Origin of the sequence: Novipirellula herctigrandis (assembly GCA_007859835.1) — a bacterium.
In the GTDB taxonomy this organism is placed as follows: domain Bacteria; phylum Planctomycetota; class Planctomycetia; order Pirellulales; family Pirellulaceae; genus Novipirellula_A; species Novipirellula_A herctigrandis.
In genome coordinates, this window is the sequence record SJPJ01000002.1 from 473,772 (window position 1) to 581,665 (window position 107,894).

Here is a 107,894-nt window from a genome sequence, read left to right on the forward strand (position 1 = left end):
GACACCTGCTGTGGAAGAACCATCCACCGAATCAGGTGAATCGGAACTGGAGGGAAGCGGCGAGACGACCGGTCAAGGCGAAGCGCAACAAGAAGCAACTGAAGAAGCAACTGAAGAAGCAACTGAAGAAGCAACTGCTATGCAAGAACCTGCCGCGGATGAGCAATTGAGTGAAGAAGAGAAGATGGAGCGATTGCAGTCCGAGCAAGAGAAGATCACCAAAGAGAACCAGCGGAAATTGGACGAGCGAAACGATCAACTCGAAACAGCACGTCGCCGCGTTCGCGAATTGAATGCTCGGTTCGCCGATTGGTACTACGTGATTCCTGAAGACACCTACCGAAAACTGCGAGTCACTCGAGAAGAGTTGATTCAAATGGCAGGTGCAGACAACGCTCAGCAACCACCACAAGGCGGAATGCCCAACATGGGCGGCATGCCTCAGTTTAACTTTGGTGCTCCTGGGCAATAGTCAATAACAGGTCATCCTGACAACGGCGGGTTTGCCCCAACGTCTTACTCGCCCAACGTCTTACTCGCCCAACGTCTTACTTGCCCAACGTCTTACTTGCCCAACGCGGATTATTTTGCGAGGCCGGGGCAAAGGCCGCAAACCCATGCCACCGCTAGGCAAACCGATCTGTACTCAAACACAATCTGCGCGCCCAAAAACGCTACGATAGGCGACCGACGTTCCGGCGCAGCAACGGTTTGCTTGATACCGGCTTCAAATGCGAGAATCATCCGGACGAGTATGCCAAACGCACATCGGCGCTGTCCATCTAGCCACCCCTGCTTCGCCGCCGCCCTTAGACTGCTTAAGGCGATCAGAGGGTTGCCCTTGGGTAATTGCTTCGGCGTTCCAAAAGAGCCTCTGAGCACCGTTTTGGGATCCTGAGGCCGCTGAGTAAACAACCGAGTGCCAAAAGAGGGCTATCGGGATTCCGATTCTACTAGATCCCAAGTTGCCGAATCGGTTTCCGCTTGCCAAAGGTTCACTAATGGCTCGCCGCTAAGAGCACTGCGAATAATCGACGCCATCGGCTCAGGGGCAACAACGGCGACCATCTCTTCACGGCTTTTTTTTACGACCTTTCGAATCGCCTTGACGACGCGAGCACGCGCATCACGGATCGATTCGCCACCTGGAGGACAAAGATCGTCCGGTGATTCTTGCCCCGTTCGGTAAACACGCGGTTGGTTACGACGCATTTCTTCGAGCAATTTCCCGTGCCACAAACCATGATCAATGTTCTTAAAGGCATCGATCACCTTCACACGCACGTCACGGCCCTTGGCCAAACGCTCAGCCGTTTCGCGAGCCGACTCACAAGGCGCTGCAAAAATGGTCTTCACGCGGATATCTGCTAGCTCGGCCGCAAGCAAATCAACCTGTGCACGCCCCTGATCACTCATCGGCATGTCCAACGAACCCTTGATTCGCTGTTCATCATCAAACTTGGTCGCGCCCGGACGAATGACGAGAACGCGAGACAAAACTGGCATCCGTAACATCATTATGCCTTCACCCCTCGTGTTGCGGTCGCCGACTTGATCGCCTGGTCGAGCTCAGCGAATGCTTCCGAATAATCATCGCTGTGAATGATCGACGAACCGACGACAAACAAGTCGCAGCCCGCGTCACGCGCCAGCACGATCGTCTCGGTGTTCATTCCACCGTCGATCTGCAGCAGCAATTCGGGATGATTGTCGCGAAGCAACCGAAGTTTTTCGAGCGAGATAGGATTGAACGACTGCCCACCAAAACCCGCCTTTACGCTCATCACCAAGACCATATCCACAAAATCGAGGCATGGTTCGAGGTCCGTTAGCTTCGTATCCGAATCAAGTGCAACCCCGACACCGACGCCAAGTTTGCGAAACTCTTTCGCAACAAACGCGGCATCCTCCACCGCCTCAACATGGAACGTCAACACATCCGCCCCGGCTTGGACCATGGGCTTAGCATAGCGAAGTGGTTCGCTGATCATCAAATGAACATCCAGCGGCAAATCAGTATGCCGCCGAAGCCCAGAAACCATCGGCATTCCGAAAGTCAAATTGGGAACGAAGTGACCATCCATCACATCCAGGTGCAGTGCCTGGGCACCCGCATCGGTCAGCCGTGTCACTTCGGATTTCATATCACCAAAGTCACACGACAAAATGCTCGGCATGATTGCCGGAGTCAGTTCGCGTATCGCATCGAGCGTCGCTCGGGGCATCCAAATTCTCACATCGTGTATTGATTCCCAATCTTCAAACCAAATGAAGATTGGTCTTATGCAGCCAACCGATTTGACAATCGCCTCATGCTGCAGGCCGGTGACGCTTTTGGCAGTCACCTTGGTTGTTCGACCTTCACGTTGCAGACGCCATGCCGATCGAACGCCCAATAGCCTGATCGCGCCGCAGGTCACCTGTCAATTCGCGACTTTCTGACACAACCACCCACCAGAAGGGTTTTGGCAACATTGATTCGCACAGAACACGTAAATCGGAGAGTCAAAAACCGAACAAGGGAAATCAAACAACCATAAAAAGTTTGAAAATTTCCGCCACCCAAATCCAATTTTACGCCGGAAATGACCATTTCAGCGCTAAGCCCACTGGCCCCCCGCAATTTTGCTAGCAACGACATTTTCGCACCGCTTCGTCAGCGGACACGCTCTCTTGCCGAACAGGCTGATTACGACAGCGAATGATGTTTTCTGACCCAGGCCACCGCGTCGTCGAGGGTGCGAGATAGATCGCCGATTTTGTAGTCAAGTTCCGCTTCAGCTCGTGATGAGTCGTGCCAATGAAATAAGCTGCTCATTCGAACGATGGCACTGTTAATGTCTCCTTCGTTGCCAGTGATACGTGCGCTAAGATCGCCCACTTGGCCGGCAACCCAGAGAGCGATCGGACCGGTGCGGGCAATGGGCACGCGTGTTCCCATACGGCTTGCAATCTCGCGCCAAAGTTGAAGGTAGGTGATGTTGTGCCCACCCAAGATAAACGCTCTGCCGCTATCGCCACCTTTCTCAATCGCGGTGATGGCTGCGGATGCTACGTTCCGCGAATCGCACACACAACATCCGCCTCGAGGTGCAAACGGTCGCCATGCTTTTCCGACTTCCAGAATCATTCGCCCGCTACTCGGTTTCCAATCCCAAGGCCCAAGCATGAAACCGGGATGCACAATCGCGGCCCGCAATCCACGCTGGACGCCGCTGATGACTTCGTCGACCCCCGCTCGTTTGCTAACGACGTAGTTACAGGGGATTTGCGAATTGGTTTCATCGATCGGCGTGGTTTCGTTTGACGGCGCACTTCGTGATCCGATTGCGACTGCGTCGACGGTTCCCACGTGAACCAACTTGCGATCATGGGCGATGCATGCATCGACGATCGAACGAGTCCCATCGGCGTTAACTCGCATCGATTCCGCTAGCCGCTTCCAACCAAGATGAATTAGCCCTGCACAATGAATAACGGCATCAGAGTGACGGATCGTACGATCGATAGCGTCGACACTCGACAGATCACCAATTACGGGCTCAGTCAAAAGCCCACCGAATACGCGCGACTCGGGTTCTCGTCGCACAAGGGCGACGGTTTCATGCCCCGCCTGTTCCAATTGTCGCAGGATTGAATTACCAAGAAGTCCTGTACCACCAGTTACAAACACTCGCATCTCTTTGCACTCAAATCCCTACAGAGTCATCGGATGGTATCTCGCCCGCGAAACACTTCTAAACGCGCTACCGAATTTCGCAGACAGCCAAAAAGATTCACGCTCAGAGCCTTTTCAACCAGCCCCTTTCCAACATCCATTCCTGATGTTTGCCTTACCCGGAGACCTTCAAAAAACCCGAAATCACGACAACCACCACCGCCAAGACCAACATTCGCGCCAGCCACTTGGCTCGTTCTTTTCGCATCCACTCCAATTTGCTGCTCTTTCCGACCAAGCCGGATGCGAGAAAGAAGATCACCAGCGCGATGAGTATCTTGGTGCCCACTAACGCGTGATAGATCCCATCACCTTCATGATTTGGAATCGCTCGGACATAGTTGTAAATTCCACTGAGAATAAACAACAAAATACCAGCATGTACGAACCGTTTCCAACGTCCGATGACCAATTGCGACAACCGTTGGTGAGACGCATCATCAAGCTGTTTTGCCGATGGCATTAGCACCAGAAGCATGAACGTCGATCCGCCAACCAACGTGATGGCCGTGGCTATGTGAATGACGCGTGAGACAACATCGAGTGCGAACATGATTGATCCCGTTTTAGATTTGATTGGACGACCATCTAGCGCGTCATCCCAAGCCGAAGCATATGTGCGATCGATCGAATCGCTTCACGAAAGGTCAATTTACTCTTCCCACGTTCCCGGTCGGTGAATGTGATCGGCACTTCGCCCATCTTGGCACCCTGTTTATTCAATTGAACCAACAATTCCTCAAGCAAAGAATAACCTTGGCTCTGCAATTGATCCAAATCGACCTTCTTGAGCGAGGAAACTCGGTAACATCGCATTGACCCGCTACAATCCTTCACTGGCAAACCAAGACACAGCGTCGCAAATCGATTCAAAACCCGACTCATGACTCGCCGATGCCACGGCCATCCGACCAACTTGCCGCCTTTGACGTATCGCGAGCCAATGACCACCGCCATCGCAGACGAGTCGATCATCTTATGCAACATGGAGGGCAATTGAGCAGGATCGTGGCTCAGGTCACCATCAAGATTGATAAAGAAATCGTAGTCACCGACAATCGCTTCACCGATCGCACGCCGAATCGCACCACCAAGCCCTCGCTCGTTTTCGCGAACAAGGACGCGAATCGATGTATCGTCCTTGTATTCTTCATTGACGATCCGAGCCGTGCCGTCGGGCGAATTGTCGTCAACGATCAAGATGTCTGCTTCGGGCAATGCGTCGCTGATCCGATCAATCAGAAGGCGAATATTCGCCGCTTCGTTGTACGTGCAAACGCCAACGAGAACACGAATGGACGACGTTTTATCCGGTAAGGCGTGGGGGAGTGTTTGGTTAACCAAGGGAGTGCGAGGGTTCAGTGAGCCAGATCAACAGAAACGAGTCTTGATTGTAAAGATGTCTCGGAATTTGGCGACCCCGTTAAGTGAATCGGAGACGTCCACTTGGGCAAATCGGCCAAACCATGACAAATGCCGACAACGATTGGTCGAACCGATTGGGCATCGTTTTGATCAGATGATGCGAAATTATCAATTGACGCTGGGCGAGCAATATTTGCCGTCAACGCGAGTTCGACCGGCAGGCCTTTCGCGTTGCATTGACGGAGCGTGCGATTGATTCGTCGGACATTCCAAGAGGCCAATATATTCCGAGCCGCCTGCAAAAAACCGCCCACGGGACTCACCAGATCAAAACGAGTCCCGCAGCCCCCTTCGCTGGCAATATCCTTTGCCAACGCTGCGTAGAAATCCGCGCGCAGCGTGATTTCGACAGGCGTCACCAACACCGGAGTGGTTGACTCGTGTCGGCTCATTCGTATCAATTCGACAGCAAGTCGTCGTAGCGACATAGTGAGTGTCTACCCTTCGGTTCCGGTTCGCATGCGGTGAAGCATGGCTCGAAAGTCGACCGACACTTTCGTCTCTTCGCTTTCGACCGATGCCGAATCCGTCCGATGACAAAGATCCATGTCATCTTCGATGATTAGTAGATCACTATCGTCGCCGATGAGAATCCCGCCACTTTGAATGCTGGCGTCATCTTCAATCGATTCTTCGATCGCTACATTGTCATGAATGTGGAGCGACACGACTGGCTCCGGTTCAACATTGGCATTGTCAACCGAATCCGATTCTTGATGCAATTCCTGTTTCGAATCCACTCGTGATTCCGCTTCCAAATCGGCCTCGCCACCACAGCCACAACTTTGGCAATCCCCTTGGCAATGATCAGCCGCATAAATTTCGGACGCTAAGGCCAAATCGGATATCCCGATGATCTCTTGATGCAGCATCGCTTCGATTTCGGCAGGCTGCGTTTCTTGATTTGAAGACGTTCGTTCAGCGGTTTCGTTCGCCACATCGGCCGACGCACCTTCAACCGCACCTTCAACCGCACCTTCAACCGCACCTTCAACCGCACAGGGCAATAAAACCGGCATCACTCTGTTGCCGACATAAACGTCTTCCTCATCCTCAAATTCGCCAAAGACCTCTTCGGGGTTTACCACGACTTGGGCGGGCGGTGCTTCTTCGGACAGTGCCTGTTCGATCGTCTGCGAGCTATCCAATTCGGTTTCCAGCACGTCGACCGGCTCATCGGTGATAATATCACCACTGACCATGTTCTCGTTCGCAATCGTTTCACGAGTCATCGGTGCCAACAATTCCATCTCGTTCTCGATCGCGACTTCTTGAATCGGTTTTTCTTTGTGGTCAGCGTATGAAGCCGAACCAAGTTCATCAAGCTCGCCAAACTCGATGGTCGATTCACTCGACTGCAGCGTTGGTGGTTCGATCATGGGACTAGGCAATTGTTGCAATTGAGCCCAGGCACGGTCGATCATCAGCTCGGCGATTAATGTCTGATCGGACTCTTCCGCGATATCAATCGCTTCGGTCATGATTTGATTGATTAACCGTGGCACGCCACAACACGCGTGATGAACCGAGGCAATCGCCGGGTCCGTAATCGTGCTGCCCGGGTCCGCACCACACGCACGGATCGTTTCATGGATATAGTGCCGCGTTTCTTCGCTGTTCATTGGATGCAAATAGCATCGTGCCGCTATCCGCTGAGTGAACGCTTCGAGTGCTGGCGAAGTCAAGGCGTCGTCAAGTTTCACGCCACCAACAACCACGGCGAAAACACGCGGCTCTCCTTGACGATGGATGTTTGTCGACATGCGAATCGCTTCTAGCACTTCGGCATCCAACGCTTGCGCCTCGTCGATGATAATCAACAAGCCTTCATTATTAGAATCACTTCCCGACACGCGGTCGACAAGCGCCAATTGCAGATCCGAATCGTTCAGCTCGCGATAGTCAGCACCAAGGTGATGGAGTAAATGACGAAGATATCCTGCACGAGTTTCAATCGGCGTTTCATTCAGGATCACGACATCGTGAGTTTCACGATAACGGTCAACCAACAGAGAGCAAAGAAGCGATTTACCCGTACCCGATGGTCCGACCACCAATGAAACGCCCTCACGAGCATCGACGCTTCGGCAAACGCGTGTCATGGCGTCCGCAATCGACCCCAAAGGTACGTAGCGACTCACGCTCGGAAACGCGGGAAATGGGGGAATAACGTATTGCGATGCAGAGGATTGTTCAGAAGGACACATCGTTCTATGAGTCTCTTTTGGAGTGGCGAAATTCAGCGAACCAAGCGGAAGGTGGTTCCCTATAATCGGTATGATCGGCACAATCGCCACCAATCCTGAGCTGATTCCAAAGCCAACTCGCTATCAATGCCACTTTTTGCATCCATTCGCGTTTCACGCCAAACGCAATGAAACTCAACCGTCACTCCGCTTAACACCCGATAACGACAAACTCGACATCGTTGCAGTTACGGTGCCCCCAATCACGCAAAAGCGAGGCGAAATATACGTGCGCGACAAACATACGAATGAGATACGCCGCATCTCGATTGGCGATTGCGTTGAGAGATTCCAAGCAATTACAGATACCTAGCGAAGCGAAGCACTTGCGTCCTCGCTCCCAATTAGACAACTGTATAACGACGGCTCACCCAACGACGGCTCACCGAGGTAACTACTGTTCACCGAGGTAATTGCCATAGGTGATCACCAGCGTTGCGATCACGATGATTGCCATGCCGATGTGCAATACTCGCTTCGGTTTGCGGTCGGCTCCTTCCCATTCGCGAAACACGAACCCGAAAATGTTGCTGAACAGAATCAGCATCGACATGTGCAGGGCCCAGCTAGTGAATCCGTACTTGGTGCCCATATTTGCGTGGCCCATTCCGTAGAAGAAGAACTGAAAATACCAAAACGCACCGCTTACTAGCGCCATCAAGTAATAGAAGCCCAGGTTTCCTCCGCTCTCTTTTGGCAGACGCACCAATTGGCTGGCGGAGCCATTGCGGCGAATCAAGAAAAGGCAGCCGATAAAGTTGGTGAAAAACGCTCCGCCATTCGAAAACGGATAGATCGCATTCATTTTCAATAGCTCATTTGCACCGTTCGCCAAAGCAGCTTTTTCGAGCGGTTCACCCGCCAACAATGCAAAGTTAAACAGAGCCGACAAGACACCCGCCATGATTGCCAGCGGCACTCCGACGCGAAACGAGAACTGGCTTTTCGATTCACTGCCATCGGCATTGTTGGATTTTTCGCGAAGAGCGCCGGCCCATCCGCAGAACAGAATGCCAAGTAGCGAAAGGATGATTCCTGCCAAAACAATCTGTCCCGGCGTCGTCGAAAACTTGTCATCGAGCAACCAAACGAATCCATCATTGGGATTCCAAATTAGCGGAAAGATTGTCCCAAGTCCTGCGGAAATGCCAATCGCGATGGCATAGTTCAGCGAAAACCCGATGTACCGAATCCCGAGTCCAAACGTCAGTCCACCAATTCCATAAATGGCACCGAGGACGAACGAACGCAACATCACATCGCCGGGAACACTCGCCAGCACATCGATGTAATTCGGGATAGTCAAAAACGCACCGATGATCGGAAGAATCAACCAAGCGAACGAGGCTTGAGCAATCCAGTAAATTTCCCACGACCATGCCTTCGTCTTTTTCTGAGGCGTGTAGCAACTCGAGGAAGACAAAGCGCCGACTGCATGGAGTGCGGCACCGACTATTGGATTGGGAACCATCAAAAAACCTTCGCCGTGCGAGTGAAAGAAAACAAATATGTATGTTATGGGAAAAGTTGCTACTGTTTCTTGCTGACAAAGAGCAAATGGTCGCATACCAATACCGTATCGCCATGTTGATTGACCACTTCCAAGTGTTCCGTGACAATCCCCATCTCAGGCCGCTTGTGATGGTCCCGTTTTTCCGAGATCGTGACGACCGTGTGTAACGTGTCGTTAATAAAGACGGGCTTCAAAAACCGCAGCCGATCGTAACCGTAACTCATTGCGACCGGGTTAATTTCGTTTGCCGTTAAGCCAACGCCGACAGAAAAAGTCAAAGTACCGTGAACGATGCGTTGTTTGAAATCCTGAGTCTTGCACCACTCAGCGTCCATATGGTGCGGAAAAAAGTCGCCTGTTTGGCCGGCGTGCAGCACAATATCGGCCTCGGTAATCGTTCGCCCAAGCGTCGTACGTTGGGAATCGATTTGGTAGTCTTCGTAATAAGTCTCTTGAAACATGCTATGCCTTTCTAAAAATCTCGGTGAGTCGGTCAACCGCTTGACGCACCGCTGGTAGTAAGACGGAGTTTTGTGTTTTCTGAGTCCACTTCAAAATACAGGGAACACCAAGGACGACGTCTTCGCCAAGCCACACGCGGGGAATCAAAATATCGACATCCAACACACCGGGTGTCGGAGAACTAGGAGCCACTAGTTCGAATTTGCGTTGCAACGACTTCAACTGTGCGTCAACCTTTGATCGCTGTGGAGCAGTCATTTCCAAATAGTCCGTGTCGCTTTGAAGCCAAAGGTTGCGTGTTTCGATCGGCAAATGGGCCAGCAACAATTTGCCAGCGGTGGTTTGCACCGCCGCGTAGGTTGTCTCTTCGCTGATGTTCAGCGAGTGCATATGGGGACTCGGTTGATTGTGGATCACTCGTACCCTACCACCATCAAGAATCGACAAATGACACGATTCGCCAACCGTATGAGCAAGCTCGCGCATTGGTCCCGATGCGACGTCACGGAAACGTTGATGCGCCGGACATAACTGAGCCAAACTGTACAATCGCATGGTCGGGCGGTATTCACCCGAACCGGGGTCGCGCTGCACATACCCGCGCTGCTCGAGACAATTCAAAAGACGAAACACGGAACTAACTGGCTTGCCAGTCTCTAACGCAATCGCTTTCTGAGAGAGCGATTCGGGCGATGCCAACAACAATTCCATCAGGTCAAGACCGTGGTCGAACGCAGGAACGCTGTATTTGATCGCTGCGGACATTAGCCACACCAAAAAGACGAAAGAGACGGAATGGGCGTGTTTCGTGACCCAGCGCGCAATTCACAATGCAAAAATAAACGACAGTATTCTAAAATACCGCTTGACCAGTTGCCGCACAAGTGTTTTCATATATGAAATCTAATTCTTGTCCGTAAAAACGCGTGACTCTCGATGACTCATCCTCCTGTCCACCTTCGCGGTATCACTTGGGACCACACTCGGGGCTACGTTCCAATGGTCGCGACAGCCCAACGCTTTGGTGAATTGCACCCCGGCGTGTCGATCTCGTGGGAAAAGCGTTCTCTGCAAGAGTTCGCCGATCAGCCGCTTGAGGAATTGGCCGCCAAATACGACCTGCTTGTGATCGACCATCCCTGGGCGGGTTTTGCATCCGAACATGGCGTTTTGAAATCGCTCAATTCACTGTTGCCCTCGGATTACCTTGCGGATCAAGCCGAACAAACGGTGGGTCCGTCATTCGAAAGCTATTCGTTTGATGACCAGCAATGGGCGTTGGCGATCGATGCGGCAACCCCCGTCGCTTCATGGCGCCCGGATTTGTTGGCGCAAAATGATACAACCGTCCCCGCGACATGGGAGGAACTTCTTGCATTGGCCCGCTGTGGCTTGGTACTCGTTCCCGGAATCGCGCAAGACACGTTGATGAATTTCTACATGCTCGGTTGCCGATTGAGCGACGATGTTAGCGAAGGCGGTTTGTTTACGAGTGAAGAGGAAGTCATTTCAGAGACGCTGGGATTAGAAATACTTGAACGGCTCCGAGAGTTAGCCAATTGGTTGCCCGTCGAATCATTCGAGTGGAACCCGATTCGCATTTACGAAATGATGACCCAACACGACGAATGGGCGTACTGCCCGTTCGCTTACGGCTATTCCAACTACGCTCGAGCCGGCTATGCACGCCGACGATTAAAATACGGTGACGTGGTTCAATACAAAGATGGCCCGCTGCGAACGACTCTGGGAGGCACGGGGCTAGCCGTTTCAAGTAAATGCAAACATTTGGACACGGCGACCGCGTATGTGAAAATGGTTGCCGGTGCCGAATGCCAACAAACACAATTCACCGAAAATGGCGGACAACCCGGTTATCGCAAAGCGTGGCTCGACGATGAAATGAATCGCCGAACAGACAATTATTTCTGCGACACGTTGCCTTGTTTGGATCGCGCCTACTTGCGACCTCGCTATAGCGGAAGTCTTCAATTCCAAGGTCGCGATGGCGGTGGCGCCCCAATCCGTGCCTACTTGATGGACGGTGGCGACCCTAAGAAAGTGCTCGAACAATTGAACGCAATGTATCGCGCATCGCAACAAGGAAAATCTCTATGAGGCCACTCGAAGGGCTATTGGTGCTTGAGTTCTGTCAATATCTCGCCGGCCCTTGGGCGGGATTACGATTGGCGGATCTTGGGGCAACCGTCATCAAAATCGAGCGTCCGGTAAAAGGCGAAGCTTGTCGGCAATTGGCGACAAAGAACCTGTTCGTCGATGGTGACAGCCTAGTTTTTCATACGATCAATCGAGGGAAACAATCGTTCGCAGCCAACCTGAAAGACCCCGAGGACTTGGCAACCGTGAAGAAGCTTGTCGCTCGTGCGGACGTGATGACGCATAACTTTCGCCCGGGTGTGATGGACAAACTCGGCCTCAACTATGATGTCGTTCGCCAATTAAACCCTGGGATTATCTATGGCGAAGTGTCGGGGTACGGCAAGGAAGGACCATGGCGAAACAAGCCAGGGCAGGACCTTTTGGCTCAATCAATGACCGGTTTGATGTTCCTATCGGGTCGTCGCGATTCCCCGCCGGTGCCGTTTGGACTCGCATCTGCTGACGCAATTTGCGGCGTCCATTTTGCTCAAGGTATCTTGGCGGCGCTAGTGCGTCGCGGAAAAACCAAACAAGGTGCGTTGGTCGAAGTGAGCCTGGTCGAATCGACCATTGATATGCAATTCGAGGCTTTGACGACATTTTTGAACGATGGTCACCGATTGCCAAACCGAAGCCCTCGCTTTGCCGCACATCCTTATCAAGGTGCACCCTACGGCGTTTATCCGACCAGCAACGGACATTTAGCCTTAGCGATGGGACCGCTTGACGTGCTCGGGCAAATGTTAGAATTGGCGCAGATCGCTCAGTACACGGACAAACGATCCCGTTTTCAGCACGCGGACGCTATCCGTCAAGAGATCGCTGACAAACTAAAAACAGAATCCACATCGCATTGGTTGCAGCTGTTGGAACCGGCTGATGTTTGGTGTGCAGAGGTGCTGACCTATGACGAACTTCGCGAGCGAGGCGGATACCAAATTTTAGAGATGGAACAAGAAGTCCGTCGTGCCGATTCCGTCGTGAAGACTCTGCGCTGCCCTATTCGAATTAATGGCGAGCGATTGTTCTGCACGGATGCTGCACCGCGCGTTGGCAGCGATACCGATCGAGTTCTGAAAGAGATCTCCGATGCCTGAACAAACCCCTCCTGAAAAGCACGCCGAAGTTCCCTCGTTCAATGTCGAAGATTGGATGTACGAGGACTTCGAGATCGGTCTGAAACGCCGTTCGATTTGCCGGACAATTTCCGAAGGCGAAGCGATGATGTTTAACGCAATGGTGTTGGACATGCATCCCTACGTCGGCGATCAACGTTTCGCAGAAAACGAAGGTGCGTTCGGAAAACGTCTCGTCGCCGGAGCTCAAGTTTTCAGCTATGGCCTCGGTCTGATGGCAAACAACAACGTCCATACCTTCAGCTACGGCTACGACAAACTGCGTTTTATCAAACCCGTCTTTATCGGCGATACGATCTACACGATTCGCACGCATTTAAGCAAACGGCCAAAGTACAAAGAAATGGGCTTGGTTGTCGTTAGCTACGAGATTTTTAAGAACGAAGGTGAGTTGGTGATGTACGCCGAGCACTTACAGACTGTCAAATATCGTGATCCATCAAAATGGACCGGCGAATTGGAAAAGAAGGTTTAGCCCCAAATCACTCCCCTCAGGGAATCCAACATGAAAAGCTTGCTCCTTACCTCCGTGCTGTCGATTGCTTGCTGTATCGCAGGTTATCCGCTCTCAGCAGAGGAACCTTCCGATAGCCCTTCCAGTGCTGCTTTCAAGGCCGATTGGGAATCACTGCAACAGTACAAGTGCCCCGATTGGTTCCGCGATGCGAAATTTGGAATCTACGCTCACTGGGGTCTGTACTCTGCTCCGCGAGGCCACAGCAACACCGACTGGTACGGCCGAAACATGTACAAGGAAGGCCATCCGAACAATGTCGAACACCTGCAGCGTTTCGGCGAACTGGATGAGTTTGGGTACAAAGACTTTGCGCCGCTGTTTACTGCGGAAAACTTCAACGCCGACGAATGGGTCGACATCTATGTGAAAGCGGGCGCTCGGTTCGCAGGCCCCGTAGGCGAACACGCCGATGGTTTTTCGATGTGGGATTCGAAAGTCAATCCCTGGAATGCCGTCGACAAAGGCCCCAAACGTGACGTCGTTGCCGAGATGAAAAAGGCTGTCGAAAAGCGTGGTTTGAAGTTTCTGGTCAGCATGCACCATTCATGGCTTTGGGGTTGGTATCCGACATGGGACAAAAACACCGACGCAGGGGACCCCAAGTACGCATCCCTCTACGGCGAACCGCTTCCATCCATCCGAGCACAAGGCGTCGGTTTGCGGTACGCAGTCCGTTCGAACATGTGGACCGATCCGATGCCTTCGGATGAATTTGAAAAAGTGTGGCTCGAAAAGATCAACGAAGTCGTAACCGGCTACGCACCGGACTTGCTGTGGTTTGACAACCGCATGCAGATCCTAACTGAAAAAGCCCGCATGCAAATGGCCGCTGGCTACTACAACCATGCAATGAAGAATGGCCAAGAACCCGTATTGACCTACAAGCGTCCCGATTTGGCTATTGGAACAGCGACGGTTGACCTGGAACGCAGTCGCATGCCTGACATCTATCCAGACCCGTGGCTGACCGACACATCGATTTCACCTTCAACGTGGGCCTACGCGGTTGACATGGATGTTTATCCGGTGGATCGAGTTGTCCATGACCTCATCGACATCGTCAGCAAGAACGGATGTATGTTGCTGAATGTTGCACCCACCCCCGATGGCTTGATCCCCGAAGAGCAAAAGAAAATTCTATTGGGGATAGGCGAATGGTTGAAAGTCAATGGGGAAGCGATCTATGGGTCGCGTCCTTGGTTGATGTTTGGCGAAGGTCCCACGGTGACTCCCGTAGGGCATCTATCCGACGTTGGCTTCAAGGGATTTTCGGATGATGACATTCGCTACACGACCAACAACGGAAACCTATACGCGATCGCGCTGGGAATTCCCAAAGATGGAAAAGATGTCCGATGTGGTTGGTTGGGCACAGCGACTTATCGCGGTGAGATCAACGACGTTTCGCTTGTCGGTCACGATGAAAAAATCAATTGGAAACGCAGCGTCGATGGTTTGATGATCGAAGTACCATCCGACACCGCCCTGAAGCACGCTCTCGTGTTCCGAATCAAGAGAGAACAATGAAACCGCTCGAAGATATTCTCGTTGTCGATTTAAGCCAATTCTTGTCGGGACCTTCCGCTAGTCTTCGACTGGCGGACCTGGGGGCTCGCGTGATCAAAATCGAACGCCCCGAAACAGGTGACATTTGTCGCCATTTATACGTTTCGGATGTGGACATCGACGGCGAATCGACGATTTTTCACGCGATCAATCGCAACAAGGAAGGCTACCAAGCGGACCTAAAAAATGCCGATGACCTAGCGAAGGTCAGACAATTGATCGACCGAGCCGATGTAGTCATTCACAACTTTCGCCCGGGCGTGATCGACCGGTTTGGCTTGGACTACAAAAGCGTCAAAGCGACGAACCCAACCGTTGTATATGGCGAGATTAGTGGATACGGCAAAGAGGGTCCTTGGCGAGAAAAGGCAGGTCAGGATCTTTTGGCACAGTCGTTGTCGGGCATGACTTGGCTCAGTGGCAATGCATCCGACGGGCCAGTACCGGTCGGCGTGGCGGTAGCCGACATTTGGGCTGGCGCGTTATTAGTAACCGGAATTTTGGCTTGTTTGGTACGCCGATCGGTCCGCGGCGAAGGTGGATTAGTCGAAGTCAATATGCTCGAAGCAATGCTCGATTACCAATTCGAACCAATGACGGTCTACTTACAAGACGGCGAACTTCCCCAGCGAACCAAAACCAATAACGCACACGCACTTCTTGGTGCTCCGTATGGAGTCTACGCAACGAGTGACGGCTATCTGTCGCTTGCCATGGGCAGTATCCCCGCGCTCGGTGCGCTATTGGATTGCCCTGCGTTGACCGAGTACACCGACCCCAATAGTTGGTATGACGAGCGAGACACGATCAAACAGATATTGGTCGACCTGCTGAAAACTCGATCGACAACCGATTGGTTGGCGATTCTTGAACCAGCAGACATTTGGTGCGCTGAAGTCCTGAATTGGAAAACGATGATGGACCACGAAGGGTTCCAAATCTTGGGGATGACTCAGGAGGTCATGCGAGGTAACGGAACAACCTACGCAACCACATGTTGCCCGATACGAATCGATGGTAAGCGATTGACTGCGGAACGAGGTTCCTGCGACCTAGGCGAGCATAATGCCGCGATCGATCAAGAGTTTGCAATTTGATCATCAAGAAGAGCTGCGGTATTTTCTGGCCGCTTTTTAACAGCAAACGAAGGAACTAAAAGATTGTGGCAGGATGCCAAATGGACCAGACGCGTTTGTAATCAAGAGAGCTTAGAAATGGCATCCAACCGAAAAGATGTTTTGCGAATCGCGGTTCGGGAATTCGAACCGTTCGAACGATCGATCGCAGAAATGTGGGAAGCGTACTGCAAGCAAACCGGTTGCCAAATGCAATTGGACGCGGTCGCAATGGACTTGCACGATCTTCACGAGGCAACCATCGGTAGCGGCGGATTACATGATGGCGATTGGGACATTGCCCATGTCACGACCGACTTCATTGCCGAGGCACACGCGACTGACTCACTATTGAACTTGCGTTCAAGGCTTAACCTAAAGCCGCCTCATGATTTCCCCGCTGGTTGGTCTGAGTCGATGCTAGGCTTTCAAGACTTTGGCGATTCCATTGTCGGTGTCCCCTTTCACGATGGACCGGAGTGCTTGATCTATCGCAAAGACTTATTCGCTGATCCGACGAACCAGCAAGCGTACAAAAGTCAAAAGGGCAAGGATCTGACGCTACCGGAAACTTGGGATGACTTTCACGAAATCGCACGATTCTTCACCCGTCCTGAGGAAAACCTGTACGGCACCGTTGTCGCTGGCTTTCCGGATGGTCACAACACGGTGTTTGACTTTGCATTGCATGTTTGGACGCGAGGTGGCGAACTAGTCGATTCCAATGGTCGAGTGGTCGTCGATTCACCTGCGGCACACGGAGCCATGCGATACTACCGAAAACTGCTGCAAGATTCGTCTGCTATTCACCCCGAATGTCGCACCTACGATTCGGTGAAATCAGGCCTTGCGTTCGCGCGCGGCGAAGTGGCGATGATGGTCAATTGGTTCGGTTTCGCTTCGATGAGCGAAGTGGTTGCCGAGAGTGTCGTGAAGGGCAAAGTCGACCTGGCACCGATTCCACATGCACCGGGCTGCGACTCCGCTTCACTTAACTGTTACTGGATTTACGCAATCGGCTCCGGATCGCCTCATGCTGAAATTGCGTACGATTTCATTTGCTACATGATCAATCCTGAAAACGACAAACGATTGACACTCAATGGCGGCACGGGGTGCCGAATAAGCACGTGGCACGACAAGGATGTGAATCGCGAGGTTCCCTATTACTATCGGTTAGAAGCTTTGCACGAACACGCACGTACCTTGCCACGACTAGCCAATTGGGCTCAGTTGGCAGAAGCAATCGACGAATTAGTGCTACGAACGATGGATAGCGATACTCCGATCGAAGAAATCACGTCCGACGCACAGAAACGCATCGACTCCATGGTTTAATCTTTCACTTTTCCCGAGGACACACTGATGGACATCCAATACAAACCCGAACTTCCAACGCGTGGCGTTCCCATCATCATTTTGGGTGCCGGTGGAATTGTCAAAGATGCTCACTTGCCCGCTTACAAACAGGCGGGCCTTACCGTTCACGGAATTTACAATCGAACGATCGAAAAGGCGCGACGATTAGCGGCGCAGTACGACATTCCCAATGTGTACGATTCGATTGAACAAGCGGTCGCCGATGCCCCGTCGGAAGTGGTTTGGGACATCGCGGTGATGCCGCCTCAGTTTGTGGATGTGCTCGACAAGCTACCGGAAAACTCGCATGTGCTGATCCAAAAACCCATGGGCGATGACTGGGCTCAGACACTTGCGATTCGCGACAAATGCCACGAAAAAGGCCATCAAGCTGCGATCAATTGCCAATTGCGGTTTGCTCCGTTCGTGATGGCGACGCGGTGGCTATTGGATCAGGGATTGCTTGGCGAGTTGCACCACCTCGAAGTTCACGTTGAAGTGTACACGCCGTGGCATTTGTTCCCTCATATTCATCCGCTTCCGCGAGTGGAGATTCAACAACACAGCATTCACTACGTCGATTTGATCCGATCGTTCTTTGGCGATCCGGAAAACATCTATGCGCGGACGGTGAAGCACCCCAAACAAGCGGAACTGGCATCGACACGAAGCACAATCATCATGGATTACGGCGACGAGATTCAAGCAACGATTTTGACAAATCACGGTCACGACTTCGGACCGCACAACCAACAAAGCTATATCAAGTGGGAAGGAACCAAGGGCGCAGTCAAGGCAAAGATGGGATTGCTGATGAATTATCCCGATGGAGTGCCCGATCACTTTGAGTATTGTTTGCTGAACAAAGACGCCCCCCCAAAGTGGGAAACCGTTCAGCTTGAAGGTTCGTGGTTTCCCGAGGCGTTCGTTGGCACAATGGCGTCCGTCCAGCGACATTTAGAAGGAACCGCCGATTCGATGCCTACCAATATCGACGATGTGATGCGGACAATGGCATGTGTCGAAGCTGCATACGAATCGAATGCGAACGGTGGCAGCAAAGTCGACTACGGTGTTTAGAACGAGCCCAAATCGATTTGCACCGGGTCCAACTTTGCTTCAAACCGTTGTGACGCCTGTGCTCACGTCACAATAATTGGCAACAGGCACTTAGGGTTTCTTGACTAACTGATAGACTCGAACCCAGTCGTAATAGCTTGAATTGATCTCATCATTGGAGATCGCCTCGGGTGTTGGCGTTGTCTCCCATTTGTAAGTCTCAGTAACCATGTTGATTTGCATAGGACGATCAAAGGGTTTAGGGCTAACCTCGGTACTCGGTTGCACCGTCATGCAATGAACATCGTCAAGGTAGTAGTGCACGGTATTTGCATCGACCCACCATGCGGCATACGTATGAAACGCCTCTCCCGAAGGCGGGTCGAGAGCGACGCTATCATTTTGGCTGTATCCTTTGCGTTCGCCATTGACGGTATAAAAGAAGTGTGTGTTGGGTTTCCATTGCCGATTCCAATTAGGAAATCGCTGCGGAGCACCGATCGCTTCAACGATGTCGAGCTCCTGCGAGGCTTCCCCATCGCCATACGGGGCACTGCGGTTGCTCATCCAAAACGTCGTGGACATGGAAATATTGGATGCTTTCAATCTCGCTTCATAGTAGCCGTAGTGAGCCTGATTACTCTTTGAAACAACCGCTCCACCCGCGATGGTGTAGTCACCTTCGGGTTCATCGAGCATCCTATTGTGGATCCGAAGCATGCCATCGGATACCGATAACGTCGACGGATCAAACTTCGCCGGCGGCCTCCCTTTCCAAAAGGGATGGTGGTCGAGCCATTTGCTGCGATCGAGTTCGCTACCGTTGAATTCGTCTGAAAACCGTTCGTCAAGTTTCCACTCGAATCCATCGGTTGGCTGAGGGGGTTCCGCGATACAGGGGGTTACGAGCAGAAAGAACAGGAGTGCGAGTGGTTTTCTCATTGTTCCGAAATCGTGAGAGGAACGTGAAGGAAAAGGCGACAAGATTCTGGGCATTATATCCGTTTATACGTGGGAAAGCACTTTTTCAACGGCATTAGAACCATCGTTGCCGTCGCGGACCAATCCGCGACTTTTTTGCGGTTCATCGACTTTTCCGATTGTTCGGGTCATGCGGATTTTCATGGTTGCCGATCTTAGACCCATGAGGGTCTGCGCGCTCGAACGAAAAATGTTCCTTGCGTGAAACTCACCATAGAAGAACCACCGTGTCGATCGATCGCCAACGCGATTGGCCATTCCGATCGATTTCGGGCTGTTGTTTGGGGGAAAAACTAATGAAACGAACGCTATCACGTCGCCGTCTGCTTGGGCTGATTGGGCTCAGCGCGAGTTGGATTACCGTACTCGGTCCAAACTCGTCCTCGGCTGAATCACCAACTGTGATCACAGCACTGGCTCACGATACGATACCCAGTCGCACGATTCGACTCGACCCCATCGGCAACCAAACCGCTCCGGTGGTGGTCACCGCCGTCGCATCGGACCCACGCGGCGAACTGCTAGCTGCCGCCGGGGACGACCATGTGATCCGAATCCTCGAAACCGCAACCTTGAAGGTGAAACAAGCGCTCAGGGGCCATCGCGACTTGGTTCGTACCTTAGCGTTTGATTCATCTGGAAAGTCGCTCGTTTCGGCGGGCAACGACGGTCAATTGATCGTTTGGGATCGCATCCGCAGATTCGAGATCATCCAACGGATGCAGGATACTCCTGCATTGGCATGCGTTCGGTTCGCTCCCGGTATCGCCGAAATGGCCGCCGTCGGATTCGACCGAAAAGTCTACATCATCGGCCGCCCCGTCGATCGAACGCCCCAATTCGCTTGCGACTGCAACGACCTTCGCGCGGTAGCCTATCGAGACGACCGGCGGGTAATCGCAGTGGGTGGGCGAAGCGGTGATTTACACTTGTTCGATCCTGCCACAGGAACTCTTATTGCTGACAAACATCTGCATGAAGGGCGCATTCGCGATATCACGTTTCACCGCGAGGCCAACTCCGCCGTCACCGTTGGAGAGGATGGAAAGGTGGTCGTATTTGATACGGAAAAACAGAAAATACTCCAAAAACTGCAAGTCACCTCAGGGCGATTGTTTGCCGTCACCGTGATCGACAGCCAACACATTGCCGTGGCCGGTTCGGACAATGCAATCCGAATTGTAAACACCGATGACGGCACCGTTAGCCATACGCTCGATGGCCATATCGGATCGATCTCAACTCTGACGGCGACCGGTGGAATGCTCTTTTCAGGCGGATTCGATGCGACACTTCGCCGATGGAGCATCAGTGACCTGAACCGCGCTGGACGGCGAATCGCCGAAAATGAAAACAACCTCGAACGATAAACCATCGATTCGACCTGCCGATCGTTTCGCTGGAACGGTGGCTAATGTAAATACCAAAATATACAACGCTAGCGAAAAGACGACCAAGTGCACACGGAGGTGCCTCGGGTGAATTGGAAATTTGGAAAGAAACGAAGAAAATCAAACGCGCGAACCAAAAATGTCAAACGGCGTGTAATGGTTCCCGAGCGGCTTGAAATGCGGCGTTTGCTTGCTGCGGATCCGATTCACGTCGGCGTTGTCTACATCGAAACCGACTACCTTGAGTCGGACCAAGATGTCGGTAGCGATTCCCGCGGTGACCGTTTCATTTTGTCATTCACCGGTGGCGCAGCGAACACCGAACTCACGGAACTGCGCATCCGCACAGACAAAGACAATGACGGCATGTCCGTCGGCGATCTTATCTTCGACACTCAAATCGGCGGTCGTGGAAAAAATGGGGCTCATGATTTCCAGATCGTCCGTACTCAATCGACCGATGGCCATGCGATCAACGCCTCGGCAACAGTCGAAGATGGCGGAACGGAATTGGTGCTCCGCCTATCCGGTTTCCAATCAGGCGACCGTATCGAGTTCACTCTTGATATGGACGAAGTTCTCCGCAATGTCTCGGATTTGGATTTATTCAACAGCCGGCTCGATGTCATCGCATCAGGCCAAGAGTTCCAAGACTCGATTCTGGAAGCGACTTTCAACGCGCCCCATTACGAAACCAGTCACGCCGATGCTATCTTTCTAAATGACTACGGCGATCCCGCCGCTTCGCAAGGTCTCGACCTGCCGCCCGACGAAGGGCCTGGGACGGACAGTCTGCCGAACCGAACTGCGGCCGCCGTCGCTAGTACGAATCAAATCCCCAAACCAATCTCGATCTCCGGTCAAGTTTGGCTCGACAACAATCTCAATCAGACTCGCGACGCCGGTGAGAGCCCGCTAACGGGAGTCGAGATTGCGCTTTGGAAATACGACAGCGTCACCAATCGCTATGCCGACACGGGAAATCGAGCGATCACCGACAATAACGGTGAGTATCTGTTCGCAAAAACGCTGGGGATTTCCCCCGGACGCTACCGCATCGCCGAAACGCAACCGCCCGGTCTGTACAGCGTTGCTGCGATCCCCGGCAATGTCGCAGGCGTGGCCAGCGGCAATATCGAATCAATGGACATCATTCGTGATATCGAAATCCCGCTCGGAGATACCGATGCGATCCGCTACGATTTTGCCGAAGCTCAACCTGCGTCGTTGGCCGGTTTCGTTTACCGTGACGACAACAACGATGGACGCCGAGATACCGGAGAAGTTGGCATTGCGGGCGTCCGCATCCAATTGGTTCCCGTCAACACGATCTCGCCACAATCGGTCGTCACAGCGACAACGGCAGCCGACGGCTCCTACAGTTTCAATGGGCTTGCGCCAGGAACCTATGAAGCGATCGAAGTTGACCAGCCAGCCTATTTGAACGACGGAATCGACGCCGCCGGTACGGTGAACGGCCAAGTAGTCGGGATTGCCGATATCCCCGGTGACGCGATCCGCGACATCCAACTCGACGGTGCCGACGCTGGAATCGAGTACAACTTTGGCGAGACCCCATTCGGGTCAATCTCGGGTTTCGTCTACCTCGTTGCCCCCGGTCAAGACTGCAATGGCCAACACGATGCGCCCGGGAACCAGGCGTTGGCGGATGTAAAAGTGGTTTTGCAAAATGAATTCGGAACAACAATTGCACAAACTCGCACCGGAGCTGACGGAAATTATGAATTCAACGACATGCCAATTGGCCGATATCGAATCATCGAATTCACGCCCAATGGATTAATGGACGGCCAATCGCACGCAGGTACAATCGATGGCATCCAAACCGGAACCGCAATCGACGGCGGATTGATCCGCGAAATATCGATGACCGCAGCGGGTGTCGGCGTCGAATACAATTTTTGTGAAATCGCTCCGGCGGCCATCAGCGGGTTTGTCTATCACGACCAATCCGATGACGGAAATCGAGACGCGGGTGAAGAAGCGATCCCAGCAACCACTATTTCGCTCGTCGACGCGTCGGGCAATGTCGTAGCGACGACAACCACCGATACGAACGGTCGTTATGAATTTCGCGACATCGTTCCCGGCAGCTATCGATTAGTTGAGTCGCAACCGAAAAATTTCTACGACGGCAAGGACACACCCGGTACGATTCGCGGCAATACCACTGGTCGGGTGGAAAACGACAGTGACTCCATTGTCGATGTGCAACTAAAACAAGGTGACATCGGGATCCAATACAACTTTGGCGAGTTGGTCGGCGCGTCGCTTGCAGGCCGCGTTCATGTCGACATGGACAATGACTGCACCTACGATTCCGGCGAACCAACGCTTGGGGGCGTCGACATCCGTTTGCTCGACAGCAGTGGGAACCAAGTTGCAAAAACCAAAACCGCGGACGACGGGACCTACCAATTCACTAACATCAAACCAGGTGAATACACGGTAATCGAAGGAACCGTCGAAGGTTATTTCGAGGGCACTTCCTCAGCAGGATCCGCCGGAGGCATCGCGGACCCACCAAATCGAATCGGCAATATTGTTTTGGCATCTGCCGAAGTTGCCGTCAATTACGATTTCTGTGAAAAACCACCAGCCGAGATCCGTGGCGTGGTCTTTGCCGACAATGACGGTGATTGTCTGCTTGACATTGGCGAAATCGGTATCGAGAACGTCGTTGTCGAACTTTACGATAGCAGCGGAGTTCGGATAGCGTCAACACAAACCGATGCAGCGGGGAATTACCACTTCACCCATTTACCCGCCGGCAACTATACCGTCCGGGAAATCCAGCCAACAGGATGGCTACAGGGTGGTCAAACCGCTGGCAGTCACGGTGGAAAAGCCGATGTCCAAGATGCGATTTCTGAAATTCCAATCGGCTGGGGCGATCGACTAACGCAGTACAACTTTTGTGAAATCGAACCGGGTTCGATTGCCGGAGTCGTCTATGTCGACGCAGATTCGGATTGCGTCCGAGATCCGGGTGAAGCTCCGTTGGCAGGTGTTGTGATTCAATTGAAAGACGCCACGGGCAAAGTGCTTGCACAAACGCAAACCGACTCCCAAGGCCGCTATTTATTTAGCGACCTGGCTCCCGGTGAATACGAAATCGTTGAAACACAACCGGATGGTTACTTCCAAGGTGGGCAAACCGTTGGCAATGGCGGTGGGCGCGTGATCGGACAAGATCGACTTGGGACCGTATTGCTTGCCGGCGCCGACATTGCCGAATACAACTTCTGTGAAATTCCACCGGGATCCATTAGCGGCATCGTCTATGTCGACAACGACGGTGATTGTGAACGCGACGTGGACGAACCGCCTCTTAGCGGCGTGACGATTGAACTGCGCAATAGTACTGGCCAGACTATCGCGACGACACAAACCAATTCGCAGGGCGAATACAAATTCGAAGGTCTCGCGCCGGACGACTACCAAATCTTCGAGCGACAACCGACCGGTTACTACCAAGGCGGGCAAACGGTCGGCAGCGGTGGCGGGCGTGTGGTCAGTGACGACTTGTTGGAAATGACGCTACAACCGGGCCACCATGAAACCGAATACAACTTCTGTGAATTGCCTCCTGGGTCGATAACTGGATTCGTTCACGTTGACGAAGACGGCGATTGCGAAATTGATCCTGGTGAACGCCCCCTTGCCGGAGTAACGATCGAACTTCGCGACGATAACAGCACGCTGATTAGCTCTACGACGACGAATGACCTGGGATTGTACTCGTTCACGAATTTGCCACCGGGACGTTACCACATTGTTGAATTGCAACCAACCGGCTACTTCCAAGGCAGTCAGCATATCGGTAGCGGTGGCGGTGAAGTAGTCGAGCAAGACCACTTGGCATTGAATCTTTCCGCCGGCCATGACGTGATTGATTACAACTTCTGTGAACGCGAGCCTTCGCGAATCACCGGTGCGGTGTGGAGTGAAACGGACATCAATTCGAAGTACGATTCCGGCGACGTAAAAATCTCTGGCGTCCGCATGGAACTGCTCGATGCAAAAGGAAATATGATCGCCACGACGCGAACGGATTCGCAAGGCAATTACGAATTTGGAAACCTGGCACCCGGTGTCTATTCGGTACGTGAATCACAACCTTCGAGTCTGTTCCATGGCAGCCAATTGCCTGGGTCCGCAGGTGGAACTGTTGGTGGTGATGACTTGATCGTTGGTATTCTACTATCCGGTGGAACGGACGCGATCAACTATGATTTCCCTGAGATCCCACCTGCGACGATATCAGGTTACGTATTCCAAGACGGTGGTGCGATTGCGACGGGCGAGCCGATTTCTGCTGAAGACCTTCGCAACTATCGTGACGGCAAGCTGACGAACGATGACATTCTTCTTGGCAACGTCACACTTGAACTGCGAAATGTTCTCGGGCAACCGTTTACATCCGACCGAGCGTTGATGGGCGTCTATGCGGATGGAGCAATCCGCGTGACGACCGACGACACCGGTTACTATGAATTCGAAGGTCTACGGCCTGGTACCTATCACGTGTACCAAGTCCAACCGGAAGACTATATCGACGGTTTGGATACGCCGGGAACCACTGGCGGTTTGGCCGTGAATGAAGCCGACGCAATGAATGATGAGGGCCGAATCATCATCCAGACTCTCGCACTTAGCGAGGCGACGGACCCGAACAACGACGCTATTTTGAACATCTCACTGACAGCGGGTGGTACAAGTCAAGATAACAACTTTAGCGAAGTCATCGTGACCGATGTTCAGATTCCGCAACTGATTGATCCACCAGCAGAATTGCCTGATGTCCTCGCTCCGATTGAAACCTTTGAAAAGTACGATCGTATCATTTCGTTCGGCCAAATTGATTCGATTCGGCCGCCCATGGTCGCCGATGACGAGTGGGCGGTATCGTGGCATCTGAGCGTCATCAACGGTGGTTTCCCTCGCGGGGGTGAACAGGGTGATGCGATCATTCGTGCGGTCAGTGCTCAAATGCGGCACGAGAATTGGAGTGAAGGGGAACACACCAAGGGACGCTGGGTGATTGTCAACTCCGACGGCGAATTGATGGAGATCGCTGATAAAATGACGATTGGTGAAGAGAACGCCATCGCGTTGACAGGTGATTTTGACGGAAACGGCGCCGATGAAGCCGTGATCTACGTCGATGGCAATTGGTTCGTCGACTTTAACGGGAACGGCCGGTGGGACCAAGGCGACTTGTGGATCAAACTGGGAACGGAACTGGATCGCCCTGTCGTCGGGGATTGGGATGGTGACGGCAAGGATGACATCGGGATCTTCGGACGCCAATGGCATCGCGACCCCCAACGAATTAAGAAGGACCCCGGATTACCCGACCCCGAAAATGTCCGTCGTCGTCAATTATCGGCCGACGATTTGGCTCGACATCGCGAAGACCGTGGTGAAGACCGCGAACGATTGTTGCGTCGCGGCAGCAAAGGCACCCTACGCGCAGACGCAGTGGACCATGTGTTCCAATATGGCGAGCAAATCGACACGCCCGTTTCGGGTGACTGGAACGGAGACGGCATAAGTCAAATTGCCATTTTCCGTGGCGGCAAGTGGATCCTAGATAGTGATGGTGACGGCCGTCTAACACGCAAAGACGAACGAGCCGAGTTCGGTCGCCCAGGCGATGAGCCGATTGTTGGCGACTTTGATGGTGACGGAATCGACGAAATCGCCGTCATTCGTGATGGTCAATGGATCATCGATAGCGATGGCGACGGAAAAATCACGGGGAATGACAAACGCATTGAAGTGCCGCGTCACAGCGATGACAGTCAACCGATCGTCGGCGATTGGGACGGTGATGGCAAAGACGAACCGGGCTACTACAACGACGCTGCGTAGGGTAACCCAAACACGTCGGCGACCGCCTTGTTGACAACATTGCCTCGATCGATATTGACTGCTGCTCGTAGCGGCGTGAATTGCTCAATTGCCTTTTCGAGTCCGTTATCTGCTAACGAGATGACCCAAGGCAACGTCGCATTGCATAGCGCGAACGTACTTGTCCGCCCCACCGCGCCGGGCATATTAGCGACACAGTAGTGAACGACATCATCGACAATGAACGTCGGATGGCTGTGGGTCGTCGGATGACTTGTTTCGATACATCCACCTTGGTCAACGGCAACGTCGATCACCACACTACCGGGGTTCATCAACCGCAAATCTTCGGCTCGAACTAATTGCGGTGCTTTTGCGCCTGGAATCAATACCGATCCAATCACTAAATCCGCTCGTCGCAATTGTTCGAGGATGGTGTAGCGATCGCTATACAAACAATTGACGTTGGGCGGCATCACGTCGTCGAGATAGCGAAGTCGATCAAGATTCGTATCAAGAATCGCAACATCCGCTTGAAAGCCCGCAGCGATCTTTGCTGCGTTGGCTCCGACCACGCCGCCACCCAAAATCGTAATGTGAGCCGGCGCAACACCAGGGACGCCGCCGAGCAGAATGCCGCGTCCCATTTGGGGCCGTTCCAAATATTTCGCACCTTGTTGGATACTCATTCGGCCCGCCACTTCGCTCATGGGCGTCAGTAACGGCAAGCGGCCGTTGTCATCGCGAAGTGTTTCGTAAGCAATACAGGTTCCCCCGCTTTGAATCATCGCATTGGTCAATTCAAGGCTGGCGGCAAAATGGAAATAGGTAAACACAATTTGACCGGATCGAACTTTGCTACATTCTTCCGGTTGCGGTTCTTTGACTTTAACAATCATATCCGCACGTTCAAAAATCTCGTCCGCCGATGCACAAAGCTCGGCACCCGCTTTTAAATAATCATGATCCGGAAGCCCCGAGCCTAAGCCGGCACCGGCTTCCACCAACACGTCATGACCGCGAGAAACCAATTCCTCGACACCGACCGGTAACACTGCGATGCGATACTCGTCGGTCTTCACTTCCTTGGGCACACCAATGATCATTTCACGTTCCGCTTGTTTGGGCAGTTTCTATCAGGAAAGGGGACGGGCTTCTTTGGACAACCGGCCAAGCATTTCCCCTAATCGTTCGCGAACCTTAGTCAGCAATGGATCTTCGACGCCGCGTGGAGCCTTTTCGCAAGGCACCGGAATTGCATCGTCGGTTTCGATCACAGCGTGCAGCGGCACGCCAACGTCTGCTTTGCCAAAAAAAGACTCTTGCATCCGCTGAATCGTTTCTACGATGCGAGTGTCGGTAACCGATTCACGATTGAGATAATCGTTTGGATAGGACAATAATTCTTGTGCCAAGTCAGCCGCGACAACATTGCTTCGTAAAGCCATTCTCTCCTCGTCGTCCGGATTCCCAACGAACCATTGCGAGTTCACCGCGCTGCGAATCGTTCTAACACGGGACCGGACATCGATCAGCGCATCTTGCTTTTCGGACGGTTCCTCGTTCGCCGACGTGACGAGCCCCAATTGAGTTTCGGTGCTGGACAACAAATGCTCAATCAAGGCATCCCGTCGTTCGGGTAGCGGACCGCTCCGTGACGAGCCCAAATACTCTACTTCACGAAGACTTAGCAGAGCCGCTGCGACGCGAAGTGTCCGCTCGAGCAGTGGCAGCTTCGGAGGTCGTCGCCAACCGAGGTGGGTCTCGATTTGTTCTAGTTGCGCACCTGCCCAAGCGTCTATCGCTTCGGAACATAGATACTTGATTGCGACCGGATGAATCACAACATTGCCACCGTCCCTTTTCGATTTTCGTCGAGCAGCTTGTCTCGCGATAAAGGTTACTCCGTCCAGTAACGGTTTGAGGATGTCGTTGGTGCGATTGGTAGTTCCTTCGGGAAACAAAATTAGTGGTCGGTGAGCCTCGACCAAAATCTCGATTGCCAATTCAAGAGATTGTCGATCAGGGCCTTCCCGAAATACGCTAAAACCGCCCATCCGCTGGATCGCAAATGAGTCAAACCACCCAGTATTGAACAAATGCCAAGACGCCATTGCGTACACATGACGCTTGGATGATCGAGCAAGCCAACCGAGTACGAGAGGATCAGCGTAGCGACAGTGATTCGGGGCAAGCAAGATACCGTCACCACGATCTACGCTTTCGCGAAGCAATTCAGCGTTCCGACACTCGTACGAAACGACACCTTCTTTTTTATGAAGGTAGCGATCAAAAATCCGAAACCCATGAATGAACGCTGGCCAAAGATCGTTGCGGTTCGGAGGGATGAATTGGTAAGGCCGGTCAAGAATCACAGTCAAGGTTCGGAACTCGTTTCCGCTAGCGATAGAAGTGCGTTCTTAGGTCGACGTAATCCGCGCCAGATAAAAACCGATCGCGATCGCAACGACAAACAGCGCAAAAGCTAACGCGCCGAGTAGCATTGGGTCAATTCCTTGTTTTTTGCGTCCACGTGAAGAACCGCTCCGGCGTCCGCTGCCCGAACCACTGCGTTCGTTGGACGCACCGTAAATGTCCGATTCATCACCTAAATGGACACCCGAACGTCCTGAAGGAGTGTGCGAAAGCTTCGACTTGTCCGACTTGGACGAACCACTCGACGGTTTCACATCGGTCGGATTTCCGCTTGATCGATAACCCGATTCGATTTGCAGATCGATAAAACTGCCGTCGAGCAAATCGGACCGCGGGCGAACATTGACCATCCGCCCGCTATCACTGGCACTGAGCCCGTCTCCTCGCAACAGAGCCAAACGAGCATCCGATATCGTTTCAGCTCCTTGATTGGACAATGTATCGGATTGGCCACCTGATTTGGAACTCTCATCGAAGCGAATCTCGGATGAACTCCCCGAGTCATCAATCGACGGGTCCACCCCCAGTCCGGCAACGACTTTTGCCCCTCGTGGCACGTGAGCGACAAATCTCTCGAGCACTTCGGCCACATCCGATGCATTTTGATATCGGTAGGCGGGGTCTTTTTGGATCATCTTGATGCAAATGCCTTCAAGCTCGCCGGGACAATCAGGACGCACCTTGCGAATCGGTGTTGGCATCTCTTTTTGATGCTTCGCGATCCGCTGGGCGAGCGTCCCATCATTGAACGGTGGTCGACCGGTAAGCAAGAAATAGAACGTGCATCCTAGACCGTAGATGTCGGCCCGATGGTCAACCGTGTGACTGTTCAAAGCTTGTTCAGGAGCAAGATAATCCGCGGTGCCGAGAACGTTTTCGTTGTTCGCCACCGTTAACGATTCTTCCTCGCCAGCCAACACCAACGCCAACCCCATGTCCAACAGCCGAACACGTCCGTTAGGGTCTAAGAGCAAATTCGCTGGCTTCACATCGCGATGAATGATGTTCCGTGAATGAGCATGTTGTAGGCCCCGAGCGGCTTGAGCAACTAAGTCGGCGGCGGTTGAAAAATCGAGCGGACCATCCCTCTTTACAAGCATCAACAAGTCGAGGCCATCAACAAACTCCATCACAATGAAGTGAACGTCCCCTTCGTTGTCGATGTCGTAAGCGGTAACAATGTTGGGATGATTAAGCGCCGCGATCGCTTGGGCTTCTAGCTTGAAGCGTGCCAGGTAGGTCGAATCGTTGACCCGTTTTTTGGGAAGCACCTTGAGCGCCCGCTTATCGTGCAGGCCAACATGCTCGCCCAAATATACGCTGCTCATCCCACCGGTGCCGATATGGCCGAGCAGTTTGTATTTGCCCAGGAAAAAGCCTTTGTACTTTCCGGCCAACAGTTTATCGAGATGCCACTGGGTCAGCAGACCTTGCTTCTTGAAGACGAGGCCAAATTTCTTAGCATCCTCGGGAAGTTTCCCTTCAAGTTTAGCGCGGACCTTCTCCACCAAGCGATCCAATTTCGCTTTGTTGACCAGGCCACTTCGCTCGACCATCTCGAGGAATCGTTCCGAAGAAATTTTAGGCATAGCTTGCCGGTGCTGTACCTCTCAAGCAAGAAGGATAATAAGACAAGAGCATAACCATTTCTGTCATGGTTGCGTAACCTTATCGTAGCCAAAAACTCACAATACGCTACTTTTTATGTCACGTCCATGTTTTATACCATGGACGCCCAAATTTCAAAAACCAAACCCCTATGGGGGAATAGACCCATGAATCGGATCGACTCGAACCGGAAAAATGCACCCGCTCATGTCCAACTTGTAATGTTGACCAAATACTGGACGCCGGGACGCGTCAAAACGCGACTCGGCAATGCCATCGGCATGCAGGCTGCCGCCAAGCTTCATTGCGAATTCACCCGTTACCTCCACCAAACATTAGAAACCACTGGCGACGATCGCAGCATCGCCGTCACGCCTGACTCATCGCTTGCCCGCTTCGAAAACGACCTCGATACGTCCTCATGGAACGTCACACCCCAGGGGGATGGAGACCTTGGCGAACGGATGGCAAGACAATTCCGGGCCTATTTGAACACGGCTGAACAACCTTCGAGTGTAATTCTTATTGGCACCGATTGCCCGTTAATCAGCGAAAAAGAGATCAATTTTGCTGCCCAGTGCCTGCACAATCAGGACATCGTCATCGGCCCAGCACTCGATGGGGGTTATTACTTGATTGGATTGCGTTCCCCTTGGAGAGAGGCATTTGATAGTCTTTTTCGAGAGATGCAGTGGGGCACTTGCCACGTCTTCGAAACGACAAAGGCTCGGGCGTCTGAGGCGTGCCTGTCGGCGGCGGTTCTTCCACTAAAAGAGGATGTGGATACGGTCGACGATCTGATGAGATTCCGTCATCATCTATCTGCCTCCGGCCCCTCGGATCCGTCTCGTCGTGCCTTTGCCGACCGCATCGAAACGCTCGCCGCGGAATTCGAGATTTAGCGAACCCAGGCTGCCCGGCTGACGTTTTCCCTTTTCCTGAATTTGACAATCAACGTGACGCTCCGCCCCACTCCTTTAAAACCTTTTTCCGTGATCGTGGTCGGGGGCGGTGCAATTGGACTCAATGTGGCACTCGAACTGGCCTCGCGAGGATGCGAAGTCCAATTGCTCGACCGTGGCACAATCGGCGATTCCGCGTCGCGAGTCGCTGCTGGAATATTGCCACCGGCAAATCTCCAATCGGCAACGGATCCGATCGACCAGTTGCGTGGCTTAAGCCATGGATTGTTTCCATCTTTGGCCGAGCGGCTTGCCAATTTAAGCAGCATCGATATCGGACTCCGCCGGTGCGGTGGCTACTACCTTGGCACGACACCTGGCGAAATAGCAGTGATGACTGGGATGGTTCAGTATTGGGAAAACCTAAATATCCAATGCGAACGTGTTTCCATCGATCATCTGCGCAAACGAGAACCTCGGATTTGCCCTTGGTTCGCTAAACAGTCGGACTCAAACGATACAGCAGCGTGGTGGGTTCCCGATGAATACCAAATCCGAACTCCGGATTACCTTCGCGCTCTGCAAATCGCTTGTCAAAAAACCGGTGTCGCCATCGGCGAGCATACCGCGGTGGATCGTTTACGAACGACGAAGACGGGCGCGGCGGTGTCATGCGAAAATCGATGGTTCGAGGCAGATCGCGTGGTGCTTTGTGGTGGTAGCTGGTCGGGACTCTTGTCGCCCGAATTGCGATTGGAACGCAGCCTGATTCCCATTCGAGGCCAAATCTTGGTCCTCAAAACCGATCATCCGCTCCTTCGTTCAATCGTCAACGTCGGTAACCGTTACGTTCTCTGCCGCGATGACGGACACACCATCATCGGATCATGTGAAGAAGAAACTGGTTTTGTCTGTGAAACAACCGACGGGATGATTGACGCACTTCACCGCTTCGCCGTCGGCATGCTGCCCGAACTCGAATCGGCAATGGTCGTAGAGCGGTGCGCGGGGCTGCGTCCATTGACCTTCGACGGCTTTCCAATGATTGGCAAAGTGCCTGATATCTCTAATGTCTACATTGCCGCGGGGCATTACCGCAGCGGCATCCATTTGTCACCGGCCACCGCAGTTTGCCTTGCCGATGTCATGATGGGACAAACACCCCAAGTCGACTTGGAACCGTTCCGTGTCGGCAAGCAACAATTTGCATCTTAAAAAAAACAAGATCACCATGACTGAAACTTCCTATCCGAACGAAGCCACCTTAGACCCTCCCGGAACAATCGCCGTCATCGGTGCAGGCCCACTCGGTATCGAAGCCGCTTTGTACGGACGCTTTCTGGGTTACAGCGTCACATTAATTGAAGCAAATGCGATCGGACATTCGATGCGTCCTGTCATCGATGATCCCTTCCCAATGCTACCGCACCAAAGCCTGTCTTCGCTTGCGATCGAAGCCATCGAAGCCCAATCGCCCGATAAAATGCCGATGCAACTTCCGATGACCTATCGCGATTGGATTGAACGAGCACTCGTTGCTTTGGCCGATTGCGATTTGCTATCGGGACGACTTCGAATGCCATGTCGGGTCGCACGCATCGATTTGGCCGAAATCGAGCAGGATAAAAACGACGAGCAAAGCACAGTAGATAGCGCTGAGGACGAATCGATTCCGCCCGATTTCCTTTTGACGGTCGACGAAGAAGGCAAGCCGGGAACATCGATTCGCGTCGAAGCGGTGATCTTGGCGATTGGCGACGAAGCCAGTATCGAACACGGTTTCGATGTGCCGACGGACTACCATTTTCGAATCGGTGAAACCCGCGATGCGGATCTTGCCAAAAACCTCCAGGCGGGGCGGCGACAGATTACGCAAATCTTCGCGAGCCTGGGAGGCCGACCCGATCTTGATCTCTATCGCCCCCGTCGCGTTTGAACCATCAGCCGCTCGGTTTTTTTGCGAAGTTTAAACCAGCGCCGTCCTGGCCACCGATTCAAGATAGCTGCCGTAATCACTTTTGTACTCGGTGGCTAAGCCAAGCAAGTGCGTCTTGTCAATGAAACCGTTAACATAGGCAATCTCTTCAAGACACGCGATCTTCAAGCCTTGCCGCTTCTCGACCGCTGCAACGAAATTACACGCATCAAGCAGTGAGTCTTTTGTTCCGGTATCGAGCCAAGCGAAACCTCGCGAGAACACCTCTACCGTCAAATCACCTCGTTCCATGTAGATCCGATTTACATCGGTGATCTCCAACTCGCCGCGAAGTGATGGTTTGAGGTTAGCAGCAATCTCAATCACGGAGTTGTCGTAAAAATAGAGACCAGGAATCGCGTATGCCGACTTGGGTTGCTTCGGTTTTTCTTCAATCGACATGACCTTTCCTTGCCCGTCGAACTCGACCACGCCATAGCGTTCGGGATCAGTAACTCGGTAACCGAACACAGTAGCGCCGACTTCCTTCTCGGCTGCGTTTGCCAGTGTCGTTCGAAAACCTTGTCCATAAAAAATATTGTCACCAAGCACTAACGCCACCCGATCGTCGCCAACAAAATCAGCTCCAATCACAAAAGCTTGTGCCAGCCCTTCGGGTTTCGGTTGGGCCGCGTACGATAGCTCGATCCCCCACTGCGAGCCATCGCCAAGAAGTCGCTCAAACGCAGGTAAGTCCTGAGGCGTCGAGATCAGTAAAATGTCCTTGATCCCCGCTAACATTAACGATGACAACGGATAGTAAACCATTGGCTTATCGTAAATTGGGATCAATTGTTTGCTGACCGCACGTGTGATCGGATGTAATCGTGTCCCAGATCCGCCTGCGAGAATGATACCTTTCATAAAACAATAAGCCTTTCGAGAGCGTGAGAGAGAATCGCAAACCGTCGCCCCCGAGCAACTTGTGTTCCTTTGATGAGTTCCGTTAAGCTCGACGCCATGTTTTAAGCGAGTTTTCGATCGCTTCGTCGACCGCTGTTAGCTTGATTCCGGTACCGAGCAATTTGCTGCAATCCATCACGCAATTCGATCGCGGCGTCTTGGCTGCTATTTGCATGAACTGGTCTTCGTCATCAAAGAACCGGAACTCTTTTTCAGGCAACATGTGTTTCTTGATCATCGCGGCAACTTGCCGAGTGGTTATTTTGCCGGGATTGGTAACATTGTAGATCCCCGGCTCGACGCGTTTGGTCCAACACTGCCACGCCGCGTTAACAAATTCCCCTAAGTGCGAAATCGAATTCGTCGCTTCGAGCAGCGTGTCGTAACGCATCAATTTGCTCAAGTAGTTACGTTCCGAATTCTGACTATTAAACGGAATCCGCAAACGCCAAAGGTAGCAATCCTTGGCTCCATGGAGCACTTCTTCGCCAAGGGCCTTCGTACCGCTGTAGAAACTGCAATTGTTTGTTCGGAACGAGAAATTTGGTTCGTCGATCTCACGAAAACCGCTGCCGTCGGGTCGCGCACCGCTATAAATGCACCCCGACGATACATGTCCCCAAGGAATTTTCGTTTCCTCACATGCCTCGCGGATCACCCCTGGTAACACGGTGTTTCCATCCAAACACTCCGCTTTGTGAATTTCACAGGCGTCCACATTCGGCTTGCCCGTATAGCCAGCGGCATTGACCAAAAACTCAGGTTTGGTCTCACGCAGTAGTCCGATCAATGTATCACGATCGGTATAGTCGACATCTCGTCGCGACACCCCACAGAAGTCGATCCCCTGTGAATCGAAGAACCGAGCGAATTCGCCTCCGACGTACCCCGTGCGTCCAAGTACAACAATCATTACTTAGCTTTTTCCAATGCCAAAAGTCTCGAACCCAAGCTTGTTGAGCATCGTTCGATCCAATACGTTGCGACCGTCAAAGAGGAAAGCTGGCGCTTTCATGGTGCCAATTATCTTTTTGAAATCGTACTCCTTGAACTCGTCCCATTCAGTTAGCACGGCGATGGCATGTGCGTCTTTGGCAGCTTCATATCCATCGCGAACGACGGTCACGTTCGTTTCGACAAGTTTACGATCAATGTCACTAACCGTACCGGAAAGATTGCCCATCGATGCGATCAAGTCGGCACGTATTTTTGCTTCGGGCACTTGCGGATCGTAGATCGAAAGTCTCGCTCGCTCGCGAAGCAGATCGCGGCACACATAAATCGCAGCACTTTCGCGAGTGTCGTTGGTATCTTTCTTAAATGCGAACCCCCAAATTCCGATCTTCTTGTCACTAACGGTGCTGAACATGGTTCGGCAAATGCGTTCAGCAAATCGACGTTTTTGGAAGTCATTCATGAGAACGACTTGTTCCCAATACGCAGCGACTTCGCGAAGCCCAAAATGCTCGCACAAATAGACCAAGTTCAAGATGTCTTTTTGAAAACAACTGCCACCGAAACCAACGGATGCATTCAAAAACTTTGGTCCGATACGCGAATCCATTCCGATCGCACGAGCCACTTCGTCGACATCCGCTTCGGTTGCTTCACAGAGCGCCGAGATTGCGTTAATACTCGATACTCGCTGGGCCAAAAACGCATTCGCGGTCAACTTCGATAGCTCACTGCTCCAAAGGTTGGTTGTAAGGATCTGCTTTCGCGGTACCCACTTCGCATAGACATCGGCCAAAGCCTTAATCGCCGCTTCGGACTCACCCCCGATCAGCACACGATCGGGGTTCAATAAATCATCAATCGCGGTGCCTTCGGCAAGAAATTCCGGATTACTCAGAACATCGAATGTCGCACCATTGTCTACGTTTGCTGCGCTCAGAATTCGCTTGACTGCCTCGGCTGTGCGCACCGGAAGCGTCGATTTTTCCACGACAATCTTGTGCCCCTGGGCAACCTCCGCGATTCGGCGGGCACACTTTTCCACGAATTCCAAATTGGCTGCACGCCCGGCACCAACGCCAAACGTTTTGGTTGGCGTGTTGACGGCAATGAAGATCATATCCGCTTTCATAATCGCGGCATCAACGTCAGTCGTAAATTTAAGATTTCGTCCCAAAGCCTCCTCGACGACTTGAGCCAAGCCTGGTTCATAGATCGGAAGCGAGTCTGAATTCCAGGCGGCAATCCGCTCGCGATTCAAATCGACCACGTGAACTTCGATTTCGGGGCATTGCTTGGCAATCATCGCCATCGTGGGACCACCCACGTAACCAGCACCGATACAGCAAATCTTCATTAAATTTCTCGTTCGACTAATGGGTTTCTTGGATCAAGGACTTGAGCACGGAGGATTTGGTCATGGAGGATTTGGTCACGGAGTTAATGTTCGAAGGTCGCACGTCAGACCCTTTCCGACACTGCCCACCCTGAAAACTCTCGACATTAGTCCACGTATGAAAAATGTAAAGCGGCCGATGGTTCCGCCACGCTGAAATTCAGCTTTTGGTGTCAGGCGGGCCCGAAAGACTGCCAGACTCAAGCCGCGACTTTAACTTTTTGACGTCGTGGTCGACCATCCGGCGAGCCAACTCCGGTAGCGTCGTACGGGCCTGCCAACCCAAAACACGCTGTGCTTTTGCGGGATTACCGACCAACCTTTGAACTTCCGATGGACGAACGAACGCTTGGTCCTGACGCACGTAATCCCGCCAATCAAGGTCCATCGATGAAAAAGCGGCATACAAAAAATCTTCGACGCGGTTGATCGTCCCAGTGGCTAAAACGAAGTCATCCGCAGTGTCGTGTTGAAGCATACGCCACATGCCTTCGACATAGTCGGGTGCATAGCCCCAATCTCGCTCGGCATCAAGCGACCCAAGCGTCAAATGATCCTCGATTCCAAGCGAAATTGCCGCTACGGCACGAGTGATTTTCCGGGTGACAAACGATTCGCCACGACGCGGCGATTCGTGGTTGTAACAAATTGCGTTACAGGCAAACAAACCAAACGATTCGCGGTATAGCGATACCATTTGAGTCGCAAAGGTCTTCGCTATGCCATAAGGTGTAACCGGTCGCATCGGAGTCAACTCGTCTTGCGGCGATTGATCGGGGCGCCCAAACACTTCGCTACTGCTGATATGGAGCAACCGAGGTCGCTTTTCTAAATCGCGTAAGATTTCCAGTAACTTTAGCGTCCCCATCGCGGTGAATTGGCAAGTTGTCTCGGGAATCTCGAAACTAGCACCAACATGACTTTGGCCTGCCAAATGGTAGACTTCGTCTGGCAATGCGCTGAGAAAGACGCGGCGGATCGTCGTGGTGTCATCCAAATCGGCGTAATGCAAAAACAACTGCTTGTTGTAGATCGCCGGATTGTGGAACAAATGATCCAAACGAGTCCGCTGCGTGATACTGGTGCGACGCACCAAACCATGAACCGTGCAGCCCTTTTCCAGAAGGAGTTCGGTTAAGTACGAACCATCCTGTCCCGTGATTCCGGTAATCAGTGCTGAAGTCATTTGTCGATCAATTCCAGTTGGCAATCTTCGAGTTTCACGCTGACACCTTGCTCCATAAAACGAACCGATACTAAAAGCCGCGTCTCTTGCTCTCGACGGACGATCGTTCCTTCGTACCCAGCAAAGGGACCGGTACGAATGCGCACTTGCTGCCCTGCTGAAAGACGACTTTCCAAAGTCAATGGGACGCCGAGATTTATCAAACTACGAATTTGTTTGAGGTCCGAAACGAACTCTTCCACGTCTGTGATCTCGGTGGCCTTCAAAATACAGCCCGTACAGATCGCTTGGTAACGTGATTCATCTTCCGTGCCGCAAACGAAGACGTAATTACTAAACAGCGGCATGTAGGTTGTGCGAACTCGCCCTGCCGGCGACGGCTTTCGCTGAGGCACCAAAGGCCCGTAGTGCCAAACGTTGTGCTGGCGAAGCAGACGCATTAACTGCTTTTCTTGTCGAGACTTCGTGTACATCATCCACCAACGCCCCAGCAGAGCTTCGTCTCGTTCGAGCAAATTCTCCGGCAAACAATCAGGTTCGGAGGGGAGAATGGGCATCAAAGTTGCTTAATAAGAAGAAGGTTCTGGATCGATTTTTTGTAAGTCTGAACGATACGTTTGAATCTAAAGCTTCATCATAAAATGGTCTTACCGACACGACCAGACCGCCAATGCATGCTGAGGCTTCACCGGATGCCGTTGTCGATGGCAGTTTGTCAAACTAGTATCAACGGGCCCATACCATCATCGGGCCCGTACTATCATCGGGCTCAAATGCTTCCAATATCCAAAGGATTTTTCACCATGCTCAAACGAATCCACCAGGCGATTGTCGCTCTCCTGGTGGCGGTGATCCGTTTTTATCAATTGGCAATTAGCCCGTTGCTCGGACCAAATTGCCGATTCACCCCAACTTGCAGCCAATACGCGATGGAAGCGATCCGACGCTACGGAATTCTTCGCGGCAGCTATCGAGCCGTCCGACGCATCCTGAGATGTCACCCGTGGAACCCCGGTGGCTACGATCCACCGTAAGGGCGCAGCAGGCGTTGGAGTTCACATCTCCACAGGCCGGGAATGTTGAACATTCCGATCGCTCAATCGCAACCTAGGACTTGGAACGGCCACGACAAACTTTTCCGGTTGTGCCGGTTATTCAGGAAATTCAGTTTTGTCCAAAAAGGGGGTCCATTTGCCCTGCTACGGACTCGCGGAATTTGCCGGCCGTGTATGCCGATACTCAGAGAGAGAATTCCATCGCGTTTCCGCCAGACCGACAAAACTCATGAACCGACCCAACACAACGCCACAGACCGGGGCAAACCGTAATCCTGTGGAAGACCAACTCGATTCATTGATTTCGCGCATTCATTCGCTCAGCAAGGAACCGCGCACAGGCGATGGACAACCCGCTGCGCCGGAGCCTGAGAGACCTCGCCAAGCTCCCCGGCCCTCTCAACCTGCACCTGCACCACCACCAGCACCGGTACGGGCAAGCCAAACCCCGTCTAGTGCGACCGTGCCGACGCCCCCCCCCCTTGCCACACCTAGTTCCGGCGTCAACTCGGTTCCCCTGAAGCAAAAATCTCCAACCACGCCGCGACCGAACGATTCCGGTCCTCGGTTGGCGAAAGGATTCAAGCCAAGTCGAGACGAGCCATGGCGTCCTGCCGAGCCTGAAGATATTGCCGAATCGAGAATCAATGACTCTCTACTTGAGGCGATCGTCTACCGCTATTTGCGAAACGTCGGTGAATGCGAAGGACGAAAAATCGCGGACCAAATCAAGCTACCTTTTCGCTTGGTCGAACCATTGCTGGATCGTTTAAAAATGGAACAGCGTGTTGGCTACAAAAGTTCGACTGCGACCAACGATTACGTCTATGTTCTGACGGAATCGGGCCGCGAAGTGGCTAGAAACCTCTCATTGGATTGTACCTATTTCGGTGCCTGTCCAGTCGACTTGCGGGAATACGTTGCGAGCGTTCGAAATCAAACCATCGAGGGACAATATCCCAAAAAACCGGACCTCAAGCGTGCCTTCCAAGACTTGTTGATCAACCCCAAGATGCTTATCCGACTCGGACCCGCAGTCGCTAGCGGACGCGGAATGTTCTTGTTTGGCTTTCCGGGAAATGGAAAAACGTCGATCGCCGAACGCGTCACCGGCGCATTCGGAAAATACATTTGGATTCCTCGGGCGATCGAAATCGACGGGAATGTGCTTCGAGTCTTTGACCCCATGAATCACGAAATTGCGATGCCTGACCAAGGCGCAGGTTTGTTGGATATTGGAGGTTTTGATAAACGATGGGTGCGGATCAAACGACCTACGATCGTCGCCGGGGGTGAACTCACACTCGATATGCTTGAAGTGCAATCCAATACCGACAGCAACATCAGCGAATCGCCACTGCAATTAAAAAGCAATTGCGGGACCTTAGTCATCGATGACTTTGGGCGTCAGAAGATGAGCATCGACCAGTTGCTCAATCGTTGGATTATTCCGCTTGAAAAACGGTACGACTTTTTGAATATGGCCAACGGAAAAAAGATCCAAGTCCCGTTTGATCAATTGGTGATTTTTAGCACCAACTTAGAACCGAAGGACTTGGTCGACGACGCGTTCCTACGCCGAATACCCTACAAAATTGAAGTACCCGATCCGCCGGAAGCGGACTTTCGCAAGTTGTTCGAAATCATGTGCAAGATCACAAAGATACCCTACCAAGCCGATGCGATCGAATACTTGATCCAAACGCATTACCTGCCGGTCAATCGACCGTTTCGAAACTGCCAACCGCGTGACTTGCTGCTGCAAGTCAAGAATTTTTGTCTCTACAACGATTTGAAAGTGGAATTGAAGAACGAATATTTCGACTTCGCCTGCGACAACTATTTCTCAGTGATGGACTAATTTCAGACTTCCCCGGAATCGTCATCATCGTCGAAATCTTCCAAATCATCGAATTCCGGTAGCGTCGGATCTTCCGGAGCACGTTTCCGCAGTTTCCGTTGCAGTGATCGCCGATGGATCCCCAACCGGCGTGCCGCTTCGCTGATGTTGCCACCACATTCCGATAACACACGGTGGATGTGCTCCCACTCGTTGCGAGCAAGGGAGGGCGCCGGAAACGCCGTCGTCCCTTCGGGCACACTCGGTTCGTCGCCACGGGCAAACGCAGAAAGGATATCGTCGGCATCCGCTGGCTTACTAAGGAAGTTCACTGCACCGGCACGAACCGCGTCGATTGACGTCGGAATACTGCCGAAACCCGACAATAAAATCACTCGCGTACTCGGTTGCATCTGCAACAGTTTCCGAAGCAATTCGAGTCCGCTTTTGCCTGGCATCCGAAGATCGAGCACTGCCAATTCGGTAGGCCGCTGAGAAAACACTTCAACCGCTTCGTCGTAATTCGCTGCCGTTTCAACACGAAAACCTCGCTGCTGCATCGCAAGCGACAGCCGCTCTCGCAACACCAAGGTGTCGTCAACCAACAGAATACTTTCGGCGCCCATGGTTGCCGCATTGTATACGGGCGGCATATCGTCGCTCGGTTCAATCATATGCACAAAATTTCACTTCTCAAAGAAAGGTCGAAAAGTAGATTTGGATGGGTTGGCCCAGAAAATGCCGGCAGTAAAAAACGGTCCAGCACCACAGTTCCGAGCCAAACTCTTACTCTAGTCCAATTGGTGTGGCAATTTACCGCATAATCGCATTGTATGCAGCCCGGCAAATTCATGGTTTACGCAAGAAAAGCGTTTAAGCATCAAAAAAGCTGGTCAACGGTCGTCGCTCTGGACCAACGGCAGGCGAACAATCGCTTTGGTTCCCACCCCGGGAACCGACTCAAAATTCAATTCTCCACCGAGTTGGGAGATTACGTTGCGAGTCAGGAAAAGCCCCAGTCCAATCCCCCGGCCTGGCTCTTTGGTCGTGAAAAAGGGGTCTCCGGCTCGCTCAAGAACATCGCTGGTCATCCCTTGCCCTTGATCCTGGACAGTCAACTCTAGTTTTCCAACTCCTGGCTGACTGCTTGAATCACTGCTCGACCCTTGAATCAATTTGGCGTCCACTCTCACCCGTCCATCTTCATCGCTGGCGTCGAGCCCATTATGAATCAGATTACGAATCGCTTGGGCAACCGCCTCACAAGGGACCCACAATGGTTGGGCCTCGATTGGATCGATGTCAGCATCGTCGATATCAACTCGATGTGGATCACGAATCCCTTCTAGCGTCACGTCAATCAATTCACCAACGGTCGTTTTGTCCCATCGCTGGGCCATGGAATCGCCCGCCGCCGACCTCATTCGAGCAAGAATTTGGCGACACATTTCCAATTGACCGTCGATCAACCTCAAATCCGTATCGACCGATTCCGGCTTTTCACAATCTTCCAAATGGCGAGACAATTCACGAACAATCACATCAATGGTTGAAAGGGGCGTCGCCAATTCATGTGCCGCACCCGCTGCAAGTGTCGTCAATCCTTCCAACCGATAGCGTGCCGCTTGGTCCGCCTGGGCACGCCGCAATTCTTCCTCGCGTCGTTGTAATTCACCTGCGGTTTGCGTGACGTAATAAGTCACCACTGCGGCGCAAGCAGAAAACGCTAATAACAGCGAACTGATTCGCAAATCGAAACCATTCTCCGGCCGCTCGATCGTGATTCCTTCGACCGCGACCGAGTGGCGAAGTAGGAACGTGTATCCTGCGATCGCAAACAGCGGCATCAACCAACTTGCTCGCGGACGAATCATCACTCCGCCGACGGCCAAGTTAACGAAAAAGAAAAACGAAAACGGATTGTCGGTTCCGCCACTGAAATACAGCATCAACGTTAACGTCACTAAGTCGAGCAACATCAAACCAATCGCAACCGATTGCAGCAAACTTGGTTCGCCGTCCAAATCGCTCGCGCCGCCCGACGTGGAAGCCTCATTTGATCCAAGCATCGATGGCCCACTCGATCGGTGGTGCCTGCGCAGCCAAATTTGATAAACCAAATTCGTGATCGCAGTGAACCCGACAAGCGAAATCAACGGAACGAGCGAAAGATTGATTCCGGAAAGGCTATTGGCGATCAAGATCGTCACGAATTGCCCGGCCACGGCCATCCAGCGTAAATGCAGCAGCCACTTGGACGAACCAAGACGAGCCGGCGAAATCATCGGCAGAAGTAACGGATCTAATGTTGCAGGCAAACTAGTTACTTTCTCTGCGCGTGAGTTCATCGCGAAGCTTGGCCGCCAATTCGTATTGTTCTTTTTCGACCGCAGAACGCAGTTGTTCGTTCAAAGTTGGGCCGACCGCATACTCGCTGCGAAGCGACTCACGCATTTCCACCAACCGCAAAACTAATTCATCCTCATCAAAATGTTCTTCGGCTTGATGAGCAATAAAGAACTGGCGAATCGTTTCGAGCCCATTATTGATCGCCTGAATCGCTTCCTCGGCGGTGTTGTCTTCGAGCTCTCCGAGAGCTTGCGATTGCGTTCGATGAAACAAGACAAAGGGACGATACTGTTCGTGCGAACCAGTCCATTCATCGTCCGGGCTCATCTTGCTACTGAGGTCCATCAATCGCAGCGTGTGATCCGCATCCATGACCGCCCGATGGTAATATTGCAGCCGCAACCAACAGATACGACGATGATAATACTGCATGAATTCACGTTCGACTTCACCACAATCCGAATCCGACAAAACGTAATCAGGGTTTTCAAGTGCGATCACTTGCAGATGGTCGAGGTAAGTTTCGCATTCTTTAAAAACCGATCCGTCAGGTCGACCAGTGGTTTCAAGCTGCAAAATCCCCATGTCGACGCGCATCTGAATCACGTCACGTCCATCTTTGCCTTTGACTAGCCGGACGTTCAGGTTGGACGGGTCAAATTCCCATCGTGAAAGTAAATCGTCAAGGTGCATCGATCGCTTCATCGAGCCGTTCGCATGAAAAGTCACTGAATTTTGAAAAAGTGTAGCCGATAGACGCGTCTCAAGTATCCCTTTTCTCGAAGCATTTTCTCGAGCACAAAGGCGAGGCAAAGGCCCATCGCGAAAGCTAAGTATAACACGCTCGTTTTGAACTTGAAGCACGACGATCAATGAACTCACGCGGAGTTTGGGATATTCAATGCAACAAAAAAGACGCTGCCCAACACTTGGTTCGATGCTCTAACACAGTGTTGAAGAGACGCCACCGCCCGACAAAGCAAAATTGGGCTAAGCCTGTAGTGAATCGCCTTGTAGCCGCATTTGAGCGGATCACACTGAGTCGCACTTTTGCGCAGCTGATGACAGCATCTCTTTAATCGTCTTGTCGTGGTGATCGGCGATTTTGCTTTTTCTGGGATTGGGCTGATTTCTGATTCAGCCGCCGGACCTGACTTCCGCGGGTTGGCTTGGTCGCCTTACGAGCCTTTGGCGGCGATTGGCATGCCAGCAACATGTCCACCAACCGCTTGCGGACATCCGCGTGATTGCGCCCCTGGTCCCGGTATTTTTCGCTGTGCAAAACCAATTCCCCCTCGCGGTTGATTCGATTCCCAAAACGGGTTTCAAAACGTCGTTGCCACGCCGTACTTAATCCAGGGCACTGACTCGGTGACCAGCGAAGCGTCACCTTGGAATTGACTTTATTCACGTTTTGACCGCCGGGGCCGCCACTTCGCGCAGTGGTGAACGTCAATTCAGATTCGCGAATCGTGAGGCGTGGACTGATAAATAAATCGCTCATTCAAAAAGTTCACAGCTGGAAAATGACAAAAAACAGAGGGGGGGGTGTTGGAGTCTCGGAGCCATCATCGCAACAAAAGGTTCACAAACATGGCAATAAACGCGAAAAAAAAACAAATTTTGACTTTTCAAAAATTTCCCATCCGGTTGTGACCAGACTTGTCCGCGCCGCTGCGATTCTATGGGTGTCGCCCGGCAGTTCGGTGCGAAGCAAAACGGTGCCCCCTACTAATCTCTTTCACGGATGGATTCTCTCATGCCTAAGTTCTACGTTCAATGTGGTCCCATCGAAACCATTCTCGACGCTGACTCCCCTCGCTCGGCTGCCATGAATGCACTCGACCAAATGCTGCAAACTCACCTTTGGATTTACGATGATTGTGGACTGAGCGAAAACGATTGCCAAACCCACCTGATGCTCGAAGCCCTGATGCACCTAGAACCATCAGTCCAAATCAGCGAAAAAGGATTCAATCGTCACGATGCGATCTGCTTGGGAACGCCCGAAACGGTTCACGATTGGCACCGCTTGATGATCGGCATGAAACGACTTTTCGTCGCCGCAGGATTGACCACGCGATCGATGGCCTCCGTTGGGTTGACTGACACTGCTCAATTCGTGGCCCCGCAGATGCCAAGATAGCAATCACACATGGGAGCGATCTCGCGTACTAAACCAAACCATCGCAACTCCCACCAATGCAATTCCCATTGTTCCAGCCAACCACGCCGCTGGAAGATGGGCTTGGTCATCAAGCTCGCTACCAAAAAATGAAATTGAATCGTGATAGCGACCGACCAAATTCAAAAGTGCGTTGTGGACGAAATGCATTACCATCCCCGGTATCACACTACCAGTCCGATAGGCGATCCATCCAAGGATCAACCCCAGCAACGTCGTCGGCACAAAACGCTCGATCAACAGCGCATTGCCAGTCAACACATGGAATACTCCAAACAATACCGCAGTCACCACGATCACGCGGCCTGGTGTTAACACCGTGGAAAGGGACGAAAACAAGAAACCGCGAAAACACAACTCCTCAATCACCGCCGGTGCAAGGGCAAAGGTTAGCAACAGCAACCACGTCGGCACTTGTTTCCATGCCTCAAGCGTTTGCAGTGTCTGGGTGACTCGTGATTCGCTTAGACCACCAATCCCCATCGCTTCGGCGAACACGAACGCTTCATGAGCGAGTGCCCAAGCACCAAGCCCAATCAGAACCGCACCGAACACACTCGCCACCGCCGGCCTCTTCCACCGATAAGTGGTCCGATATTCATTACGCCCCAAGTAAGCCGCGATCAATGGTACAAGTCCAAAGGTCAACACCAGCGTCAATCCATTAAGCCAAAATTGTGTCGACATCGTCATTTGGTCTTGCGCCGCAGCTAAAAAACGCATCAGCCCATTGGATGCCACAAAGTAAATCGGCACCAACAACGCCAACAATAACGCCGACGATTGAGCACTTGGGACAAGTGTTGATTTCTTAGGACGTTGCAATAGCGAACCGATCGATTGGTCACTCGTTCGCATCACAGCATCGTTGCCAAACAATCGCGATGCGATGGCTAGCGCCGCCACCGCATAGGCACATGTGCTGAGCACAGCGGCCAACGCTCCGACCGGGTCAAAGGTTCCTGCCAATATATCTCTTGCCAGAATAACGATGCTAATTAGCGGCGCAATCGCCAGCGGTCCCGATAGTTTGACTCCCGGCATCAGCGATAACATCGCCGGTGCAAGCGCCAGCAGCATGACAGGGATCAAATAAGACTGCGCTTCCTTAAACGACTTGGCGAAACTTGTTAGCGACAAAAGAACCGCTGAGAAAAAACCACTGAATAAAACCAACAGCCCGAGAATTTGCAGCACCGCCAACCAAGGAAACACATCCTCGCCTGTCAAAAGCCGCAGCAACCCCGATGCCCAAAGAGTCGTAAACATTGCAAACAAATTGACCATCGCCGTCAGCAACGCCACGATCACAACGGCAACGTATTTAGCAAATAAGACATAAAACCGTGGGACGGGCGAAGCCATCAAGGCTTCCATCGTCCCTCGTTCTCGCTCACCCGCAGTCAGGTCAATCGCAGGATAAACGGCACCGGTAATGGTCATTAGAACTAACACGAGCGGAACGATCGTGGCCAGCAGTGGCATCGATTGGACATCTCCACAATCTTTGACAACCACTTCGGCGGGTGGCACATAGGATTCACTTGCTTGTTGCGCGACTTGTTGCGCTGTTGCCGACCGAAGCCATTGCAATCGTTCAACCAAAATCCTACGTGCCGCTTCGCTGGCACCGTCCCCACGGTACGCGGTAATCGTAAATTCAGGGACCTGACTTTGACCGTAGGGAATCAAGTCGACGGAAACCGCTACATCGATCTTGTTCTCGCGAAGTGCATCAACCGGGTCTATTTCTTCGGTCAAACGAAGATCGAACTGCGCAAACTCGCCGCTACTCGCATCTAAAATCGACTTCGGCGGAATACTCCCAACATTATCGAGAGCGTTAGAAAGCATGTTGCCTTCTTCTTCGGAGCCAACCCCGACGTAGAAGACCTGTGAGACACCAACATTCGAAGTCAGCAAAAAACGATTCAGCGCCATACTCAATAGTGGGTATAGCAGCAGAGGCATGATCAACAACGTCATCACGGTACGTCGATCACGAATGGTTTCACGCAATTCCTTTTGGAAAAGCCGGAAAATCCGACTCTGCAACGCATGTCCGTTCATGTCGCCCCTTTCATGCGGCTTCCGTTTTCATGAGGTCGACAAACATATCTACCAGATGCTCGCGGTGCGTCTGCTCACGAAGCTCATCCATGCTACCTTCGTTTTGAAGTCGGCCATGGTGAAGCAGTCCAAACCGGTCGCATAATCGCTCGGCTTCATCCAGTCGATGGGTACAAACGACGACCGATTTTCCAGCATCACGCAAATGTTCGATGTACTCAAAAATTGTTTGAACGCCCACGACATCTAACCCGCGAGTCGGTTCGTCGAGAAGCATCACAGGTGGATCGTGGATCAGACCTCGCACCAATGTCACACGTTGTCGTTGCCCGGTGCTGAGCGAACCTGCTCGGCGTTCAAGTAGTTTTTCGATCCCCATCATCTTCGACAAATGCTCGGCACGTTCAGCTGCGACATGCGGATCCACAGCATAGAGGTCCGCAAAGTACAACAACATTTCACGAACACTCAGCCACGGATAGACACCATCGCTCGCCGACACGAACCCCAACCGAGATTTGACCGCGATTGGGTCTTCCGCCGTTTGGATTCCATCCACTTCGGCATAACCTGCATCGGCATCCAATAACCCCAAAATCATCCGCAAGGTTGTCGTCTTACCGGCACCGTTGGGCCCGAGCAATCCGTAGACTTCTTTACACGGCACATCGAACGACAAATCGTCGACTGCGCGCAATTCAGATCCATCCACAGAGAATGTCTTGACGAGTGAGTGGACCGAAAGCATTCGGAGAGATGCGCTTCGTTAGACGTGCTAGATAGAAAGGTGCTCACACCACGAGTTGATCATCATAGCGGAATCGCCGAGCCTATGTGGAGTGCATCGGGGCATGACACTCGATTTCTCTTACCCCATCGGCCAAGAAAATCGTCTAGAATAACGCGAGCAATTTTCTTCCCCAAATTCTCTCCTGTTTTTACGGTGAATGCTCGATGCGACACTCCGGGATCTTCATCCGATACTTTGTTCTGATGATTTGCTTTTTAGCCGCCAGTGCCGCGATTGCCCAAGCTTCCACGCTCTCGATTTATGCTGCAGCCTCTTCTCCTGCAGCCTCGCCAGACCCGATCGACTACCAGCCGATGATCTTGCTCGCCGTTGGGATTATCTCTGTCCTGGCAATGATCATCGGATTGAAACTCAATGCATTCTTGGCGTTGATCCTCTCGGCACTGTTGGTCAGCCTGCTGATTGGATTCACGGGCGACCAATCAGCCGGTTCGCGAATGGATGCAGTGACAACGGCATTCGGAGGTTCCGCCAAGAGCATCGGCATTGTGATTGCCATGGCAGCGATTATCGGCAAGTGCATGCTCGATAGTGGAGCGGCTGACCGAATCGTCCGCAGTGCCATCAATCTGACTGGCGAAAAGAACGCGACGTTCGGATTGTTGACCAGCAGCTTTGTTTTGGCGGTGCCTGTCTTTTTCGATACGGTCTTCTATTTGCTCGTCCCCTTGGCCCGCAGTTTGTATCGGCGAACCAACAAAAACTATCTACGGTATCTGATGGCGATTGCAACGGGCGGCGCGATCACGCACACGTTGGTCCCCCCGACACCTGGCCCGTTGCTGGTATCCGCGATCCTTGGGGTCGACATTGGCATGATGATGCTCGTTGGGACACTCGTGGCCATTCCCACAGCCATTGTGGGGATTCTCTTTTCTTTCTGGATCGACAATCGAAATCCTGTCGTAATGCGGCCACTTGGTACAAATGAAAACAAACACAAACCGTTGAAGCCAGACCAATTGCCATCGCTTTGGATCTCTTTGTTGCCGGTCTTGTTGCCGGTCGTTCTGATTGGCGCTGGGACGCTCACGACCACCATCGCGGATCGTGAAGACCGCGCGGCTTTGGTTCAATCCGACATCCGCGACTACAACCAATTGGCGGAAACCCTAGCCACGGCACAACCCAATACTCCGGCCGCCCAGATCCTTGCGAGCGACAAGCTAAACGAGGAAGAACGCGTTCGACTCACCAAAGCACCATCGACGGACAACGCGAAAGCCGACATCGTTGAACTGCTCAACCAAGTTCTGCTAGACAAAGACCTCTACAACGAAAAAGCCTTCTTAGGTGTTCCTCTTTCCAATGTCGCCAAAGACAAAATTTCGGCCAACCAACTTCGGATGAAACCAGTTGACCGCCGCCGGATGAATCGGGCACTTCTCGAAGACGCCTACCCCGACGTCATTGCGAAACACACTTGGGCATCATCGGCACGCAACATTGCCAGCGCGTTGTCACTTTGGAGCAACCCGGATTTCGCGCTGATGCTCGCCGCGATTTGCGCCATGTTAACGCTGAAGTATGTGCGAGATCTCTCTTGGCGAACGTTATCATCCGACGTCGAAGAAGCTCTGATGAGTGGCGGGGTGATTATTTTGATCACCGCTGCGGGTGGAGCTTTTGGTGCGATGCTAACGCAAACCAACATCAGCGATGCCATTCAATCGGCCTTCCAAAATCAGGGCGGTTCGGGAATCGCCTTGATCGTGCTCGGGTGGACCATTTCATCCGTTTTACGCGTCGCCCAAGGAAGCAGTACGGTGGCGATGATTATCGCTGCCGGGATGATGTCAGCGATTATTGGCGATCAAAAACCCGACTACAATATGGTTTACCTTGCCACGGCAATCGGCAGTGGATCATTGTTCGGAAGTTGGATGAACGACAGCGGCTTTTGGGTCTTCACAAAAATGGGCGGATTGACTGAGAGCGAATCGCTTCGAAGTTGGAGCCCACTGCTGACAATTCTGTCACTTGCGGGGCTGATCGTCACGATTGCACTTAGCCAGATATTGCCGTTGCGGGGCACAATGTGAGCGGGGAATCACGAAAGCGAGAGAAAACAGACGCCCTATTAGGATGCCTTGCAACGCTCGGCAGCGTCTCGGTGACGTGCGTACTGCTGTTCTTGAATGCATCGTTTGTGATGGCAGTCATGAAACTGATCGAACCGCAATTCCCTTCTTGGATGGATCGCCCTGGAACAAACCAGTTTCTGCTTTTTTCAATTCCAGTAGTGCTGGTGGTCGTCGAGTGGATGCTGATCGACTACGCTCGTGGTCGATTTCGCAGGCCCAATGACTCCACCTAGTACATCATGCAACTCTATTTAATTCGCCATGCCGAGAGTGCGAACAACGCTAAACCGATATTTGAACGCATCGAGGACCCTCCGATCACCGCTCGCGGACGACTTCAATCTCAGCATCTTGCCGATTGGACCAAGTCGCTAAAGATCGATGCATTAATCACCAGCCCGTTTTTACGTTCGCTACAGACGACTCGCCATATCGTCGACCGTGTTCCTCAAAAAGTCCATATTTGGCACAACGTCTTCGAACGCGGTGGCTGTTTTCGTGGCTACCGACCGGATCAAACCGAAGGAGGCATCGGACTTGGGCCTGCCGGGATTCGAAAGGAAGCTTCGAGTAGCGAAGACGATTGCATTGTCGACGAAACGATTTTGGATTCGGGTTGGTGGGGCGGAAAGGACCGAGAAACCAACGAAGAAGCGATCACCCGAGCGCGGGAAGTGGTTCATCGATTCATCGAGACCTTTCGCGACAGCGGGAAAATCGTGGTCGCGGTGATTCACGCGGACTTCAAACGTTGCCTGTTGGACCAAATGCTTTCCGAAACAACACACGTCGGCTCGCTCGGCCCGATGGTCAACACCGGCATTACCAAAGTCCGCTACAACGGCAATCGGTGGCAATTGCACTCACTTAATTCCATCAGCCACCTGCCTGCTCGATTGATAACGGGTGTCGAAACCTAGCGAGCAGGTCGCAATTCGGGTTGAGCAAAATCACTGTTCAAGATGCTTGGCCCATAGATCGTCTCTTCGCCAACCGCCTCGTTGATCATTGGCCGATAGCTTTTTGTCGATTGCGGAACAACCGTTTCAGTATAGGGCTGCGCAATTTGGCCATGACCAACCGGAACGGTTTGCATGACACTGATCACGGTTTCCGAAACACCTTGTTCATGCAACGTAATAATGTCGCGAACGCTCAACGGTTGTGTGACGCCATAGCTTTGGACAAAACGGATGATCGTCGAATCGGGAACTCCGTGTCGCACCATCGACACCACATCCAACGGCGAAACCGGACCAGCGGGATAATTGCGAATCGGTGGCTGGGCCTGCGGCACTGGCTGATCACGCCAAATCGGCTGAGGTGCCGGATGAGGATGCACATAGTGAGTTTGCGGTGGAGCAGGATCAACGTGGTGCCGCGTCGGAGGTGGGTAGTATTGTTGAGAATGGTACCGTTGGTGGTGCTCGATCCGATGATCTTTTTCGTTACCAATCGATCCACCAGCAACAGCCCCGACTGCTCCTCCAATCAAAGCACCCGCGACCTCATTGTCGCCCTTGTCACCGATTGCTGCGCCAATCGCAGCTCCAGCCAATCCGCCCAAAATCGCGCCGCGACGTTGGTGGGTTCGGAATTGCGCATTCGCATCACTGGAAATCGCCACGAACGCGACGACTGCAACAAGAATCTTATTGACCATGGGACAACCTTTTTCGGCAAACTCAACGGAAAGACATCGCGGCCTTGCTTAGCGACCAAGCGAGTTGGTTGCTTGCGACGCATCCGCACTGCGAACCAAGATGCTCGGCCCGAAAACTTTTTCCATCTGCTCAGCGCTCATCATCGCCGGGTTCGAACGAGCCGGTACCTGCGAACGTGATTTTACGTTCGATCGCGATCGGCTCTCGGAACGAAAAATACCAAACGGACTACCGGCGATAGCGGGAGTGGTGAGCGCAAAAAGGGCAAACGCAAAAGCGGCAAAGCGTTTCATAACTGATGTCCTAGCAAGGTGGGATTATGGTGTGAGACAAAGCATTGACTTCGAAATCACCACCACCGCCCCCGCGCTGGCATCGATGCGGTAGCACCAATCGATACAAAGCCTTCTTCAGGGAAAACTTTGCACATTAGCGAAGAAACGACGAATGATTTTGGCATTACGATTACGTCGAATGCCCCGATCGGTGCTGAGAATACAGTGTTTGCGGGTTGTACCGAAGCTCGCTAAGGCTATCCCTTAATGTCGTCAAAGCCGCGCAGCGAGTACGGAACCCCGACGTAGTCCAGCACACGACATAAACCTCGCATCGCTACGCCGAATCCATCGGGGCCACTGAATCCACCGAATTGGCCACCACCTTTGACGTGCGGTTCCAAGTCCATGAATACGCCGTCAGCTCCGCGTGATGTCATTCGCTCGTGCATTACTGGCAAAAACGACTTCATGTCCCGCAAAATCGCTTCGTGACCACTGTCGCCACGATCGGCTGGAACAAAGTTGCTCAAGCTCGCTTCGTCCACATGCTCAATCCGCGCCGTCGCGGAGGGATCGTGATAGTCCTTGATGTGAACCCAACCAAGACTCGGTTTCATCGCCAAGTATTGGCCGTACGTTTCATCAGGTGTAAACCCTTGCGTTACGATGTTCGCACCATCAAAAATGGTTAACATCGCTGGATGGTTCACTTTCGCAGCAATCGCTTCGAGCAATTGCCCCGTTTGGCCCACCAAGTTGGCTTCCACTTCCAACCCGAATGTCAATCCTCGCTTGTCGCATGCCTCAGCAATTTGCCCAAGTTGATCACATACTTGGTCGATGTGGTCTTCCGGTTTCGTCCCCTTGGGGTGGTAGAACGAAAAACCGCGAATCAGCTTTGAACCGAACGCTTCCGCTCGGTCGCACGCAGTTTGTACATCACATTTTAGGTACTCATCGAACGGAATGAACTTATTGGACGTCCCATCATCGACATCCAATAGCTTGACCTTGCCGATTGGCGAACCGATACTGCTGACCTTTAGACCGAAGTCGCCTTGCATTTTGACCAACTTGTTGATCTCTGCATCGGTCAATGCCATGACGTTCTTGATCCCGTCGCCAACATCGATAAAGCGAATCGAATAGTACTTTAGTCCCAGAGCGGCGAAGGCCGTGTATTGTTGGATCGCCAATTTTTCAGGGGCCGTTTCGTCAGCGAAACCAGTAAGCAGAATTGGGGTCGTCATGGAAAGCACGCTCGTTTGCAGAAAGAACTTTGGATTATGAGAATCGCGGTGAGAGCCAGCCAATCCGCTCGAGAAGGCTAACTAGGACGGGTCAGGATACTCGACAATGATATTGCTGTTGAGCCCACCCCGCGGAGTCCAGCGAGTCTCGATTCGAACGCGACGAGGCTTTACGATCGCCAAAAAGTCGTCCATGATTCGGTTCGTCACTGCTTCGTAGAAAATGCCTTCGTTGCGAAACCGCTGTAAATACATCTTCAAACTCTTCAGCTCGACACACAATTTGTCGGGCACATAAGTAAAAACCACCGTACCGTAGTCGGGCTGTCCCGTTTTGGGGCAAACCGATGTAAACTCGGGGCAATGATGTTCAATCGTAAAGTTTCGCTCCGGGCTTGGATTGTCAAACACTTCCAAAGTATCCCGAAAATTCGTCGAGTCGCTCAATTTTGATTTCTCCGCTTCGTAATTCTAAATTTTTGCATGGTTCACCTCCGTCGACCAGGGGGACCCCAACAGGCGATCCGACGGGAACGAGCACGACCACGCTGCGCATTGCCGAAACCTTCGTCAGCCGTCAAGGCGAAGGATCCTTAACGGGGACCGATAGCTTCTTTATTCGCACCAGCGGCTGTAATTTGCGATGTTGGTTCTGCGATACCCCCTATGCCTCGTGGCGTCCCGAAGGTGCTCCCCAATCAATCGATTCGCTTCAAAAAGCTGCGATCGATGCCAAGGTCGAACACGTGGTGCTAACCGGCGGCGAACCCTTACTGCCCCTCGAATCGTCGACGCTTACCGAGGCACTGCGCAGCATTGGCCTTCACGTGACAATCGAGACCGCTGGGACCGTTGACCGCGATGTCCAATGTGACCTAATGTCCATCAGCCCCAAATTTCGCAGCAGCACTCCCGATCGAACCAAACATCCTCGGTGGCACGAACTGCACCAAAAACGTCGAATGCCCATCGACACGATGCGGAGATTGATCGATCGAAGTGACGATTATCAAGTGAAATTCGTCGTCGATGCCCCAACGGACTTGGAAGAACTCTTGGAGGTCACATCGGCTCTAGCGGTCCCCAAAGAAAAGGTTTGGGTAATGCCCCAAGGAATCACACCGGAAGAGCTAGATAAAGCATCGATGTGGCTGAGCGAATGGACCGATTCACAGGGTTTTCGGTACTGCGACCGAATGCACATCCACTGGTACGGCAACCGCCGCGGCACCTAGTGCAACGAAAGATCGCCTCAGTGAACGACTACCAGCACGCGTGCGATGACGTCGGTCGATTCCGATCTTGACGGACTGGCCATAGCGGACGTTACACCAAGCCCGGCCGATTCGCGATCAAGACGAGCGAATTCGCGGTCACGCAAATGGTTGACCAAGGCCTCGATTCCTGGTCCGCCGCTGTCTTGGGCAGAAGCCAATTGTCCCGTAGCCAATTGCCAAGACGTTTCTTCGTGCTTGACGGTCGTTGGATCAACCGCTGCAAACGAATTGACGATGCCCATTAAAGGCGTATCAGTAGCAATGCTCATCCCCACCGATTCAATCCCTTGCTCGTCCGCAATCAAGTTCAAAATGAATTGATCAAGCTTCTTCGCAGGAGCTTCGAGATATAGCACCGTCGCGGATGTGACGTCGGATTCGTCCGCGCTCGCTTCCTTCCTTGCAAAACGAACGACATTCTCGTCGATCTCTTTACGGCTTGCCAAATCAATCTTCCCTTGTTCCATCGCGGTTTCCACCGCGTTGCTGTTTCGTCCGTCCATCGTTTGGCGAACATCCAATACCAAGATCGCTTGAATCGCTACAACTGGCTGAACGGCTATTTTTCGATTCGGCAAATCAGGAACGTCAACGCGATCGGGGACTTCTGCCGAGGCGATAAGCGGCTTCGATTCGATTTCCATATTCGACGCGATAGCAGGATCGCGAACAGGTTCGATGGAACTTGGATCGTTAGCCGTCGATGCAACTTGCGGTGATTCACTTGATGGCAATGAACCGCGAGACAAATCGGGCATCGCTTGTTCTGAAATATTATCGCCGGTTATCCCAACAGGATCGACAGCCGCAAAATCTTCTCGTGGCGTTGGTTCCGTCGTCGGATCCACCAAGGCGACCGGTTGATTCGCTTCTTCCTGACCTCGCATTGCGACGAATGCAATCGCGACCGACGCCGCTAACGCACCGATCGAAGCGACGACTTTCCAGAAAGATCTCTGGCGTAGCAATTGCTCGCGAGATGGTCCCACTGTCACCATTGGGCTTGGCTGTTCAGCCAGCTTCATCACGCAGTGGTCATCGCTAAGCCCCTCGGTGCGACCGCGAGCAATCGTCGCTTCAATCACCGACTGAGCAAATCGATTAGACAAACGAAATTGACCATTTTGGTGATCGATTTTCTTCAACGTCTGACGAACCCGTTTCATTTCGCTGAGTTGTTTTGCCACGACGGGGTCGTCACGCAGCAATTGCTCGACGCGGGTCCGTTCATCAGTACTGAGCGCGTCATCCATGTACGCACTTAGCATCGATTCGAGGAGTTCTTGAGGCACAGACATGATTCGTTTACCGTTTCGCCTTCAAAGTGGCGCAATTTGGCAATGTTTGAGTATTGCAGTTCGGTTCCGCTCCTCACCGCATGTTAACGACCGGGAAGCCCCGCGTGTTGTCACTCCACGCGTGCTATGTCCCATATCCGATCCGATGCATTGGCCACAAGTAAAGTTCCCTCGGAGTGGTAAGAATGGCAATCGTATCATGCCAATCGAAGCAAACAGCACCACAAAAAGTGCACTTACGTATACCCGAAACTCCCGTTTTGGGCGGACTGGGCAACCCAAAACAGAACGGTATGGCAGGCAAAAAAAATTTGCCGTGAACAGGAAAAAACAGTCAGTGAACCGAAAAAACGACGAAATTCTTCGCACCAACCGACGAGCCTACGACGCGATGGCCGATGCGAAAAACCCACTTTGCCAGCCCGCAACCCAGTCGGAATTGTCCGATCCAATGGCCACAATCGACTCGACCGGTTGGTTGGGTGAGTCGATCGTCGGGGCTCGAGTGCTCTGCCTTGCTGCGGGTGGCGGCCGCCACAGCGCCCTTTATTCCGCCGCAGGAGCGGATGTCACCGTGGTCGATTTGAGTCCGGCGATGCTGGAACTCGATCGCCAGGTTGCCGCCGAGCGACGTTTCAAAGTCCGCATCATTGAAACCTCGATGGAAGATTTGTCGATGTTCCGCCCAGCCGAATTTGACATTGTGGTCCAGCCCGTCAGCACCTGCTATGTGCCCGATATCCGAGTCGTCTATGAGCAAGTCGCCCGTGTTCTGCGAGGTGGCGGGGTTTACACGAGTCAGCACAAAAGCCCCGTCAGTTTGCAGGCGAGCCTCGACCCGGCACCCGACAACCGCTCCCCATCGGGCGTTTCCTATGGACTGCTTCATCCCTATTACCGCGACTCGCCCGTGCCAGCGTCCCCGTCTCCATCAACCGCCGCCGGTCGTTTACGGGAATCGGGAGCAATCGAGTTTCTGCACCGTTGGGAACAAATGATCGGAGGATTGTGCCGGAGCGGTTTCGCAATTGAAGATTTGGTCGAACCAGTTCACGCGAAGCGAGACTCTGAAACCGGGTCCTTCGCCCATCGCGCCCAATTCATCGCCCCCTACGTCCGTATCAAAGCCCGACGCCTAGGCGACCCCCCAAGTCTAGGCGAAAACGGTGGAAGCACCAAAACCGCGATCCTGATGCCATAAACAGCGACTGCCTCGAAAACTGGCACTCGAAAACTGGCACTCGAAAACTGGCACTCGAAAACTGCAAACGGAAAGCCGTCCCCCTGCCGCCTCCCACCACGCCACACCTTCGACTAAATTAACGCAACTACGAAAATCAACCATTCCTCTTGCCTTTGTAAAATCCATTGAAAGCTAATCTTGTTTTGCTGCCAGGCGACGGCATCGGTCCCGAAATTACTGCGGAAGCCAAGCGTGTTCTTGAAAACGTAGCCTCGCGTTTTGGCCACGAATTCACGTTTTCCTCACACCAAATCGGTGGCATCGCGATCGATTCTTGCGGCGACCCGTTGCCAGCGGAAACGATCGATGCGTGCAAGGCTTCGGATGCGGTCCTGCTTGGTGCCGTGGGAGGCCCCAAATGGGATGACCCGTCGGCAAAAACCCGTCCGGAAGTGGGTCTGCTCAAGATTCGCAAGGAACTCGGATTGTTCGCCAACCTAAGACCCATTCGATTATTCGATGAACTTGTCGACGCTTCGCCGCTAAAACGTGAAATTATTGAAGGGACCGATATTCTCTTCTTCCGCGAATTGACGGGCGGTATCTACTTTGGCGATTCAGGTCGATCCGGCAGCGGCGCAGGCGAAACGGCATTCCAGTCGATGGCCTATAGCGTGATGGAAGTCGAACGGATCGTCCGATTGGCGGCCAAAGCGGCACAACAGCGTGACAATCGGTTGACCAGTGTCGACAAAGCGAACGTCCTCGAGCCGAGTCGACTTTGGCGACAAACGGCAGCCCGCGTGATGGCCGAAGAATTCCCCGATGTGAAGTTCGACGTGGTTCTTGTCGATGCGATGGCGATGCACCTGATCAACCGCCCGCGCGATTTTGATGTCGTCGTCACGGGGAATTTGTTCGGCGACATTCTGACCGACGAAGCGTCCATGTTGCCGGGATCGCTTGGCATGCTTCCAAGTGCTTCGCTTGGCGAAGGTGGGCCTGGGCTCTATGAACCGATTCATGGCTCGGCACCTGATATCGCTGGTAAAGGGATTGCCAATCCGCTTGCGACAATCCTTGCCGCTGCGATGCTGCTGCGACACTCCTTGTCCTTAGCCGACGAAGCCGACGCGATTGAAGCGGCGGTTGGCAAAGTGCTCGCCGATGGATTGCGTACAAGCGACTTAGCCCGAGGCGGAAAAGCGATTGGAACCAAAGAAATGAGCGAAGCAGTGCTTGACCGGCTTGCTTGATTTCGCGTGATGATCGCACGAGCGATTAACGACTCTTTCTATACCACCTGTTTGCCTTATGCCGTTACCCATTAGCCTGCTTGCCGATTCCCAGTGGCTATCGGCTCGCACGTATTTGTTGTTGGCGGTCATTTTGGTGACGCTCGGCGTTTCGACGATTGTGGGCGAAGTGTTGTCGCGCCGGGAAAAAATGGGCATCGAATCGGCGCTGATTGGACGCTTCAACCATAAGGTTCGCGTTTGGTGGATGATGTTGGCCATTTTTGTGTTTGGCTTTGTCCTGCACCGAGTCGGCGTTGTAATCCTATTTGGATTGGTGTCCTTTTGGGCACTGCGTGAATTCATCACGATGACACCGACGCGGCGAGGCGATCACCGCACGCTGTTCTGGGTTTTCTTTATCTTTACGCCACTGCAGTACATCCTGATTGGCCTGGGCAGTCATCCGCCGAGCTGGTTAGGGTTCGACGCGAATCGTGATTTCTATGATTTCTACAGCATCATGATTCCGGTCTATGGCAGCCTATTCATTCCGGCCCGAGCTGCGATGGCAGGCGACTACAAACGCTTCTTAGAACGCAGTGCCAAAATCCAGTCGGGGCTGTTGATCTGTGTTTACTCGCTCAGCTACACACCGGCACTACTGGACCTAAGGTTGGTTCAAACTGGCAAAATCCCCTGGGAAGGAAGCAACGTTAGCCTGCTAGTCTTTTTCGTCCTGATCGCTCAACTCGCCTCGGTCTTCGAACGAATGTGGGGCAAGATCGCTGGCCGAAACGTGATCGCCGAAAAGATCAACGCCTCACGCACCTGGGAAGGCGTGCTCGGGTCGATGGTGACCACCGGTTTGGTCGCTGCTGCGTTGTCTTGGGCAACACCTTTTCATCCGTGGGAAGCATGGATGCTTGGGGCCGTGGTGACCGTGATGGCCTGCGCAGGCACCATGACGATGAGTGCGATCAAACGAGACCGGGGCGTCACGGACACCGGAACACTCGTCCAAGGACACGCCGGTTTACTAGACCAAATCGACACAATCTGCTTCGCCGCTCCGGTGTTCTACCACCTGACTCGGTTCTTTTGGTCTGCATGACCCTCGCTTCTTTTTGACGACCATGGCTTTTTTTGATGACACTAACACTTTTTGACACGCACGCGCATCTCAATACCGACGCGTTTAAGGAGATCGTCTCCGAAACGATTGAACGAGCGAAAGCCGCCGGAGTCGTCGGCATCAACGTGATCGGTATCGATGCCGTTACCAGCCACCGAGCATGTGAACTAGCCAGCGAGCACCCAGGATTCCTGTACGCGACAATTGGCATCCAACCCAACTCGGCGGCCGAGTCCAAACCCGAGGACTGGGAAACCATTGTTAGCCTGGTCGATTCTCCGGGCGTCTGTGCGATCGGCGAAACCGGCCTCGACTGCTATTGGGATGACACTCCTATCGAGATGCAGCACGAATTTTTTGACCGGCATCTGCAATTGTGTCGCGAAACGAATTTGCCAATGGTCATCCACATGCGAGAAAGCGGCGACTTGATTGCCGAACAATTACGCCGCCAATCCACGGTTCCGGCCGGAGTGATGCACTCGTTTACCGGCGATCAAAAGCTCGCATCCGAATGTCTCGAACTTGGCCTTTACATTAGCTTTGCCGGGATGGTGACATTCAAGAAGAGTGACGATTTGCGGCGTGTCGCAGCGATGGTCCCCGACGATCGCCTTCTTGTTGAAACCGACTCGCCCTACCTGAGCCCAGAGCCGTTTCGAGGAAAACGACCGAATGAACCGAGTCGCGTGGAGCACACGCTGCGATGCTTGGCGGACGTTCGAAACGTCTCACCCGAGTCATTGGCAAGGGTCACGACCGAAAACGCCAAGCGACTCTTCAAGTTATCGTAATCGCGTCGCCTTGTCTGGCGACAACGTGTGTCGCCGAACGTGTGTGTCGCCAAACTGGCGTTTCGGTTTCACATCTTCATTCGAAGTCAAAGGCGAAGGACCGTCTAACGATCAATCCCCACGAAGCTTCAAGCCCAAGTCGGTCAGCTTTTCGCGGACTTCGTTCAAACTGGTCACGCCAAAGTTTTTGCATTCGAGCATTTCGTCGCCCGTTTTGCGAAGCAACTCGCCAATCGAGTTCAGTTGCAATCGGGCCATACATTTGCGTGCTCGTACCGACAGATTCAAATCGGAAATCGGCCGTTCCAAGAACGCTTGCTCATCAGGCGACATGTGACTGGTATCGATCGGCGGATCGCTGCTCTTTTTCTCGTGAGCGAATTGTCCGAGTGCGAGACCTTTGCTGGTCAGCATTTCGCGAATTTCGTACAAGCTGGTTTCGCCAAAGTTCTTGCTGCTAAGCAGTTCCGCTTCGCTGGTTCGCGTCAAATCGCCAATCGTTTCGATGCCCATTTTTTGCAGGCAGTTACGACTACGAACACTCAATTCGAAGTTCGCGACTGGCATGTTGAGCGTTTGAGCCAAACGGTCGTTACGACGTTGAGCTTCTTCATCGTAAAGCATGTTGCCAGTCGCAGCGGCGTCCTTCAAGTAAAGGTTCGTCTGCGGATGGTCAGGATACGACTCCAAAATTCGACGGTAACACGTTTGGGCTTTATCGAATTGGTTGTTGTCTTCGTAGATCAAACCGAGGTTGATAAGAGCACCGATTCCGGTCGGAAACGCCTTACCAGCCCGCTCATAAAGCCGCAGGGCTTCTTCGTCGTTGCCCATACGGTCATTTTCCAACGCCAGCCCGAACAGGGCACCTGCGTGGTTCTCGTCGGTGTTCACGGCACGTTGATAAAGTGCCAGCGCCTCTTCCAAGCGACCACCAACCAACGCGACGGTCGCAGCTCGTTGGTACATGTATTCGGAAGTCTGCTCGGCAGGTCCGAAAATATTGTCGAGAATTTCGAGTGCTTTTTCCGTTCGACCGGCGTAGCGATGCGACTCGGCGATGCGGATTTTGCAATCATCATCGTTGTAGCCTGATTTTTGTGCCTGTTCGTAGGCCCCAATCGCTGATTCGTAATTGCCAAGTTCGAATTCTGCACGACCTTGGTAGTAAAGTGCCATCGCGCTTCCGTCGGCGCTGGTCAACTTTTCCAATGCGTTTCGGAATTTTCCGAGCAGGAACAAACATACGCCTAGCTTCGTTTTTGCCGCAGGCGTCATCGGATCATGCTCTTCCATTTCGTTCACTGCGTCACGCAGTTCGCCAAAATGGGCGTAATTCTCGGTAATCGCGGATCGAATGGCGGCGACATCCGAGGGTCCAAACGAGTTATTCGCAAGTACCATCTCTTTCAAATCGAGCACATCGAGATCGACTTCACTCATCGAGAATTGTCTCCAGGACAAAAGCAAACGCTGCTCGTAAAGCAGCGAGGGACAGAAAAAACGGGTGTGATTGAAGAGGGACAACCTGCACAAAAAGCCAGCGGTGGGATTTGAACCCACAACCCTCGCATTACGAATGCGATGCTCTGCCAATTGAAGCTACGCCGGCATATTTCAACACTATTTTGCAATTTTTGTTCCGCGAATCCGCGGTGTCTAAGAAAATACGCGAAAAAAGTGTTTTTCGTCAAGAGGCGGACACCAATTGTTTCGTCCACTGATAGCCTTGTTCGACATTACGAAATTGAAGAGCCTCTAGTTGCCCGATAAGTTCGGTTTGGCTGCCATCAACGGCCGTTTCCACCGTGTAAACCCGCCGATCCGCAAGCCGTTGGATCAAACTGCCAATCAAAAACGTCTCTGCCATATTCAACCGCGCGGGCTCTTTTTGCAGCGATAAATCCAATATTGCATTGTCGCAATTCATCACCTGAGCCTCGACATCACTCGACCACAGATCAAATTGGGACAAAACTTCGGCGGTTTGGTGATTGGTCGTTTGATGCCGTTCGATGTCAAAATGGGACAATGACGACGCCAAACGGGGGTCCGTCGGAATGCGAAGCCGGTGCTCCAACCTCGTCGTTCGTCGCAATTGCAATGCTTCTCGGCTAACAGGTGGCCGATAGGGACTCGTATTGACTACCATTCGAGCAATCGCGCCACCTCGATTATATCCTTTTCGCGATAACAGAGACGAGGTTCGCGAATCGGCAGCTGGAACACCAATCCCATGACCGATCGGAGGCAGCCCGGCATAGCCATCCCAGCGATCTCGCACCAAACCGACCGACACTTTCGTCGCGTCCATCTTCGCCATCGCTCGTTCCGCAGCATCTAATAAGGGGTCGCACACTTGCAGCCCCTCATCAGGCGAAAAACAGATCGCGCGGAGTCGCCCCTCTAAATTCGTGGCGTCTAAATTCGTGGCGTCTAAATTCGTGGCGTCTAAATTCGCGGCGTCTTCGAATTCAGATTCCGATTCGAAAGGTCTCGGTTGATGTGACTTAGGAGGCCCGACCGCAAAGTGACACCACGCCTGAACTTGCCCACCAATTTCGGCTACCAGCAAAGTTTGGGGATCGAAAAACGTCCGAGCCAAAATGGCTTGCTCGATCGTCGCCATCGAGACCGGAGGCGCAATACCGACGCATGACCAATGCTGAATCCAAACGTCAACTAAACAGGGCAAGTCAACGTTACGAAACGGCCGAATGATTGACTCAGTCACGGGCTTACCAATCCAAAACTATCGAAGAGAGCAGAACAAGCGTGAAGCAAAAGAATCGCAAGTTATACACAAATTGTTCCGCAAAGGTGATCGAGTTGTTGACTCTTTGGTGGATAAGTTTTTGTACGTGAGATTGCAACCCAGTCAAATCAACCCAGTCAAATCAACCCAGTCAAATCAACCCAGTCAAATCAACCCAGTCAAATCAACCCAGTCAAATCAACACCAGTCAAATCAACACCAGTCAAATCGCTCAGTCAGCCAGTTCGCTGAGACTCGTCGGTTCAACGATCACTTCGATTGCCTCGTCTTGATGCGTCGCCTCGTATTCCTCCATCAACATCGCTGGACAAACCTCTTGCTCGCCACACTTCGTGCAGATGATCCGAACCAAATCACTGCCTCCCAATTTCACCTCTTCTTCGGCACACAAGTCGAAAAGCTTTTTCAAATGAACACAACTCATTTCCAATCTCCCTAGAAATATTGGCTCGAACTCGAAAGCAGGCTCCTTTGCCCCTAACTGCATTCTAACGGACTCGGTGCCTCCCAAGCAATCAAAAACGGGTACCAGCAATCCGAAAACGGGTCATTGCCAATTCGGTTGCCCCCACCCAACCGATCGAACAGGCTTTCGTATACAATCGGGCCATTCAACGATCAAATTTGCACATCTCGAAATCGAACCAGAAGGAATTACGGATTGATGTCGGACGTTCCTCCACCGCAAGCCCCGCCGCTCGATTCGCATGCCGACTCGATACCAATCAGGCACGGGCCCTATCCCGAATTCACTTGGACCGCCGTCATTCTTGGCTGGATTATCGGGGCACTGATTGCGATCTCGATTGGCTACGCAGCCTTGATTCTCGGCTTTGCTATCGAAGGCTCCGAATTAGCAGCGATACTTGGCTGGGGCGTCCTCCGCGGCGTACTGCGACGGACGAGTATTGTCGAAAACAACATCAATCAAACGATTGCCTCGGCCGTGAACGGTGCCTCATCGGGCATTATGTTCTCGGTCCCTGCACTTTTTATCCTCAGTCGCTCCGAGGGACTCGAATCCGTCGCCGACTTTAGCATCCCGCTGATGATTTTGGCATGCATCACCGGATGTGTGCTGGGCCTGGCGTTTGTGATCCCGCTGCGAAAACAGATGATCGACTTTGACCGACTGGCCTACCCCGGTGGCATTGCAGTTGCAACGATCCTGAAGTCCCCCGGGGCTGGCGTTCGCAAAGCCGTGCTACTTGTCGGCGGGGCACTCGTTTCGGGGATCTCTCACCTAATGGTGCTCCACTATTTTGGCGAAGAGGGCAACTGGAACGCTGGCACCCAATTTGGATTGTCGCCAATGTTGAACATAAGTTTCTATCTCTCGGTAATGACGATCGGCGTCGGTTTCTTGTCAGGCAAGGGCGGCTTCTGGTTTGGTGCGGGTGGTTTCCTGTGTTACTTCTTGCTTTCGCCACTGCTAAGCACGTTTGCCACCGCTGATGTCGCGGCGTTGACGTCCGTTCCGGATCAAATGCGAGGAGTCCTCTACAAACCGCTTGGAATCGGAATGCTTGTCGGTGCTGCCATCGGAGGCATCGTTGCCGCATTCCCGCTGATTGCCAGTGCATTGAAATCGATGCACGCTGCCAGCAATCAAGACTTGGATTCGGAGGCGGCGAAAGACGAAATGCCGATTGGATTTCTTTACGCGGCGATTGGATTGGGTGCGTTAGTAATGATTTGGATCGCCTTCAACAGCGTGGAATCAATGACGCTTGGCCGAGCCGCGACGATGGCCCTGTTAGGGACGCTTTGGGTGTGGGTCGCCGGTGTGGTGGTCAGCGAATGTGTTGGTCGCACCAATTGGTCGCCACTTTCGGGAATGACTTTGATTGCGGTGACGATTGTGATATTGGTCGCCAAAGGCGGACTGGATAAACCAGCGACAATCACCAGTTCGATACTTGTTGGCGCCGCAATTTGTCTAGCCATTTCGCAAGCGGCCGACATGATGTTGGATCTCAAGTCCGGCTATTTGGTAGGAGCGATTCCGCGTCGTCAACAATTCGCCCAATTCGTGGGTGCATGGCTTGGCCCTGTGATCGTCATCTTCTTGATGATCTTGTTGAATAACCAATACGAAATCGGCTCCGAAAAATTGCCTGCGCCTCAAGCACAGGCCCTTGCGTCGGTCACCGAAAGCATTCTCAATGATGATGTCCCCGCATTTCGCTACACTGCCGGTGCTGGGTTGGGATTGATGTTGGCGGTTAGCGGACTGGGCGGGATTGGTGTTTTAATTGCCCTGGGATTCTACATGCCGTTTCAAGTTGCCCTGACCTACACAATCGGCAATGCCCTGCGAATCGTTTCGGACAAAGTACTGGGCAGCAAATTCAGCCATGAGACCGGCATCCCGATCGCTGCGGGATTGATTGTTGGCGAAGCACTCGTCGGCGTCGGCAATGCACTGATGCAAGTTTTCTTTGCCAAACCCGAAGCAACCGAAACTGCGATGCATTGTGGATCGTCCTGGTTCGAACAAATTGCAAGGTGGATGTGAAAAACATGATAAAACGATTGTTTGGACACGCTTTACTTTGGGTCGGTTTCCTGGCCGCTGCCTTCGTGTCGCTTCGGCAACTCGAATTGCCCGAAGATAAATGGGACACGATCCACTGGGGACATTATGCTTTTGCGATGGCAATTGGTTTCGTCGGTGTGATACTGCTGCGAATTGCAAACCGGAGTGCTGACGAAGACGATGAAAAAACCGACGCAGAATACTCGGTGGTGCAAGACAGCTTGGCAAAGGTCCAAACGGTGATCGATCGACTTTGTAGTGGCGACTCCGACCACCCCAGCGTCGTGCTACATGCGATCGACAACGAGTGCACCGAGCCATTATCGGATTTTGCCGAGGCGAGGGGTGCTTTGGTGAAACGGTTTGGCTTAGAAACCTACGCGAACGTGATGACCGAATTTGCCGGTGCCGAACGTTACATCAACCGAAGTTGGTCCGCTGCGGCCGATGGTTACGTGGATGAGGTCGATTTGAGTTTGAATCGCGCAAAAAATCATCTGACCAAAGCAAGCGAGTTGCTAAGGACCGCCGAAGGTAGCCATTGATGTTCGGAGCCGAGGACACGATCGTCGCGATTGCTTCGCCAACAACACCTGCGATACGAGGGATCGTACGACTTTCCGGCCACGATGTTCTTTCGATCCTCCGTACCGTCGACGTCGCGTTGCCCTCGAGCAAACGTCCACAAGTAATGGAAACCTCGATCGATCTTGGGGAACCGCTTGGCGCGATGGAGACATCGGTGATGCTATGGCCGACGCATCACAGCTATACGGGGCAACCGAGCGCCGAAATTCATTCGCATGGCTGCTTGCCGATTCTTCAAGCGATTGTGAACCGATTGACCGGTGCTGGCGCACGAGCAGCTCGGCCTGGCGAATTCACCTTGCGAGCCTTCTTGGCTGGCCGACTCGACCTAACTCAAGCGGAAGCCGTCTTGGGAGTGATCGAAGCGGAACAACGTGGCTCACTCGATCATGCGCTGCGTCAATTGGCAGGGAATCTCTCGCGGCCCCTTGAACAAATGCGAAGCGATCTTTTGAACTTGCTCGCCGATGTCGAAGCTGGATTGGATTTCGTGGATGAGGATATCCAATTCATCGAAGATTCCGTTCTGCGAGAACGCTTACTGGCTACGAATGAAATCATCAAACAGACTCGCGAGCGTCTGCGAACGCGGGCGAGTAGTTCCGCCGAACCGATTATCGCACTTCGAGGGAACCCGAACGCCGGGAAGAGTCATTTGGTAAACGCGTTGTCAAATCAACAAGCAGCGATTGTCGCCGACGTCGCCGGAACGACTCGTGACACGGTTTCGGTGCAAACCCTGATTGCAAACCGCCTAGTACAACTCATCGATACCGCTGGGATTGAGCAAGCCGCCGAAGACGATGCGATTTCCGCAGCTTCCCAGGACCACGCGAACCAAGCGTCACGGTCGGCCGATGTTCGGCTGTGGTGTGTCGATGCATCCAAAAGTGGTCTAGCCGCCGAACGTCATCGGCTTGCTCCTTATGCTAACGAAGGCAAACGAAGTGTCTTCGACCTTTGGGTCGCGACCAAAACGGATTTGGTGACCAATCCTATCAAACAACCCAACACGGATGATTGGGTTTATACTAGCGCCGTAAGTGGTGAGGGAATCGAAGAACTGAAACAGCGAATTGATCAGTGCTTAACTCAAAGTGACCACGAAGAAACCGGCTCGGTCATCGGCACCGCAGCTCGATGCTCTCAATCACTGGGGCTTGCCGAACAAGCGATTGTGTCCGCAATGGAACTGGTCGACATGGGCGACGGACACGAGTTTATCGCGGCAGAGCTTCGCATCGCAGTGGAGTCCTTAGGAGAAGTGACTGGGGCAGTTTACACCGACGATATTCTGGATCGTGTGTTCGGACGTTTTTGCATCGGAAAATAATCAAAGAGGGCAATCCATCATGGCGACGATCTGTTTTGTAAAACAACACGACTCACCGTTTGGTTCACTTTGGTCAAGTTGGACAGACAATGGGTTGTACAGTCTAAACTGGGACAAACGCATGCTAAACGAGGACAAACGCATGCCCCCGAGCAATGAGCGTGCGTTATCGTCAACCAAGCAATCGGCAGAATCGCTTGACGATCAATTAGCTAATTTTTTTGCTGGCTTGAGTGCTGACTTTGAGTGCGTCAAAGTCGACTCCTATCGATGGACTCCCTTCACAGCATCGGTCTACAAACAATGTCGCAAGATTCCGAGCGGAGCAACCATCAGCTACAAAGAGCTAGCCGATCGTGCGGGAAATCCGCGTGCTAGCCGGGCGGTAGGTTCTGCGATGGCACGCAATCGCATCCCCATCGTGATTCCTTGCCACCGCGTTATTTCTTCATCCGGTGCATTATGTGGCTTCAGTGCTCCCGGTGGCCTTCGCACGAAACAATTCTTGCTCGACCTCGAATCGCAATCGCTGTTGGTTTAACGTCTTGAATTTAATCGCCAGTGCCACCACGACATTTCAAATTCTTCCCACTGTGGCTCGATCCATTTACGAAAAACCCGAATCCGTTTGGCTCATGCCGCACTGTTGAAACAACTTCCTAACCTGTAAGAAATCTTCCTGCCCAGAGAGGAACACTGTGTCGTCAAAAACTTACCTGCATGAACTAAAAGCCGCTGTGATCGGCACTGGATTTATCGGGCCGGTTCACGTCGAAGCCCTTCGTCGGATCGGCGTTCCTGTGATCGGTATCCTCGATGCGACCGTCGAACGCTCCGAAATGGCTGCGACTCAACTCGGGATTCCTCGGATCTACAAAGACCTCAATGAACTACTTGCGGATGACGAGATTGATACGGTCCATATTGCCACCCCAAATCGTTTTCACTATGAACATGCCGCCGCATGTGTCAAAGCAGGCAAACACACCATGTGTGAAAAACCACTGGCGATGAACTCAATGGAATCCGCTCAATTAGTCGAGCTTGCAGCCAAATCGGATGTTGTCGCCGGCGTCAATTACAACCTTCGCTATTATCCACTTTGTGTGGAAAGTGCCGCTCGTATCCGGAAGGGAACTGCTGGCAAGATTCATCATGTATCGGGCGGCTATGCACAAGATTGGCTGTTCAAGGAAACGGACTTCAATTGGCGAGTCCTTGCGTCCGAAGGTGGCGAACTACGTGCGATCGCCGACATCGGCACCCATTGGCTCGACTTGATTCAATTTATTGTCGGCCAAGAAATCACTGGCGTTTGCGCCGATTTACAAACGGTATTCGCAACACGCCAAAGACCCGTCGGGGCTGCCGAGACGTTTACCGGCAAGCAATGCCCCCCACAAAGCAGTGAGTCCGTGAATATCGATACCGAAGACGCTGGCAACATTTTGCTACGGTTCGAAAACGGCACTCGCGGCGTGATGTCTGTTTCTCAAGTTACCGCCGGCCGCAAGAATTGCCTAAGATTCGAATTGGCTGGTTCCAAACAAGCGTTGGCTTTCAATAGCGAATCCCCCAACGAATTGTGGATCGGCCACCGCGACGAACCAAACGAGGTACTGATCCGCGACCCTTCGTTGATGGACGAAGCGGCCAGCAACGTCACCAGTTACCCAGGCGGACATAACGAGGGGTTCCCCGACGCATTCAAACAAATCTTCCTCGATTTCTACGGACAAATCCTACTCGGCGATGACGCTGGCGAGCCAACCTTTCCCACATTTGCCGATGGGCATCGTGAAATCGTTTTGTGTGAAGCAATTCTCGAAAGCCACCGAAATCAAGGTTGGGTGACAATCTAACCTCCAAACATATCGTAACTACACTTCTATAACGGAGAGTCAAAATGATGCAGCTAGGTTTCACCACGGCGATCTTGCCGAACCAATCGCTTGAGCAGGTTTTTGAGATCGCGTCGGAATGCGGGTACGACTGCGTCGAAGTGATGTGCTGGCCCGCGGGAAATGACGCACGTCGTTATGCGGGCGTCTCTCACATCGACGTCGGCTCGCTCGACGATGCAAAGGTGAGCGAAATCCATGCACTTTCAGAGAAATACGGAGTCAGCATCAGCGCACTCGGCTATTATCCGAACCCGTTATCGCCTAACCAGGAAGAAGCCAACGCCGCAGTGGCCCATTTTTGCAAAGTAATCACGGCAGCCGCAAAGCTAGGCATTCACAAAGCAAACTCGTTTGTCGGTCGCGATTGGACGAAATCGGTCGATGAAAATTGGCCACGGTATTTGGAAACATGGAAACCCATCATCGACTTTGCAGAACAGCAAAACGTGAAAGTGGGAATCGAAAACTGTCCAATGTATTTCTCGGACGACGAGTGGCCCGGCGGGAAGAACCTTGCCCACTGTCCTGCGATTTGGACGCGGATGTTCGAAGACATTCCGAGTGATCATTTCGGATTGAATTTTGATCCGTCGCACCTCGTGTGGCAACACATTGATTACCTATTGCCACTACGTCAATTTGCGGACAAGCTGTTTCATGTTCACGCAAAAGATGTTCGCATCGATCGCGACAAGATCAATCAGGTTGGCATTTTGGCGGTCCCCAATGCATACCACACTCCCAAGTTACCTGGCATGGGCGATATTGATTGGGGCAAGTTCTTTTCGATCCTTGGCGACGTCGGTTACCGAGGTCCGGTCTGTGTTGAAGTGGAGGATCGAATTTTCGAAGACAGCGATACGAACCGTAAACTGTCACTGCGGCAAAGTGCGACCTACTTGCGAAATTACGTTCCGCGACACGTGTAGAGTACGACTTCAAGTAGAGTACGTCTTCAAGTAGAGTACGACTTCAAGTTACGGAAAAATTTGTGCTGGTACTTCTAGGAAAACCGCGCACGCGCACTCTGCTAACGCAGTGCGCGACCTCGCGATCCGCTGGCTCGTCGTTTGGATTCCGCCACTCGTCTGCATCCACGATGCGAACGCACTAGAAGATCCCCGCACCAAAATCGTCGTCGTCAACGGATTCCGTTTGGCTATCCGCCGTGCCTCGCTCCTCGGCGTTGACCCGCTCGCGCGCCGAAGTATCCATGAAATGGGGGCGACGAGGCGAGCCGCTTCCATCGGAACCAACTTCCTCTTGGTCAATGATCGCCGTGCCGCTTGGCTCGTCCGATTTCGATGTTTCCTCGGATGCGCTCAATTCATCTGCGTCGTAATCAAAGTCATCATCGTAGCGTGATTGGTAACCTGGTTCACGCGATCTCGCCAATTCGGCTTCGAACTCGGCAATCACAGCCGCTTGAATCTGCTCACGACATTCGCTGTTAATGGGATGCGCCACATCGGCATAAAGCTTCTGAGGCGAATCAATGTCGGCATCTATCTGTAAACGGACACCGCAATGGTTGCAGTACGTTGCACGCAAATGATTCTTATGACTACATCGTTGGCAATGAGCAGTCAGTTTACGGCTAGGCATTGCCACAAACGGCCCATTGGAACCGTCAATAATTTTCAAGTCTCGAACCACAAAGGCACCGTCAATTGTGATCGAGCAAAATGCTCGAAGACGGTCCTCGGACGATTCCATAAGTTTGATTCGTATTTCGCTAATCTGCACGGTCCAACCCTCCCTAACCGTTCGGCGTAATGACAAGATTGACTGATGATGGAACAGTTGCCGAGCTTACCGATGCCACCCGCGATCCCGGCAGGAGCTGGCTGCGAAGTTGTTCAGCCCCGCGCCGTGCATCCACCGCGTTTCGAGCAAGCCCAAAGCATGCCGAACCGCTACCCGTTAATTGACACCCTATCAGACCAATATGCCACATCGATTCGAGGATTTCATCGATTTGCTTGGCGATTTTTACAGCTGGCTCCTGTAGTCGATTTAAACCTCCAGCAGCAATTCCGCCCAAATCCCCCCTTCCGAGCGCCGCTATCATCGCGTCTGGGGGCACAATTTCAGTAGGAATTGTCGCCTGAGAATAAACTCGTGCGGTAGACAAACAGACCGATGGAAAAACGACCACCATGTCAATCTGGGAGAGGAGCGAAACCTGGGACAACTTCTCACCACGTCCCTGGGCCCTAGCCGCTTGGCACGAATGCCTGTCAATTCCCAAGAAAAACGGCACATCGCTGCCAATTTCCGCCGCCAAAACCGTTAGTTCAGGATTATGGAGCGGTATTCCATGTAACGCAGCCGCACAGCGAAGCGCCGCAGCTGCGTCGCTGCTCGCCCCCCCCATTCCGGCCCCCGCTGGTATCCTCTTCAGCAGATCGCAGTGAAAACCGCCCGGTGTATCAAAATGATCTCGAAAGCGGCGTAGCGCTCGAACAACCAGATTTTTTTCGTCCGAGGGAATCGCCAATAAATTTTTGCCATCATCTGAATTGGGATCAACACCTAATTCGGCTGCGACGACCTCAAGCGAAGGAAGCCAACCAATCGAAAGGCTAATGTCACTGGCTTCAGTCCGGGCGAGCCGCATTTCATCGCACCAATCGATTGGCAACATAATGGTATCAATCTCATGAAAACCATCGTCTCGTTTTCCCAACAGTTCGAGAAACAGATTCAACTTCGCAGGCGGACGCGAGGTGACGACATTCGGCATCAGCACAGTATCCAGTTTTGATTGTCACGCTTCATCTCAAAAAAACCGCGTTACAACTTGCATCTTCTCGCAGAGCAAAAGGCGACTATCGTTCAGACGCATTACAATCGATCCACAACCGTGGAGCAGAAGAGGACTATGCAGCCACAATTCCACGCTTTTCAAAATCGCTCTCGCTCATCGCAACAATCGTAATCCCGGCTTGGCTTGCGCGACGAAGCGTTTCTTCGCGTTCGACTAAAATCGTCTTATCGGCTTCGATCACAATCGTCGTTCCTCCCGCATCCATCACTCGGTCAACGGTTTGAGGACCAATCGTTGGCACGTCAAAACGCATGTCTTGATTTGGCTTACTCACTTTCACGAGCGTCCAACCGCCGCGACGACAAAGCGTTCCGGTACGTTCAATACACGCATCGGTACCTTCGATCGCTTCAACGGCAATCACCGCGCCATCTTTGATCGTAATCGATTGGCCGATATCCATTCCGCCCATCGTTCGAGCAACTCGCCAACCCATCTCGATATCTTTTTCGAGCCTCGCATTGGGACTTCGTCCCACCAACATTCCATGATTCACGAGCAACTCCGGAGCAAAATCAGTGGGGGCACAAACTTCCATGCCGCTGCTATTGTAAGTATTCGTAACGGCCAACAATAAACGGTCATCGCGAGCATCACGGTTGCGTCCAAACAGTAGTGGACCAAAAGTTCGAAGACAACGAAAATCGGGCAGATGTCGTAGCCAAAGCGAACCGCTAAACAACAAGTCCGCCTTAAAAAGCTTTCCCGCCATCGTCACCTGTTTAACACCGGACCGGCGAAAATAACGAATGTGGCCACCAACTTTTCCGACGCCAGACCAAATCATGTCATCACAAATGGATTCCAACGTTTCGCTGGCGTGACCCTTAATTGCAATGCAACAAACCGAGCCACCTTGGCGTTTGACTTCCGTAGCGACCTCGATGGGAAAACTTCCCCATCCAGCGATCAAGCCAACCGGATGGCCTTCCGCTGGTTGTAGTATGCTCGTCGAACTCGACATAACCGATCCCCGTTACGCGGCGTGTTTCGTTTGATCATCGATCGGCAACGATTGTTTCTCGCTCATTCGGTCGAGGTCCCGTCGCAACGTTTTTATTTCACGTCGCATCTCCGGCAAACGTCGCTGTACTGCCATGATTTGCATTTGCTCGCGCTGAGGCGTTGCGGGTGAACCGAGATAGACCTGGTCGCCAACGCAATCGTCCATCACGCCTGCTTGAGCACCAACGATCGTGCGATCGCCCAAATGAAGGTGATCTTTCAAACCGACTTGGCCTGCCAAAACAACGTAGTCGCCTGTGGTACAACTGCCGGCGACGCCCACTTGGCTGCACAACAAATTATGACGCCCGATGCGACAATTGTGCCCAATCATCACTTGGTTATCGATCTTGGTTCCTTCACCGATCCGCGTTCGTCCATAGGTGGCGCGGTCGATTGTTACGCAGGCCCCAAGTTCGACATCGGAATCGAGCTGGACAAACCCGAGTTGAGCAGTCGGAACATGGCGTCCGTTTTCTTGTCGGTACCCAAATCCATTTGCTCCAAGAATGGTTCCAGAATGCAGGGTGCATCGATCGGCGATTTGAGTGTATTCGTAAAGCACCACGCCAGGAAACAAAACACAATCGTCACCGATTCGGCAACCTGGCATGATCACAACGCCCGGCATCACCCGAGTTCGCTCACCAATCGTGACCCCTTGGCCAACCACGGCCGACGGATGGATATGTGCCGATTCGGCAATCACCGCATTTGGATCGACCCCCGAACTTGGCAGATCGGTGGTTAGCGGAGGGCGAAAATGCGAGACAATTTTGATGAACGCAGTATGAGTGTCTGCAACCACAATTTGAGCCATCGGAGCGGAATCAAGAGGCACCGCGGTGACAACGGCAATCGCTTCGGACTCGTTCATTTGGCTCGCTCGACGCGAATCGTCAAGCATCGTGACTTGCCCGCTCGATTCGTCGCCGAGCGGGAAGGCCCCGGTACAGATCGAGTCACAATCGCCGTTTTTTTGGCCGTTAATTAGCTTTCCGTCGACCATCGCTACTAAGCGAGAGAGCCTGATATTCATCCCGTCATCCTTGCCGGTAAATATGTATTTGAGTTTTAAGCGATGGCACATCGAAATCGCAGAAATGGCTCTTCGGCCACAGATTGCACGATTCCAGTGGCAGTCCTGGGTTTTTCAAATTCATCTATAACTGGCACTGCGTCCCACAAGCAAGATCGGATTGCGAGAGTTGACCGAGTTCCGAATTGAATAGCCCCCCCGTCGGGTGCCGTTCATTGCGATACCTTTACAGACACTTATTGCGTAGTGCCTTCTATTCCATCACCAATGCCCAATGTGCCAGCAATCGGTTGGTCGAAGTTATGCAAAGCCGTGGTTTTACGGACGAACGACGCAAATCTGCTTTAATGGCACGGATTCTGCACCCATGAATTCGGAAACCGGCTAGGGAAGGTCGACGAACCGCCGAAGATAAAAATTTCGCAAGATCATTTAGCAATATTATGCAATACCCACCCAATGGATTTCCGAATCGTCAATCTGTTCTTTAAATAGGTTGGTTGATATTGCGGCAACAATCGGTAAAGAGAAGATTTTTTGCAAGCGTGTGGCATCTACCGTCCTTAACGGTTATATTCAATTTCCCTATAACCCCTAAACAACTCATTCACTACACATCCTGATGGAGTCCTCCTAATGAAGCTTTCCGTAACCTTTGCTTTCGCGGCATTCGTCGCGATGCTTTTTGCGATCCCTCAGGCTTCGGCTGCGTTGGTATTGTCGGAGACGTTCAGCTATCCGGATGGACCACTTGTTGGCGCTGCGGGCAGCCCATGGACAACTAGCTCTGGAACCGCTGGTCAACAAAATGTGGTTGGAGGCGAACTGTATCTCAGCGATAACGAAACGGAAGACACGCGAGCTGAGTTTTTAGGAACTACCTTGGCTACTGGTTTTACATCCGGAAGCATCGTCGCAACGTTCCAGATGAGAATGGATTCGGCGGATCCTGCATCGTCGTCTGCCACGGGTAAGTACATTACACATTTCATTGGAGACAGCGACGAATTGGGAGACCCTGGCTCATTTTTCGGAAGAGTTTTTGTAAATGATGGGAGCGCCGGAACTGATTTTGTTTTGGGACTTTCGAATAGCGCAGGCACGGCGTCGACCGCTTTTGTCACAGAACTTAACTCGGATACCACGTATGATTTAACGCTTACGCTTGATATTGACAGTGGTACGTCGTCACTTAGTGTCGGGGGGCTTGGGACGATCAATGCTACTGATGCGGCAACCGTTGCTCGGGTGAACGCGTTTGGCTTCCGGCAAACAACGACGACTGGCGATCAATTCTTTGACAACTTGGCTGTTAACACAATCAGCGCTGTTCCAGAGCCTGGTAGCTTTGCAATGCTCGGCTTGATCGGTTTGGTTGGTTTGACCAATCGTCGCCGTAAGTAAGACATTTCGATCTAATAAATTAGGCACAAAAGCGGCGGTCATTTTGACCGCCGCTTTTTTTTGCGCAACCGCTTGTCGCACACCGGCTCATTCGATGCCTCCGATTGCCCTCCGCCCACTGAAGACCAAAACCGAAGACAAAATTGGCGATGAGGGAAAACGCCCCTTTTCCAATTCTCGTTTCTAAAGAGTCTGGAACGGAAGGAAGCAATGAACACAAAGGAAACGCCTCTCACGGGGTAGGCTCACGCAAAATTGTCTTTGTGTTCGACTGCACGAGCGGTTAGACTGCGCTGGTTCCCCGTTACGACGGTTCCCGATTTCGACACCCCACCCGCCCTTCCCGCCCTAATGGAGGCAGCCATGTCGAAAGCGTCTCAGCAGGTGTTTCGGCTCATTGCGTTGCACAATAAATTGCTCCCCGAGCCAGAGCTCGATGCACTTTTGGCGGAGTTTTCGGACCCGCTGCAAGCCCTTGAGCAATTGGTTCAGCGAAAGGTGGTTTCCGAAAAGAAGGCCGCCCAATTCCAATCGGTTTTTAAAAAACAGTTGGACAAGCTCACCGCCGAGTATCTCTGCGAGGCGGATGAAACGCCTCAACCGATATCGCCACAAACGCCTAAGTCATCCGAGAGCTCAAAAGCATCAACCGCCGCGGAGGCCAAAGTCGTTGCGAAGAACGAGTCGAAACGGCTTGCAAAACCCGGTGTTGAATTGATCCACGGATTGATGCTTGAAGCCCGTCGCATGGGGGCGTCAGATTTGCACATTAAATCGGGCATGGTGCCGGTGGTTCGTGTGCATGGACTACTCAAGGATTTGCCGTATCCGAGTCTAACGGCTGATGTTGCTGAGCAATCGCTGCTAGCGATTTTGACCGACGCTCAACGATCCGCTTTCAAAGCCGACCTGGAGCTTGATTTTTCCTATGACGGTGGCGAGGAACTGGGGCGTTACCGATCCAATTTGCTGTTTCAGCATCGCGGTGTCGATGGCGTTTTCCGTTTGATCCCTGAAACCATTCCCACGTTTGAACAATTGCAATTGCCCGATGCCGTGAAACGATTCACCGAGCACCGTGTGGGCGTCGTCTTGGTCACAGGCCCAAAAGGGAGCGGCAAGACAACCACGCTAGCCGCCATGGTCGATCGCATCAACCGTAACCGAGCCGAGCATATTATCACTGTCGAAGATCCGATCGAGTTCGTTCATCCCTGCAAACGAGGGCATGTCAACCAGCGACAAGTCGGAACGCACACCAAGTCGTTTTCCAATGCGCTGCGGTCCGCTCTGCGGGAAGCTCCGGATGTGATCATGGTAGGTGAAATGCGAGACTTGGAAACAACGTCGCTAGCGATCACCGCCGCCGAGACAGGCCACTTGGTGCTGGCGACATTGCATACGCCCGATGCAATCCGCACCATCGGCCGAATCTTGGATGAGTTTCCACCGAAAGAGCAGCCTCAAATTCGCGCCATGCTATCGGAGTCACTCTGTGGCATCTGCTCGCAACTACTGTTGCCTGGTGCCGATGAAAAATCGATGGCACTTGCCGTCGAAGTCTTGGTCAACACGCAAGCAATCGGACACCTGATCCGCGAAGAAAAGGTCCACCAGATCCACGGCGTGATGGAAACAGGCAAGCAACACGGCATGATCCTGATGGACGATTCTCTGATTCGACTTGCCAAAGAAGGCCGCATCGCACCAGAGATGGCCTACGAATACGCTCAAAATCAAAAATACGTCAAAGCCGAGTTGGCTTTGGAGGGAGAGTAGGAAATGGCACAGCTAGATCCACTTCTGCTTCGAATGCAAGAAGTAAACGCATCGGACTTGCATCTCGTCGTTGGACAACCGCCGAAGTACCGCATCGACGGCAAGGTTGAGAACATTGAGGACCACGACGTTCTGACCCGAGAACGATTGGCCGAGTACATGTTCGAGTTGTGCAGCGATAGCCAACGAGCCCGCTACGAAGAGAACCTCGATTTCGACTTTGCCTACGGGATAGGTCAGCAAGCGAGATTTCGCTGCAATTATTTTTTCCAGCGGACCGGGTATGCGGCCGTAATGCGTCTGATTCCGACACGGATTTCATCAGTCGAAGAATTGGGTTTGCCACCGGGATTGTTGCGATTCGCGGACTTGCGAAGCGGTTTGGTACTCGTAACCGGTCCCACAGGAAGCGGGAAATCGACCACGTTGGCTGCCCTGATTGACCATATCAATCAGCGGCAGCGCAAACATATCGTCACTATCGAAGATCCAGTCGAGTTCGTCCATCAGAACCAACAATCGATCATCACACACCGCGAAGTCGGCGAGCATACACAATCGTTTGCCAGTGCACTGCGGACCGTCACGCGCCAAGATGCGGATGTTGTATTGGTAGGTGAAATGCGAGATTTGGAAACGATTAGTCAAGCAATCAGTGCAGCCAGTATGGGCACGTTGGTTTACGGGACACTGCACACGAACAGTGCCCCAAAGACGATCGACCGAATTATCGATGTTTTCCCAAGCGACCAGCAGGCCCAGATTCGCACGATGCTAGCCGAGTCGATTCGCGGAATTGTGGCTCAACAACTATTGCTCCGCAAAGGTGGCAAAGGCCGAGTCGCGGCCAACGAAATTTTGTTTGGAACCAGTGCCGTTGCGAATATCATTCGCGAAGGCAAAATCGAAAAAATCACTTCGGTACTGCAGTCGGGGAAACGCGATGGAATGCAATTGATGGACGATTCGCTGCAACAGTTGGTGGATGCCGAAACCATCGACGGTGCCGACGCCTATATGAAAGCGTCTGAGAAACGGCGTTTCGCAGAATATGCGCCAATGTAACAACGAACCCTCTTGGTTAAGTCGTTAAGCAAGACGGTGAATCGCAGCCTTTGGGCTAATCCCAATCGCGTTGTCTCGGGAACGCTTTACGGCTTTTTAGCCTCTAGAAATTCGATCTGACGTTTCGCAAGCGTCATACGACCGGCAACGATGTTCTTTGCGATGGCGCTAAGATGTTCCTGGTTGTGAATTTTGAGTTGGCGGAGCCGGAACAACGCCACAGGCAAACGAAGATCCTCTGCCTTGGCTGAAAACGTTGCGTCAATATGCTGCCTGCGTGCTTGCTGGAGCACCTCGAGATCGCGATAGCCAAACTCTTCGCTCGGTTCAATGTTGGTTCCCTCACCCCAGTCATTCCAAGTTGCAATTTGTATCAGTGGAGCCTTCGATGCAAACGCATGCTGCAAACTGAATTGAAAGGTTTTTCCGTCGTTATCTTCAATTGGCGGATATCCATCCCTCACCTTCGCCTCTGAATAGATATCAACGAAACGCGGAAAAACGACGGGGATGGAGGACTGCCACTGACGCGAAATGTCTCCGAAACGTGCCGTCCGCTCGACTCCTTGTTTGGGAATTGGCCAATCAAAGCCACCGATGGCACCGTCGCGGCAAATATGTTCGCTGAAGTAAGCAACGGGAGCTTTTAGTTTTCCAATCGCTTGTGTCCACTCAGGATTCGTCAATCCAGCATTCCCAAACGACAACAAAACGGGGCGGTCTTCAAGTTGGACATAGCTGTTCCGCGTGAACCAATGACTCGCCATCCACTCGATTTCCGATACCACGTGATCCACACGGTCTTTGGGATCGAGCCTATTCGCTTTGATTAACGCTGGTAGTGTTTGGTCTTCATAACAAATGGCGAATTTCATACCTAAACGCTCAACCTGTTCTACCAAACGCAGGGTGTTGTCATGCAGCACCTTGTAATCATGTAGATCCGTCAGTCCGTACCAATCGACAATGACACCGTCGATACCAGCGACTTTCATCAACAACAGGTGGTATTCAAGAACGTCCGTGTCACCTGAGTCATAAGGGCCAATCAATGGATAGTACTTCGAAGCCACTTCGCGTCTGCTATCGGTTTGCAGCTCAGGATCAAAGTGGTTCATGGTCCAATGCCAGCCCCATTGATTACGGAATGGCTTTGCAGTGTACCAAGGCATGTAGTGCGCCAAAACAAGCGGGGACGTTGAGACCTCGGCGGGCTGGTTGGCTAACGTGCCTGCACCACAAAACGCCGTCATAACAAAGAACAGACTGACAGCAAGGATACGATGCGGTCTGGTAGAATCAATCAATTGGCACCATCCATTGTTCAGTTTGCTCAACGCCCAGGCATGCATTATTCCGCGGGTGCGTCCCACGAATCTAGCGAAAAAGTCTCTGTACGATGAACGCACTACCGTTTTAATGCATCAAACATCGCAACAATATTTTCAGGCGGAACGTCCGGGAGAATATTGTGAACGGTATTAAAAATGAAGCCGCCACCCGGTGCAAAAATTTCAACCTGTTCGCGAACATGCCGCTTTACTTCGTCGGGAGTCGCATTGTTCAGTATGTGACGAGTATCGCAACCGCCGCCCCAAAACGTGATGTCGTTGCCAAATTCACTTTTTAACTCACGAGGGTTCATCCCTTCGCAAGCTGTCTGAACAGGGTTCAGAATATCAAACCCAGCATCAATCAGATCAGAAATCAGCGGCCGTATGCCTCCGCAACAATGCAGAAACGTATGCATCGAACTGTTCTTTTTCACATAGTCACACAGCATCGTGTGTCGAGGTTTGAACAACTTTCGATAGGTTTCAGGCCGCATGAAGGGCCCGGAATCCATCCCTAGATCGTCACCGAAACGGCATACATCTACCACGTCACCCAGGTAATGACAGACCTTTTCCAAAAAAGCCAAATGACGAGGCATCAATTCGTCGAGCAGTCGCTGGACGTTATCAGGTTCCGCAACGAGATCCATCAAAAAGTTGTCAATCCGACGCACAAACGTGCCCCATTCAAACAGATTGCAGCCCACGACAACCATCAACGCTTTGTCGGTTGTCTCTCTCAGATGCAACGCATTGGATCGCAACGTTTCCCAGAAACCTTCGTCATTAACATGATCCCAAGGGCTGTGTGCAAACGCCGCCCACAACACCTTGCTCATCGCATCATCCAACCCGTCGAAGTTCTCGGGATAGTCGTCAAAAAAGGGAAAGCAGGTTTGGTCAAAGAACATGCCGCCCGAGGGCATCTCGGCGATCGGCGTGCCGTCTTTCGCTTTTGCGATCCAAGAACCGTCCTCGGCTTGTTCAGGACGAAACCCTGTGGGGTATAGCCCCGCGTTTCCATCCGCAAGCGTGTACTCGTACCAATCCGAATCGCGAGTGTTGAACGTCCGCCCCACATCCACCACATCGATACCGAAATGATCCAATAAACGATCATCGGGCTGAGCGAGCTGTTGAACGACATCGTAGACTTTCGCGGGTCCAAGATTCATTCCCAAATGATGATTCAATGCATTATAGGCGATCGCCGAGATCCCACTCGATGGCGTACTCCCCAAATCCACGGGTAAACGATCTGGTTCTTGGTGCCGAATCGACATCAGCACACGTTGACGAGAATTCATCGATCGATCCCTAAGGTTAATTCCATGAGTAGTTGAACGTTGCTGCGTTTTGATAATCGATCTACTCCAACTCGTTTACCGAAAGCATGATCCCATAGCGAAGAAGACGGGGCAATTGTACGACCGGACAAAAAATGGTGAATGTGAGACACCATTCTGTACTGCAAAACGCCTGAACCGCGTCAATCAACCGCGTCAATCAACCGCATCCGTTTAAGTATCTTCAAGATTGAATACGGGCCAAGCGATCTGAATTCACCTCCTCTGAGTTCCACTCATCGCAGTTACCCACCAAGCACCCGGTAAACCTCGGCGTTGTCCGTGATCCCTTCGTCCACCAACCTCAAAGCCTGAGTCCGCAAATCGTTAGCCCCGACCTGTTTTGCGTCGCTTCGCATTCGCAGTACGGACGCCCCCGATTCAAGCGACTCGGCTAACACCTCACCAATTTCATCGCCACCGTCGAAGCGAACGCAATCCGCCACGACAACACGCCCCCGATAGCCAGTTCCCAAGCACTCCTGGCAAGACGCCTGGCCCTGATCTGCGGCATCTTCGGCGTCTCGTCCACAATCTCCGCCACACTTGCTGCAAAGTCGCCGCAACAAACGCTGAGACACGATCGCTCTGACACCACTGCGGACCGCAAAGGGGGGTACACCGAACTGCACCAAGCGTCGCATCGACGCAGCAACATCCGACGCATGCAGAGAAGAGAAAACCAAATGCCCCGTTAACGAAGCTTGCATCGCCGCTTCGGCCGTTTCCGGATCCCGTATTTCGCTGACCAACAACGCTTCGCTGTCTTGACGCACAGCACTACGGAGTGCTGAGGCCAACGTCATGCCGCTACTTGGGTCCAATTCACTTTGGCTGATCGTACCAATCACCGACTCCACCGGATCTTCGATTGTCAGCACACTGCGCCGCGGAACCGATGCAGCAATTCGACGCAGCATCGCGTATAGCGTTGTGGTCTTGCCGCTGCCGGCCGGCCCTGACAACAAAATCGCGCCATCGGTTTGCCTAGTCAAATCCACCAACGTCTGCGTGATATCCGGTGACATCCCAAGCGATTCAATACGATCAAAGGCGTTGTCTTTTCGAAGCAATCGAATCACCGCGCGCGGTCCATGCACCGTTGGAAAAACGCCTAGTCGCATTGCAACATCATCTTTGCCCGTGTTGGAGCTAGACCATTTCAAACGTCCTTCCATCGGCTGAGTATCCCGGTAAGTGGGCAAACCGGCGATCACCATTAGCCGCGTTACCGGATCGCTATGGCTGCCGCCTGCGACCCAATCGATTTGAGACAACACGCCATCGACTCTCAACAAGACTTCCCATCCATCGCGCCGCGGTTGCAGATGCACATCGGACGCACCGAGGTCCCATGCCAACGGAATCAAGCGATCGACCACATCCACCGCATAGTTCGGATCGCCAATAATGAGGTCCGAGAAATTCCCCGCGCCGTTCATTGCCGTGGCCTGTTGTAGATCTGCGTTTCGGTAACAACCATATCCATGAAAATATCCAACTCATTCATCGGTAGAGATTCATTCATTTGGCATTCGAACGCCAAGCCGACGAGCGTCGTGTCAGGTCTAGCATGTTGAAGAAGTTTATCGTAGTAGCCTTTCCCATGCCCAATTCGCCCGCCTAATTTGTCAAACGCGACTCCCGGAACCAAAACCAAATCGACTTCACCGATATCAACCAACCGACCACGTGACTTTCGCAGGTTCGAACGAGGTTCGAGAATTTTATATGCCCCGGTTTCGAGTTCGCTGATCGCTTCAAGGTGAAACAACCCAAGCCGCTCCTGCTCACAATACGGGACAACAATCCGTTTGTCACTTTTCAAGGCCTCGGGAATCGCGTGCTGCGTCCGAACCTCATCGCGTGCATCGAGATACCACATCACACAGCGGGCTTGCTGATAGGCGTGCAACAAAAAAACACGTTCAGTGATTCGCTGACTTAACGCATCTTTATCAACCTGTTCACGACGAAACGCCAAAGCGATCCTGCGAATCTGTTTTTTCAACTCCGTTGGTTCAATTTCCATCCCTAAAAGCTAGTCCTCACGAAAAAACTCCGAATCGTTCTACTGCATCGCGCTAGGAATCAAGGACTCGCGAAGAGAACGGTTTGGCGAGTGACTTCATCACCAATCATTCTTTTCGCTTCAATGATCAACCGAATTTTTCCGTTGCCCAACATTTGAACAACGATGCTCGAAGCCAAATAGCTTAATCTTTTTCGCGTTTCGGATGTACGGATACAGATCAGCGTTTTTTTCGCGTCGATCATTCGACCCCAAAAAAAATCTCCTATCGGTCAAAGAAAAACACCTTTCATGGTGACAAATTGCCGCACGCCAAACCAAAAAAACGATAGAAACCCTCGGAATTTAACCTGTTACGCTGTTTTTCGTTGCCGAATCTTCAAGCTTAAAAAAGGAAATGAATATTCGTCTTGACCGATAGGAAAGCTTCCCACTATTCTGCGCCCATCGTTGAGCACCATTCATTGATGCAAAGCGACTGGCACTGCAATGTCGAGACGATTCTGCATAGGCAACAATATTCGTAGCTGCGGAACACGTCATCGCGAAAACACACGGAAGTGGGCTTGCCTTGGCGACTTTGATTTTGCAATGTAAGTGTTCGATCGGTTGACACAAGGATGTGTCTTCCCCGATCGGACCACAAACCACCGGCTCCCGGAATAGAAGCGCGTTGTCCTCCGCCCCCCTAGGATTTCGTACTTTCCGGGAGCTTTTTTTATGCGCCGATCGAAACGCCAAGAAGCTACTCGCTTGGCGCTTCGACGATGAACCGATAACCCGCGTCGCGGATCGTCAAAAGATGCACCGGCGCACTCGGTTCGACCTCAATAATCTTTCTCAATCGGGCGATGAATTGGTCAACCGCTCGAGTTTGCAGGTTTCCCGACATCCCCCACACTTCTTTCAATAGCTCGTTTCGGCTGATCACTCGATTCGGATGCTCGACGAAATATTTCAGTAGTTTCAATTCCTTGGGTGTCATACGTACGGGCTTGTCCGCGACCGTGGCCTCGTGGGTTTCAAAGTCAACTGCGACTTCTCCGAATTGAAACTGTGTCACCGAGGGCTCTGTCTTTTTCGGCGGGCCCTTGTTCGGTTCCTGTGCCGAAATTTGAAGCAAATTCTTGATCCGGCTGAGTAGCTCGTCCAATTCAAACGGTTTGCTCATGTACTGGTTCGCACCAACATCGAAACCTCGCGTGCGATCTTCCGCAAGTGTTCGAGCCGACAGCATCAACACCGGAATCGTAAGACCCGATTGGCGAATGGTTTCGCAAACCGAATAGCCACTCATACCCGGCAGCATCAAATCAAGAACGATTAGGTCGATCGACGCATTGGCCGACTCGACCAATCGTAGCGCGGTTGGCCCATCTTCGACCAAGGTGACTCGATAGTTTTCCGCTTCGAGGTTGAACTTGATGCCAACGCCAAGATGTTTTTCGTCTTCAACAACGAGGATATGTGCGCCCATGGTCGTCTTCAGAATGCGTTTCAATTTTTTGGGGAAGATAAATCGGATTCATTGGCAACAACGCCACTGAGTGTGACCGAAAACTCGGTGCCGGTCTCTTCTTGGCGATCAAGAATACGGACCGTGCCACCGACCGCTTTGGTCACGTTTCGCACCAAATGCAAACCAAGTCCAGTGCCAGGCCGACTTCGTTCAAGTTCGTTACCGAGCCGAACAAAGCGACCAAAAACTTTCCGTTTCTGATTTGCGGGAATCCCATTGCCATTATCGACAACGGACACAACGACTTGATTGTCAACGTTGGTTTTCGCCCGAATGTGTACCTTTGGCGGCGAGCCACCATATTTCACGGAATTGTCGATCAGGTTTCGAAATAGAATGTCCAATTGAACCATTTGACTTAGCACGGTAATAGGCGGACACACGACTTCGATCGAATCTTCGGGCACGCGATGTCGTAAACAGATTGCAGTGCTGATTTGGTTCAACAACTCGTCTAAGCGAATTGGCTCTTTTTCCATTGGCTCGTTGCCACGTTCGATGCGCGCGGCATCAAGCAAATGGTTGATCAAAGAATCAAGTCGTTCAACGTCTTCCAGCATGAATCGGTGAAAATCAGTCTGTTGCTGCTCGTCAAGGTTCCGCCGCGACAACGTTTGCAAGCACAATTTCAGGGAGGCGATAGGACTTTTTAGCTCATGAGTGACCGCATCGATGAAGTTCGATTGCCGGCGATTGAGGTTAAACGCCTTCACGGTCAGCGTCAGGTAGGCAATCACGCCGGCCAACATTGCCGCCAACATCACGGAACCGGTCGCCAAAATCGTCCAAAATACGGACGCAGACGCCCGTGTTCCACTTGCGCTGAGCCAATTTCCCAGAATCCAAACGACCGCCAAAACGACCACCATAATGATCATCACGACGCCCAAAGTGATCGGGGCTGTTAAAGAACGACGTTCAAACATGCAAAGTGACCATCAAAAAAGACGAAAATGTAACTTGGGCAAATCGGGCGAAAGTTGCTTATTGCAATGAATAAATATATTTTTTCGGTCGTCAAAGGGGATTTTTCACCATAAATCCCAGTGACGTTAGTGGACTAACCGGCAATAATGCTAAACACGGGTTGAATTTATTTCCTTGGCGGTAAGTCGGAGCAACAGCCAATGGGTGCGGATACCAGGACCAGACGTTTTTCAGATCGAACGATACGACAGGTGCGCCTCGATTGTACTCGGGCAATGACACGGGCACGGTTTTGTCCCGATCAGAGTGAAATTGTCCAACTTCGATGTATCGACGAACGGCCTGAGTCCGAACATGCATATGGTAACCAACTTTGGTACTTTGAAGGGATTGGAATCAATTCCGACCTACATCGCCATAGCGTGTTCGGTGTCGTCGAGTATTCCGTCCAGTTTGGCTTGCATGAATTAGTTGACGACGGCGTGTTCGATTCCGAATCCCAACGGGAACGGTTCCGCCATCTTTACGAACGCGAAGTCCACCCCACATCGTGGCGTCAACCGGCTCATCGTTGGTTAGCACTTGGACTGATTTCCGTCACCGCGGCTTGGATGGCCTACCTATTGATCTATCTATGGTCGGCCTAGCACAGCGATCAACCGAAAGTGCGAATGAACATTCAACTACAAGCGTGGTCCACGTACGCGATCTAACCAAGACATACTCGGGTTGGTCCTTTCGGGGGCGGAAGGTCGTCAATGCGCTCCGAGGCGTTTCGTTGGACGCATTTCGCGGCGAGGTGTTCGGACTGCTTGGCCCCAATGGTGCCGGCAAAACCACGCTGATCAAGATCTTACTTGGTGTCGTGCGAAGCTCATCTGGCACCGCATCTTTGTTTGGGAAACCAGCCGGCAGCACAGACGCGAGAATGCAAGTCGGCTATTTGCCGGAATCATTGCGCGTCGACCGCCATCATACGGCTAGATCCGCACTGAGATATTACGGCCGAATGAGCCGCATGTCGGCAGCGGAAATCACTCGCCGTAGCGATGAATTGCTTGAATTGGTTGGCCTCGAAGGCCGTGATCGTGAATCGGTTCGTCAATTCAGCAAGGGAATGTACCAACGCCTTGGGCTCGCCCAAGCACTGATGCATGACCCCGACCTACTCGTACTCGACGAGCCCACCGATGGCCTCGATCCCGTTGGACGAAACGAAGTCCGAATGGTGATCGACCGACTTCGTGAATCGGGAAAAACGATCTTCTTGAACAGTCATATTTTGCAGGAAGTCGAACTCATCTGTTCTCGCGTTGCAATTATGGCTAAAGGGAAAATTTGTGCCGTGGGCCGTATCGACGACCTCGTTCGTAGCGAGAGTTTTTCGGAAGTACAGTTCGAGGTAACTCAAAACAACGCCTCGCAAGAAGAACTCGCGCTTGCACTACGACACAACTTTCCGGAACTACTTCTCGATGAGCATTTGCACTGGGGCCCAGTGATGCGTTTCATTCTGCCACTTTCCACTCAAGACCAAGTGAACCATGCGGTCGATCGTATTCGCGAAGCAGGTCTTTCGTTGCGCGGATTGACTCTCAAACATGCATCGCTCGAAGATACCTTTATGGAAGCGGTACGAATGAGCGAAACACAGGATGGTGCGGACGGTTTGGTGCCGGAACCAGAAATGTCGATTGCTCCAATCACAGGCTCAACGGCTTCCATCGAGGCCAACACGTGAAACGGTTACTGCCCTACGTCGCTGTCATCATCGACTCGTTTCACTCCGCACTCTCCTCGCGGATTTTGTGGATTGCCTTCTTTGCGATCTGGCTACTGCTAGGAGCGTTGGCACCGATCGGCTACCGCGAAGACTACACGACGACATTCGTTGATCGTGATCTCGACAATGCATCGAGACTCAAAGCGATGTTGGCCCAGGGGCTCGCCGACTCTAGCAAAACCAATCAACCGGTTGGTCGAATCGCCAGGGCACTCCCTGAAGATTTGAAACGTCAATTGCGACAAGTCGGTGAAGGGGAAGACGTTCGAATTTGGTATAGCACACTATCGGATGCTTTAAACGAATTGTTCGACGATGACTCGTGGTACGACGCCCAGGCGTGGCAATCGACCGTTCGACTGCGTGAGCTTCGAGTACTCGACGAATCGCTCGACGGCCAACTCAGCGATTCACAGCGAAAACGCCAAACACGATTGCGTATAGAAGCGGCTTTACCGGGCGTATTCGAAGGACGCTCCGCACGCTCGATTCGGATGACCTACGCTGGGTTCGATTTCCCAGCACGGTTGGCAATTGACAAGACGCAGTTTCTGATTGTCCTCAACCAAATGGTCTTTCCGACGATCATCAAATGGCTTCTTGGATACATCTTGGTGTTCCTAGGGATTCTTGTCACCGCGTCGATTGTTCCGGACATGTTGCAACCGGGCTCCCTGCATCTGTTGCTTAGCAAACCCATTTCTCGTTGGATGCTTCTGATCAGCAAGTTCATTGGGGGATGTGCGTTCGTCTGTCTGTGCGTGGTCCAATTGGTCGTTGGTCTTTACTTCATTGCCGGATTGAGACTGGATGTTTGGAACGCTCGTTTGCTATTGAGCATTCCTGTTTTTGTGTTCGTTTTCGCAGTTTTTTACAGTGTGTCGGTTTTCGCAGGCCTTCGTTGGCGGTCACCGATTTTGGCAATTGGCGTTACATGTATTTTCGCTGTCTTTTGCATCGTCATCGGATGGGTCGGAGGCCTATTCGACGCCTTTGTCAGTCGTCCCGATTCCATCAAAACGGTCGCCCTCTCCGGCGACCAAGTCTTTGTAACCACTCGCGGCGAAGGATTGTTGCGATGGCAAGAGGAAACAAGTCAATGGGAAGAGATTTTTGAATCGGAAGCGATCGGTTCAGATCGCGTGCTACCACCCGTGACGCTCAACGATGGCAGCATCGCAACGGCACATGTTGACGGCGGACGAATGAATGTGTTTGGCATGGGCGCGTTTGACCTGCTGGTCCTCAGCGAAGCGAACCAATGGCGGCCTCAGCCAAGTCTACGACTCCCCACTGCGACGACTCGCCTGCTCGTTGGAGCGGATGATATTGTCGCTGCCAACACCAGCGACATTGCCATCACCTCACAACGAAAAGTAAAGCAAGCGATCGACCCTGATTCGAAAGCTGCGAGTGACAAAACAAAAGCAAAACCCGATTGGATGGCAAAGCTTTCTAATATGATGGGCGTGCCCACCGAAGGGTTCGAGAATCTATTGCCAAGCTCCATCGTCCTATCGCCACCGCGTACACTCGCGATCGATTCGAGTGGCAACCGGTTAGCATTGTTAAGTGGCAAGCAATTATATCTTCTTGAGCGCCGCCCCGAAGTTGAACCGTCATGGACAATCACGGCGTCAAAAACGCTCGCGGGCGAATTGCCTCGAATTGCATCATTAGCGATTAATCAATCGCACCTGCTGCTGGCTACCGAAAAGAACGAGCTAATGCTGTTCGCAAATGGCTCACTGACCGATCCCGTTTCAATTGAAATCCCCAACGATTTAACGCCTCTGCTGGTGATTAGTCTTGATGACGCTAGGCGGTTTGCAGTTCTAACGAGTGACCAGCGGTGCCGAATCCTTTCACACTCCGATGCGACCTCCGAATGGGATTGGCAAAAGACATTGCCAAACTCAAAAATCGAAACAATTGGCTTCGACCCCCGAACGCAACGGTTTGTTCTCGCACACCATGTTGATCGAATCGATGTACTGGATTCACAAACGTTGTCGCCTCGCCGCCAACTACGCCCTCAGTTGTCGACTTGGCGCAAAGTCAGTCGATATTTGATAACACCGTTGCGAACAATCACACCCCAAACGGGCGAAGTAGGCGGCACCATTGCAGCGATCATTAGCGGTGAGTCCGCCGTCACGATGCACCGCGATGGATCAGGGCCTGCGGAACAAATTCGCTACAAGATCCTCAGCCCGATACTTAGCTGCGGAATCTTTATCATCGCGATGATTTCGCTAAGTTGTTACTACTTCACGCGGCGAGATTTCTAACGATCACGACAGAACGCTCACCGTCGAACGTCGAAGTGGGCGGTTTCCTCTGGCAAACGCGACGAACCTTTCTTGCATACTTGCGAGTATTGCTCGCCTGCGATCTATGGTGTCCGCGCCACCATATTGGCCCGATACCACAATTGCCGAACCATTTTGTTTACCCGCTGAGCCAACGAATCGGTTCGCGTTTGCAGTGCCACTTCCACCCGAGTTCCCGCGGCAGGTGTGGACGAAGAATCAGTAGTGTCTTGGAACCGAATACGAGCCAAGAAATGAGGCTCCACCAATCGCAATGTCTCACCATCACGGTTGTCGGTTCGCACTGCCAACGGGCCTGACTCGGTTGCTGAAAGCGACGCAATACTCAAACGATCCGTCGCACGCGGTTGAAGGTCTTCAAACCAACCCGATGCTCTACTTCCGTCTTTGGAGTGAACGGTCACTTGCTTGCCGACTACGGCACGAGCATGCTCAATGTCACCTTGATCGACTAACGCAATGACCTCCTTGTCTTCATCGCCAACAAGCCAAAACAACACGTCACCCTCGCGAACGTAGGTTCCGATCTTCTCCTCCAATCCGCGCCCGATCACTTCTCCATCTCGCTCCGCGATGACTTTCAATCCATCACATTGCTCCGACACTTGGGAAAGACGATCTTGCATCGCTTTTCGATTTTCACTCAGAACGTGTTTCACACTTTCGTTTTTTTGGTCGACCGCTTGACGCATTCGTATCGCGTTCTGTTCAAGTTCCAATTCGAGCTGTCGTCGTCGATTTTGCAGTGCGGGGTCGGTGATTTCCATCATCACGTCACCTTTGCTCACCCACCCCCCTCCCTCGACGCGGACCGTCGAAACAAAACCACTTGCTCGACTTCGCACGACCGTTTCGGGTAAATACCGCACTACCGCCGAGGCTCGCGTTAGAGTGGGTATTGGCATCCACAATATCAGCAGTCCCCCCAAGACGATTGACACCGATCCGACGACTGCTCCCCGAGCGAATTTTGCCCGATCAAACTGAAACAGTTCGATAGCTTCACTCGCAAACTGCTTGATCGGCACAGCGAACCAACCATAAATGCCGAACACAGCAATCAACACACCGGCCCCAGCAAACATGTTCGATGCGGCAATCAGAAGCGAAGTGCATATAACCATCCGCCACAACATCGCTAGGACACCATAAATAACCAAGAATGCACGTCTCCAACCAACAAGCGTATTGGCAAGCGGAGAATCACCAAACATGGCGCGAGCAACGATTCGTTTGACCGTAGTAGATGACTCTGCATATAGATTCGAGATATCCACTAAGTCGGCCAACATAAAATAGCCATCGAAACGCATTAGTGGGTTAGCATTGAACAACAGCGTTGACACGGTAGCGGCAAAGACGAGACGATGCAGAAAAAACGAGGCCATATCCGAATCGGTAATGCACCACATGACCGCGGCGATCGCGGCAATGAACAATTCGACATACATCCCTGCCGCGGCGACCGCGATGCGTGACCAACGCGAATTCAGACGCCAACAACTCGTCACATCCACATAGGCAAGCGGTGCGAACAAAATAAACACAACCCCTATTTCGCTGACAGCGGCACCTTGCCGATAGGCGGCGACCGCATGCGCTATTTCGTGAACCACCTTCAGTATTGCCCACATCGCCAATAACCAGATCCAATTGGATGGCAAAAAGACTTCCGCTGACGCCTGAGTGAACTCGCTCCAATTCAATAGTATGCAAAGCACGCCGATCAGAATACAAACCAAACCAACGACAACCGCAAAAGGCGCAAACAAGCCTCGCGCCACTTTGCCGATCGGTTGAATCCATCGATCTGATCGGCTCAGCGGAACCTTGATCCAAAACGGATTCAATTTCCTCAAAAAACCCGGCGATTCACCGTGTGAGCGATTACGACTGGGCTGACGGACAGGGTGTTTTTCATCGCACAATACCGCAAGTTCGTTTTGCAGAAGCCAGCGAACAATCGATTGTGCCTGAGCAGTTGTGGGTGCTCGACTACCCAATTGTGCCGCCGCCAAACCGCACGCCTGCGGTAACGTCGTCTTCCCATCCAGTAGTGATACAAGTAAGTATTCTTCGTACCCTACTCGAAAAAAGCGATGCAATTCGGGGATTTCAAAACGATATACCCGTTCGCCTCGTTCGTGAACGGGCCAAATTCTCACATCGTCCGCTAACCGCACTGGCGTCTTGGTGAGGTCGACCGTATTTGTACGAGACAAGTTACCACCCCACGGTTGATCGTAAAGCACCGAAGGCACGATGAAATAAAATCCAACCTATCACGCGACGATCACTTTCGATCCACGCATAGCCTCGCATCCCAGGTCGCAATACGTTCTCTGGGTCGAGAATGGTTGATTCTGCGATAAAGACGTTTTGGTGGTCGTTCAATTCCGCTTGCGGGTGAATTCGATCGACGCGGCTTCGCAATGTCCGACTAGGAATAGCAAACAGCGTGACCGTCACGGGCATCCCGTCTTTCACATTGAAAAACTCACGTTCATCAATCGCGACTTCCGCGACCACTTCACCAAGTGGCGCGATTTCATAGAGGGTGTCGCCTTCCTTCAAAGGAATCCCTTCGGAATCACGATGATCACCGCTGACCACAACACCTGCGATCGGACTTCGCACCTGTAGATTGCCGCGTTGAAATTCAAGCAACTCCGTTTGCAATCGTAGCCGTTCGACTTCAAGAAAAGCGATCTTGCTATCAGCAAATTTGTGGGCCACGGCTTTTTGATGACGTTCCTGTTCAGCTCGACTTAACTGTGCATGAATCCCTGCAAGTTCAAAATCAATTTCACGAGAATCGATCGTCGCCAACAAGTCACCGGCCGCAACCACATCACCGGGGCGAACATAGGTGTGTTCTAACGGGGCATCGATTGGGGCAGCAATATAGCGTCGGTGAACGCTTTGCAATTCGCACTCGCAGCGGATGCTGTACTTTAGTGGAACGCACAAAAGAAGTAGACATGCCATCGCCACCGCAGCAAACACCTTGCTGTGTGATGATTGAATGTATCCAGATGCATTACGCAGCCACCGTTCGGGGCGGCTAGGTGCAGCCCGCTTGATCGACGACAACTTGCTCGTGATTGGATATCGCAAAATGTCAAGCAAAGTCGCCGCAACGGATTGCTGAGCGACATCAGGATCAGCGACCAGAATCGCGCCACATCGGACGCCATTGCCATTGACGAGACTTATGCCAATGATCCGTTTGCATTGCATTGCATCTGCGAACTGTCCGACTGCTAAGAGTGAGTGACGATTGTTTGCCTCGACCGCTGGCCACTCCGAGAGGCTACCGCGGAGGGCGATTTCTTCAAGCGTCGCCAACGCGATGCGAGTATCAAGCGAATGCCCTGCGTGGGGCTCCGATTCCGTTTGCCCGACAATCGAGAATGATATCGCACCGTGTTCGGATTCCACATCGGGCAATGCTCCATCGCGCCATGCAACCAGCACTTGCGAGGCGCCTAAAAATGCAGCAATTTCATCCGAAATTCGGTTTCCTGCATCCGCTAGGGTTAACGCCAAATCAAGATGCAATTGTAGCTCAATTGCCATCGACAAAATGCGTAATTTGTCATCAATGCTTTGCGCATGCGGAATCGACGCAGGATCATACGCGTCCGAGAAAGCATCAAGGGCAAGAGAATTTGGCATTGGGTGCGTCGGCTCACCTAGTTCCGTTTTGTGGTTCCGTTTCGCTGAGTCGTACGGTCGGCGCGTTCAACACCCATCGAACCGCGACACCGCTTTGCAGCGTTCGCTGTTCGTTCGCGATGCGAATTTTCACTCGCACCGATGCGCTCTCCGCATCCGCCACGGGTGAAAGATACTCGACCACACCCTTGATTGCCCGGTTCGCCCGACCGATTCGCATATCAATCGTCTCGCCCACTTTCACGTAGTCGCAGTAGGCGAGCGGAACGGAGAAAACGGCTTTCAATTGGTCTAACTGAACCACTTGCATGACGATAGGATCCGTTGGCGATACAAACTCGCCGGAGTCCTTGACGATCTCGACAACCACGCCGTCTACAGGGGCCTCAATACGGCGATTTTCCACCTGAGCCTTTGCTCGCTCGTATTCCAATCGTCGAATTTCCAAATCTTCATCGATCGCTTGAAGCCGTGCGATCGCTTTTTGGTATTCGGATTCACTGCGGTCAAACTCACGAACCGACGCGTTGCCTCGTTCGTGCAACTCTCGGTAGCTTGCCAATTGTTTTTCCCGCATCTTCACGTCCGCTTCAGCACCGCGGCGTGTCCCCAATGCATCCTTTGCGGCACGAGCCACCTCAAGCGAAGCGCGGAGAACACTGTCGTCTAAGCGAGCAAGCAACTGAGAAGCCAACACACTATCACCCTCGCAGACCAATACTTGCGAAAGCACACCAATTTCGTTCGCTGGAACATCCACGCGTCGATACGGTTCGGTAAACCCTTCGAGCTCTTCTGCGAACGCGCACATCATTGGAAAGCAGCAGGTCGCGACCAGAACGCATCGCAATGAAGTAGAGAATCGTTTCATGGTAAAGAACACGGTATCAAACAAGGAATCAAAAAACACGAAAACTATAGCGAGACACATCCACCAGGCGTATCTGTTTTTTCAAGCAACTTCTCGTTTGCCTGGTCAAGTTTCAACAAACGCCACCTACGAATTGCACCGTCACGCTGCTGCGATTTCTGGATGCCAAAAAGTCGATGGGCAAGCTTGATCGCAACTCGACTAGACAGATCGTTCTGTCGCAAAACAGCACGACCAATCCATGGTGCGAGCGACTGAACCAAATCATCTTCCGCAGAGACAAACACGCGCGCCGACCCCGGGTCACCACAGCGTGCACCGCGTCCAATCAATTGGCGGTCGACACGATTCAATCGGTTTCGTTCCGAAACGATGACATGTAATCCACCGAGCTCGCGTGCGTCTTCGCTCAACGGTATGTCGGTACCACGTCCTGCTAGGTTTGTAGCCACAGTGATCGCGCCACTATTTCCAGCCTTGGCGATCACGCTCGCTTCATCAGCGTCTTGAATGCCATTGAGCAGTTCGAACGAAAGCCCCTTCTGTTCGAGACATTTGGCTACTTCCAAACTGGCGACAATCGATGACGTGCCAATCAAGACAGGACGTCCGTTACGGTGTTCACGTGCGGTTTCCTCTGCAATCGCCATCCATTTCCCCACTTTCGAGCGGCTGAGATGTTCTTCAAGCAAAACCCGTCGACTTTCGGTACGCAGTGGTATCATGCCCACGGCGAGTCCATACACCGATGCAAATTCCCTTTCGCAGGGGATCGCCGTACCCGTCATTCCGCTGAGGAATTCGTAGTGACGAAAGTATCTTTGCCGAGTGATCTTCGCGAGTGCAGATGTTTCCGCCGTGATTGGCAAACTCTCAACTGCCTGCACCGCTTGATGCAATCCTTCGGACCATGTTCGATCCTCAAAGATTCGCCCGGTCGAAGATTCGACAATCTTGATCTTGTTGTCCCGAATCACGTAGTCGACATTCGCGCGATAAGCGTGTTGCGCCCTCAACAGCAAAACGACATATTCGTGCCACGGGCGTTGTAGCCGCGGATCGGTTGCCAGTCCGGTCCGTTCATAGACCTTGCTATATCCAGCCTCGGACAATTCAACGGTTCGGTCCGAAGGATCCATGTAAAAATGGTTTGAGCATTCTAGCCCACGACTAAAATCGAGTGCCGCTGTGAAGATACCGGCATCGAGTGCAGGTTCGTCGCTATGACTGCTTAAGATCAAAGGAGAAACACAATCGTCGATCAAGACATGATCCGCCTCGTCAACAATCGCTGCATAAAGCCCCCGTTGAACGGGTCTTTGGCCGGTCGATGATTGCTGAATCCGAGCATACAGTTGATGCCCTAGTCCGCTGGACGCTTGATTTGCCGCGACCTGGTCTCGCAGATAATCGAATCCAAAACAGTGCGCCGCCCCGTACGTCACATCCGCTTGATAGGCGATTCGATTCTCATCCGAAGTCGCATCATCGTGTACGAGCCCCGTCGAAACATCGAGTAACTGAAAAATGGAGGAAAGTTTTTCTTGGTCTCGACGTGCGAGGTAAGCGTTCGGGGTCACAACATGAACCCCACGTCCAACCAAGGATTTCACATAGGCAGGCAAAATCCCCGAAAGCGTTTTCCCTTCGCCCGTTTGCATCTCAGCAACGGCTCCCGATGCAACCACAATTCCAGCGTGCAATTGGACATCAAAAAGATCGATACCCAGCACTCGCCGAACGGATTCAATCACGGCGCCCGCCGCGAGGGAAATCAATTGATCGAACCGAGTCTTTTTCTCGAAGCGAACAAAGTGCCGGAGTCGGTTGGTGTGCTTAGCCAAATCGGCATCCGTGGTATTCACCAAAGACTTCGCAACATCCCAAGCCGATTGAATTTGGAGTTCCATTGAACCGCGACAAGCCATACTACGCCTAGTCGCTTTGGCCTTCTGGGAGCGATCCAACGAACCTAGCGATCGAGCGATCATGGCAATGGCTCCTCCTCGAATTCGACCGGCTCACTTTCGATCACTTCCGACGCGGGTTCACTCAAATCACCAAACTGAAGCAGAATTCCCATCGCCTTTCGCAAATTCACCCATGACAGCGCATAGGAAACTTGCGCAGTTACAAAAGCACGTTCTTCGTCTGCAAGCCGTTCTTGGGCATCAAGCAAATCATCGATCAGTACGACGGCGGACTCATTCGGATCAGGCAACAATTCCCATCGCTGTTTCAAGTACGCAACCTCGCGATTTTGAGCATCAATCGATTGGTTTTTGACAAGCATTTCTTCGAACGCAGTTTGCGTCTCACGAGCGGCGATTTCGACTTCCGTAAAGGCAACCTCCGTCGCTTGTTTGAATTCGTACATCGCACGGCTCAATTCAAGCCGGTTGCGAGTCAGCCGGGCGCGGCTTGCACGATTCGCCACCGGCAATTCGAATAAAATGCCTGCGGCGTAACTGGGTGTTCCGCCGTTGAATTGGTTCTCAAACGCTTGCAACGAACTTCGATTGCCATCAAGACCAGCAACATAACTACTGAGGATCAAATCGAGCCGGGGCAAAACTTGATTCTTTGCCGCACCGACGCGCACCGACATCGATTGAATACGGCGGATCGATTGATTGATGTCCGCGCGGTATTCGAGAGCCGTCAACACCGATTGACGAACCGATAAATCGACTGGCATCATGAATGGTTGGTCCTGCGGCGCGAGTTCCTGTAAATGGGCGTGCATCAAAACCGATGAACCCGTCAGCATTCGCAGACGCGATTGGGTATTCCGAATGCGTGACTCGGCACGAACTAAATCGCTACGGCGACTCGCAACCGCTGTACTGGCTCGCAGCACTTGACGTTGGTGCGAATCGATGCCACTTCGCGAAACAAGCACCAAATGCAATTCTTCCGCCGAGGCAAGTAGCCGGTTGCGTTGCAGCCACTCGGCGCGTGCTTGGTACAATTCCCAATACGCTTGTGCAACTTCGACCAAATGTCGTTCGAGGTTCGCACGAACCTCGCTACTGGTTTGTTTCACGTCGAGTTGTGCCAAGACGATCCGAGTTTGGTTAAACGCTCGGCCGCGATCTTTCATGAGCGGCTGAGTGAAGCTGAATTCTAGTCGCGTCGTCCCCTGTGGATTAGGAATCAAAAATGTTGAGTTGTTTTCTTGATAGCCCGCTCGCTGTGCCATTTCGAATTGGCCACCTGCGCGGGTCTTAGTACGCATCCCAACGCCGCCAATCAGCGTTTCATCCTTGAATCGACTGGAACTGTCACCGGTGGTTAAAGCGCTTCCAACCGGATCATTCGTATCGACGAATTTCGATTCAACAAAGCCGATCGAATCAAATTCAGCGTCCGCAATTGTGATTTCCGTACGTCGAATCTCGGGTTCCGTTAGGATCGACTGAACATAGGGTGACGAACTCAATGCAATCGTGATCAGAGTATGAATATCAATTGGTTGCGTTTGAGGTGCGAGTCCAAGTGAGGTGGACATCGATGGCTCCCACCACATCGGTGGGACTGCGACCATTTGGCTAAGATCCGAGGTCGTGCCTAGAACAGCATCAGGTAAATTAGCAGCTCGTTCGCGGTAAGAACCAAGCGAGACCGAGAAGTGGTTGTTCGTCCTTTCTTGTAATGCTTGGACACGACTATCGATCGGCTCGTGCATGGGGTACTGTGCCGCCCCAGTCCGCGCAGTGATTGCAACGACCCCTACAATAACGGCGATTGCGACGGCGCCTCCCAGCCGTTTCGCCTCAGTTAGCGCAGCCGCCACCCCACGCGGCATGTCGCAGCATGCTCGTGAGTATTTGCTGCGATCATTGAGACGATTCGAGCACATCCGTGTGTCTTCCCTGACTGAGGATTCCGAATAACTTGGCTTTCCGAATAAACGTGCAATCACATATATCAGTGAGAATCGGCAAAAACGGACATTGATGTGAAGACGCTTCAGGGGAAAATCTGCACAGTATTGAACACATGCGTCTTACAACCTGCGTTGGCTACGCAACCGGAACCTCTTTCCTGTCTTACCTGAGCCTTCTGCTCGATCTCATCCAGCCGCCCTGCTAATGGTCAGGTAGGTTTCCGATGGATGATTCTGCGCGTTTATTTCCAAGCCCAACATCAAGCCGGAAAGCACAACGCACTTTACCCCCCCCCTCCCCAAGCTAACCCATGTCCCTTTGGCTCCGCGATCTATGGCAGCAAACGCTGTTGACTCTTGATGAAGCGGCAACTCGCATGCGTGCTTCAACAGGGCGTTTTCCAGGGAACCACCGCGCCCCGCATCCGACATCCCTTGCCTCACTGGAACCTAGGATTTTGTTCAGTGCAGCGCCGATCGACGTGGCCACAGTCAACGGGGGGGAAGATACAACCGCAATGGTCGCTGAATTGGAACCGGCGACGGCCAATGCCGTTGAATCGACGGAAACAGAGTCGCAGCATGCCCAATTAGCGATTCACCAAGCGAACGAGATTGTGATCATCGATTCGCGCGTCTCGGACATCGAACAATTGCTCGGCGATCTAAATGAATCCGATCGAAATGTGGATGTGTATGTCTTGGATGCCGATCGCGACGGTGTCGACCAAATCACAGAAATCCTCGGCTCTCGCACGGACGTCACTGCCATTCATTTGGTGACACATGCCGAAGACGGAGCGGTAAAACTTGGCAATACTTGGCTCGGCCAATCCAATCTGGATGGCTACGCCGGGCAAATCGCTTCCTGGCAATCCTCGCTTTCGAGCGATGCAGACATGTTGCTGTACGGATGCGATTTGGCAGCGAGCGAAGATGGTCGAACCCTGATTGAGTCGCTCAGCGCCCTGTCGGGTGCCGATGTTGCGGCCAGTGATGACGACACTGGGCATGTCGACTATCAAGGCGATTGGCTGCTTGAGTACACGACGGGTGATATCGAGTCGAGTATTGCCTTCTCAGAAAATCTACAGCAAACGTGGCATAACAAACTTGCAACGCTCACGATCACCGTGGATACCTTCGACGATGTAGTCAACGGCGGTGATGCATTCACTTCGCTACGTGAGGCTGTGATCGCGGCCAACACTAACGTTGGCGATGATGTCACGATCGTGCTGCAAGCCGGGACGTACACACGACTGCTGAACACCACCGGCGAAGACGCAGCCGCAACGGGCGACTTGGACATTACTCGTGACGTCAAAATAGTGGGGGCCGGTGCTGGAGCGACGTTCATCGATGCGGGCTATAACGACCGCGTTTTCGAAGTCCACGGCGCACACCTAGTGATGTCGGATTTGACTGTTACTGCCGGGGTGATCGGTGACTACGGCGGTGGAATTCATGTTGCCGACGCAGCAGCAGAATTGACGCTTGACCATGTCGACGTGACCGACAATGGCGCGACCGAGGGAGCCGGGATCTACAACGCGGGCACAATGACGCTGACCGATGTCGAGATCTTTCAAAATGGTGGTACCGGATCAACCAACAGTGGTGGAGGGATCTTTAACGATGGAACCGCAACGCTTAATCGTGTGACCCTCACCGAAAATGGAGCTGGTCTCGGCGGCGCTATCTATAACGAAAACAGTTCCATTTCGATGTCGCTGACCAATGTGACCATCAGCAATAACCAAGCCGTGACCAATGGAGGAGGCATTTACAACAAGAATAGCTCCCTCACCATCGTTAACTCGACGATCACTCTGAACTCGGCGGATACCGGCGGTGGGATTTGGAGCACTGGCGGCCCCATTCCTGATCTACTCAATACGATCGTCGCTGGCAACACGGCAGGAACCGCGAATCCAGATGTTCAAGGCGATTTTGTTAGTTCTGGTAATAACCTGATCGGCGACGTTGGTACGGCCACGGGTTTCGGCGGCAGCGATATCACAGGACAATCGCCCTTATTGGCGGCCTTAGCTGACAACGGTGGATTCCCACGGACGCACGCGTTGCTCACCGGTAGCCCCGCTATCAACACGGGGGCCACGACGGGGGCTCCTGCGGTAGATCAACGAGGCATGACTCGCGATATTTCACCGGATATCGGGGCGTTTGAAGCCGCGAGTGCGACTTTTGTCGTGACCACGACCGCCGACAGTGGTGCCGGATCACTGCGACAGGCGATTATCGACGCCAATGCATCGACGGGTGCCGACATCATCACTTTTAGCATCGCTGGCACCGGCGTCCATATCATTACGCCGATTGGTGCTTTGCCAACGATTACTGAAAGAGTCACGATCGATGCAACCACCGACGATAGTTTCGCTGCCAATGGAAATCGACCCGCAATCACACTTGACGGATCATCCAGTGGTGCGGCTAACGATGGATTCGTGCTCTCCGCTACGGCCGATGGCACCACCATCCGTGGTTTTGTCATCAGTGACTGGGATGGCGACGGCATCGAGATCCAAGCAGGCTCTGACAATAACACCATCGTTGGTAATTACATCGGACGGCTCAACAGCAGCGGTACTGATTCGGGCGCAGGGACGCAGAACACTGGAAATGGTGTACTCGTCTATGGTGCGAACAATACCATCGGTGGCTTAACGGAATCCGATCGCAATATCATTTCGGGGAACAATAGCAGTGGCGTTGTTCTCAGCGGTGGTTCGGCAACGGGGAATGCGATTGTTGGCAACTTCATCGGCGTCGACCTGGGTGGGCATACCGCTTTGGGAAACACCAACAACGGCGTTGTGATCATGGCAGGTGCCGCGTCCAATACGATTGGCGGAAACACTGCGTCGGCCCGCAATATCATCAGCGGGAACAGCAACAACGGTATCCGAATCCAAGATGCCGGATCCAACAACAACCTCGTCCAAATGAACTACATCGGCGTCGATGTCGAAGGCGACGATGCTGTCGGAAACAGTTTGGCGGGAGTCAACATCGGCGGTGCGGCATCCAGCAATACCATTGGCGGTGCAGGACTAGGGAATGTGGTTTCCGGAAACACCAATGGGATTCAACTTTGGGACGGCGGCACGACAGGCAACGTCATTGCAGGCAACTTCGTAGGTGTTGATGCTACCGCGACGACCACTATCGGGAACACATCACAGGGAATTCAAATTGGGGGCGGTGCCGCCGCTAACACGATCGGTGGTACGACGGTTGCCGAAGGAAATATCGTCGGTGGAAACGGCTTTGCCGGAGTTGAAATCACAAATGCCGGCAGCAATGACAATATTGTTCAAGGCAACTTGATTGGTACGAATTCCGGTGGCATCCTTGATCTTGGAAACGACACGCACGGCATTCTTATCCAAAACGGTGCCATTGATAACGCAATTGGCGGAGTCAATGCAGGCGAAGGGAACGTGATCGCATTTAGCGGTGAGGACGGCGTGAGAGTGCTTTCCTCCGCGACCGGCAATTCCATTCTGGGAAACACCATATTTAGCAATGACGCACTGGGAATTGATATCGATTCCGATTCGGTGTCGGCAAATGACGTCGACGATGTAGACACGGGCACGAATGACTTGATGAATTTCCCCGTCATCAAGGCAGTGGTTCAAAACGGTGCTGACTTGGGTATCGTTTTTGATGCCGATTTGGCGGCGGGAACGTACCGGATTGAGTTCTTTGAGAATCCCGCTGGTGCCGACCCCTCAGGCTACGGGGAAGCTCAAGCGTTTCTGGGCGCAACAACCATTATCTCTGCTGGCGCAGCAGGATCGCAATCCTATCGAGCCACACTCACCGGCGTGACTGCGACAGCAATCGCGGGTATCACAGCAACCACTACCGAAGATCGCGGCGGTGGGTTCTATGGCAGTACCTCGGAGTTTAGTGCTGCTCACGTGGCCAATCAAATAACGGTCACAACCACGGATGATACCCTCGATGGCGATACCACCAGCCTTGTTAGTCTGTTCGGAAGCCGAGGCGCCGACGGCGAAATTTCGCTACGTGAAGCAATGGAAGCGGCGAACAACACGGCCAATGCCGCAGCAGCAGATCAAATTCTCTTTGACATCGCCGGCACCGGACCACACGTTATCGAACTGGCTAACGCGCTTGGCCAGTTACCCACGATCACCGATGCTGTTGTCATTGATGCGACCAGCGAACCTGATTACGCATCGACGCCCAACGTCGTGATTGACGGAAATCTATTATCGGGTTCTCTGGATGGAATCACCGTCACCTCCGGCGGCAGTACCATTAAAGGCTTTGCTGTTATCAACTTCGGCGGAGACGGCATTTTTCTTTCCGGAGGCGGCAGCAACACAATCCTAGGCAACTACATCGGCGTTGATGTCGATGGTACCGGTGCAGGAAATAGTAGCAATGGTTTGCAAATAACGAACTCTGCGAATAACCAGATCGGCGGAATCGGTGCCAATGAAGGCAACGTGATTGGCGACAACGGCGGGCTTCTTGGTGATGGAATTAATATCGTTGGAGCGGGCTCGATAGGAAACATCATTGTCAGCAACTATATCGGCACGGACCCCACCGGCATGATCGCCCGCGCAAATTCGACCCAAGGCATCTATATTGCCGGTGGTGCAACCAACACGATGATCGGTGGACCCACTGCGGCTCATGGCAACGTCATTTCCGGAAACCTCAATGACGGAATCGAGCTTTCTGGCAGTACTACGACTGGACACCAAATCTTCAATAACCTAATTGGAATCGCATCCGACGGTACGACTGTGCTGAGCAATGGTCAACACGGAGTCAATTTTGAAGATGCCCCCGATAACGTTATCGGTTCTGTTGGAAACGGAAACGTCATCAGCGGCCATGGATCCTTCGGGATTAACATCGCCGGAGTCAACGCAACGGGCAACACGGTTCAGGGTAACTTCATCGGCACCGACGCTGCAGCAACACTCAATCTTGGAAACTCGAGCGGCGGAATTCGATTCAATAACAAGAATGACACAGTCATCCCCTCCACCATTGGCAATCCGTCCGGCAATCTAATCGGTGGTGCGAATACAGGTGAAGGGAACGTCATCGCCTACAACTTGGGTGATGGCATTGATGTTCGATTCGGTACTGGCAATGAACTGCGTGCAAACACCATCTACAGCAATACTGGTTTGGGGATTGATCTGGCAGCGAATGGAGTCACCGCAAACGACGTCGGTGACGCCGATACGGGAGTGAACAATCTGCAAAACACTCCCGTCCTAACGAGTGCCATTGTTACCGGAACCGACCTGACTTTGACAGGGACGTTCAATAGCGCGTCCAGTTCGACCTATGAAGTTGACTTCTTTGCCAGCAGCACAGCGGATGCCAGTGGATCGGGCGAAGCCGAACGCTATCTTGGATCGGTTTCGATTGCAACGAACGTAAGTGGCGACGCGACAATCAGTGAATTCCTTAGTAACGCTTCGGTGGCGGCTGGTGAATTCATCACGGCTACCGCCACCGATCAAAGCGGCAATACATCCGAATTTTCCGTCAATGCAGTAGCAACCGGTCCGATTTCAACACTTCTTGATCAGTTCAACGCGGTTGACTACGCAGGTAATGATGGTACCAAGGACTTCGATGGAAGTTGGCAAGAACTCGGTGAATCCGATGGAACCAATTCAGGCCGTATCCGTGTCGTTAGCAGTGACACGACCAATGCACTTCGTATTGGTGGCGACGAGGTTACACTTGATGGCCGGGGCGTCCAACGTGAAGCAAACCTCTCGGGTGCAAACGCGGCAACATTGACGTTTGACTATCGCCGTACCATGCTCGACGAATCAGGTGGCAGTGTATCGGTTGAAGTCTCAGGCAACGGTGGCAGCAGTTGGACGACACTGCAAACATACAATTTAAACACCACCGACGGCAGTTACACTAGCCAAAGCTTTGACATTTTGAGCTATGCCGCCGATGACACGATGATCCGTTTCATTGGTTCGGGTGAGGTCGAAAGCTATTTCTATGCAGACAACATTCAGATCGAGTATGACGGAACGGCGAGTGTCAATGCGGCGCCAACGTCAACGGGATTCGGTGATATCGCGGTGCAGCAAGACGCGTCGTCAACGACGATCGATTTGTTTGCGACGTTTGCCGATGCCGAAGACCTTGACACCGCATTAACTTACTCCGTTACTAACAATTCGAATGCCACACTTGTATCGACATCGATCAATGCACCGGCCGGTCAGTTGATGCTGACCTACGGTGCGGGGGAAACGGGGCAAGCCAATATCACGCTGCGAGCGGTCGACACCGGTGGCAAGTTCGTCGAATCGACCTTCCAGGTCACCGTGACTGCGGAGCTTGCAGACAAGAATGAAACTTTCGTCAACACCGAGACCAACGATATCCAGGAAACCTCGGCGGAGGCTCGCGGAAGTGATCACGCGGTAGCCATCGCCAACAACGGCGATTACGTCGTCGTTTGGTCCAGTAAGGCTCAGGACACGTCCGGCTGGGGCGTTTACGGTCAGCGATTTGATAAGGATGGCTCAGCGCTGGGCGGTGAATTCCGAGTCACTCAAACCGACACCAATGACGAGCAATGGGCCTCGGTTGCAATGAATTCGACGGGCGAATTTGTCGTTACCTGGACCGCGAACGGCCAAGATGGCTCCAGTCATGGCGTCTATGCCCGTGCCTATGATGCCACTGGCACTGCAGTGACCAATGAATTACTTGTCAATTCGACCACCAGCGGCGAACAAAAGAACTCGTCGATCGGAATGGATTCCCTCGGTAATTTCGTCGTCATGTGGCAAGGTGAAGGTATTGGTGACGCAAACGGCATTTTTGTTCGGCGATTTAACGCAGACGGCACTGCCAGGGATGCTGCGGAAGTGTTGGTCAATACGAGCACAGCGAGCATTCAGTATGACGCGGCAATCAGCGTTAATGCTCATGGCGATTTTGTGATCACCTGGGACGATCCCGGTGGTTTCCACTTCCGACGCTTCAGTAACGCTGGGATTCCTCAGGGCACTCAAACGAATGTCGACAGCAGCGTGAATGCAGGAAATGGATCGATTGCGTTACACGATGATGGTTCCTTTGTCGCAGTTTGGCGAGACGGATTAACGACCAAAGATGTGCAAGCGAGACGCTATGACAATACCGGCACGCCAATCGGAGCCGAGTTCACCGTCAACTCGACGACCGCCAACAACCAGACGGCACCGTCGATCGACATGGATGCTAGTGGCAACTTTATTATCACGTGGGAAGGCGAAGGGCCAGGCGATGTTGATGGAATTTTTGGTCAAAAGTACGATAGCAATGGCGCTGCGATTGGCGGTGAGTTCCTGATCAATGGGACGACCAGTGGAACTCAGAACCAAACCTCGGTTGCGATGCTTGACTCAGACAACTTTGTCGTCGTCTGGTCCGGCAACGGCACCGGCGACTCAGACGGCGTTTATGCAAAACAATTCGGAACCGCTTCGGCGGTCAACACGGCCCCCAATGCCGACACGGGGGGCTCCTACACGATCAACGAAGGCGACTCGCTGAATCTTGACGCGAGTGGGTCAACCGATTCGGACTTAGACACGTTGTCGTACGAATGGGATCTCAATGGTGATCTGTCTTACGATGTAACGACCGCGACACCCACTGTCAGTTGGGCGTCGCTTCAAAGCTATAACATTGACAACGAGGGCTCCTACACAATCGGGCTGCGCGTCAGCGATGGAAATGGTGGTATTGATCTCGCAACCACAACCGTTACCGTTAACAACGTGGCGCCGAACGCGACTGATGACAACTATGCGGCCGATCTAAACACCGCCTTGGTGATCGGAAGTGGATCGGGACTGTTGGACAACGACACGGACCCAGTTGACACGCTGGTTGCCGAAGTCGTGACTGGGCCAAGCAACGGCGTGTTGACGCTTGATCCCTTGAGTCTGGGCACATACACGAATCTGACGAATGATGTCGCAGTCGAGGGCCAACCAGTCTGGTCGCCCGACGGATCGAAGATTGCCTTCTTCAGTGGCGTCACCGGTGACCGGCAAATCTATGTGATGAATTCCGATGGCAGCGGAGTCGCACAGCTGACCACTGATGCCGGAGTCAAAAGCCATCAACCGGCTTGGTCACCCGACAGTACGAAGTTGGCAGTGACGTCGGATCGTTACGTCAACGATGAGGTTGTCATCATCGATGCGAGCGACGGTACGGAGTTACTACGACTCACAAACGATGGTGGCGTCGATCACACTCCGGCTTGGTCGCCGGATGGAACAAAAATCGCCTTTGGTTCCAATCGCACGGGTGCGTATGAAATTTGGGTAACCAACTCCGACGGCAGCGGCATTCCCACTCAGTTGACATTCGCGGGTGCTGTCGATCGGTCCGCAGAATGGTCCCCCGATGGATCGAAACTCGTGTTCCGAACATCACGTGACGGCAACCCTGATATCTACGTGATGGATGCCGATGGCAGCAACCAAATTCAACTGACCTCGGATCTCGGGGCCGACATTCAGCCCGCTTGGTCCCCCGATGGTTCGCGGATTGCCTTTGTGTCGGACCGCAACGGTAACAACGATGTGTTCGTGATGAACGCGGACGGCAGTAATCAGGTTTCTCTGGGAACCACGGCTGCGGTCGAGATTGAATTGTCTTGGTCGCCCGATGGAACTCAGCTTGTGATCTCTGCTGACGACGAAATACAAGTCGCCAACATCCAGTTTGACGGAACCTTTACTTACACCCCTGACACCGGATTTACCGGCACCGATACTTTTGACTATGTGGCTAGTGACGGGGCTTCGGTCTCTGCGGCCGCTACAGCTACGGTCACAGTGACGGATCCGAACCAAGCTCCCACGGCCGATGCCGGGGGCACCTACACGATCAACGAAGGCGATTCATTGAGCCTCGTCGGTAGCGGTTCCAGTGATCCCGACGGCGATACGCTTAGTTATGCCTGGGACTTGGATAACGACGGCGATTTCGGTGACACTGACGAACCAACGACAGCGACACCGACGATCGACTGGGCCACGCTGCAAAACTTTCTGATCAATGATGACGGCAGCTACACAATCGGCTTGCAAGTCAGGGATGGCAGAGGGGGTGTCGATACGACGACCGTGAATGTAACGGTCAACAACGTCGCGCCAACATTAACCGTTTCAGGTGCGACGACGGTCGTCAATGGAACGAGCTACTTATTGAATCTCAGTGCAGTTGACCCTGGCAGTGATACGATTGCCTCATGGACGATCAACTGGGGCGATGGTTCGATCGAGACGATCGTGGGTAACCCGTCGACGGCGAGTCACGTCTATGGCGAGATCGGATACACGTATAACATCCTCGCCTCTGCCACGGACGAAGACGGGACCTATCTGCAGAACGAATTGTTGTTGAGTAGTTACACCGGCGACAGCGTATTGCGTTTTGCGGCGACCACCGGGACATTCCTA

85 protein-coding genes, 1 tRNA gene and 1 pseudogene are annotated in these 107,894 nt (G+C 52.5%); 38 read left to right on the forward strand and 49 right to left on the reverse strand.

The window, feature by feature from the left end; all coding sequences use genetic code 11:
- Positions 1–472, forward strand: a pseudogene (locus CA13_RS35985) (DUF4340 domain-containing protein); the annotation flags it as partial.
- A gap of 461 nt (positions 473–933) precedes the next feature.
- On the opposite strand, the gene CA13_RS32575 reads toward CA13_RS35985, so the two are convergent.
- From CA13_RS32575 to CA13_RS32605, 7 genes are all read right to left on the reverse strand, one after another.
- Entirely contained in the window at positions 934–1,515 is a 582-nt protein-coding gene (locus CA13_RS32575) for a histidine phosphatase family protein (RefSeq protein ID WP_419195261.1), read from the reverse strand.
- Positions 1,516–1,517: 2 nt separating this feature from the next.
- Complete coding sequence (rpe, locus tag CA13_RS32580; protein WP_146404275.1) at positions 1,518–2,225, reverse strand: ribulose-phosphate 3-epimerase; 708 nt, start codon at positions 2,223–2,225, stop codon at positions 1,518–1,520.
- 464 nt (positions 2,226–2,689) lie between these two features.
- On the reverse strand, positions 2,690–3,679 hold the full coding sequence (locus CA13_RS32585; protein WP_146404276.1) for an NAD-dependent epimerase/dehydratase family protein: 990 nt from the start codon (positions 3,677–3,679) through the stop codon (positions 2,690–2,692).
- Positions 3,680–3,833: 154 nt separating this feature from the next.
- Positions 3,834–4,271: a hypothetical protein gene (locus CA13_RS32590; RefSeq protein WP_146404277.1), complete on the reverse strand. Its 438-nt coding sequence runs from the start codon at positions 4,269–4,271 to the stop codon at positions 3,834–3,836.
- A gap of 35 nt (positions 4,272–4,306) precedes the next feature.
- On the reverse strand, positions 4,307–5,062 hold the full coding sequence (locus CA13_RS32595; RefSeq protein ID WP_146404278.1) for a polyprenol monophosphomannose synthase: 756 nt from the start codon (positions 5,060–5,062) through the stop codon (positions 4,307–4,309).
- A 14-nt stretch (positions 5,063–5,076) separates the two neighbouring features.
- On the reverse strand, positions 5,077–5,571 hold the full coding sequence (locus CA13_RS32600; RefSeq protein WP_146404279.1) for a hypothetical protein: 495 nt from the start codon (positions 5,569–5,571) through the stop codon (positions 5,077–5,079).
- A 9-nt stretch (positions 5,572–5,580) separates the two neighbouring features.
- Positions 5,581–7,350, reverse strand: a complete 1,770-nt coding sequence (locus tag CA13_RS32605) for an ExeA family protein (RefSeq protein ID WP_146404280.1) — start codon at positions 7,348–7,350, stop codon at positions 5,581–5,583.
- A 70-nt stretch (positions 7,351–7,420) separates the two neighbouring features.
- Between CA13_RS32605 and CA13_RS32610 the strand changes: the two genes are divergently transcribed.
- The gene (locus CA13_RS32610) at positions 7,421–7,702 is read left to right on the forward strand and encodes a hypothetical protein (RefSeq protein ID WP_146404281.1); all 282 of its coding nucleotides are present in this window, start codon (positions 7,421–7,423) and stop codon (positions 7,700–7,702) included.
- Between the two features lie 81 nt (positions 7,703–7,783).
- Here the strand turns inward: CA13_RS32610 and CA13_RS32615 are convergent, their stop codons facing one another.
- The 3 genes from CA13_RS32615 to CA13_RS32625 are packed head-to-tail and all read right to left on the reverse strand — an operon-like array spanning position 7,784 to position 10,129.
- On the reverse strand, positions 7,784–8,860 hold the full coding sequence (locus CA13_RS32615) for an L-rhamnose/proton symporter RhaT (RefSeq protein WP_419195262.1): 1,077 nt from the start codon (positions 8,858–8,860) through the stop codon (positions 7,784–7,786).
- Positions 8,861–8,919: 59 nt separating this feature from the next.
- Complete coding sequence (locus CA13_RS32620; RefSeq protein ID WP_146404283.1) at positions 8,920–9,363, reverse strand: MaoC family dehydratase; 444 nt, start codon at positions 9,361–9,363, stop codon at positions 8,920–8,922.
- Position 9,364: 1 nt separating this feature from the next.
- Positions 9,365–10,129 carry an IclR family transcriptional regulator gene (locus CA13_RS32625; protein ID WP_146404284.1) on the reverse strand — a complete coding sequence of 255 codons (765 nt, stop codon included), beginning with the start codon at positions 10,127–10,129 and terminating at the stop codon, positions 9,365–9,367.
- A 171-nt stretch (positions 10,130–10,300) separates the two neighbouring features.
- Here CA13_RS32625 and CA13_RS32630 point away from each other — a divergent pair, with 171 nt between their 5' ends.
- From CA13_RS32630 to CA13_RS32660, 7 genes are all read left to right on the forward strand, one after another.
- A complete protein-coding gene (locus CA13_RS32630; protein WP_146404285.1) occupies positions 10,301–11,482 on the forward strand; it encodes an ABC transporter substrate-binding protein in 1,182 nt (393 codons plus the stop codon).
- Positions 11,479–12,621: a CaiB/BaiF CoA transferase family protein gene (locus CA13_RS32635; protein ID WP_146404286.1), complete on the forward strand. Its 1,143-nt coding sequence runs from the start codon at positions 11,479–11,481 to the stop codon at positions 12,619–12,621. The genes CA13_RS32630 and CA13_RS32635 overlap by 4 nt, the downstream gene beginning before the upstream one ends.
- Positions 12,614–13,135, forward strand: coding sequence for a MaoC family dehydratase (locus CA13_RS32640; protein ID WP_146404287.1), 522 nt, complete (start codon positions 12,614–12,616; stop codon positions 13,133–13,135). The genes CA13_RS32635 and CA13_RS32640 overlap by 8 nt, the downstream gene beginning before the upstream one ends.
- 30 nt (positions 13,136–13,165) lie before the next feature.
- Entirely contained in the window at positions 13,166–14,704 is a 1,539-nt protein-coding gene (locus CA13_RS32645) for an alpha-L-fucosidase (RefSeq protein ID WP_146404288.1), read from the forward strand.
- Positions 14,701–15,840, forward strand: coding sequence for a CaiB/BaiF CoA transferase family protein (locus tag CA13_RS32650; protein WP_146404289.1), 1,140 nt, complete (start codon positions 14,701–14,703; stop codon positions 15,838–15,840). Before CA13_RS32645 ends, CA13_RS32650 begins: the two co-directional genes overlap by 4 nt.
- Positions 15,841–15,957: 117 nt before the next feature.
- Positions 15,958–17,196: an extracellular solute-binding protein gene (locus CA13_RS32655; protein ID WP_146404290.1), complete on the forward strand. Its 1,239-nt coding sequence runs from the start codon at positions 15,958–15,960 to the stop codon at positions 17,194–17,196.
- A 27-nt stretch (positions 17,197–17,223) separates the two neighbouring features.
- The gene (locus CA13_RS32660; protein WP_146404291.1) at positions 17,224–18,297 is read left to right on the forward strand and encodes a Gfo/Idh/MocA family protein; all 1,074 of its coding nucleotides are present in this window, start codon (positions 17,224–17,226) and stop codon (positions 18,295–18,297) included.
- Positions 18,298–18,387: 90 nt separating this feature from the next.
- Here CA13_RS32660 and CA13_RS32665 read toward each other — a convergent pair whose 3' ends face one another.
- On the reverse strand, positions 18,388–19,218 hold the full coding sequence (locus CA13_RS32665; RefSeq protein ID WP_146404292.1) for a family 16 glycosylhydrolase: 831 nt from the start codon (positions 19,216–19,218) through the stop codon (positions 18,388–18,390).
- A gap of 335 nt (positions 19,219–19,553) precedes the next feature.
- Between CA13_RS32665 and CA13_RS32670 the strand changes: the two genes are divergently transcribed.
- Both CA13_RS32670 and CA13_RS32675 read left to right on the forward strand, forming a co-directional pair.
- Positions 19,554–20,627 (forward strand): WD40 repeat domain-containing protein, encoded by a 1,074-nt coding sequence (locus tag CA13_RS32670; RefSeq protein WP_146404293.1) that lies wholly within the window; start codon positions 19,554–19,556, stop codon positions 20,625–20,627.
- Between the two features lie 177 nt (positions 20,628–20,804).
- Positions 20,805–26,546 carry an SdrD B-like domain-containing protein gene (locus tag CA13_RS32675; protein ID WP_419195323.1) on the forward strand — a complete coding sequence of 1,914 codons (5,742 nt, stop codon included), beginning with the start codon at positions 20,805–20,807 and terminating at the stop codon, positions 26,544–26,546.
- Here the strand turns inward: CA13_RS32675 and ald are convergent.
- Genes ald through CA13_RS32690 form a run of 3 tightly spaced genes read right to left on the reverse strand, consistent with a single transcriptional unit; the run spans position 26,528 to position 30,550 of the window.
- Complete coding sequence (gene ald / locus CA13_RS32680; RefSeq protein WP_146404295.1) at positions 26,528–27,631, reverse strand: alanine dehydrogenase; 1,104 nt, start codon at positions 27,629–27,631, stop codon at positions 26,528–26,530. The genes CA13_RS32675 and ald overlap by 19 nt on opposite strands.
- Positions 27,632–27,661: 30 nt before the next feature.
- Positions 27,662–28,900 carry a lysophospholipid acyltransferase family protein gene (locus tag CA13_RS32685; RefSeq protein WP_419195324.1) on the reverse strand — a complete coding sequence of 413 codons (1,239 nt, stop codon included), beginning with the start codon at positions 28,898–28,900 and terminating at the stop codon, positions 27,662–27,664.
- Between the two features lie 45 nt (positions 28,901–28,945).
- Positions 28,946–30,550 (reverse strand): serine/threonine protein kinase, encoded by a 1,605-nt coding sequence (locus CA13_RS32690; protein ID WP_146404297.1) that lies wholly within the window; start codon positions 30,548–30,550, stop codon positions 28,946–28,948.
- 186 nt (positions 30,551–30,736) lie between these two features.
- Between CA13_RS32690 and CA13_RS32695 the strand changes: the two genes are divergently transcribed.
- From CA13_RS32695 to CA13_RS32705, 3 genes are read left to right on the forward strand one after another with little or no spacing between them, the layout of a single operon-like run.
- Positions 30,737–31,471: a TIGR04282 family arsenosugar biosynthesis glycosyltransferase gene (locus CA13_RS32695; RefSeq protein WP_419195263.1), complete on the forward strand. Its 735-nt coding sequence runs from the start codon at positions 30,737–30,739 to the stop codon at positions 31,469–31,471.
- A gap of 54 nt (positions 31,472–31,525) precedes the next feature.
- Entirely contained in the window at positions 31,526–32,686 is a 1,161-nt protein-coding gene (locus tag CA13_RS32700; RefSeq protein WP_419195264.1) for an NAD(P)/FAD-dependent oxidoreductase, read from the forward strand.
- 16 nt (positions 32,687–32,702) lie between these two features.
- A complete protein-coding gene (locus tag CA13_RS32705; RefSeq protein ID WP_146404299.1) occupies positions 32,703–33,407 on the forward strand; it encodes an FAD/NAD(P)-binding oxidoreductase in 705 nt (234 codons plus the stop codon).
- A 30-nt stretch (positions 33,408–33,437) separates the two neighbouring features.
- On the opposite strand, the gene rfbA is transcribed toward CA13_RS32705, so the two are convergent.
- The 5 genes from rfbA to nusG all read right to left on the reverse strand — a co-directional run bounded on the left by rfbA (position 33,438) and on the right by nusG (position 38,442).
- The gene (rfbA, locus tag CA13_RS32710; RefSeq protein ID WP_146404300.1) at positions 33,438–34,310 is read right to left on the reverse strand and encodes a glucose-1-phosphate thymidylyltransferase RfbA; all 873 of its coding nucleotides are present in this window, start codon (positions 34,308–34,310) and stop codon (positions 33,438–33,440) included.
- Positions 34,311–34,392: 82 nt separating this feature from the next.
- On the reverse strand, positions 34,393–35,262 hold the full coding sequence (locus CA13_RS32715) for a sugar nucleotide-binding protein (RefSeq protein WP_146404301.1): 870 nt from the start codon (positions 35,260–35,262) through the stop codon (positions 34,393–34,395).
- A 3-nt stretch (positions 35,263–35,265) separates the two neighbouring features.
- On the reverse strand, positions 35,266–36,660 hold the full coding sequence (locus tag CA13_RS32720) for a UDP-glucose 6-dehydrogenase (protein WP_146404302.1): 1,395 nt from the start codon (positions 36,658–36,660) through the stop codon (positions 35,266–35,268).
- Positions 36,661–36,859: 199 nt separating this feature from the next.
- Entirely contained in the window at positions 36,860–37,885 is a 1,026-nt protein-coding gene (locus tag CA13_RS32725; protein ID WP_146404303.1) for a GDP-mannose 4,6-dehydratase, read from the reverse strand.
- Positions 37,882–38,442 (reverse strand): transcription termination/antitermination protein NusG, encoded by a 561-nt coding sequence (gene nusG / locus CA13_RS32730; RefSeq protein WP_146404304.1) that lies wholly within the window; start codon positions 38,440–38,442, stop codon positions 37,882–37,884. The genes CA13_RS32725 and nusG overlap by 4 nt, the downstream gene beginning before the upstream one ends.
- Positions 38,443–38,688: 246 nt before the next feature.
- Here nusG and yidD point away from each other — a divergent pair, with 246 nt between their 5' ends.
- Positions 38,689–38,919, forward strand: a complete 231-nt coding sequence (gene yidD / locus CA13_RS32735; protein ID WP_146404305.1) for a membrane protein insertion efficiency factor YidD — start codon at positions 38,689–38,691, stop codon at positions 38,917–38,919.
- Between the two features lie 250 nt (positions 38,920–39,169).
- Complete coding sequence (locus CA13_RS32740; protein ID WP_419195265.1) at positions 39,170–40,801, forward strand: ATP-binding protein; 1,632 nt, start codon at positions 39,170–39,172, stop codon at positions 40,799–40,801.
- A gap of 2 nt (positions 40,802–40,803) precedes the next feature.
- Here CA13_RS32740 and CA13_RS32745 read toward each other — a convergent pair whose 3' ends face one another.
- The 4 genes from CA13_RS32745 to arfB form a co-directional block, all read right to left on the reverse strand.
- The gene (locus CA13_RS32745; RefSeq protein ID WP_146404659.1) at positions 40,804–41,454 is read right to left on the reverse strand and encodes a response regulator transcription factor; all 651 of its coding nucleotides are present in this window, start codon (positions 41,452–41,454) and stop codon (positions 40,804–40,806) included.
- A 219-nt stretch (positions 41,455–41,673) separates the two neighbouring features.
- On the reverse strand, positions 41,674–43,098 hold the full coding sequence (locus CA13_RS32750) for an ATP-binding protein (RefSeq protein ID WP_419195266.1): 1,425 nt from the start codon (positions 43,096–43,098) through the stop codon (positions 41,674–41,676).
- 1 nt (position 43,099) lies between these two features.
- Complete coding sequence (locus tag CA13_RS32755) at positions 43,100–43,834, reverse strand: UvrB/UvrC motif-containing protein (RefSeq protein ID WP_146404306.1); 735 nt, start codon at positions 43,832–43,834, stop codon at positions 43,100–43,102.
- 370 nt (positions 43,835–44,204) lie between these two features.
- Positions 44,205–44,633: an alternative ribosome rescue aminoacyl-tRNA hydrolase ArfB gene (gene arfB / locus CA13_RS32760; RefSeq protein WP_146404307.1), complete on the reverse strand. Its 429-nt coding sequence runs from the start codon at positions 44,631–44,633 to the stop codon at positions 44,205–44,207.
- A gap of 255 nt (positions 44,634–44,888) precedes the next feature.
- Here arfB and CA13_RS32765 point away from each other — a divergent pair, with 255 nt between their 5' ends.
- A complete protein-coding gene (locus CA13_RS32765) occupies positions 44,889–45,275 on the forward strand; it encodes a hypothetical protein (protein ID WP_146404308.1) in 387 nt (128 codons plus the stop codon).
- 3 nt (positions 45,276–45,278) lie between these two features.
- Here the strand turns inward: CA13_RS32765 and CA13_RS32770 are convergent, their stop codons facing one another.
- Positions 45,279–47,384 carry an ABC transporter permease subunit/CPBP intramembrane protease gene (locus CA13_RS32770; protein ID WP_146404309.1) on the reverse strand — a complete coding sequence of 702 codons (2,106 nt, stop codon included), beginning with the start codon at positions 47,382–47,384 and terminating at the stop codon, positions 45,279–45,281.
- A gap of 10 nt (positions 47,385–47,394) precedes the next feature.
- Positions 47,395–48,096: an ATP-binding cassette domain-containing protein gene (locus CA13_RS32775; RefSeq protein WP_473087522.1), complete on the reverse strand. Its 702-nt coding sequence runs from the start codon at positions 48,094–48,096 to the stop codon at positions 47,395–47,397.
- 242 nt (positions 48,097–48,338) lie between these two features.
- On the opposite strand from CA13_RS32775, the gene CA13_RS32780 reads away from it, so the two are divergent.
- From CA13_RS32780 to CA13_RS32790, 3 genes are read left to right on the forward strand one after another with little or no spacing between them, the layout of a single operon-like run.
- Entirely contained in the window at positions 48,339–50,237 is a 1,899-nt protein-coding gene (locus CA13_RS32780; RefSeq protein WP_419195267.1) for a GntP family permease, read from the forward strand.
- Positions 50,234–50,512 (forward strand): hypothetical protein, encoded by a 279-nt coding sequence (locus CA13_RS32785; RefSeq protein WP_146404312.1) that lies wholly within the window; start codon positions 50,234–50,236, stop codon positions 50,510–50,512. The genes CA13_RS32780 and CA13_RS32785 overlap by 4 nt, the downstream gene beginning before the upstream one ends.
- 6 nt (positions 50,513–50,518) lie before the next feature.
- Positions 50,519–51,199 (forward strand): histidine phosphatase family protein, encoded by a 681-nt coding sequence (locus CA13_RS32790; protein WP_146404313.1) that lies wholly within the window; start codon positions 50,519–50,521, stop codon positions 51,197–51,199.
- Here CA13_RS32790 and CA13_RS32795 read toward each other — a convergent pair.
- The 4 genes from CA13_RS32795 to queF form a co-directional block, all read right to left on the reverse strand.
- Positions 51,196–51,942, reverse strand: a complete 747-nt coding sequence (locus CA13_RS32795) for a glycine zipper domain-containing protein (RefSeq protein WP_146404314.1) — start codon at positions 51,940–51,942, stop codon at positions 51,196–51,198. The two genes, CA13_RS32790 and CA13_RS32795, sit on opposite strands and share 4 nt — an antisense overlap.
- A gap of 48 nt (positions 51,943–51,990) precedes the next feature.
- A complete protein-coding gene (locus tag CA13_RS32800; RefSeq protein ID WP_146404315.1) occupies positions 51,991–52,236 on the reverse strand; it encodes a hypothetical protein in 246 nt (81 codons plus the stop codon).
- Positions 52,237–52,475: 239 nt separating this feature from the next.
- The gene (locus tag CA13_RS32805) at positions 52,476–53,471 is read right to left on the reverse strand and encodes a TIM barrel protein (RefSeq protein WP_146404316.1); all 996 of its coding nucleotides are present in this window, start codon (positions 53,469–53,471) and stop codon (positions 52,476–52,478) included.
- Between the two features lie 81 nt (positions 53,472–53,552).
- A complete protein-coding gene (gene queF / locus CA13_RS32810; RefSeq protein ID WP_146404317.1) occupies positions 53,553–53,918 on the reverse strand; it encodes a preQ(1) synthase in 366 nt (121 codons plus the stop codon).
- A gap of 32 nt (positions 53,919–53,950) precedes the next feature.
- Between queF and CA13_RS32815 the strand changes: the two genes are divergently transcribed.
- Positions 53,951–54,706, forward strand: coding sequence for a 7-carboxy-7-deazaguanine synthase QueE (locus CA13_RS32815; RefSeq protein WP_146404318.1), 756 nt, complete (start codon positions 53,951–53,953; stop codon positions 54,704–54,706).
- Positions 54,707–54,723: 17 nt separating this feature from the next.
- On the opposite strand, the gene CA13_RS32820 is transcribed toward CA13_RS32815, so the two are convergent.
- On the reverse strand, positions 54,724–56,046 hold the full coding sequence (locus CA13_RS32820; RefSeq protein ID WP_146404319.1) for an anti-sigma factor: 1,323 nt from the start codon (positions 56,044–56,046) through the stop codon (positions 54,724–54,726).
- Between the two features lie 337 nt (positions 56,047–56,383).
- Here CA13_RS32820 and CA13_RS32825 point away from each other — a divergent pair, with 337 nt between their 5' ends.
- From CA13_RS32825 to CA13_RS32840, 4 genes are all read left to right on the forward strand, one after another.
- Positions 56,384–57,247, forward strand: coding sequence for a class I SAM-dependent methyltransferase (locus CA13_RS32825; RefSeq protein WP_473087523.1), 864 nt, complete (start codon positions 56,384–56,386; stop codon positions 57,245–57,247).
- Positions 57,248–57,414: 167 nt separating this feature from the next.
- Entirely contained in the window at positions 57,415–58,485 is a 1,071-nt protein-coding gene (gene leuB / locus CA13_RS32830) for a 3-isopropylmalate dehydrogenase (protein WP_146404320.1), read from the forward strand.
- A gap of 58 nt (positions 58,486–58,543) precedes the next feature.
- A complete protein-coding gene (locus tag CA13_RS32835; protein WP_146404321.1) occupies positions 58,544–59,578 on the forward strand; it encodes a phosphatidate cytidylyltransferase in 1,035 nt (344 codons plus the stop codon).
- 35 nt (positions 59,579–59,613) lie between these two features.
- Complete coding sequence (locus CA13_RS32840) at positions 59,614–60,393, forward strand: TatD family hydrolase (protein ID WP_146404322.1); 780 nt, start codon at positions 59,614–59,616, stop codon at positions 60,391–60,393.
- A 111-nt stretch (positions 60,394–60,504) separates the two neighbouring features.
- Here the strand turns inward: CA13_RS32840 and CA13_RS32845 are convergent, their stop codons facing one another.
- The 4 genes from CA13_RS32845 to CA13_RS32860 form a co-directional block, all read right to left on the reverse strand.
- A complete protein-coding gene (locus CA13_RS32845; protein ID WP_146404323.1) occupies positions 60,505–61,836 on the reverse strand; it encodes a DNA-directed RNA polymerase subunit alpha C-terminal domain-containing protein in 1,332 nt (443 codons plus the stop codon).
- Positions 61,837–61,931: 95 nt separating this feature from the next.
- Positions 61,932–62,005, reverse strand: a tRNA-Thr gene (locus CA13_RS32850).
- Positions 62,006–62,083: 78 nt separating this feature from the next.
- A complete protein-coding gene (locus CA13_RS32855; RefSeq protein WP_146404324.1) occupies positions 62,084–63,127 on the reverse strand; it encodes a hypothetical protein in 1,044 nt (347 codons plus the stop codon).
- 253 nt (positions 63,128–63,380) lie between these two features.
- Entirely contained in the window at positions 63,381–63,593 is a 213-nt protein-coding gene (locus CA13_RS32860; RefSeq protein ID WP_146404325.1) for a hypothetical protein, read from the reverse strand.
- A 240-nt stretch (positions 63,594–63,833) separates the two neighbouring features.
- On the opposite strand from CA13_RS32860, the gene CA13_RS32865 reads away from it, so the two are divergent.
- From CA13_RS32865 to CA13_RS32890, 6 genes are all read left to right on the forward strand, one after another.
- Positions 63,834–65,687, forward strand: a complete 1,854-nt coding sequence (locus CA13_RS32865; RefSeq protein WP_146404326.1) for an OPT family oligopeptide transporter — start codon at positions 63,834–63,836, stop codon at positions 65,685–65,687.
- A 5-nt stretch (positions 65,688–65,692) separates the two neighbouring features.
- A complete protein-coding gene (locus tag CA13_RS32870) occupies positions 65,693–66,253 on the forward strand; it encodes a hypothetical protein (RefSeq protein ID WP_146404327.1) in 561 nt (186 codons plus the stop codon).
- Positions 66,253–67,629 (forward strand): tRNA uridine-5-carboxymethylaminomethyl(34) synthesis GTPase MnmE, encoded by a 1,377-nt coding sequence (gene mnmE / locus CA13_RS32875; protein ID WP_146404328.1) that lies wholly within the window; start codon positions 66,253–66,255, stop codon positions 67,627–67,629. The genes CA13_RS32870 and mnmE overlap by 1 nt, the downstream gene beginning before the upstream one ends.
- Before the next feature lie 19 nt (positions 67,630–67,648).
- Entirely contained in the window at positions 67,649–68,170 is a 522-nt protein-coding gene (locus CA13_RS32880; protein ID WP_146404329.1) for a methylated-DNA--[protein]-cysteine S-methyltransferase, read from the forward strand.
- Between the two features lie 157 nt (positions 68,171–68,327).
- Positions 68,328–69,491 (forward strand): Gfo/Idh/MocA family protein, encoded by a 1,164-nt coding sequence (locus tag CA13_RS32885; RefSeq protein ID WP_419195268.1) that lies wholly within the window; start codon positions 68,328–68,330, stop codon positions 69,489–69,491.
- Between the two features lie 44 nt (positions 69,492–69,535).
- The gene (locus tag CA13_RS32890) at positions 69,536–70,462 is read left to right on the forward strand and encodes a sugar phosphate isomerase/epimerase family protein (protein WP_473087524.1); all 927 of its coding nucleotides are present in this window, start codon (positions 69,536–69,538) and stop codon (positions 70,460–70,462) included.
- Positions 70,463–70,643: 181 nt separating this feature from the next.
- Here the strand turns inward: CA13_RS32890 and CA13_RS32895 are convergent, their stop codons facing one another.
- The 4 genes from CA13_RS32895 to lpxD all read right to left on the reverse strand — a co-directional run bounded on the left by CA13_RS32895 (position 70,644) and on the right by lpxD (position 74,407).
- Positions 70,644–71,279 carry a SpoVG family protein gene (locus tag CA13_RS32895; RefSeq protein WP_419195269.1) on the reverse strand — a complete coding sequence of 212 codons (636 nt, stop codon included), beginning with the start codon at positions 71,277–71,279 and terminating at the stop codon, positions 70,644–70,646.
- Between the two features lie 13 nt (positions 71,280–71,292).
- Complete coding sequence (locus CA13_RS32900) at positions 71,293–72,279, reverse strand: 4-(cytidine 5'-diphospho)-2-C-methyl-D-erythritol kinase (RefSeq protein ID WP_146404331.1); 987 nt, start codon at positions 72,277–72,279, stop codon at positions 71,293–71,295.
- A gap of 136 nt (positions 72,280–72,415) precedes the next feature.
- Positions 72,416–73,327: an LpxI family protein gene (locus CA13_RS32905; RefSeq protein ID WP_146404332.1), complete on the reverse strand. Its 912-nt coding sequence runs from the start codon at positions 73,325–73,327 to the stop codon at positions 72,416–72,418.
- A gap of 12 nt (positions 73,328–73,339) precedes the next feature.
- The gene (lpxD, locus tag CA13_RS32910) at positions 73,340–74,407 is read right to left on the reverse strand and encodes a UDP-3-O-(3-hydroxymyristoyl)glucosamine N-acyltransferase (protein ID WP_146404333.1); all 1,068 of its coding nucleotides are present in this window, start codon (positions 74,405–74,407) and stop codon (positions 73,340–73,342) included.
- A gap of 636 nt (positions 74,408–75,043) precedes the next feature.
- On the opposite strand from lpxD, the gene CA13_RS32915 reads away from it, so the two are divergent.
- The 3 genes from CA13_RS32915 (at position 75,044) to CA13_RS32925 (ending at position 78,655) form a co-directional block, all read left to right on the forward strand.
- Complete coding sequence (locus tag CA13_RS32915; protein ID WP_146404334.1) at positions 75,044–75,811, forward strand: PEP-CTERM sorting domain-containing protein; 768 nt, start codon at positions 75,044–75,046, stop codon at positions 75,809–75,811.
- A 363-nt stretch (positions 75,812–76,174) separates the two neighbouring features.
- The gene (locus tag CA13_RS32920; protein WP_419195270.1) at positions 76,175–77,590 is read left to right on the forward strand and encodes a type IV pilus twitching motility protein PilT; all 1,416 of its coding nucleotides are present in this window, start codon (positions 76,175–76,177) and stop codon (positions 77,588–77,590) included.
- A 3-nt stretch (positions 77,591–77,593) separates the two neighbouring features.
- Positions 77,594–78,655: a type IV pilus twitching motility protein PilT gene (locus tag CA13_RS32925; RefSeq protein ID WP_146404335.1), complete on the forward strand. Its 1,062-nt coding sequence runs from the start codon at positions 77,594–77,596 to the stop codon at positions 78,653–78,655.
- Between the two features lie 86 nt (positions 78,656–78,741).
- Here CA13_RS32925 and CA13_RS32930 read toward each other — a convergent pair whose 3' ends face one another.
- The 6 genes from CA13_RS32930 to CA13_RS32955 form a co-directional block, all read right to left on the reverse strand.
- Positions 78,742–79,962 carry a glycoside hydrolase family 99 protein gene (locus CA13_RS32930; RefSeq protein ID WP_146404336.1) on the reverse strand — a complete coding sequence of 407 codons (1,221 nt, stop codon included), beginning with the start codon at positions 79,960–79,962 and terminating at the stop codon, positions 78,742–78,744.
- A gap of 101 nt (positions 79,963–80,063) precedes the next feature.
- Positions 80,064–81,296: a uroporphyrinogen decarboxylase family protein gene (locus tag CA13_RS32935; RefSeq protein WP_146404337.1), complete on the reverse strand. Its 1,233-nt coding sequence runs from the start codon at positions 81,294–81,296 to the stop codon at positions 80,064–80,066.
- A gap of 284 nt (positions 81,297–81,580) precedes the next feature.
- Positions 81,581–82,777, reverse strand: a complete 1,197-nt coding sequence (locus tag CA13_RS32940; RefSeq protein ID WP_146404338.1) for a GspE/PulE family protein — start codon at positions 82,775–82,777, stop codon at positions 81,581–81,583.
- The gene (locus CA13_RS32945; RefSeq protein WP_146404339.1) at positions 82,774–83,367 is read right to left on the reverse strand and encodes a 5-formyltetrahydrofolate cyclo-ligase; all 594 of its coding nucleotides are present in this window, start codon (positions 83,365–83,367) and stop codon (positions 82,774–82,776) included. Before CA13_RS32945 ends, CA13_RS32940 begins: the two co-directional genes overlap by 4 nt.
- Before the next feature lie 745 nt (positions 83,368–84,112).
- Positions 84,113–84,844, reverse strand: coding sequence for a response regulator transcription factor (locus CA13_RS32950; RefSeq protein ID WP_146404340.1), 732 nt, complete (start codon positions 84,842–84,844; stop codon positions 84,113–84,115).
- A 20-nt stretch (positions 84,845–84,864) separates the two neighbouring features.
- Positions 84,865–85,812 (reverse strand): sensor histidine kinase, encoded by a 948-nt coding sequence (locus CA13_RS32955; protein WP_146404341.1) that lies wholly within the window; start codon positions 85,810–85,812, stop codon positions 84,865–84,867.
- A 276-nt stretch (positions 85,813–86,088) separates the two neighbouring features.
- Between CA13_RS32955 and CA13_RS32960 the strand changes: the two genes are divergently transcribed.
- From CA13_RS32960 to CA13_RS32970, 3 genes are read left to right on the forward strand one after another with little or no spacing between them, the layout of a single operon-like run.
- On the forward strand, positions 86,089–86,460 hold the full coding sequence (locus CA13_RS32960) for a hypothetical protein (protein WP_419195271.1): 372 nt from the start codon (positions 86,089–86,091) through the stop codon (positions 86,458–86,460).
- A gap of 44 nt (positions 86,461–86,504) precedes the next feature.
- Positions 86,505–87,554, forward strand: a complete 1,050-nt coding sequence (locus tag CA13_RS32965; RefSeq protein ID WP_419195272.1) for an ABC transporter ATP-binding protein — start codon at positions 86,505–86,507, stop codon at positions 87,552–87,554.
- Positions 87,551–89,887: an ABC transporter permease gene (locus tag CA13_RS32970; protein WP_419195273.1), complete on the forward strand. Its 2,337-nt coding sequence runs from the start codon at positions 87,551–87,553 to the stop codon at positions 89,885–89,887. Before CA13_RS32965 ends, CA13_RS32970 begins: the two co-directional genes overlap by 4 nt.
- Positions 89,888–89,991: 104 nt before the next feature.
- Here CA13_RS32970 and CA13_RS32975 read toward each other — a convergent pair whose 3' ends face one another.
- From CA13_RS32975 to CA13_RS32995, 5 genes are read right to left on the reverse strand one after another with little or no spacing between them, the layout of a single operon-like run.
- A complete protein-coding gene (locus CA13_RS32975) occupies positions 89,992–92,190 on the reverse strand; it encodes a site-2 protease family protein (protein WP_146404345.1) in 2,199 nt (732 codons plus the stop codon).
- The gene (locus tag CA13_RS32980; protein ID WP_146404346.1) at positions 92,153–93,607 is read right to left on the reverse strand and encodes an efflux RND transporter periplasmic adaptor subunit; all 1,455 of its coding nucleotides are present in this window, start codon (positions 93,605–93,607) and stop codon (positions 92,153–92,155) included. Before CA13_RS32980 ends, CA13_RS32975 begins: the two co-directional genes overlap by 38 nt.
- Before the next feature lie 13 nt (positions 93,608–93,620).
- Positions 93,621–94,478: an efflux RND transporter periplasmic adaptor subunit gene (locus CA13_RS32985; protein ID WP_146404347.1), complete on the reverse strand. Its 858-nt coding sequence runs from the start codon at positions 94,476–94,478 to the stop codon at positions 93,621–93,623.
- Between the two features lie 44 nt (positions 94,479–94,522).
- Positions 94,523–96,469: a preprotein translocase subunit SecA gene (locus CA13_RS32990; RefSeq protein ID WP_146404348.1), complete on the reverse strand. Its 1,947-nt coding sequence runs from the start codon at positions 96,467–96,469 to the stop codon at positions 94,523–94,525.
- Entirely contained in the window at positions 96,466–98,340 is a 1,875-nt protein-coding gene (locus CA13_RS32995) for a TolC family protein (RefSeq protein WP_146404349.1), read from the reverse strand. Before CA13_RS32995 ends, CA13_RS32990 begins: the two co-directional genes overlap by 4 nt.
- Before the next feature lie 338 nt (positions 98,341–98,678).
- On the opposite strand from CA13_RS32995, the gene CA13_RS33000 reads away from it, so the two are divergent.
- Positions 98,679–107,894: DUF4347 domain-containing protein (locus CA13_RS33000; RefSeq protein ID WP_419195274.1), on the forward strand; the 9,216-nt coding region annotated here is incomplete at its 3' end.

Coding starts and splice junctions, on each gene's coding strand:
- CA13_RS32835 (WP_146404321.1), top strand. CDS start 58,544: ATGCCGTTACCCATTAGCCTGCTTGCCGATTCCCAGTGGCTATCGGCT.
- CA13_RS32585 (WP_146404276.1), bottom strand. CDS start 3,679: ATGCGAGTGTTTGTAACTGGTGGTACAGGACTTCTTGGTAATTCAATC.
- CA13_RS32945 (WP_146404339.1), bottom strand. CDS start 83,367: ATGGAAATTGAACCAACGGAGTTGAAAAAACAGATTCGCAGGATCGCT.
- CA13_RS32950 (WP_146404340.1), bottom strand. CDS start 84,844: ATGGGCGCACATATCCTCGTTGTTGAAGACGAAAAACATCTTGGCGTT.
- CA13_RS32940 (WP_146404338.1), bottom strand. CDS start 82,777: ATGAACGGCGCGGGGAATTTCTCGGACCTCATTATTGGCGATCCGAAC.
- mnmE (WP_146404328.1), top strand. CDS start 66,253: ATGTTCGGAGCCGAGGACACGATCGTCGCGATTGCTTCGCCAACAACA.
- CA13_RS32890 (WP_473087524.1), top strand. CDS start 69,536: ATGATGCAGCTAGGTTTCACCACGGCGATCTTGCCGAACCAATCGCTT.
- CA13_RS32625 (WP_146404284.1), bottom strand. CDS start 10,129: ATGTCCGCAGCGATCAAATACAGCGTTCCTGCGTTCGACCACGGTCTT.
- CA13_RS32645 (WP_146404288.1), top strand. CDS start 13,166: ATGAAAAGCTTGCTCCTTACCTCCGTGCTGTCGATTGCTTGCTGTATC.
- CA13_RS32770 (WP_146404309.1), bottom strand. CDS start 47,384: ATGAACGGACATGCGTTGCAGAGTCGGATTTTCCGGCTTTTCCAAAAG.
- CA13_RS32705 (WP_146404299.1), top strand. CDS start 32,703: ATGACTGAAACTTCCTATCCGAACGAAGCCACCTTAGACCCTCCCGGA.
- ald (WP_146404295.1), bottom strand. CDS start 27,631: ATGATCATTGGTGTGCCCAAGGAAGTGAAGACCGACGAGTATCGCATC.
- CA13_RS32860 (WP_146404325.1), bottom strand. CDS start 63,593: ATGAGTTGTGTTCATTTGAAAAAGCTTTTCGACTTGTGTGCCGAAGAA.
- rfbA (WP_146404300.1), bottom strand. CDS start 34,310: ATGAAAGGTATCATTCTCGCAGGCGGATCTGGGACACGATTACATCCG.
- CA13_RS32655 (WP_146404290.1), top strand. CDS start 15,958: ATGGCATCCAACCGAAAAGATGTTTTGCGAATCGCGGTTCGGGAATTC.
- CA13_RS32955 (WP_146404341.1), bottom strand. CDS start 85,812: ATGTTTGAACGTCGTTCTTTAACAGCCCCGATCACTTTGGGCGTCGTG.
- CA13_RS32985 (WP_146404347.1), bottom strand. CDS start 94,478: ATGAAACGATTCTCTACTTCATTGCGATGCGTTCTGGTCGCGACCTGC.
- CA13_RS32615 (WP_419195262.1), bottom strand. CDS start 8,860: ATGGTTCCCAATCCAATAGTCGGTGCCGCACTCCATGCAGTCGGCGCT.
- CA13_RS32800 (WP_146404315.1), bottom strand. CDS start 52,236: ATGAAACGCTTTGCCGCTTTTGCGTTTGCCCTTTTTGCGCTCACCACT.
- CA13_RS32635 (WP_146404286.1), top strand. CDS start 11,479: ATGAGGCCACTCGAAGGGCTATTGGTGCTTGAGTTCTGTCAATATCTC.
- CA13_RS32755 (WP_146404306.1), bottom strand. CDS start 43,834: ATGAAGCGATCGATGCACCTTGACGATTTACTTTCACGATGGGAATTT.
- CA13_RS32865 (WP_146404326.1), top strand. CDS start 63,834: ATGTCGGACGTTCCTCCACCGCAAGCCCCGCCGCTCGATTCGCATGCC.
- CA13_RS32935 (WP_146404337.1), bottom strand. CDS start 81,296: ATGAATTCTCGTCAACGTGTGCTGATGTCGATTCGGCACCAAGAACCA.
- CA13_RS32715 (WP_146404301.1), bottom strand. CDS start 35,262: ATGATTGTTGTACTTGGACGCACGGGGTACGTCGGAGGCGAATTCGCT.
- CA13_RS32650 (WP_146404289.1), top strand. CDS start 14,701: ATGAAACCGCTCGAAGATATTCTCGTTGTCGATTTAAGCCAATTCTTG.
- CA13_RS32720 (WP_146404302.1), bottom strand. CDS start 36,660: ATGAAGATTTGCTGTATCGGTGCTGGTTACGTGGGTGGTCCCACGATG.
- CA13_RS32980 (WP_146404346.1), bottom strand. CDS start 93,607: ATGCCAAATTCTCTTGCCCTTGATGCTTTCTCGGACGCGTATGATCCT.
- CA13_RS32900 (WP_146404331.1), bottom strand. CDS start 72,279: ATGCCGAATGTCGTCACCTCGCGTCCGCCTGCGAAGTTGAATCTGTTT.
- CA13_RS32765 (WP_146404308.1), top strand. CDS start 44,889: ATGCCTAAGTTCTACGTTCAATGTGGTCCCATCGAAACCATTCTCGAC.
- CA13_RS32845 (WP_146404323.1), bottom strand. CDS start 61,836: ATGAGTGAAGTCGATCTCGATGTGCTCGATTTGAAAGAGATGGTACTT.
- CA13_RS32805 (WP_146404316.1), bottom strand. CDS start 53,471: ATGACGACCCCAATTCTGCTTACTGGTTTCGCTGACGAAACGGCCCCT.
- CA13_RS32600 (WP_146404279.1), bottom strand. CDS start 5,571: ATGTCGCTACGACGACTTGCTGTCGAATTGATACGAATGAGCCGACAC.
- CA13_RS32665 (WP_146404292.1), bottom strand. CDS start 19,218: ATGAGAAAACCACTCGCACTCCTGTTCTTTCTGCTCGTAACCCCCTGT.
- arfB (WP_146404307.1), bottom strand. CDS start 44,633: ATGAGCGATTTATTTATCAGTCCACGCCTCACGATTCGCGAATCTGAA.
- CA13_RS32990 (WP_146404348.1), bottom strand. CDS start 96,469: ATGATCGCTCGATCGCTAGGTTCGTTGGATCGCTCCCAGAAGGCCAAA.
- CA13_RS32575 (WP_419195261.1), bottom strand. CDS start 1,515: ATGTTACGGATGCCAGTTTTGTCTCGCGTTCTCGTCATTCGTCCGGGC.
- CA13_RS32620 (WP_146404283.1), bottom strand. CDS start 9,363: ATGTTTCAAGAGACTTATTACGAAGACTACCAAATCGATTCCCAACGT.
- CA13_RS32870 (WP_146404327.1), top strand. CDS start 65,693: ATGATAAAACGATTGTTTGGACACGCTTTACTTTGGGTCGGTTTCCTG.
- CA13_RS32605 (WP_146404280.1), bottom strand. CDS start 7,350: ATGTGTCCTTCTGAACAATCCTCTGCATCGCAATACGTTATTCCCCCA.
- CA13_RS32780 (WP_419195267.1), top strand. CDS start 48,339: ATGCGACACTCCGGGATCTTCATCCGATACTTTGTTCTGATGATTTGC.
- CA13_RS32640 (WP_146404287.1), top strand. CDS start 12,614: ATGCCTGAACAAACCCCTCCTGAAAAGCACGCCGAAGTTCCCTCGTTC.
- CA13_RS32630 (WP_146404285.1), top strand. CDS start 10,301: ATGACTCATCCTCCTGTCCACCTTCGCGGTATCACTTGGGACCACACT.
- lpxD (WP_146404333.1), bottom strand. CDS start 74,407: ATGAATATCAGGCTCTCTCGCTTAGTAGCGATGGTCGACGGAAAGCTA.
- CA13_RS32690 (WP_146404297.1), bottom strand. CDS start 30,550: ATGCCTAAAATTTCTTCGGAACGATTCCTCGAGATGGTCGAGCGAAGT.
- CA13_RS32790 (WP_146404313.1), top strand. CDS start 50,519: ATGCAACTCTATTTAATTCGCCATGCCGAGAGTGCGAACAACGCTAAA.
- CA13_RS32820 (WP_146404319.1), bottom strand. CDS start 56,046: ATGTCTGTGCCTCAAGAACTCCTCGAATCGATGCTAAGTGCGTACATG.
- CA13_RS32670 (WP_146404293.1), top strand. CDS start 19,554: ATGAAACGAACGCTATCACGTCGCCGTCTGCTTGGGCTGATTGGGCTC.
- CA13_RS32610 (WP_146404281.1), top strand. CDS start 7,421: ATGATCGGCACAATCGCCACCAATCCTGAGCTGATTCCAAAGCCAACT.
- CA13_RS32740 (WP_419195265.1), top strand. CDS start 39,170: ATGAACCGACCCAACACAACGCCACAGACCGGGGCAAACCGTAATCCT.
- CA13_RS32915 (WP_146404334.1), top strand. CDS start 75,044: ATGAAGCTTTCCGTAACCTTTGCTTTCGCGGCATTCGTCGCGATGCTT.
- CA13_RS32905 (WP_146404332.1), bottom strand. CDS start 73,327: ATGTCGAGTTCGACGAGCATACTACAACCAGCGGAAGGCCATCCGGTT.
- CA13_RS32660 (WP_146404291.1), top strand. CDS start 17,224: ATGGACATCCAATACAAACCCGAACTTCCAACGCGTGGCGTTCCCATC.
- CA13_RS32880 (WP_146404329.1), top strand. CDS start 67,649: ATGGCGACGATCTGTTTTGTAAAACAACACGACTCACCGTTTGGTTCA.
- CA13_RS32995 (WP_146404349.1), bottom strand. CDS start 98,340: ATGTGCTCGAATCGTCTCAATGATCGCAGCAAATACTCACGAGCATGC.
- CA13_RS32590 (WP_146404277.1), bottom strand. CDS start 4,271: ATGTTCGCACTCGATGTTGTCTCACGCGTCATTCACATAGCCACGGCC.
- CA13_RS32925 (WP_146404335.1), top strand. CDS start 77,594: ATGGCACAGCTAGATCCACTTCTGCTTCGAATGCAAGAAGTAAACGCA.
- CA13_RS32725 (WP_146404303.1), bottom strand. CDS start 37,885: ATGACTTCAGCACTGATTACCGGAATCACGGGACAGGATGGTTCGTAC.
- CA13_RS32920 (WP_419195270.1), top strand. CDS start 76,175: ATGTCGAAAGCGTCTCAGCAGGTGTTTCGGCTCATTGCGTTGCACAAT.
- CA13_RS32960 (WP_419195271.1), top strand. CDS start 86,089: ATGACACGGGCACGGTTTTGTCCCGATCAGAGTGAAATTGTCCAACTT.
- rpe (WP_146404275.1), bottom strand. CDS start 2,225: ATGCCCCGAGCGACGCTCGATGCGATACGCGAACTGACTCCGGCAATC.
- CA13_RS32840 (WP_146404322.1), top strand. CDS start 59,614: ATGACACTAACACTTTTTGACACGCACGCGCATCTCAATACCGACGCG.
- CA13_RS32745 (WP_146404659.1), bottom strand. CDS start 41,454: ATGATTGAACCGAGCGACGATATGCCGCCCGTATACAATGCGGCAACC.
- CA13_RS32675 (WP_419195323.1), top strand. CDS start 20,805: ATGGTTCCCGAGCGGCTTGAAATGCGGCGTTTGCTTGCTGCGGATCCG.
- yidD (WP_146404305.1), top strand. CDS start 38,689: ATGCTCAAACGAATCCACCAGGCGATTGTCGCTCTCCTGGTGGCGGTG.
- CA13_RS32695 (WP_419195263.1), top strand. CDS start 30,737: ATGAATCGGATCGACTCGAACCGGAAAAATGCACCCGCTCATGTCCAA.
- nusG (WP_146404304.1), bottom strand. CDS start 38,442: ATGCCCATTCTCCCCTCCGAACCTGATTGTTTGCCGGAGAATTTGCTC.
- CA13_RS32795 (WP_146404314.1), bottom strand. CDS start 51,942: ATGGTCAATAAGATTCTTGTTGCAGTCGTCGCGTTCGTGGCGATTTCC.